General features: G+C 37.8%; 114 protein-coding genes and 3 tRNA genes (1 of these 117 running past the window's edge). 69 read left to right on the plus strand and 48 right to left on the minus strand.

The window, feature by feature from the left end:
• Window positions 1-143 precede the first annotated feature (143 nt).
• The gene (locus WG906_RS07900; protein WP_339992028.1) at window positions 144-1,166 is read right to left on the minus strand and encodes an exonuclease domain-containing protein; all 1,023 of its coding nucleotides are present in this window, start codon (window positions 1,164-1,166) and stop codon (window positions 144-146) included.
• A 102-nt stretch (window positions 1,167-1,268) separates the two neighbouring features.
• Here WG906_RS07900 and WG906_RS07905 point away from each other — a divergent pair, with 102 nt between their 5' ends.
• A complete protein-coding gene (locus WG906_RS07905) occupies window positions 1,269-3,233 on the plus strand; it encodes a DUF3858 domain-containing protein (protein WP_339992030.1) in 1,965 nt (654 codons plus the stop codon).
• Complete coding sequence (locus WG906_RS07910; RefSeq protein WP_339992031.1) at window positions 3,230-5,134, plus strand: DUF3858 domain-containing protein; 1,905 nt, start codon at window positions 3,230-3,232, stop codon at window positions 5,132-5,134. The genes WG906_RS07905 and WG906_RS07910 overlap by 4 nt, the downstream gene beginning before the upstream one ends.
• A gap of 167 nt (window positions 5,135-5,301) precedes the next feature.
• Here the strand turns inward: WG906_RS07910 and WG906_RS07915 are convergent, their stop codons facing one another.
• Window positions 5,302-5,913, minus strand: a complete 612-nt coding sequence (locus tag WG906_RS07915; RefSeq protein ID WP_339992032.1) for a thioredoxin family protein — start codon at window positions 5,911-5,913, stop codon at window positions 5,302-5,304.
• A gap of 6 nt (window positions 5,914-5,919) precedes the next feature.
• Complete coding sequence (locus tag WG906_RS07920) at window positions 5,920-6,414, minus strand: TlpA disulfide reductase family protein (RefSeq protein WP_339992033.1); 495 nt, start codon at window positions 6,412-6,414, stop codon at window positions 5,920-5,922.
• Window positions 6,415-6,599: 185 nt separating this feature from the next.
• Here WG906_RS07920 and WG906_RS07925 point away from each other — a divergent pair, with 185 nt between their 5' ends.
• Window positions 6,600-7,517 carry a M28 family peptidase gene (locus WG906_RS07925; RefSeq protein WP_339992034.1) on the plus strand — a complete coding sequence of 306 codons (918 nt, stop codon included), beginning with the start codon at window positions 6,600-6,602 and terminating at the stop codon, window positions 7,515-7,517.
• Between the two features lie 7 nt (window positions 7,518-7,524).
• Here the strand turns inward: WG906_RS07925 and WG906_RS07930 are convergent, their stop codons facing one another.
• The 5 genes from WG906_RS07930 to WG906_RS07950 all read right to left on the minus strand — a co-directional run bounded on the left by WG906_RS07930 (window position 7,525) and on the right by WG906_RS07950 (window position 12,426).
• A complete protein-coding gene (locus WG906_RS07930) occupies window positions 7,525-9,135 on the minus strand; it encodes a S41 family peptidase (RefSeq protein ID WP_339992035.1) in 1,611 nt (536 codons plus the stop codon).
• A gap of 92 nt (window positions 9,136-9,227) precedes the next feature.
• Entirely contained in the window at window positions 9,228-10,658 is a 1,431-nt protein-coding gene (locus tag WG906_RS07935) for a S41 family peptidase (protein WP_339992036.1), read from the minus strand.
• 44 nt (window positions 10,659-10,702) lie between these two features.
• Window positions 10,703-11,320, minus strand: coding sequence for an HAD hydrolase-like protein (locus WG906_RS07940; RefSeq protein WP_339992037.1), 618 nt, complete (start codon window positions 11,318-11,320; stop codon window positions 10,703-10,705).
• Window positions 11,321-11,767, minus strand: a complete 447-nt coding sequence (locus tag WG906_RS07945) for an ATP-grasp domain-containing protein (protein WP_339992038.1) — start codon at window positions 11,765-11,767, stop codon at window positions 11,321-11,323.
• Window positions 11,764-12,426: an ABC transporter ATP-binding protein gene (locus tag WG906_RS07950; protein ID WP_339992261.1), complete on the minus strand. Its 663-nt coding sequence runs from the start codon at window positions 12,424-12,426 to the stop codon at window positions 11,764-11,766. Before WG906_RS07950 ends, WG906_RS07945 begins: the two co-directional genes overlap by 4 nt.
• A gap of 247 nt (window positions 12,427-12,673) precedes the next feature.
• On the opposite strand from WG906_RS07950, the gene sucC reads away from it, so the two are divergent.
• Window positions 12,674-13,867 (plus strand): ADP-forming succinate--CoA ligase subunit beta, encoded by a 1,194-nt coding sequence (sucC, locus tag WG906_RS07955; protein WP_339992039.1) that lies wholly within the window; start codon window positions 12,674-12,676, stop codon window positions 13,865-13,867.
• A 128-nt stretch (window positions 13,868-13,995) separates the two neighbouring features.
• Here the strand turns inward: sucC and WG906_RS07960 are convergent, their stop codons facing one another.
• Window positions 13,996-14,448 carry a hypothetical protein gene (locus WG906_RS07960; protein WP_339992040.1) on the minus strand — a complete coding sequence of 151 codons (453 nt, stop codon included), beginning with the start codon at window positions 14,446-14,448 and terminating at the stop codon, window positions 13,996-13,998.
• Window positions 14,449-14,600: 152 nt separating this feature from the next.
• Here WG906_RS07960 and WG906_RS07965 point away from each other — a divergent pair, with 152 nt between their 5' ends.
• Both WG906_RS07965 and WG906_RS07970 read left to right on the plus strand, forming a co-directional pair.
• Window positions 14,601-15,149, plus strand: coding sequence for a C40 family peptidase (locus WG906_RS07965; RefSeq protein ID WP_339992041.1), 549 nt, complete (start codon window positions 14,601-14,603; stop codon window positions 15,147-15,149).
• 48 nt (window positions 15,150-15,197) lie between these two features.
• Window positions 15,198-15,830, plus strand: a complete 633-nt coding sequence (locus WG906_RS07970; protein ID WP_339992042.1) for an HAD family hydrolase — start codon at window positions 15,198-15,200, stop codon at window positions 15,828-15,830.
• Window positions 15,831-15,913: 83 nt separating this feature from the next.
• Here the strand turns inward: WG906_RS07970 and WG906_RS07975 are convergent, their stop codons facing one another.
• Window positions 15,914-16,693 carry a hypothetical protein gene (locus tag WG906_RS07975; protein ID WP_339992043.1) on the minus strand — a complete coding sequence of 260 codons (780 nt, stop codon included), beginning with the start codon at window positions 16,691-16,693 and terminating at the stop codon, window positions 15,914-15,916.
• A 169-nt stretch (window positions 16,694-16,862) separates the two neighbouring features.
• Here WG906_RS07975 and WG906_RS07980 point away from each other — a divergent pair, with 169 nt between their 5' ends.
• A complete protein-coding gene (locus WG906_RS07980) occupies window positions 16,863-17,168 on the plus strand; it encodes a phosphoribosylpyrophosphate synthetase (RefSeq protein WP_339992044.1) in 306 nt (101 codons plus the stop codon).
• Window positions 17,169-17,248: 80 nt separating this feature from the next.
• Here WG906_RS07980 and WG906_RS07985 read toward each other — a convergent pair whose 3' ends face one another.
• Window positions 17,249-17,923, minus strand: coding sequence for a BON domain-containing protein (locus tag WG906_RS07985; protein WP_339992045.1), 675 nt, complete (start codon window positions 17,921-17,923; stop codon window positions 17,249-17,251).
• Window positions 17,924-18,217: 294 nt separating this feature from the next.
• Between WG906_RS07985 and WG906_RS07990 the strand changes: the two genes are divergently transcribed.
• Window positions 18,218-19,108: a universal stress protein gene (locus tag WG906_RS07990; protein WP_339992046.1), complete on the plus strand. Its 891-nt coding sequence runs from the start codon at window positions 18,218-18,220 to the stop codon at window positions 19,106-19,108.
• Window positions 19,109-19,135: 27 nt separating this feature from the next.
• Here the strand turns inward: WG906_RS07990 and WG906_RS07995 are convergent, their stop codons facing one another.
• Window positions 19,136-20,194, minus strand: coding sequence for a response regulator (locus WG906_RS07995; RefSeq protein WP_339992047.1), 1,059 nt, complete (start codon window positions 20,192-20,194; stop codon window positions 19,136-19,138).
• A 216-nt stretch (window positions 20,195-20,410) separates the two neighbouring features.
• Between WG906_RS07995 and WG906_RS08000 the strand changes: the two genes are divergently transcribed.
• Window positions 20,411-21,064: a BON domain-containing protein gene (locus tag WG906_RS08000; RefSeq protein WP_339992048.1), complete on the plus strand. Its 654-nt coding sequence runs from the start codon at window positions 20,411-20,413 to the stop codon at window positions 21,062-21,064.
• A 489-nt stretch (window positions 21,065-21,553) separates the two neighbouring features.
• Window positions 21,554-22,405, plus strand: a complete 852-nt coding sequence (locus WG906_RS08005) for a universal stress protein (protein ID WP_339992049.1) — start codon at window positions 21,554-21,556, stop codon at window positions 22,403-22,405.
• A gap of 202 nt (window positions 22,406-22,607) precedes the next feature.
• On the opposite strand, the gene WG906_RS08010 is transcribed toward WG906_RS08005, so the two are convergent.
• From WG906_RS08010 to WG906_RS08030, 5 genes are all read right to left on the minus strand, one after another.
• The gene (locus tag WG906_RS08010; RefSeq protein WP_339992050.1) at window positions 22,608-23,036 is read right to left on the minus strand and encodes an Hsp20/alpha crystallin family protein; all 429 of its coding nucleotides are present in this window, start codon (window positions 23,034-23,036) and stop codon (window positions 22,608-22,610) included.
• A gap of 114 nt (window positions 23,037-23,150) precedes the next feature.
• Entirely contained in the window at window positions 23,151-23,528 is a 378-nt protein-coding gene (locus tag WG906_RS08015) for a response regulator (protein ID WP_339992051.1), read from the minus strand.
• A 10-nt stretch (window positions 23,529-23,538) separates the two neighbouring features.
• Complete coding sequence (locus WG906_RS08020) at window positions 23,539-23,733, minus strand: hypothetical protein (protein WP_339992052.1); 195 nt, start codon at window positions 23,731-23,733, stop codon at window positions 23,539-23,541.
• A 138-nt stretch (window positions 23,734-23,871) separates the two neighbouring features.
• Window positions 23,872-24,714 carry a universal stress protein gene (locus tag WG906_RS08025; protein ID WP_339992053.1) on the minus strand — a complete coding sequence of 281 codons (843 nt, stop codon included), beginning with the start codon at window positions 24,712-24,714 and terminating at the stop codon, window positions 23,872-23,874.
• Window positions 24,715-24,737: 23 nt separating this feature from the next.
• Window positions 24,738-25,616, minus strand: a complete 879-nt coding sequence (locus WG906_RS08030; protein ID WP_339992054.1) for a universal stress protein — start codon at window positions 25,614-25,616, stop codon at window positions 24,738-24,740.
• A gap of 245 nt (window positions 25,617-25,861) precedes the next feature.
• Here WG906_RS08030 and WG906_RS08035 point away from each other — a divergent pair, with 245 nt between their 5' ends.
• The 5 genes from WG906_RS08035 to WG906_RS08055 all read left to right on the plus strand — a co-directional run bounded on the left by WG906_RS08035 (window position 25,862) and on the right by WG906_RS08055 (window position 30,062).
• Entirely contained in the window at window positions 25,862-26,758 is an 897-nt protein-coding gene (locus tag WG906_RS08035; protein WP_339992055.1) for a universal stress protein, read from the plus strand.
• 181 nt (window positions 26,759-26,939) lie between these two features.
• The gene (locus WG906_RS08040; RefSeq protein ID WP_339992056.1) at window positions 26,940-28,043 is read left to right on the plus strand and encodes an FKBP-type peptidyl-prolyl cis-trans isomerase; all 1,104 of its coding nucleotides are present in this window, start codon (window positions 26,940-26,942) and stop codon (window positions 28,041-28,043) included.
• A gap of 299 nt (window positions 28,044-28,342) precedes the next feature.
• Complete coding sequence (gene trxA / locus WG906_RS08045) at window positions 28,343-28,639, plus strand: thioredoxin (RefSeq protein ID WP_339992057.1); 297 nt, start codon at window positions 28,343-28,345, stop codon at window positions 28,637-28,639.
• 376 nt (window positions 28,640-29,015) lie between these two features.
• Entirely contained in the window at window positions 29,016-29,480 is a 465-nt protein-coding gene (locus tag WG906_RS08050; protein WP_339992058.1) for a rhodanese-like domain-containing protein, read from the plus strand.
• Window positions 29,481-29,489: 9 nt separating this feature from the next.
• A complete protein-coding gene (locus WG906_RS08055) occupies window positions 29,490-30,062 on the plus strand; it encodes a TlpA family protein disulfide reductase (protein ID WP_339992059.1) in 573 nt (190 codons plus the stop codon).
• A gap of 22 nt (window positions 30,063-30,084) precedes the next feature.
• Here the strand turns inward: WG906_RS08055 and WG906_RS08060 are convergent, their stop codons facing one another.
• Window positions 30,085-31,854 (minus strand): ATP-binding protein, encoded by a 1,770-nt coding sequence (locus WG906_RS08060; RefSeq protein ID WP_339992060.1) that lies wholly within the window; start codon window positions 31,852-31,854, stop codon window positions 30,085-30,087.
• Window positions 31,855-32,389: 535 nt separating this feature from the next.
• Here WG906_RS08060 and WG906_RS08065 point away from each other — a divergent pair.
• Complete coding sequence (locus WG906_RS08065; protein ID WP_339992061.1) at window positions 32,390-32,599, plus strand: DUF551 domain-containing protein; 210 nt, start codon at window positions 32,390-32,392, stop codon at window positions 32,597-32,599.
• Between the two features lie 72 nt (window positions 32,600-32,671).
• On the opposite strand, the gene WG906_RS08070 is transcribed toward WG906_RS08065, so the two are convergent.
• The 3 genes from WG906_RS08070 to surE form a co-directional block, all read right to left on the minus strand.
• Window positions 32,672-32,845, minus strand: a complete 174-nt coding sequence (locus WG906_RS08070; RefSeq protein ID WP_339992062.1) for a hypothetical protein — start codon at window positions 32,843-32,845, stop codon at window positions 32,672-32,674.
• Window positions 32,846-33,029: 184 nt separating this feature from the next.
• Window positions 33,030-33,791: a DUF4382 domain-containing protein gene (locus WG906_RS08075; protein ID WP_339992063.1), complete on the minus strand. Its 762-nt coding sequence runs from the start codon at window positions 33,789-33,791 to the stop codon at window positions 33,030-33,032.
• Window positions 33,792-33,919: 128 nt separating this feature from the next.
• Window positions 33,920-34,660, minus strand: coding sequence for a 5'/3'-nucleotidase SurE (gene surE / locus WG906_RS08080; RefSeq protein WP_339992064.1), 741 nt, complete (start codon window positions 34,658-34,660; stop codon window positions 33,920-33,922).
• A 75-nt stretch (window positions 34,661-34,735) separates the two neighbouring features.
• Here surE and WG906_RS08085 point away from each other — a divergent pair, with 75 nt between their 5' ends.
• Window positions 34,736-35,620: a diacylglycerol/lipid kinase family protein gene (locus tag WG906_RS08085; protein ID WP_339992065.1), complete on the plus strand. Its 885-nt coding sequence runs from the start codon at window positions 34,736-34,738 to the stop codon at window positions 35,618-35,620.
• Between the two features lie 351 nt (window positions 35,621-35,971).
• Here WG906_RS08085 and WG906_RS08090 read toward each other — a convergent pair whose 3' ends face one another.
• Window positions 35,972-37,801, minus strand: a complete 1,830-nt coding sequence (locus WG906_RS08090) for a PAS domain S-box protein (protein WP_339992066.1) — start codon at window positions 37,799-37,801, stop codon at window positions 35,972-35,974.
• 201 nt (window positions 37,802-38,002) lie between these two features.
• Window positions 38,003-38,794, minus strand: coding sequence for a hypothetical protein (locus WG906_RS08095; protein ID WP_339992067.1), 792 nt, complete (start codon window positions 38,792-38,794; stop codon window positions 38,003-38,005).
• A 168-nt stretch (window positions 38,795-38,962) separates the two neighbouring features.
• On the opposite strand from WG906_RS08095, the gene WG906_RS08100 reads away from it, so the two are divergent.
• Window positions 38,963-39,859: a bestrophin family protein gene (locus WG906_RS08100; RefSeq protein ID WP_339992068.1), complete on the plus strand. Its 897-nt coding sequence runs from the start codon at window positions 38,963-38,965 to the stop codon at window positions 39,857-39,859.
• A 24-nt stretch (window positions 39,860-39,883) separates the two neighbouring features.
• On the opposite strand, the gene WG906_RS08105 is transcribed toward WG906_RS08100, so the two are convergent.
• From WG906_RS08105 to WG906_RS08115, 3 genes are all read right to left on the minus strand, one after another.
• Complete coding sequence (locus WG906_RS08105) at window positions 39,884-40,798, minus strand: pirin family protein (protein ID WP_339992069.1); 915 nt, start codon at window positions 40,796-40,798, stop codon at window positions 39,884-39,886.
• A 592-nt stretch (window positions 40,799-41,390) separates the two neighbouring features.
• A complete protein-coding gene (locus WG906_RS08110) occupies window positions 41,391-41,804 on the minus strand; it encodes a nuclear transport factor 2 family protein (protein ID WP_339992070.1) in 414 nt (137 codons plus the stop codon).
• Window positions 41,805-41,823: 19 nt separating this feature from the next.
• Window positions 41,824-42,213, minus strand: coding sequence for a YdeI/OmpD-associated family protein (locus WG906_RS08115; RefSeq protein WP_339992071.1), 390 nt, complete (start codon window positions 42,211-42,213; stop codon window positions 41,824-41,826).
• Between the two features lie 200 nt (window positions 42,214-42,413).
• Here WG906_RS08115 and WG906_RS08120 point away from each other — a divergent pair, with 200 nt between their 5' ends.
• From WG906_RS08120 to WG906_RS08140, 5 genes are all read left to right on the plus strand, one after another.
• Window positions 42,414-44,048, plus strand: a complete 1,635-nt coding sequence (locus tag WG906_RS08120; RefSeq protein ID WP_339992072.1) for a glycoside hydrolase family 28 protein — start codon at window positions 42,414-42,416, stop codon at window positions 44,046-44,048.
• A gap of 135 nt (window positions 44,049-44,183) precedes the next feature.
• Window positions 44,184-44,369, plus strand: coding sequence for a hypothetical protein (locus WG906_RS08125; protein ID WP_339992073.1), 186 nt, complete (start codon window positions 44,184-44,186; stop codon window positions 44,367-44,369).
• A gap of 391 nt (window positions 44,370-44,760) precedes the next feature.
• Entirely contained in the window at window positions 44,761-45,387 is a 627-nt protein-coding gene (locus tag WG906_RS08130) for an HAD family hydrolase (RefSeq protein ID WP_339992074.1), read from the plus strand.
• A gap of 198 nt (window positions 45,388-45,585) precedes the next feature.
• Window positions 45,586-45,738: a hypothetical protein gene (locus tag WG906_RS08135; RefSeq protein WP_339992075.1), complete on the plus strand. Its 153-nt coding sequence runs from the start codon at window positions 45,586-45,588 to the stop codon at window positions 45,736-45,738.
• A 44-nt stretch (window positions 45,739-45,782) separates the two neighbouring features.
• A complete protein-coding gene (locus WG906_RS08140) occupies window positions 45,783-45,995 on the plus strand; it encodes a hypothetical protein (protein ID WP_339992076.1) in 213 nt (70 codons plus the stop codon).
• On the opposite strand, the gene WG906_RS08145 is transcribed toward WG906_RS08140, so the two are convergent.
• The gene (locus WG906_RS08145) at window positions 45,996-46,295 is read right to left on the minus strand and encodes a GIY-YIG nuclease family protein (RefSeq protein ID WP_339992077.1); all 300 of its coding nucleotides are present in this window, start codon (window positions 46,293-46,295) and stop codon (window positions 45,996-45,998) included.
• Window positions 46,296-46,437: 142 nt separating this feature from the next.
• Window positions 46,438-47,364, minus strand: coding sequence for an L-lactate dehydrogenase (locus tag WG906_RS08150; protein ID WP_339992078.1), 927 nt, complete (start codon window positions 47,362-47,364; stop codon window positions 46,438-46,440).
• Window positions 47,365-47,592: 228 nt separating this feature from the next.
• Here WG906_RS08150 and WG906_RS08155 point away from each other — a divergent pair, with 228 nt between their 5' ends.
• Complete coding sequence (locus WG906_RS08155; RefSeq protein ID WP_339992079.1) at window positions 47,593-47,886, plus strand: hypothetical protein; 294 nt, start codon at window positions 47,593-47,595, stop codon at window positions 47,884-47,886.
• A gap of 216 nt (window positions 47,887-48,102) precedes the next feature.
• Here the strand turns inward: WG906_RS08155 and WG906_RS08160 are convergent, their stop codons facing one another.
• Window positions 48,103-49,932, minus strand: a complete 1,830-nt coding sequence (locus WG906_RS08160) for a serine hydrolase domain-containing protein (protein WP_339992080.1) — start codon at window positions 49,930-49,932, stop codon at window positions 48,103-48,105.
• A gap of 289 nt (window positions 49,933-50,221) precedes the next feature.
• On the opposite strand from WG906_RS08160, the gene WG906_RS08165 reads away from it, so the two are divergent.
• A complete protein-coding gene (locus WG906_RS08165) occupies window positions 50,222-51,316 on the plus strand; it encodes a L,D-transpeptidase family protein (protein ID WP_339992081.1) in 1,095 nt (364 codons plus the stop codon).
• 273 nt (window positions 51,317-51,589) lie between these two features.
• On the opposite strand, the gene WG906_RS08170 is transcribed toward WG906_RS08165, so the two are convergent.
• Window positions 51,590-52,576, minus strand: coding sequence for a hypothetical protein (locus tag WG906_RS08170; RefSeq protein ID WP_339992082.1), 987 nt, complete (start codon window positions 52,574-52,576; stop codon window positions 51,590-51,592).
• Window positions 52,577-52,864: 288 nt separating this feature from the next.
• Between WG906_RS08170 and WG906_RS08175 the strand changes: the two genes are divergently transcribed.
• The 10 genes from WG906_RS08175 (at window position 52,865) to WG906_RS08220 (ending at window position 60,621) form a co-directional block, all read left to right on the plus strand.
• Window positions 52,865-53,419 carry a dihydrofolate reductase family protein gene (locus WG906_RS08175; protein ID WP_339992083.1) on the plus strand — a complete coding sequence of 185 codons (555 nt, stop codon included), beginning with the start codon at window positions 52,865-52,867 and terminating at the stop codon, window positions 53,417-53,419.
• Between the two features lie 350 nt (window positions 53,420-53,769).
• Window positions 53,770-54,195: a VOC family protein gene (locus WG906_RS08180; RefSeq protein ID WP_339992084.1), complete on the plus strand. Its 426-nt coding sequence runs from the start codon at window positions 53,770-53,772 to the stop codon at window positions 54,193-54,195.
• Window positions 54,196-54,329: 134 nt separating this feature from the next.
• Entirely contained in the window at window positions 54,330-54,746 is a 417-nt protein-coding gene (locus WG906_RS08185; protein WP_339992085.1) for a DoxX family protein, read from the plus strand.
• Window positions 54,747-54,794: 48 nt separating this feature from the next.
• Window positions 54,795-55,025: a hypothetical protein gene (locus tag WG906_RS08190; RefSeq protein WP_339992086.1), complete on the plus strand. Its 231-nt coding sequence runs from the start codon at window positions 54,795-54,797 to the stop codon at window positions 55,023-55,025.
• Window positions 55,026-55,142: 117 nt separating this feature from the next.
• The gene (locus WG906_RS08195; protein ID WP_339992087.1) at window positions 55,143-55,529 is read left to right on the plus strand and encodes a VOC family protein; all 387 of its coding nucleotides are present in this window, start codon (window positions 55,143-55,145) and stop codon (window positions 55,527-55,529) included.
• A 618-nt stretch (window positions 55,530-56,147) separates the two neighbouring features.
• Window positions 56,148-56,345 (plus strand): hypothetical protein, encoded by a 198-nt coding sequence (locus tag WG906_RS08200; RefSeq protein ID WP_339992088.1) that lies wholly within the window; start codon window positions 56,148-56,150, stop codon window positions 56,343-56,345.
• Between the two features lie 147 nt (window positions 56,346-56,492).
• A complete protein-coding gene (locus WG906_RS08205) occupies window positions 56,493-56,915 on the plus strand; it encodes a secondary thiamine-phosphate synthase enzyme YjbQ (RefSeq protein WP_339992089.1) in 423 nt (140 codons plus the stop codon).
• Window positions 56,916-57,033: 118 nt separating this feature from the next.
• Window positions 57,034-58,260, plus strand: a complete 1,227-nt coding sequence (locus WG906_RS08210) for an MFS transporter (protein ID WP_339992090.1) — start codon at window positions 57,034-57,036, stop codon at window positions 58,258-58,260.
• Between the two features lie 214 nt (window positions 58,261-58,474).
• Complete coding sequence (locus WG906_RS08215) at window positions 58,475-58,840, plus strand: response regulator (RefSeq protein WP_339992091.1); 366 nt, start codon at window positions 58,475-58,477, stop codon at window positions 58,838-58,840.
• A 152-nt stretch (window positions 58,841-58,992) separates the two neighbouring features.
• The gene (locus WG906_RS08220; protein ID WP_339992092.1) at window positions 58,993-60,621 is read left to right on the plus strand and encodes an ABC-F family ATP-binding cassette domain-containing protein; all 1,629 of its coding nucleotides are present in this window, start codon (window positions 58,993-58,995) and stop codon (window positions 60,619-60,621) included.
• 91 nt (window positions 60,622-60,712) lie between these two features.
• Here the strand turns inward: WG906_RS08220 and WG906_RS08225 are convergent, their stop codons facing one another.
• Window positions 60,713-61,480, minus strand: coding sequence for a sulfite exporter TauE/SafE family protein (locus WG906_RS08225; RefSeq protein ID WP_339992093.1), 768 nt, complete (start codon window positions 61,478-61,480; stop codon window positions 60,713-60,715).
• 162 nt (window positions 61,481-61,642) lie between these two features.
• On the opposite strand from WG906_RS08225, the gene WG906_RS08230 reads away from it, so the two are divergent.
• A complete protein-coding gene (locus WG906_RS08230) occupies window positions 61,643-62,044 on the plus strand; it encodes a hypothetical protein (RefSeq protein ID WP_339992094.1) in 402 nt (133 codons plus the stop codon).
• 2 nt (window positions 62,045-62,046) lie between these two features.
• On the opposite strand, the gene WG906_RS08235 is transcribed toward WG906_RS08230, so the two are convergent.
• From WG906_RS08235 to WG906_RS08245, 3 genes are all read right to left on the minus strand, one after another.
• Window positions 62,047-62,604 carry a GNAT family N-acetyltransferase gene (locus WG906_RS08235; RefSeq protein ID WP_339992095.1) on the minus strand — a complete coding sequence of 186 codons (558 nt, stop codon included), beginning with the start codon at window positions 62,602-62,604 and terminating at the stop codon, window positions 62,047-62,049.
• Window positions 62,605-62,752: 148 nt separating this feature from the next.
• Window positions 62,753-63,817: an endonuclease/exonuclease/phosphatase family protein gene (locus WG906_RS08240; protein ID WP_339992096.1), complete on the minus strand. Its 1,065-nt coding sequence runs from the start codon at window positions 63,815-63,817 to the stop codon at window positions 62,753-62,755.
• A gap of 278 nt (window positions 63,818-64,095) precedes the next feature.
• Window positions 64,096-64,530: an OsmC family protein gene (locus WG906_RS08245; RefSeq protein ID WP_339992097.1), complete on the minus strand. Its 435-nt coding sequence runs from the start codon at window positions 64,528-64,530 to the stop codon at window positions 64,096-64,098.
• 97 nt (window positions 64,531-64,627) lie between these two features.
• Between WG906_RS08245 and WG906_RS08250 the strand changes: the two genes are divergently transcribed.
• Window positions 64,628-66,004: an APC family permease gene (locus WG906_RS08250; RefSeq protein WP_339992098.1), complete on the plus strand. Its 1,377-nt coding sequence runs from the start codon at window positions 64,628-64,630 to the stop codon at window positions 66,002-66,004.
• Between the two features lie 20 nt (window positions 66,005-66,024).
• Here the strand turns inward: WG906_RS08250 and WG906_RS08255 are convergent, their stop codons facing one another.
• Complete coding sequence (locus WG906_RS08255; protein WP_339992099.1) at window positions 66,025-66,702, minus strand: TetR/AcrR family transcriptional regulator; 678 nt, start codon at window positions 66,700-66,702, stop codon at window positions 66,025-66,027.
• 227 nt (window positions 66,703-66,929) lie between these two features.
• Between WG906_RS08255 and WG906_RS08260 the strand changes: the two genes are divergently transcribed.
• A complete protein-coding gene (locus tag WG906_RS08260) occupies window positions 66,930-67,598 on the plus strand; it encodes a carbonic anhydrase family protein (protein ID WP_339992100.1) in 669 nt (222 codons plus the stop codon).
• 15 nt (window positions 67,599-67,613) lie between these two features.
• Window positions 67,614-68,339 carry a DUF2490 domain-containing protein gene (locus WG906_RS08265; protein WP_339992101.1) on the plus strand — a complete coding sequence of 242 codons (726 nt, stop codon included), beginning with the start codon at window positions 67,614-67,616 and terminating at the stop codon, window positions 68,337-68,339.
• Between the two features lie 42 nt (window positions 68,340-68,381).
• Here the strand turns inward: WG906_RS08265 and WG906_RS08270 are convergent, their stop codons facing one another.
• Together WG906_RS08270 and WG906_RS08275 are read right to left on the minus strand one after the other, a co-directional pair.
• Window positions 68,382-68,600 carry a DUF3820 family protein gene (locus tag WG906_RS08270; protein WP_339992102.1) on the minus strand — a complete coding sequence of 73 codons (219 nt, stop codon included), beginning with the start codon at window positions 68,598-68,600 and terminating at the stop codon, window positions 68,382-68,384.
• 74 nt (window positions 68,601-68,674) lie between these two features.
• Window positions 68,675-70,351 (minus strand): L,D-transpeptidase family protein, encoded by a 1,677-nt coding sequence (locus tag WG906_RS08275; RefSeq protein WP_339992103.1) that lies wholly within the window; start codon window positions 70,349-70,351, stop codon window positions 68,675-68,677.
• 98 nt (window positions 70,352-70,449) lie between these two features.
• On the opposite strand from WG906_RS08275, the gene WG906_RS08280 reads away from it, so the two are divergent.
• From WG906_RS08280 to WG906_RS08295, 4 genes are all read left to right on the plus strand, one after another.
• On the plus strand, window positions 70,450-71,154 hold the full coding sequence (locus WG906_RS08280) for a class I SAM-dependent methyltransferase (RefSeq protein ID WP_339992104.1): 705 nt from the start codon (window positions 70,450-70,452) through the stop codon (window positions 71,152-71,154).
• 65 nt (window positions 71,155-71,219) lie between these two features.
• A complete protein-coding gene (locus WG906_RS08285; RefSeq protein ID WP_339992105.1) occupies window positions 71,220-71,576 on the plus strand; it encodes a response regulator transcription factor in 357 nt (118 codons plus the stop codon).
• Window positions 71,577-71,583: 7 nt separating this feature from the next.
• Window positions 71,584-72,654 carry a HEAT repeat domain-containing protein gene (locus WG906_RS08290; RefSeq protein ID WP_339992106.1) on the plus strand — a complete coding sequence of 357 codons (1,071 nt, stop codon included), beginning with the start codon at window positions 71,584-71,586 and terminating at the stop codon, window positions 72,652-72,654.
• Window positions 72,651-74,825, plus strand: coding sequence for a glycosyltransferase family 2 protein (locus WG906_RS08295; protein WP_339992107.1), 2,175 nt, complete (start codon window positions 72,651-72,653; stop codon window positions 74,823-74,825). Before WG906_RS08290 ends, WG906_RS08295 begins: the two co-directional genes overlap by 4 nt.
• Before the next feature lie 210 nt (window positions 74,826-75,035).
• Here the strand turns inward: WG906_RS08295 and WG906_RS08300 are convergent, their stop codons facing one another.
• On the minus strand, window positions 75,036-76,280 hold the full coding sequence (locus tag WG906_RS08300) for a DEAD/DEAH box helicase (protein WP_339992108.1): 1,245 nt from the start codon (window positions 76,278-76,280) through the stop codon (window positions 75,036-75,038).
• 436 nt (window positions 76,281-76,716) lie between these two features.
• Complete coding sequence (locus WG906_RS08305) at window positions 76,717-77,379, minus strand: DUF92 domain-containing protein (RefSeq protein WP_339992109.1); 663 nt, start codon at window positions 77,377-77,379, stop codon at window positions 76,717-76,719.
• A 667-nt stretch (window positions 77,380-78,046) separates the two neighbouring features.
• Between WG906_RS08305 and nirB the strand changes: the two genes are divergently transcribed.
• From nirB to WG906_RS08325, 4 genes are all read left to right on the plus strand, one after another.
• On the plus strand, window positions 78,047-80,548 hold the full coding sequence (gene nirB / locus WG906_RS08310) for a nitrite reductase large subunit NirB (RefSeq protein ID WP_339992110.1): 2,502 nt from the start codon (window positions 78,047-78,049) through the stop codon (window positions 80,546-80,548).
• A gap of 77 nt (window positions 80,549-80,625) precedes the next feature.
• Window positions 80,626-80,988: a nitrite reductase small subunit NirD gene (gene nirD, locus WG906_RS08315; RefSeq protein WP_339992111.1), complete on the plus strand. Its 363-nt coding sequence runs from the start codon at window positions 80,626-80,628 to the stop codon at window positions 80,986-80,988.
• A gap of 162 nt (window positions 80,989-81,150) precedes the next feature.
• Window positions 81,151-82,101: a bifunctional molybdenum cofactor biosynthesis protein MoaC/MoaB gene (gene moaCB, locus WG906_RS08320; protein WP_339992112.1), complete on the plus strand. Its 951-nt coding sequence runs from the start codon at window positions 81,151-81,153 to the stop codon at window positions 82,099-82,101.
• Window positions 82,102-82,142: 41 nt separating this feature from the next.
• Entirely contained in the window at window positions 82,143-83,327 is a 1,185-nt protein-coding gene (locus WG906_RS08325) for a molybdopterin molybdotransferase MoeA (RefSeq protein WP_339992113.1), read from the plus strand.
• A 37-nt stretch (window positions 83,328-83,364) separates the two neighbouring features.
• Here the strand turns inward: WG906_RS08325 and WG906_RS08330 are convergent, their stop codons facing one another.
• On the minus strand, window positions 83,365-84,084 hold the full coding sequence (locus WG906_RS08330) for a Crp/Fnr family transcriptional regulator (protein ID WP_339992114.1): 720 nt from the start codon (window positions 84,082-84,084) through the stop codon (window positions 83,365-83,367).
• Window positions 84,085-84,497: 413 nt separating this feature from the next.
• On the opposite strand from WG906_RS08330, the gene WG906_RS08335 reads away from it, so the two are divergent.
• From WG906_RS08335 to WG906_RS08400, 14 genes are all read left to right on the plus strand, one after another.
• Window positions 84,498-84,755, plus strand: a complete 258-nt coding sequence (locus WG906_RS08335) for a hypothetical protein (protein WP_339992115.1) — start codon at window positions 84,498-84,500, stop codon at window positions 84,753-84,755.
• 79 nt (window positions 84,756-84,834) lie between these two features.
• Window positions 84,835-86,385, plus strand: coding sequence for an alginate export family protein (locus WG906_RS08340; protein WP_339992116.1), 1,551 nt, complete (start codon window positions 84,835-84,837; stop codon window positions 86,383-86,385).
• 29 nt (window positions 86,386-86,414) lie between these two features.
• Window positions 86,415-87,626, plus strand: coding sequence for a CmpA/NrtA family ABC transporter substrate-binding protein (locus tag WG906_RS08345; protein ID WP_339992117.1), 1,212 nt, complete (start codon window positions 86,415-86,417; stop codon window positions 87,624-87,626).
• A gap of 46 nt (window positions 87,627-87,672) precedes the next feature.
• A complete protein-coding gene (gene ntrB / locus WG906_RS08350; protein WP_339992118.1) occupies window positions 87,673-88,461 on the plus strand; it encodes a nitrate ABC transporter permease in 789 nt (262 codons plus the stop codon).
• A gap of 30 nt (window positions 88,462-88,491) precedes the next feature.
• The gene (locus tag WG906_RS08355; RefSeq protein ID WP_339992119.1) at window positions 88,492-89,343 is read left to right on the plus strand and encodes an ABC transporter ATP-binding protein; all 852 of its coding nucleotides are present in this window, start codon (window positions 88,492-88,494) and stop codon (window positions 89,341-89,343) included.
• Window positions 89,344-89,460: 117 nt separating this feature from the next.
• Window positions 89,461-90,780 (plus strand): NarK family nitrate/nitrite MFS transporter, encoded by a 1,320-nt coding sequence (locus WG906_RS08360; RefSeq protein WP_339992120.1) that lies wholly within the window; start codon window positions 89,461-89,463, stop codon window positions 90,778-90,780.
• Window positions 90,781-90,822: 42 nt separating this feature from the next.
• On the plus strand, window positions 90,823-94,347 hold the full coding sequence (locus WG906_RS08365) for a molybdopterin-dependent oxidoreductase (RefSeq protein WP_339992121.1): 3,525 nt from the start codon (window positions 90,823-90,825) through the stop codon (window positions 94,345-94,347).
• Window positions 94,344-95,825, plus strand: coding sequence for a rubredoxin (locus tag WG906_RS08370; RefSeq protein ID WP_339992122.1), 1,482 nt, complete (start codon window positions 94,344-94,346; stop codon window positions 95,823-95,825). The genes WG906_RS08365 and WG906_RS08370 overlap by 4 nt, the downstream gene beginning before the upstream one ends.
• A 204-nt stretch (window positions 95,826-96,029) precedes the next feature.
• Window positions 96,030-96,761, plus strand: coding sequence for a sulfite exporter TauE/SafE family protein (locus tag WG906_RS08375; RefSeq protein WP_339992123.1), 732 nt, complete (start codon window positions 96,030-96,032; stop codon window positions 96,759-96,761).
• On the plus strand, window positions 96,761-97,720 hold the full coding sequence (locus WG906_RS08380) for a GTP 3',8-cyclase MoaA (protein WP_339992124.1): 960 nt from the start codon (window positions 96,761-96,763) through the stop codon (window positions 97,718-97,720). The genes WG906_RS08375 and WG906_RS08380 overlap by 1 nt, the downstream gene beginning before the upstream one ends.
• 64 nt (window positions 97,721-97,784) lie before the next feature.
• Window positions 97,785-98,018 carry a MoaD/ThiS family protein gene (locus WG906_RS08385; RefSeq protein WP_339992125.1) on the plus strand — a complete coding sequence of 78 codons (234 nt, stop codon included), beginning with the start codon at window positions 97,785-97,787 and terminating at the stop codon, window positions 98,016-98,018.
• A complete protein-coding gene (locus WG906_RS08390) occupies window positions 97,978-98,481 on the plus strand; it encodes a molybdenum cofactor biosynthesis protein MoaE (protein WP_339992126.1) in 504 nt (167 codons plus the stop codon). The genes WG906_RS08385 and WG906_RS08390 overlap by 41 nt, the downstream gene beginning before the upstream one ends.
• Complete coding sequence (locus WG906_RS08395; protein WP_339992127.1) at window positions 98,481-98,759, plus strand: Rdx family protein; 279 nt, start codon at window positions 98,481-98,483, stop codon at window positions 98,757-98,759. Before WG906_RS08390 ends, WG906_RS08395 begins: the two co-directional genes overlap by 1 nt.
• A 4-nt stretch (window positions 98,760-98,763) precedes the next feature.
• Window positions 98,764-99,327 (plus strand): molybdenum cofactor guanylyltransferase, encoded by a 564-nt coding sequence (locus tag WG906_RS08400; protein WP_339992128.1) that lies wholly within the window; start codon window positions 98,764-98,766, stop codon window positions 99,325-99,327.
• A 27-nt stretch (window positions 99,328-99,354) separates the two neighbouring features.
• On the opposite strand, the gene WG906_RS08405 is transcribed toward WG906_RS08400, so the two are convergent.
• Together WG906_RS08405 and WG906_RS08410 are read right to left on the minus strand one after the other, a co-directional pair.
• A complete protein-coding gene (locus WG906_RS08405) occupies window positions 99,355-100,155 on the minus strand; it encodes a DUF4249 domain-containing protein (protein WP_339992129.1) in 801 nt (266 codons plus the stop codon).
• Window position 100,156: 1 nt separating this feature from the next.
• Entirely contained in the window at window positions 100,157-102,496 is a 2,340-nt protein-coding gene (locus WG906_RS08410; RefSeq protein WP_339992130.1) for a TonB-dependent receptor, read from the minus strand.
• A gap of 176 nt (window positions 102,497-102,672) precedes the next feature.
• Here WG906_RS08410 and WG906_RS08415 point away from each other — a divergent pair, with 176 nt between their 5' ends.
• Window positions 102,673-103,206 (plus strand): pyridoxamine 5'-phosphate oxidase family protein, encoded by a 534-nt coding sequence (locus WG906_RS08415; RefSeq protein ID WP_339992131.1) that lies wholly within the window; start codon window positions 102,673-102,675, stop codon window positions 103,204-103,206.
• A gap of 470 nt (window positions 103,207-103,676) precedes the next feature.
• On the opposite strand, the gene WG906_RS08420 is transcribed toward WG906_RS08415, so the two are convergent.
• Window positions 103,677-106,037, minus strand: coding sequence for an endonuclease MutS2 (locus WG906_RS08420; RefSeq protein WP_339992132.1), 2,361 nt, complete (start codon window positions 106,035-106,037; stop codon window positions 103,677-103,679).
• Window positions 106,009-106,650 carry a DUF4296 domain-containing protein gene (locus tag WG906_RS08425; RefSeq protein WP_339992133.1) on the minus strand — a complete coding sequence of 214 codons (642 nt, stop codon included), beginning with the start codon at window positions 106,648-106,650 and terminating at the stop codon, window positions 106,009-106,011. The genes WG906_RS08420 and WG906_RS08425 overlap by 29 nt, the downstream gene beginning before the upstream one ends.
• Before the next feature lie 40 nt (window positions 106,651-106,690).
• Here WG906_RS08425 and WG906_RS08430 point away from each other — a divergent pair, with 40 nt between their 5' ends.
• From WG906_RS08430 to WG906_RS08460, 7 genes are all read left to right on the plus strand, one after another.
• A complete protein-coding gene (locus WG906_RS08430) occupies window positions 106,691-107,380 on the plus strand; it encodes a YggS family pyridoxal phosphate-dependent enzyme (RefSeq protein ID WP_339992134.1) in 690 nt (229 codons plus the stop codon).
• 46 nt (window positions 107,381-107,426) lie between these two features.
• Entirely contained in the window at window positions 107,427-107,912 is a 486-nt protein-coding gene (locus tag WG906_RS08435) for a GNAT family N-acetyltransferase (protein WP_339992135.1), read from the plus strand.
• Between the two features lie 25 nt (window positions 107,913-107,937).
• On the plus strand, window positions 107,938-109,200 hold the full coding sequence (locus WG906_RS08440) for an aspartate kinase (RefSeq protein ID WP_339992262.1): 1,263 nt from the start codon (window positions 107,938-107,940) through the stop codon (window positions 109,198-109,200).
• Window positions 109,201-109,267: 67 nt separating this feature from the next.
• The gene (locus tag WG906_RS08445; protein WP_339992136.1) at window positions 109,268-110,449 is read left to right on the plus strand and encodes a class I SAM-dependent methyltransferase; all 1,182 of its coding nucleotides are present in this window, start codon (window positions 109,268-109,270) and stop codon (window positions 110,447-110,449) included.
• A gap of 167 nt (window positions 110,450-110,616) precedes the next feature.
• Window positions 110,617-110,703 (plus strand) — tRNA-Ser (locus WG906_RS08450).
• A 67-nt stretch (window positions 110,704-110,770) separates the two neighbouring features.
• Window positions 110,771-110,844 (plus strand) — tRNA-Pro (locus WG906_RS08455).
• 51 nt (window positions 110,845-110,895) lie between these two features.
• A tRNA-Pro gene (locus tag WG906_RS08460) sits at window positions 110,896-110,969 on the plus strand.
• A gap of 192 nt (window positions 110,970-111,161) precedes the next feature.
• Here the strand turns inward: WG906_RS08460 and WG906_RS08465 are convergent.
• From WG906_RS08465 to WG906_RS08480, 4 genes are all read right to left on the minus strand, one after another.
• Window positions 111,162-111,983 carry an AraC family transcriptional regulator gene (locus tag WG906_RS08465; RefSeq protein WP_339992137.1) on the minus strand — a complete coding sequence of 274 codons (822 nt, stop codon included), beginning with the start codon at window positions 111,981-111,983 and terminating at the stop codon, window positions 111,162-111,164.
• A gap of 46 nt (window positions 111,984-112,029) precedes the next feature.
• Window positions 112,030-112,830 carry an SDR family NAD(P)-dependent oxidoreductase gene (locus WG906_RS08470; RefSeq protein WP_339992138.1) on the minus strand — a complete coding sequence of 267 codons (801 nt, stop codon included), beginning with the start codon at window positions 112,828-112,830 and terminating at the stop codon, window positions 112,030-112,032.
• 234 nt (window positions 112,831-113,064) lie between these two features.
• Window positions 113,065-114,480 carry an aldehyde dehydrogenase family protein gene (locus WG906_RS08475; RefSeq protein ID WP_339992139.1) on the minus strand — a complete coding sequence of 472 codons (1,416 nt, stop codon included), beginning with the start codon at window positions 114,478-114,480 and terminating at the stop codon, window positions 113,065-113,067.
• Between the two features lie 567 nt (window positions 114,481-115,047).
• A protein-coding gene (locus WG906_RS08480; protein ID WP_339992140.1) for a PAS domain S-box protein crosses the window boundary here: on the minus strand, window positions 115,048-115,343 show its 3' end. 1,558 nt of this gene lie beyond the right edge of the window; 296 of the gene's 1,854 nt are visible here — the last part of the coding sequence; its start codon lies beyond the right edge, outside the window; its stop codon occupies window positions 115,048-115,050.

A 115,343-nucleotide genomic window follows, 5' to 3' on the forward strand; every position in this document is an offset into this window, starting at 1 on the left:
CTTAAAACGTTAAAAATATAAATGATACCTCCAAAGGGAGAAATGATACCAAAGGCTGTATTTTAGCGATTTCTTTTTTTCGCAAAACGAAAAAAGCATCTGTCTCCAGATGCCTTTGTTTATTTCAGTTTATTTTTTTGAATCTATTTACCAAATTTCAGCTTTAGCTGTTCGAGCATATCCGTAGTTAAGGGAGCCGCTTTTTCCTCTGTCTTAGGTTGATGATTATTATCCCTTTTTGGTGGATGGTTATATTCTTTTTTATTATTTACAGCCTTTTGCTGGGTTTGTTGAACCTGACTTTTATCCTGAATTTCTACCGAAATCGTTTTTTCTGTATGTTGTTTGATTATAATCTTTTTGTTATTGTTCCAGCGTACCCAGATCTTTTCCAGGCAACGTTTGGTATATAAAGGAAAGTCACCCTGCTGCATCCAGGCATAATAGCTGGGCTCGGCAGTAAAAACCTCCTCTACGCATTTCCCTTTGTGTTTACCGAAGTTAAATACTTCAATTCCTTCCTCATTAAAAACTAACCTTCCGGCAAAATCAACCGGACGGCTTAAGTTTGTAAATGAGTGTAAAGCATCAATATCATTCTGTACAGGCACAGACCTGTTCCCCTTTTTATCTTCCCACTCGGTGTCTTTGTATTTTTCTAACTGTGCCAGAAGAACGTCATAGGTGGCGCGAATATCAGCTTCAGCAGAATGCGCATTTTCAATATCTTTTCCGCAATAGAATTTATAGGCTGCTTTTAAAGTCCGCTGCTCCATTTGATGGAAAATATTCTGAACATCAACAAAGCGCCTGGTCTCTAAATCAAAATCAACCTTTGCCCGCAGAAACTCTTCCATAAGCAAAGGAATATCAAACTTATTGGAATTGTAACCTGCCAAATCCGAATCTCTTAAAAAATCAGCAAGCTCCTGCGCTACATCTCTAAATTTTGGAGCATCCTGAATATCCTTTTCGAAAATATTGTGAATCAAAGATATTTCGTACGGAATAGGAATTTCAGGATTGATTCGCATACACTTGATTTCCTGAGAACCATCAGGAAGCACTTTTAAAATCGCAATTTCTACTATTCTGTCAGTACCCAGATTTAAACCTGTTGCTTCAAGATCAAAAAATGCAAGCGGACGTGTGAGATTTAATTTCATATTTATTTGAAAACAAAGGTGGTAAAAAAGCTTTGGAAAAAAGATAAAATAATGTGTGTTTTGTTTCTGTTACATGTATCTTTCACAACCTAAGTACATCACATGAAACATTTTTTACTATCAGGAGCATTAGCTTTATCCTCAACTATTGCTTTTGCGCAAGATTTCGCATTTGCCAAAGTAAGCTCACAAGAGTTTGAACTAAAAAAATACGATAAAGACGCCAATGCCAACGCTGTGGTATTAAAAGAGTTTGGCAACGCATACATCAGCAGTAGCGACGGCGAACTTGTTTTCGACTATCACATTCGTATTAAAATTTTCAATAGCAAAGGATTTAAACACGGTAATGTAGAAATTCCGATCGGGAAAAGTGACGCGAATACTTTCGAAAAAATACGCGATATAAAGGCTATAACGTTTTATCCTGACGAAAACAATCTGATCAGATCAAGTGAACTGGACCCGAAGCAAATTTTCAAGGAATCGAAAGCCGGGAAATATCATGATCTTACAAAGTTCGCTCTGCCAAATCTTCGTGATGGCTGTATTATTGAATATAAGTATACCATTCAATCACCCTTTATAAGAACATTCAGAAGCTGGGATTTCCAGTCGGATATACCGAAAGTTTCCAGTGAATATTGTGCCGTAATACCGGCAGTATACAATTATAATGTAAGCCTTAGAGGACCATATAAATTAACAAAGAGCACCGGAATCCTTGAAAAAGATTGTTTCCAGCCTGGAGGTGGCTTTAAAGCAGACTGTTCTAAAATGACTTATGCAATGGCGGATATTCCGGCATTTGTTGAGGAAGATTATATGACCGCAGCCAGTAATTTTAAATCGGCCATGTATTTCGAATTATCCGATTATACAGATTATCGCGGAACCAAGCATCAGCTTTCTAAAGAATGGAAAGATGTTGACCGTGATCTGAAAACAGAAGAATACTTTGGTGCGCAATTAAAAAAGAAAGATTTTTTTAAAGATAAAATCACCCCTGTAATTGAAGGAAAGACTACAGAACTCGACAAAGCAAAAGCCATATATAGCTTTATGCAAGGTTGGTTTAAATGGAACAACTTTTATGGTAAATACAGCGATCAGGGCGTTAAAAAAGCATTCGAGAATCATTCGGGAAGTTCAGCTGATATCAATCTGGCTCTTGTTACCGCGATAAATTCAGCAGGCTTAAAAGCCGAACCTGTGCTTTTGTCAACACGAAGAAACGGCCTTATCAGTGATCTTTTTCCGGTGCTTACCGAATTCGACTATGTGATATGTAATGTAACGATCGGCGAAACATCGTACCTGCTGGACGCTACTGACCCGATGCTTCCTTTCGGACTTCTGCCCTTAAGGTGCATAAACGATAAAGGCAGGTTGATAAACTTTGATAAGCCCTCTTCCTGGATCGATTTAAAAGCATCACAAAAAGAATCTAAAACTCTTAATCTGGATCTTATACTGGATGAAGAAGGGAAAATAACCGGTAAAATGATTGTTCTATCGGCAGGTTATGAAGGGTACAATAAACGATATGCTATAAAAAAGTTTAATTCAACCGACGAATATGTAGAGGATTTAGATGAGCGGTATCCTAAAATAAAATTCTCGAAGGCTGAAATAGTGAATATGGACAGCCTTGAAAAGCCATTGCAGGAGCTTTATGAAATCGAGATAAAAAGCCAGAATAATGGGCATGTAAATATTAACCCTTATTTCATGAACAAAATCACGGAGAACCCCTTTAAACTGACTGAAAGAACATACCCCGTTGATATGGGAGCCCCCTCAGAAACAAAGGTCATTATGGTATTGAAATTTCCTGAAAAGTTTGAAGTGATAAGTAAACCTCCGGCATTAGCCCTTTCTTTGCCAAACAATGGCGGCCGACTCTTAACACAATCCACGCTGGAGGGCAATACACTTCTCGTTTCCTATAATATGCAATTAAAAAATTCAATATATTCTTCTGAAGAATACCATTATCTGAAAGAGTTTTATAATAAGATCATCCAAACTCAACAGGCAGATATAATCTTGAAGAAGAAGTTATGAAGTTTATAATCATATGTATTAGTATTATCCTCCTCTCTATATCGGTTAAGGGACAAATCAGTAACTTTTCTGTAGCCTCCATCCCAAAACCTATACTACCCAGATCGGGGGCCGTTGTACGAAATTCTGAAACTATAATTGAAGTCAAAGACCTGGACGAGGTTTACTACCGTAAAAAATATGCTATCACCATATTGAACTCTTCCGCCCTTGAGGAAGCCTCCGTGTTTCTGCATTACGACAAAAACACCATTATTAAATCTGTGAAAGGAGCCATCTATGATGAATCTGGAATACTTAGCGCCAAAATAACAGAGAAAAACTTTCAGGATAGAAGCTCTGTATCCGACTTTTCATTATATGAAGATGACCGGATTAAATATTTTATTCCCTCACAAATCACCTATCCTTTTACCATAGAATACGAGTATGAGATAAAAACACGACAAAGCCTTTATTTCCCTGCCTGGATTCCGGGCAGGTCTACCGGAGTATCCATTGAAAAAAGTTCTTTAAATTTCATCTGTCCGGAAGATTTTAAGCTTCGTTATAAGGAATATAATTACCAGGGAAAAGTTGAAGAGATCACAGCTAATGGCACCAAAAACTTTAAATGGGAGGTTTATAATATTCATGCACTCAGAGAGGAGCCCTATAGTCCTAATTACGAAGAATACCTTGTCACAGTTAAACTTGCTCCTGAAAAATTCGCTTTTAAGAATATCAAAGGACGTTTTTCTAATTGGGCAGAATATGGTATCTGGACAAATAATAATTTACTGAAAGGCAGGGATGAACTTCCACAAGCAACTAAAGATTATATCACTAGTCTGATCAAAAACGTTTCCGATCCTAAAGAAAAGGCAAAGAAAATCTATGAGTTTGTTCAGAATAAAACGAGGTATGTAAGTGTACAGATTGGAATAGGAGGCTATCAACCCAGTCCGGCAGCTGACGTTGACCGCTTAAGCTATGGCGATTGTAAAGGACTGGTGAATTACATGCATTCCCTTCTAAAAATTGCAGGCATAGAATCTTATTACAGCATAGTATATGCAGGATCTTTTAAAAGAGACATAGCGCCCGATTTTACAAGCATGGATGGGAACCATATTATTTTATGTTTACCATTTAAAAACGACACCACATGGCTTGAGTGTACAGATAAATTTGCTCCATTTGGTTTTCTCGGTGATTTCACTGATGACAGATATGCAGTTGCCTGTACACCTGAAGGTGGAAAAATTATGCGAACACCAAAGTTCCCGGCGATAGATAATAAACAACTAAGAAAAGCCGACTTTAAAATCACTTCGAATGGTTCATTAACTGGAACTATGACCACCCGGTTTAGCGGAACACAATATGATAATCATCATATGCTGCTCAATGAAGCATATTCAGAGCAAATGAAAAAATTGTCCGGTTTATACCCGCTGCCAAACATTACAATACAATCGCTTCAATTCACTCAAGACAAAGGAAGCAGACCCGAAACCAAAGAAATTATTGCCCTTAGCTCTGAAAACTATTGCAGTATAACTGAAGGTAAATTACGTGTCAGAATAAACGGAGTCAATAAAACCCGTCCTATAAGGGAGATTAGTAAGCGTACAAACCCTGTTAAAATTTCAAGGGGCTATTATGATGAAGATGTTATTACCTATCAAATTCCCGAAGGGTATAAGCCCGGTTTAGCTCCAAACCAAAAAATAATTGAGAAGCCTTTCGGTAAATACTCTGCCAATGTAAAGTTTACTGACAATACGATAACCTACAGTAGAAAAATGCTGCTGAATGAAGGAAGTTACAAAGCTGAAGAATACCAGGAATTGGTAGATTTTTTCCAGGAAATAGCTGATGCCGATAGTTTAGAAATAGTTCTTGACAAAAAGATCTAAGAAAATATCAGTATCCCAAGGAGTATCCCTACTATCATTACTAAGTATAATAATATCTCAGTAGTAGCAAACCGTTTATATTTTGTCCAGAAAGAATAATCAGTTTCTTGTTTACTCATAAAAAAAGCCGGAATAAATCCGGCTGCAAAACTATTAATAATAAACTATCAGACGCCTTCTTTTTTCCATTTTATAGTGCATCCAATAGCTTTTGTAGTGGTAACCTCAGGCTTTTTACCAGAAGCAATTGCGTCAATTGCATTTTCGACATATTTTATCTTATCAGGATTTTTGCCTTCAGTATCGCTGTCAATTGCCCCAATGTACTGTACAACATTTCCCTTAGCTGTTTTTTGAAGCAGAAAAACATGAGGGGTGCGGCTTGCTCCAAACTGTTTTGTGATTACATGACCGGGGTCCATTAGATATGGAAAACTAAAGCTTTTGTCTTTTGCCCGCTGTTGCATTTTTTCAAATGAATCACCAGGTTGCGTGCCGGGATCGTTTGGATTTATAGCTACTACCGGGTATCCTTTTGAAGCATATTTTTTATCTAATGCAATTATCCTGTCTTCATAAGCAACGGCATATGGACAGGTATTACAGGTAAAAATCACAACATACCCTTTAGCAGACGACATGTCGGCCAAAGCAACCGATTTACCATTTATATTCTTTAAACTAAAATCTGCGGCCACATCACCAATCTGGTAACCGGCGGTCTGAGCCTTTGCCAGCAATCCGATGCTAAACAAGAATAAAAGAAACGATTTTTTCATAATTAATTATTTAGATGACTGATAGACTTTTTCTAACTCTGAATAGGTAAATTCCTTTTCGTATAGTTTACCGCTCTTATTTTTCTGATTATAAATCAGAGTTGCAGGCAATGCACCAGACCAATCTTTACTTATGCGGTCTATATACTGCTGCTCGTTGGTTTCATTTAGTAAGAAAATCTCATTTTTTAATTTATTCCGTTTCACAAACGGAACCACAACTTTATCCAGCTTTGATTTTAAATCCAGGCTTACAAGTAAAACTTTTAATGGCTGATCTTTATAATTGGACTGAAGCTGTTCAAAATAAGGAAGCTCTGCAATACAAGGCGCACACCAGGTAGCCCAGAAATTAACCACATAAACAGTATCCCCTCCATTTTTAACCCGACTCTCCAACTGATTGACACTTAGCAAGTTCACGCTCTGAGCACTTAAAACTCCTGAAAAAGACACAAACATTAAGAGCACCAGTATTAATTTGCCACTTTGACTAATCATATTCAAATCTAAACCATCTTAATTTAAAAAAGAGCTTACAATTGTAAATTTGTTATTATAAAACATGACTAATCTAATTCGTTGCTGACCTTTGATTTTGCTTCTATAACACACGCAGGTATAACATTTGAAAAACAATTGTGTTATCTCTTAAATATTAATCGTTCAAATCCAATTTAAGACACATGAGATCATTCCACTCGTTTTTATTTTTCTTCATACTATTTACGGGATGTGCGAAAACGATTAAACCCCAACAATTATTAAAGGATGTGCAGGAGCTTTCTGCCGACAAATACAAAGGCAGAAAATCTGGAACAGCAGAAAACAAACTAGCAGCTGAATATATCATTAATCGATTTAAAGAGATTGGATTAAACACTTACCTTAACAATTATAAAAAGCCGTTTACTTTTAAAGATCGCTCTGGTAAAGCCATAGAGGGGACCAACCTTATCGGATACATCCCAGGTAAGAAACAGGATGCAATAGTAATTTCGGCCCATTATGATCATGTAGGGATAATAAACGGTGAAATTTTTAATGGTGCGGATGACAATGCCTCGGGAGTGGGCGGACTGCTTTCAATCGCTCAATATTTCAGTAACAACCACCCGGAACATACCTTGGTTTTTGCGGCTTTTGATGCAGAAGAATCGGGACTGGAGGGGGCAAAAGCGTTTGTCGCAAATCCTCCCCTGGAGTTCGACTGCATTAAATTAAATGTGAATATGGATATGATCAGCCGTAGTGATAAAAACGAATTATATGCTGCCGGAACGTGGCATTACCCATTGCTCAGAGCTCATGTGACTAATACTAATCCGAACATAAAAATTCTGTTCGGCCACGATAACCCCAAACTGGGTAAGGAAGACTGGACTAACCAGAGTGATCAGGGAGCTTTCCATGCAAAAAAAATCCCCTTTTTATATTTTGGTGTTGAAGATCATTCTGATTATCATAAGCCAACCGATGACTATAATAGAATTAACAAAGAATTTTATCAGAATGCTGTAAAGGCAATTTTAGAAGCTATTCAGAATATTGATAAGAGCGTTACGATACAAAAAATATTCAGGGATAAATTGATTATGCATTAGTATAAAATTATTTTTTCAGCTTATACCTGGTTTCAATCATACCTTTAAAAGAGTCTGCATTACTTAAATCTTTGACATCCGACGACGTAATAGCCATTTTTGTACCCATAATGGTAGCAACAGGAGCCTTCGCGGACAGAGTTCCATTTACAAGATAATTTATGGCTGCAGCAAACTGCGCTTCCAGCGGATCTCCAAAATCGTGAGTTACATCATCAGGAGCGGTACTATTTGGAGTAAAACCAGCATAATAGCCGCCCTCACCGTTCGAGTTTTTACTTTCAAACATTGAAAAATACACATCGTATTTATCGATAGTTATCGGGAAGAAACCAACTGGTTTCCCATAGGTAGCTGAACCAATAAGCTTAACATCCAGGTGCGGCTTCAAAACATTGATAACCAACTCACTGGCAGAGGCGGTGTTTTCAGAAACAAGAAATACAACTTTTGAAATACCGTTTAAATTTCCTTTTTTAGCGAATTTATAGGTATTATTTGCTACGGAATAATCTATATCATAATAGGTGACCAATTTACCATTCGAATATTGAAATTTTCCGTCGGAGGTTAAAAGCGGTTGATTTTTAAGAATAGATGCCTTACCCGTTTGTAAGGTAGTATTAAAATGTTCTGTAAACATTACAGATCCGTTAAGAGAAGAAGGCGCTATTAAATTTGCTAATTGCTCTGCAGTCGTCACATATCCCCCACCATTATATCTTAAATCAATAACTAAATCGGTTACAAGACCGGTAGCAAATTCTGAAAACACCTGATTAAGAGGAGCTTCAGCATTAGTTATATTAGAAAACCTTGCAAAAGCCAGATAACCGATCTTTTTACCGTTTCTGGAAATTATTGTATGCTTAAATACCGGGCTACTGTTGTATGTAACTTTGGTAAGGGTTCTGGTAAATTGAGTACCATCACTCTTTTTTCCTTTTAGCGTAATACTGGACTGATCAAATGCGGAGTTAATAAAGTTTTGATCATTTGTAAAACCAGAACCCAGCACCCGGCCATTCATTTCCAAAAGTACGTCTCCCCTATCCAGAAAATTTTTATCAGCGGGAGAACCCTCATTGACATATCTTAAATAAATCTGATATGAAGATTGAGTTCCTATTGCGCTTAATGCGAGTCCAAAATCGGTTCCAACCCCCTCAAGGCTAACCTGGCTGATTGCAGGCACGCTTGCAACCGATGTTGTAGGGTTATTAGAATCCTCATCTGTTATGTAAGAATATTTAGGATAAGTTGCTGATGTGGAAACAAACTCATAAGGCTTTCCTGTCAATGGATTTATTTTTAATTGAGTTATATCAAAAAGCTCTTTATTAAAATTATCCAATTCATTCGAAAACATTGTATACTTTCTCGGGTTGAAAACCTCATATGCAGGAAGTGCATCGTTCCACAAATAGGCCTCCTTAGCATATAAATAAATAGAATCTTTAGTTAATTGATCCCGGGAACCATTTGCCGGAGTCTGAGTGGTTATATCTGGTTCAGTCTCATCAATATTATTTTTTTTACAACCAACTACTAAAAAAGTAATTAATATGAGGTTAAAAAGAACTACTGAGAAACTTTTCAAACTAGAAGATGATCTCATAACTAAAAATAGGATTTATAAATGATTATAGGATAAACGCCAAACCATAACGAATGGTTTAGCCTGTAAATATCCAATAGCTTAAAAATTAACTAATTGGGTAAATATATGGCTTTGATCAGACAATTCTGGTTTCCCTGTAATTGTTTTATTGCCGGAGGCATTCTTGAAGGCCTGTTTTCGATGGTTGCTGATGGTAAGTGATCTGCGATATCTGCGTTTACCGATCTTACATATTGTACTTCTGCAGAATTCACTGATGAAATTCTGTTTGTGGCAATTGCAGAAAAAGAATTATTGGAAAGATAAAAAAGGGCTTCTTTTAAATTTGCTTCATTTTCATCGCCAAAGTCATGAACTAAATCATCCGCTACATTTTTATCAACAGGAAAACCAGCAAAAAAATCTGCTTCTCCATTGCTGTTTGCTGTTTTAAATGATACCGGGAAGATATTATACTCAAAGACAGGGATTGGGAAAAAGCCTACCGGCTTACCATATGTCCTGGTATCTCCGATGAGTTTAACACTCATAACAGGACGCAAATTATTGATTAACAACTCGCTTGCGGAGGCAGATGAAGGTGAAACAATAAATACAATCCGGCTTAAGTCAAGACTGCCCGTTTTGTAAAACTTATAAGATTCATTCCATGAAGTATATTTGCTGTTATAAACATAAGTATACATCACCTTTTGAGCCCGTCCTACACTTTTAGGAGCGAGCATATTAGCCAACGTGTCCTGAGTGGAAACAAAACCTCCCCTGTTATAACGGAGATCAACAATAATTTCATTAACACCCTGGTTTTCGAAGCCGCCGATTGTATTAAGTAATTCCAAAACAGAAGTAGCTTCAGAAAATTCATTGAAAACAAAATATCCTATCTTCCGGTCTCCTTTGATATAAACAGACGAATATAGTACAGTATTAAGCTTGTAGGAAGTTTTCTGAAGGGTTTCAACTGTCACAGTGCCGTTGGGTCTGATAAATTCGAATTGAGCAGATTTCGGACTGCCAAAGAAAACATCATTAATATAATCTAAATCAGCCGGTACACTGCGGTTTATTACCCTCCCGTTTATCTTGTTCACACGCCAGGTTCTTTTAACCCCTGTTATACCAGCAGATGAATTGGAATAAACATAGGTGACCCGTATCTCGGTGTTATTTCCGGGAACAAATTTTACGAGAAAGCCAAAATCATCCGAAGAGCCTTCCAGGGTTTGTTTGGTTTCTTCTTTTGTCTCAGCAAAACTCCATTTATCAAGTGGCTGATAGCCCCGGACCCTTTCCATCAAAGCGTAAATATCCGGGGAGGTTCTGGGTTTAAAAACTGATGGTGCAGGAAGTTTTTCGGCCCATAGATAAATATCCCTTGTATATAAATACGCTGAATCAAGCACATTGTATTCAATATCAGCCCCCCGATTTTTTTTACATGCTGTAAATGAAACCGATAGAAAAGTAAAGCCGATGATAAAGAATTGGAGTGAGTGCCTGGATAGATAATTTGAATTCATTCTTTGGCTAGATTAATGAAATTGGAACGCCGGTAAAACAAATATCACGAAATAAAATCGGATACCGGAACATATTCAATTCCTGCTGCTAAAGCAAACTGTTGATCCCGTTCTGTTGATCCGACTATCACAAAATCATCTTCTTTTAGATCATTTTCCTCCATTAATAAACGAATTACATCAATACTGGGTTTAGGCTTTATTTCATCTGCAAAGTACACCCTGAGAAATTTTTCCAGTCCGTGCCATTCGGTATGTTTGATTTTATTGAGCTGTTGCAGGGGATCTCCGGCAGTAACAATAAAAATCTGTTTTCTATCCACCACAATTTCCTGCAGAAAGCTTAACATATTCTGAAATAATAAAAGCTTCAATGGCAATTTAGCCTCTCTCAAAAGTCGTTCGAAATTTGCCCTGTACTTTTCATCAAAAGCGTATACTTCTTTGGCCTTATCAAAAATCCTGTCTGGGCCATGTTTTTGGTGCACCTTTTTCATAAACTGAATCAGGTCATTCGATACAGGGAAGCCTTCCTGAAATTCCAGAAAATTGGCAAACAAATAGTATACCTGAAGATCATAATCCTTTGACGGAAACAGCACATCGTCCATTTCAAAAATAAACGCATTTTTAGAACTAATCAAATTCGCGAAAGTTTTCATTTAATCAACTGTAAATAGTTGGACCTCTGATGAGGAGCCATCTTTCAAAAAAATACCTCTGTCCGGAAATTCAACCTTTTCAGCATCCTCGTTTATCACGATTTCCCCCTTTATACCTTTATTTAGTAAGGAAGCGATGCGAGCTCTGACAGGAACTATGACCCTTATTCCGTATTCATCAAATAATTGTCTGGAATCTGCAAGCGCAAAAACTTCGGCAGTACGCAATGGAAAGACTTTTTCAATTGAATTATCCAGACAAATTGTTAATAGCAAATGAGCAAAAGACGGAGAATCTCCCAAAGGGATTTTAACAAACTTTTTATCTTTTAACATTACTTGCGGCAAATCTTCAGAATCTGCAAGGAAAACGGTATCAACGTTATTTAAAGAACGCTGTAATTTATAGGAGTGCGCTGTTGCAGCCGCTGTTATTAATATATTCAATCTGCAGAATCTATAATTTGTCCGTCTTTCATTGTTACTTTCCTGTCGGCCATTCCGGCTAACTCTTCATTATGTGTTACAATAATAAAGGTTTGAGAGAACTCGTCCCTCAAATCCCTGAAAAGTGAATGCAAACTCTGAGCATTTTGAGAATCGAGGTTTCCAGAGGGTTCATCAGCCAGAATTACCGAGGGATTATTTACTAAAGCCCTGGCTACGGCAACACGCTGCTGCTCTCCACCGGAAAGCTCATTTGGCTTATGACTTGCTCTATGTTCCAAACCCAGCATTCCCAATAATTTTGTAGCTCTGGCCTCCGCTTCTTTCTTGCTTTTTTTACCTATAAATGCAGGGATACAAACATTTTCCAATGCCGTAAATTCTGGCAATAAATGATGGAATTGAAAGATAAAACCGATGTGCTTGTTTCTAAAAGCGCTTAATGCGGATGCTGAAAGCTTTGAAATATTTGTATCATTTATAATGACCTCACCTTTGTCTGCCCGGTCTAACGAACCTACTATATGCAGTAAGGTACTTTTACCGGCTCCTGAAGCACCTACGATAGTTACAATCTCACCTTTTTTAACACTAAAATCGACCCCTTTTAAAATTTCAAGATCTCTATATGATTTATGAATTCCTTTTGCCTGCAGCATAAGGCGAATATAGAGCTTAATGGTGAAAGGTAAAAGGATGATGATGAATTGCGGGTTTGAATAGTGAATTGAAAAGACGAATGTTAAATACACCACAAAGGTTTTAAAAATGCATCAAATTTTGTACTGCATTGCTTCTCAAAACTTTGATAAAAACTATTAAATTTTTAAAAACGCAGCATTTTTTTGATATTTCTTTAAATAATTGATGCAAAATGGTAGTTTTACGTCGAAAAATTTTCAAATCATGAATATTCACGAATACCAAGGTAAAGCCATATTAAAAAGTTTTGGTGTAAGGGTGCAGGAAGGCATAGTAGCTGATACTCCTGAACAAGCCGTAGAAGCAGCAAAAAAACTAAAACAGGACTATAACTCTGATTGGGTTGTAGTAAAAGCTCAAATCCATGCCGGTGGTCGCGGTAAGGGCGGCGGTGTTAAACTGGCGAAAAATCTGGACGAAGTAAAAGAAAAAGCGAGCCAGATCATCGGCATGCAACTTATTACTCCGCAAACCGGACCTGAAGGTAAAAAGGTAAGTAAAATACTTGTTGCCCAAGATGTTTACTATCCGGGAGAAAGTGAAACTAAAGAATTTTATGTGAGTGTATTGCTCGACCGTGCAAAAGGTCGTAACATCGTTATGTATTCTACCGAAGGAGGAATGGATATTGAAGAAGTTGCAGAGCACACTCCGCATTTAATTTTTAAAGAAGAAATCGATCCGAAAGTTGGATTACAAGGGTTCCAGGCACGCAAAATAGCATTCAATTTAGGTCTTAGCGGCGACGCATTTAAGGATATGACCAAATTTATTGCTGCCCTATATAAAGCATACGAGCATACAGATTCATCGATGTTTGAAATCAATCCGGTTTTAAAAACATCCGACAATAAAATTTTAGCTGTTGATGCAAAAGTTAATCTTGACGATAACGGTTTGTTCCGTCATCCTGATTATGAAGCTTTACGTGATATTGCTGAAGAAGATCCAATGGAAGTTGAAGCAAGTAAATCAAACCTTAACTTCGTAAAGCTTGATGGTAATGTAGGCTGTATGGTTAACGGAGCTGGGTTAGCAATGGCTACCATGGATATTATCAAACTTGCTGGCGGCGAGCCTGCCAATTTCCTTGATGTTGGTGGTACCGCTAATGCACAAACTGTTAAAGCTGCTTTTCACATCATTCTTCAGGACCCTAATGTTAAAGCAATTTTAATTAACATTTTTGGTGGTATTGTACGTTGCGATCGTGTTGCACAAGGAGTTATTGATGCATATAAAGATCTTGGAGATATACGTGTTCCAATTATTGTAAGATTACAGGGAACAAACGCAATTGAAGCCAAGCAATTAATTGACGAATCAGGATTAAAAGTTTACTCTGCAATTCTATTAAAAGAAGCTGCAGCATTAGTTACAAAGGTTCTTGAAGACTAATCTTATTTAGCTGATACTTAAAATGCCATCTCCAAAAGGGATGGCATTTTTTATTTAATCTCTAAAGAAGCGAATCATCATTTACTTGATTCAGTGTTTTTCATCTGTATAAATTTAGTATAATCTGTTTAGTCCAAAAGAGATTCTTTTGAAGCATAAATCCAATACAGCCCATCAAACATACTGTCCTCAAAAGGATAATAATAAATACCTTCTGGTGATTTATATTCGGTTTTTTGTTTACCGAAATGAGATCCTGATTTTACTGTAGCTCCTTTTTTTATTTGTTTTAAAATCGGGGAATATGCTTTCTTTCCTCTTGCCTGAAATGCCCAGTAACTTTGTTTTTGGCCTGCCTCCGGATTGGCTTTCACATGGCTGATGTAGGCTTTAATCTTATTATCTGCAATAAACCGGTAATCCCCGTCTTTAGATAGTGAATAACCGGATTGTAACAGCAAACGAATTGCCCCGCTATCCTCTTTAGAAACAATAGAGTTTATGAAGTTATAGTCTACTACCTGAGCTTTAGAAATACTAAAGAAAAACAGCAGTATTAAGAATGTGTGTATGTATTTCATAATCTATCTAAAATAACTCTTAAAATGAGAATACATTATGCTAAAAAACAATTATTTTATTATCAGAATTATTTCAGGTCAAGCGGGTGGTGAAACATAAAACAAATTGAAATGTTCATAATTTTATGCGATTGAACAAAATCACTTTATGTATGTTGACATTGTTCATAGCTTCCTGCCGAAATTCAGATAGCCGCTATGAAAGTGATGAACAATTTAAAGATACTGCAGACCATACGGAAGTAGCCATCGATACGAATGAGATAACAGAACCTCTACCACCGAGTTCTGTCATTGACACCAGAGATATTGACCCCGAAGACCTCACCGCATTTGCGAAAACACTCATCGGAACACCCTATAAATATGGATCTGTAGAACCTCAGAAAGGTTTCGACTGTTCCGGATTTATCACCTATGTCTTCAATCATTTTCAAATTGCAGTACCCCGTAGTTCTGTGGATTTCACGAATGTTGGAACAGAAATTAGAATTAGTGAATCCAAACCGGGCGATCTGATCCTGTTTACAGGGACAGACAGCACGATCCGGGAAGTTGGGCATATGGGAATAATTGTTGAAAATGCAGATACGACAAAATTTATCCATTCCACATCAGGTAAGGCCTACGGAGTTACCATAACTCCTGTAAATAAATATTACCAGGGCCGCTTTGTAAAAACTATCAGGATCTTTAATTAGTTCCATCAGATTTATTTACAATTCACATCTTTGTGATGATTAAAAATCATGCAAAATATTAAAAACATCATTTTCGATTATGGCAACGTAATTTTCATGATCGACTTTCTAAAAACCCAACATTCCTTCACTGAATTGGGAATCGATAACGTGGAAACCTTTTTTGGTCATGCAGGCCATGATCCGCTTTTTAACGAGTTCGAAAAAGGCAACATTAACTCTGCCGAGTTCAGAAATGGTATACGAAAGCTAAGCGGAAAGCCAAATCTCACTGACCAGCAGATTGATAATACATGGAACTCTCTTTTAATTGGTGTACCACCGGTTAATCATCAGATTTTATTGGAGGCCAAAAAGAAATACCGGACTTTTCTGCTGAGTAATATCAATGAAATACATCTTAACTACATTACAGAATATTTAAAGCAGGAATACCACATTGACTCGAACGATGAATTTTTCGAGAAGGTATATTATTCACATTTAATCCGAAAGAGAAAACCGGACCCGGAAATATTTGAACATGTAATAAACGATAAAGGCCTGGAAATCTCTGAAACACTGTTCATCGATGATAGTCCGCAGCATTTAAAAACTGCTCGTGAAATGGGGTTTCAAACTCATTTAATGACCCGGGAGGATTCGCTGGAAAAATTCATGTATAACTCAGGTTTGCTTTAATGCTCGAAAATCATCTTTAAAGGAGTTACTTTAAATAATACAACGATCCGGATAATCAGTTGAGTTTAACGAACTTTCCCATTCTAAACTCCATTTCTAACATACTGAAGCTTTATTTTTTTGACAAAAAACACGATCAAACCCTGTACAAGGAGACAAATGAAGGTTGCCAGCCAAAAGGTAAATCCAATAGATAAAGTCTGGATGAAATAAGAGATAATTGCAAAGAAAACCGAAAATGATAACAGGCTCACTATAACCCCTTTTAAAAGTTTAATGCAAGCATTTGAACCATATAGATGATGGGTAGTAACTGCGAAAATTGTACCGAATATTGGGAAGGTGCTTAACAATCCACTTAATTTGGGTCCAAGATCTGCGGATACATATGTCAGACTTATTATAAATAATGTAGCCAATAGTATCCTGACAGGGATATCCCATTTTGGAGGCACAATTTCCTTGCTTTCTTCTTTATATTTTGGAAAAAAAGCAAGAAACGCGAGTAAGGCTAAAATTGTAAGAAAAAAGGCCGGCATCAATGAGAGCTCAAACTCCCGAAGGAAAAAGGTGGCTCCAAAATATGCAATCCAACCTGCCAAAGCGGATAACAACCAGCTAAACCGTACAGAGGAGGCAGCATAGACAGTGGCATAAAGAGCCAGTGAGATCGCCCCCAGAATAATTCCTTTGGCCGATAAACTTGCAAAGTACCTGCCATTTTCTAATGCTAAAAAGAAAGCAATCGGACCAGCATTCAGCGGTAATCCGATTAACAATCCGGTGATCGAATGTCCATACCTTCTTCCTGCCCATGTTGCGACACCGGTTAATAAGGGAGTAAGAATTAATTTAAGAGCCAATACCTGCACCAAACAAAGTTAGATTTTCTGATTCAGGCATTCAATTATTAAGAAAGTCTTTTTGATTTTTATTAAGGAATAACAGAGGCTGTGCAAAAGCACTTTTAAAATATTGAAAACTCCCGTCACCTTCTCTAAACAAACTTTAAACACCGTTGTTAAATGCATTATGGAAGATTACCAAACAGTAGTAGAAGCGCTTGAAGGTCTTAAACAACGCGGATTCACCTTAGATTTTAACCTGGCTAACGGCACACTTCATAGTAGCTCAGAAAACATCTATTTACAGCCGGAAGATTTCAAAATTACTAAGATTTACCGTTTTGAAGGCATGTCTGATCCAGCAGACAATACCATTATCTATGGTATTGAATCGGAAAAATACCATATAAAGGGAGTTTTCCTAAATGCCTATGGGGTCTATTCAGATGATATTTCAGAAGAGCTTCTTAAAAAGCTTAACACTCCGGAATAAAAAATAAAAGAATCTGAGCCGTAGCTCAGATTCTTATTTAGGATAAGGTTTAAAATTTTGAGAGGTAATTAGAGCAAATATTATTCGTCCAAAGCATATTCGGGTATTTCAACTTCTAAATAATTTTCTACCCCGTTAACACCCGGTGCTGCCCAAGCAGCTCTTTCAGCATCTTCTTTCTCGGCCAAAGAACGAACTTTTCCCTGCAGTGTAATAATGCTTCCCAAAACTTTCACTGTTATTCTTCCGGCATCAATACTTGCGGTTCTCTGAAAAGCAGAAGTTATTTTATGCTGAATATCTAAAGGTGTAATCTGGGGTTTGATTGTAATCAAATTGGTTACAGAGCGCACTCCCTGTATATTTTCAATAGCTTCTCTTACAACATTTCGTTGATATGCCCAGTCTACCTGACCTTCAAGCTTAACATCTCCATCTTCAACTTTAATTTTAATCTTTTCATCCTGCACTGTGGTATGCCATTTTAAAGCGTTCAATACTGCTTCAGCGATCTCTGCGTCAGATTTTTTGGAATCTGGAGAAATGCCAACCTGAATACCATCATTAACAGCCTTAACACCCCCTACCCTCTTGGCCGTTTTCTCTGCAGTCAGCTTTTCAGAAAAGGTATCTACAGTACCAGAAAGACTGACTACTCCATTTTTTACAACTACCCCCACCTTAGAGGCATTTAAAGAAGGCTCCCACTTAAGTTCTTCTATTATGTCCCATTGTATTGCCAGATCAGTTTTCATAACTAAAAGCTAGTGTTTAAATTCATCTGAATTATAACTCAAAGAAACATCAATCATACCAGCGCGCTAATGATATTTGTCAGCTTAAAGTCTGACTGTAATCAATGTACAATTTGAACAAGATCTTCAACTCAAAGTTCACTTAAAAGCGACTTACCTTAATTTATCACAATTGAAGCGCTATCAAAAAAATAACCGATTCCCACTTATAATCAGCCGAATAACTGATAAGCATCAGTTATAAAATTCAATAAAATGCGAAGATTTGGAATCCCGAAAACTAAGGGATTCAAGATGAAAACAATACTTTTATTAACCGATTTTTCAAAGAAAGCTGAACACGCCGCTGAGTATACTTTCCATCTGGCGTCTAGAGTAAAGGCAGATATATTGCTATACCATGCCTATACAGTGACTGAAACCACCTCTCTTAAAGAAAAATTAAGTTCTATGCTCGAAGAGCTTTTTTCTATTGAGGACGAAAGCAAAAAAAAAATTAAAGCACTTGCACACTATTTAAATAAAAAAACAGAAGAAATTAATCCCGGAGATCATAAACCTTCCATAAAATATCTATGCAAACCTGGCAACGTAGGAAATTTAGGTTCTACAGTGAAAAAAATTCTTACTGATAAAAAAATATGGATGATCGCTATGGGAGCAAAAACGGATGACTGTTTAAGTAATTTTATATTTGGCACAAACGCATATTCTGTTATCAGTAATACCACTTGCCCGGTTTTATTCATTCCAATACAAGCATCAATAAAAGATTTGAAAAGAATTGCTATAGCAACGGATCTGCAATACCCTGAACTATCGCCCCTATCATTTTTGAAAGATTTCAAAAAGGCTTATGATTTAGAAATCGTTTTAGCTCATGTTTCTGTAGACAGTCCGGTAGAAACATCCAGCGGTACAGGCTTGGTAGAAGTCTGCATGTATGATGTACGGGCAAATATAGAATACCCCAAAATACCTTACACAGATATTAAAGAAAAAGAGATTCATGCGGAATTACAACAATTTTCATTAAAAAGCGAAATTGATGTACTTGGGGTAATTCACCGTAAAGAGGATGTTTTTCAAAGGTTATTTCACAGTAGTACAACGAAATTACTAATTGATAGCGCCCAGCTCCCCCTGCTTGTATTTCCTGTATCAATGAAGAAAATTTCAGATTAAAATCCGAAATTTTCTTCAGACAGGTAATTAATATAATAAATGCCTGAGTTTATTCTCATTCAATACCAAAATACTTCCATCAACAACATCAATTAACTTTTCTGTTCTGAACTCTTTTAAGGTTCTTATCATCGATTCCTGGGCAGACCCAATAACATTTGCCAGGTCTTCCCTGGAAATTTCCACTACAGGCTTTCCGTCTCTTCTGTCCTTAAACTTATCCATAACTTCCACTATACCGATAGCTACTTTTTTTCTCAGGGAGTTATACGCCAAATTCAATAGCTTTTCTTCCTTTTCCCGGATATTATGGGATAACAAACTAATAAATTGCTTTGCAACCAGCTTGTCGTTACTGATGAGTTGAAGGAAATCGACCTTTGGAATCAAAATCAGTTCAGAATCATCTAAAGCCTGCACTGTTTCAGTATAATTAACGTCTTCCAGAATATTAATATATCCAAAAAAGTCTCCCTGGGTATACATATTCGTTATAAGTTCTTTCCCGTCCTCGTTTATCAGAAACTCCTTAATTTTTCCGCTAACTACAAAATATACATTCATTGGCCGTTGACCTACTGAATATAAAATATGTTTTTTCTTATAATGATTCACATCTCTGTTTCCCGAAGTAAGATTAAAGCTTTCAGACTCATTTGCCTGCTGAATAAATCTGCGAACGCCCTTCTTGTCTGGTATGACATTGCGTTTTAAACAATCAGATTTTTTTAGCCGTATTTCAATAGTATCAAGAAGATCAGACTCATTTACAGGTTTAATGAGGTAATCGTCTGCACCCATACTCATTGCTTTACGCTGATCGGCTGCTGTATTTCGTGCAGAAAGAAAAATAAATGGAATGGCAAATGTATCGGGGTGACGGCTGAGTACATGCAACACTCCATATCCATCTAATCCGGGCATGCAAACATCGCATAAAATAAGATCAGGTTTATCTCTTAATGCTTTCTCTACCCCCTCCTTTCCATCCGATGCTTCACAAACCGAATAATTGGATAAAACGAGAATTTCGGCAATATTTTTTCTCAATGCAGAATCATCTTCGATAAGTAGGATTTTTTTCATTGGGAGGTTATTTTAATTATTATGATAAAGGTTATATTAATAAGCAGAATCTTAGGTCAGACTGCCTATATCAAATATAACTAACGGATTTGACTTATACAAAAAATAATTAATTAAATACATGATTAACACGCTGATAAGTGTCATATATACAACTGATCACAATCAAAAGAATCCACAATTACTCGAAGTAGTTTTATACTAATTTTAACTAACATGAAAACGGATCAGGAAATCCAAAGTGATGTCATAGATGAACTTCGTTGGGTACCGGTGCTAAATGCCACCGAAATTGGAGTTGCCGTTCACAACGGAATTGTTACGCTGAGTGGGAGCGTTAAATTTTATTCGGACAAACTAGCGGCCGAAAATGCGGCAAAACGTGTGAAAGGTGTAAGGGCCGTTGCAGAAGATCTGCAAGTACAGTTGGCACTGGATGGGCGGCTTACAGATACTCAAATAGCAGAGAGTGTTATAAAAGCACTGGAATGGAACACTTCTGTTCCTCACGAAAAAATAATAATCAAAGTAGATGATGGACGCGTGACTCTGGAGGGAGAAGTTGACTGGTTGTATGAGAAAGAAGCAGCTACCAATGCAATAAATTATATAACCGGAGTAAGAGGTATTAGAAACTGGTTAACCGTCAAACCGAGGGTAAATACAGCTATTGTAAAAGAACATATTCGTAAAGCACTTGAAAGAAGCGCTGATTTTGAAGCCGACAAAATCACGATCGATACTCTGGGAAGCAAAGTAATACTTAAAGGTTCAGCGCGCTCCTGGAACGAAAGAAAAGAAGTAGAAAGAGCCGCGGCCTCTGCCCCAGGCGTAACCGAAGTTGACGACCAATTGGCTGTTGTATATTGACTACTTCTTTCGGGAACAGGAAACTTGAGAAAAGGTTTCCTGCTCTCTCTTTTACACAAAATCACCACGACTTAATTTCCTGAGCTGACGAATTCAAAGAAGATTTGGTGCATCCATCCTTCAGAGGAACCAACCTGCTTATATTTTCTACTCAATTCGTCAGGATTGAAGGATATACTATGCATGCCAGAGTGAATCAGAAGACTGGGGGGAGAATCGATGTGTGACTCACCGCGAATAACATTAACGCCCTGTGAGCATAATGTAAAGCGTTATAATCATTCAAATTTTCCTGTAGTTCTCGGGAACCACTTTGAAAGGAAAAGAAACATAGAAGGAAAAGCCCCAAAGAATGAGGAATATCAGTGTAACCAATGATAAAAGTCAGTCAGTTAGCTTTCAATCTTTCTGAAAATCAATATTAAATATGATCTGAATCAAAGAGTTTGCGCAAAAAATTATCGATTTTCACAACAGTTAAAAATGGTTATGAAGACAATATTAGTATTGACCGATTTTTCCGCAAGAGCTGACCACGCAGCACAATACGCTATGCAAATTGCATCTAAAGCAAAAGCAAAAATCCTCCTTTATAATTCCTTTTTCGTTCCCCAGGTAATACCTGCAGTAACAACAATATATCCCTACTATGAAGATTATGCAGTGATTGAAAAAGAGAACCTGCTTCAATTGAAGAAAAAAGCAGAAGGATTGAAGAAAAAATTTTCAGAGGAAAATGCAGGAGCTCCGCCCGAAATCCAGATAAAAAATGATCCCGGAAATATTGCAGAAAATGTTCATGAACTAGCTAAACTAAAAAAATTCTGGATGATTATTATGGGAGATAAAAGTCAGGAAGGAACATTTAGCAGGTTTATTTTTGGAAGCGACACTCATACTTTAATAGAAGAAGCTGTTTGTCCTGTATTATTAATACCCGAGAAGATAAAACCTAAGCCCCTCAAGAAAATTGCTTATGCAACGGACTTAGAACAATCTGAGCATAAGTCTATGAGTTTTCTAAAAGAACTTTCTGATATCTGGGGATCCGAAATATTGGTAATCCATGTGCTTTCAAATGATTTGACAGCAGAAGAAAAAGTAAGGAATTACGACAGTTACAAACAGATTATATCAAGAATTAAATTCTTAAAGATTAGTTACACTGATGTTCGCTCGGATGATATTGCCATGGCATTAGAAAAATTCACAAAAAAAGAAACTGTGGATATACTTGCCATACTTCATAAAAAACGATCTTTCATAGGTAAGGTTTTACACAAGAGTATCAGCAAAGAAATGTTGAATTATCATCATGTGCCTATACTGGTACTTCCTTAAAACCCGAAAAAATTGTTACTTTACTTATTACTTAATGGGTTAACCTGTGAAAAAAAGAGGCTGTCATAAAAGAAAATCCAGCAAAACCCTCAACTTTCAACCTGAATATTGAGGGCTTTTTCATTAAGGAAAAATCTTACAAAATTTTAATTGACCGAAAGTCGGCAAATTTCACTTTTGAGACGGCTTTTTCAATAAAAAGCTATTCTATTGAAATGCTTTTTTTCTGAGGTTCGTCTTTTTGAGATTTTTCAAGCTTCAATTTTAATACGCCATTTTCATACCTGGCCTGAACATTCTCCTCTTTGATATTTTTAGGAAGGCTGAACGAACGGTTAAAAGAACTATAAGAAAACTCTTTTCGCGTATAATTATCTTTATCTTCAGTACTTTCTTCTGAAGTTTCAGCGCTGATATTTAAAACACCGTTTTGAATATCCACTTTAAAATCCTGTTTTTGAAAACCAGGTGCAGCTACCTCAATTTCAAAATTCCCTTCATTTTCTTTAATATTTACCGCGGGCAAAACGTCTCTTCTGAAAGCCCTATCCAGCAAATTTTCGCTAGTCCAAAAGTCTTCCATAAGTGATCTGATCGATGGCATGCCGGATGATTTAATTAGTGATCCCATAGCTTTAAGTATTAATTAGATTTATACATCAAATATCAAAAGCTTATAAAAGCTTCTGATTGATACCCGTTATCCAGTAAACTGATTTTCGTCAACATAATAATAAACACTTGATTATGAGCGAACAAAACTACTTTTTTCTCCTGTTAAGATATTTATTTTTTGAAGTAATACATCCAAATCAAACGGCTTGCACAACACATCACTGCAACAACTAAAATGCTCCAGAACGCCCAGATATGCCGACATAAGAATCACTGGCATTCCAGAAGTTCTCGGATCCTGTTTTAATTTGTGGCATAATTCTACGCCATTTTCTCCAGGAAGAATATAATCAATCAAAAGCAGATCCGGCTTAAAAGATTCGACCAGGCTAAACAACTCTTTACCATCCGGAAGAGCTATTACCAGGAAGTCTAAATACGACAAAACTTCCCGTAACATCTCCCGTTGTTCAGCATTATCTTCAACCACCAGGATCCGTTTTAACATTTCTTTACATTTAGTTATTGTAATCAATTTTCCATTTCATACCGGTACTTCCCTTCACTTTTTGAGCTTTTAGAATTACTTCAGACCCTGCAATTAAAAAATCATCGGTAAACGTTGAATCATTAGTTTTATTCGGGTCGGGCAATTCTCTTAAAAATAAATCGATTGCCTCATTCAGGTCTCTGGTGGTGTGTTCTGTTTTCATAATTGTTTAATCATTAAATGTTAATACAAATTTCAAAAGTTTAAGACATTCGCTTTATGACCGTTATCAGCCAGTTATAAGATTCTTATTGAAATCTCAGTACTTCTTTAAGATTCTCTATTTATATGCGCTCTTTTATTATCCCTTATTGTGTGCGACAAACATCGGCACAGATACTTCTTTCATTAATATATCAGCCATACTGGTTTTAAACCATCGGGAAACTGTGTTTCTGCTATAGGCACCCAAAACGATTAAAACATTTTGTTGTAGGTCTCTAACAAAGGCTACAATTTCTTCTTCTGGTTTTCCATAAAGAATATTATAAGTAGCATCAGGATAATGACATTTAACAAATTCCCGGATTAAATTATTATCAGGTAGCTCTAAACGGTCCTGAGGATCCATAACTGAAACTACTTCAGTCTCAAGATCCTTCATCCAGGGAAGCATATAATTGAACATTTTTATGGCAAATACGGATGCCGGCTTGCCATCATAGAGCAAAACTACCTTCTCAATCCTTTTATATTCTTTGGGGATAATAATTACGGGGCATTGCATATCAATCAGCAAATCCCGAATGAATTGAGTTGGGGGAACTTCAGTAAAATGATTGAATGTTTCATCAGAATTTATTAAAACCAAATCAGTGTAAATACTTTCTTTAATTAACTCCTGAGACGCAATACTCTTATCGTGATGTACCACATGTTTAATATTTGCTTTAATACAGGCCTGTTCAAAAGCCTCTGCAGATTTTAACCGGGCTGCTTTGTCGGCATTTATTAACTTTTTAACCTTCTCTTTAGATACCCCCTGACTTCCGACCATATCATATATATTATAACTATGGTGCGTAAAATCATCAAGGAATATACCGGATAGCAGGGCATCGCTTTTAGAAGCCAGGTCTATGCCATATTCAAGCGTACTTCTCGAAAATTTCAAACCATCAAAAGCAGCACTTATTTTTTCCATATTATTTCGCTTCGCTCAAAAATTCACTCTCCAGGTTCAATTATGTATGCTGGGGGAAAGACAAGTAATGGAATTGAATGATAGCCCATCAATTGCTTTGTTGTACTTGTATGAAATAATTCCTCGTAAAAAGGATGTTTCTTATGAACAACCGCAAGCATATCCAAACCCGCTATTTGTTCAAAATTTACAAGTGATTTGGTAATATCATCACCCTGAATATCATGAAAAGATATTTTATCATAATCTATTGAACCACTCTGATGATAAAATTCTTCAAGAACCCTGTTACCTTCTTTCTCGTGTGCCTTTTTTGCAGAAACATGTATAACAATTACTTCCGAATCAAAAGGAAGAGCCATTTGAGTGACATATTTCAATGCCCAGAAATCAGCCTGATCAAACGAAGCCAGCGCCAGTGCTACTCTGTCAAGATTATGAAAAGAAAATTTTTCAGGTATCATCAGGACAGGACATGTAGCAACTTTCAGCACCTCACTAGCTCCGCTAACGTATAATAAATGTGTAAAAAGTCCTTCCTCTCGTTTATCACCCATAATAATCATCCAAATGTTTTCTTTGTTCAGAACATCACGAACATTCTCTGCAAGGTCACCCATTCCATTCTGACATCTGACTGAAGGTTTTTTATCTCCTGAAAATCTATCTGCCAAACGATCGGTTAATTCAAAAAGCTGCTCTAAACTTTCCTTTTCAAAGGCGGCATAACTTCTAGAATGAACCGGAATGACTCCCGTATAAGTATCTTCTGCCTGGGGCATATAGTAGTAAGCGTTATAAAATAATAATTCAGCCTCCATTCTGAGAGCCATATGCCAGGCAACTTCAGCGGCATGTTCAGATCGATCAGAAAAATCAGTTAGTACCAGAATCGTTTTCATGGCCCCAATAAATAGTTATTAAATATCATTTAACACAAGCAATAGTTACCTGACAATAATCAGTTCTGAAGCTGATATTTATTAAATATTTATATTCCGGAAATTTCCTTTTACGTTAAAAAATACCATTCCGATAGCTCAACCACAATCATATCCGGTACTGACCCGTATCACCGGAAGAATGCGATTTACGCATGAACTTCGTATTACAAGAGTGTGATCAGTGATGCTTTAATAAAGCTTGTATGATAACACAAGTAAATCAGATGAAAAAAGTACTGGTTCCCATCGACTTTTCAGGAAGCCCGAATGCTTTAATAAATTTCGCTATTGGGTTTGAACAACAATTTAAATGCAAGCTCCTGTTTTTTCATTCTATTTGTGAGTTAATCCCTTCGAGCAGCGTTAAAACTTCTTATGATGATGCAGTTCTGGAAGCCATTCATTCCAAAGAACAAAAACTGATAAAAATCATAGCAAAAAGCTGCCAAAAATTTAACATATCTCCTTCATCCCTGCATTCTGACTATGAAATTAAACTTGGCGGAAATGTGATCGATGACATTCTGCAGGTTGTGGAAGATGAAAAAATTGACTTCATTATTATGTCCACTCATGGCTCATCAGGACTGAAAAGATTTTTCTTAGGCAGTACCACCTCAGTAATCATATCAAGGGCTCAAATCCCCGTTTTTATTATACCACTCAATTATACTTATAAACCTATCAGGCAACTTACCTATGCCTGCGATCTGAAAGATCCGGTAAATGAGCTCAAACAAGTAGGCGCTCTCGCTAAAAAATTGAATGCCGAAGTAGAGGCAGTAAACTTCAATTATGGCATATCAAAAGCTGACATAAATTTGTTAGACATTCTAAAAACTTCGAGAGTTAAATTCACCGAGGTAAAGAGAAATATAGAACTGACTTTAATAGATGAAATGAGATTGTATATGAAGCGAAAAAGCAATAATGTACTTTGCATGTTTACAACACCCAAAATGAAGCTCGAAAATCTTTTCAGAGAAAGTAAGGCATGCGGATTGGTTGAAAGGTTAAAATTCCCATTACTGTCGCTACCGAAATACAGCGATACCTCATTTATCGAAAATAAAAAAACTGTTTCTAAAAAAGCTGGTTAAAACCTAAAAAACACTACCATTTCAATTAAATAAAAAAGAGGAGTTACCAAACTACTGATCAGTGTCATTAAACAACCTGACTACCCTCCTTCCATCATTCATAAAAAAGCACGTATTTAGCTTCAATTTATCCCATGCATATGAGCTGAAAAAAATCTTCATTAATTAATAAAACTGGATCATGAAATTTATAGCCGGATTCATTGCAAGCACTTTTTTTCTGGCTTTTTTTACTAAAGCTTACAGTATTGATACACTTAATACCACTCCCAACGGAATTAAGTATAAAATATATAATGAACAATCAGGTAAAAAAATCCATCTGAACAATATAATCACGTTTAATCTAATTGAAAAAACAGAAAAGGATTCAATTTTATTCAGCAGCTACGACCGGGACAATCCATTAAGGGCACAGATTATTCCTTCAAGAAACATAACCGACTTTATGGACGTCTTTATTCTTCTTTACGAAAAAGACAGTGTCTTAATTCAAATTCCTACCGACGTTATATTTAAAAACCGCGAGTACGAACGACCTAAATTTTTATCGAAAGGAAGTAATTTAATATTTCTTATCAAAATCGAAGAGGTACAAACGGTGGAGGAGGCAATTGCCGAAGAAGAAAAAGCTTTGGATAAAGAAAGATCACTATTAGCTAAATATCTTTTAGACAATAAGTTAAGTCCTCATTTCACTTCTTCCGGCCTGATTTTCATAATAAAAAAATCCACAAAAAATATGAGACCTGCCCCCCGCGATACTGTACTGATTAATTACACAGCAAGCACTGTTGGTGGTAAGGCGTTTGATTCAAGTGTTAAATCGGAAGCTGTAAAAGCCAGGTTAGTACAACCAGGACGAGAATACGTTCCTATTAAAGTAATAGTTGCAGGAACCGGTATAATAACCGCATGGGATGAAGGTTTGTTACTTTTAGCCGAAGGCTCTTCTGCGACACTTATCATCCCCTCTCATCTTGCCTTCGGGGCTATGGGATATGCCGATTTAATCGAGCCCTATACAACCTTATTGGTGGATATAGAGTTAATTAAAATTAATAAAGCAACAAACGAGGATGCTAAATATCAAAAACAAAAATACGTCACTTCTGTGCCTCAATATCGTCCGAAGCCAGTCATTAACAGCCTCACCTCATTTATGCTCTTAATAAATAATGAAAATGTAAAAAATTCAAACTTTGACAGAAAATATTCTCCGGCATCTAACCCCACCTTTTCTATAAAATGGTTTGATATATTAAACCAATTCATAAAACGTTAACTTTCGCGATGCATTTTCTCTTGCCTCAAAATTTTTCATGCTAAGATTATCATATTCTGCCCTGCTTGTATTTCGACAGGAAAAAATAAACAAATACTTCCTTAAACTAGTTATTCTTAGAGAGTTCAGAATATAAAATTTAGTTGGGATGACTGTTTTCGAACTTATCAAACGGGTGACATATATCACAATTCCGGCAGTTTAATCCTTGCACTTTTGTAAAAATAAACTAATTAGCCGGTAGAAAATAAAAACAGAACTTAACAAGTTAATAACAAACAAGAGGCAAATTTAAGCATATGGCAAGTTTTTTTGAACTAATTAAATCAGACAAACCCGTACTGGTAGATTTTTCGGCAGAATGGTGTGGGCCATGCAAAATGATGGCTCCTATTTTAGAACAGTTAAAGGGTTTAATTGGAGATAATGCTACAATATTAAAAGTAGATGTAGATAAAAACCCGGAGGTTGCCAGAAAATATAGCATCCAGGGAGTTCCAACGCTTATTTTATTCAAGACCGGAGAAACAAAATGGCGACAGTCTGGTGTGATGCAAGCCAGTGAACTAAAACAGATAATCGATAAACATCTTTAGATCATTTTTTTATTCAGCTTTCTGAAAACAGTTTTTTATCGCGCGACGAATGTCTCTGTAATAAGTCCATTATTTCGTTTGAATGTCTCAGTTGCGAATAGATATCTATTCAGGATCAGATATTACGCATCACGGAGGGCAACCTCATATTAAATACAATAAAAACTATGCTCGACTTATAATCCGATCGTATTTGTTAACAAAGACAAAAGATGAACAAGGTATATTTCGAGGCTCTGGTTTCGGTCTGGGCTGGGCATTAACAGGAGCCTGCCCGCAACCAGTATTTGTAAACATTGGATATGGTTATTGGACTAAGTTAATGTTTGATTAAAGATTAGCTTCCTCATTAATCAACAATTATAATTTCTCACTCATGATCAAGTCAATTTTCAGCACCTCCTTCTTTGCAATACTAATAATAAACATTGTCTGCGCCCAGGTTGTCCCAGGTAAAATGCAGTCGGGAAAACTAACCGATCCCTGGACCAAAGATCAATTAATGGAACCATCTGTACTGGCAGCTATATTAATCAAGTCTCAGGTTTCAAAACCCTTGATTTTTAATATCGGTGTTATGGAAAACATCAAGGGCGCAAAAAAAATGGGCGCTTCAAGCGATAGAAAGAATCTGGAACTTTTTAAAAAAACATTAATAAAAATACCCAAAAACACGGTGCTCGTTATTTACTGCGGATGCTGTCCCTTTGAAAGATGTCCCAATATACGGCCCGCGTTTCAGGCCTTGAAAGACGCTGGTTTTAAAAACGGGAAACTGTTAAATCTGCCCACCAATATTAAAACGGACTGGATAAATAAGGGATACCCGGCTGGAATTTAAAAAACATAAATGAAATTTATCAAATCTAACTCAGGCTTTATCTTTCTACTGCTATGTTTAGGTGTAATTACTTTTAACCCTAAAGCCAGGTCTCTATTTTTAGGAGGCCTTATAAAGACAGGCTTGTACGAGCCGGATATCGAAAAAAACAATATTGAAAGTAATTATCCGATGGCGCCTCAAGCTAGATTTATTTCTGCAAGCGGAGATCAGACAGATATTTCGAAATTGAAAAACAAGGTGATTTTTCTAAACTTTTGGGCCACATGGTGTCCTCCCTGTATAGCCGAAATGCCTTCTGTTAATTCCTTGAAAACTAAATTTGGCGCGAATAAATCAATTGTTTTTTTAATGGTTGATGTAGACAGTAAGTTGAAAGATGCCGAATTATTCCTGAAGAAAAACAAATACAATCTGACAGCTTTTGCACAAGACAGTCCTGTTCCCGAAGCATTATTTAAAGGAACCGTGCCAACAACGGTAATCATTAATAAAAAAGGCGAAATAGTATTTTATCATGAAGGGATGGCCGATTATAATTCAGCAGAAATGCAAAACTTTATTAGCGGATTATTAAAATAAGTTAAGAAGTGATTCCCCGAATTTATGCCTTTAAAGTGATCTCTTTTAACTTGAGGTAAAGCTCCTTTAACTTAAAAGGTTTAAGAATAAAATCGTCCATTCCCGCTTCCTTAATTTTATCATAGACATCTACAGATACAGAGGCCGTTAAAGCGATAATCGGAATAGAAGATTTAACAGGGTCTGCGATATCCCGAATTGTTTTCGAAGCTTCAAACCCATCTACTAAAGGCATATTAAGGTCCATTAACACTACATCAAAGTCATTCGTTTTGATCTTTTCTATAGCTTCAAGCCCGTTCATAGCAAAAACCGGTTTATTATTCCATTTTGTAAATACCTTGGTGAGTAAAAGCCTGTTCATAGTATTATCTTCAGCTACTAACACCTTCAGTTCTGCCAGATCATATTCAGATTCCATTCCCGATGAAAGTAAGCCGACTGGCTCTTTATCCAACTCAAATGAAATATCAAAACAGAATGTTGATCCAAGTCCCAGAGTACTCTCAACCTTAATTTTACTCTTAAACAAATACAGTAATCGTTTTACAATAGACAGCCCTAATCCTGTTCCACCAAAATTTCGTGTGGTACTGGAAGATGCCTGCGTAAATGGTTCAAAAATAGCTTCCTTCTTATCAGCACTAATACCTATTCCAGTATCAGTAATAGAAAAACGTATACTTAATTTATCTTTGTCCCATCCGAGAGCCTTTAAACTAACAGAAACATACCCCGTTTCGGTGAATTTAATCGCATTTCCAGCCAGATTAAATATAATTTGCGTGATACGTGTGGGATCAGTTACAATAAATTGATCTTTTATTTCTTCATCCACATCCAGGATAAAATCTATTCCTTTTTTCGTGGCCTGGAAACGAAGTCCTGAACAAACTTCATTTATTAATTCAAAAAGGTTAACAGGTATTGTCTCCAAATCCAGCTTATCAGACTCCAGTTTATTAAAATCCAGAATATCATTAACAAGGGAATGGAGATTCATCGCCGAAAACTTTAAAATCTTAAGATTTTCTTCCTGCTCCTGGTCTTTTGAATCAAGTAATAAAAGCTCACTGATACCAATTACAGAATTAAGTGGTGTCCTCAGCTCGTGCGACATTGTTGACAAAAAATTTGACTTCGATACAGCAGCATGGTTAGCCTCTATAACTGCCAATTGCAACTGTTTATTTAAAACCTCTTTTTCAGCAATATTGGCGACAAAGGCTTGCTGAAATAAATAATGTGTTATAATTATGGTTATAAAATTTAATACCACAATAAGTTCAAAGCCCGGAGAGGCTAGCTCATTAGGGGCCCTTGCTATAAAATTCACTTTGCCTTCCATTATAAGATGCAGGACAACGGGTAAAGTGCCTAATAAAGAATATACAATGCCGAAGCGTTTATTTAACAAATAAAAGCTGCTTAAAACAAGCATGAAAATAAACTGGAGCGTTACGATATTAATGGTCTGAGCATAAACAAAGGCATTGGTCCAGATAATTAGCAGTCCCAACCAAACCATGACATGTGCAATTGTATTCGTAAAAGCCTTATTAATTAAAAAGACCTTTAGCAATACCAGGTAAACCACGAGCATAATAACAGCGCGTTGCAGATGAAAGTACTGATGATGATGCCATGCTACCGGAATAGCAACCGTAAGTTTTATTAATGGAAATATCAGTACGACAAAAAGAATTTTGATCCTGGCTTTAATAAATGTATTAGCCTCTGTCTCTAGCAGTTTTTTTAACGACCAATTATAAAATTGTATAGATTTCTCCATAAATTAATCAAAGACAGATTTAAACATTTTTAATTTTATACCGCTATTAAGAATGCTCCTATTTAACCGATTATGAGGGGCTTAAACTACCAGCCACCTATAAACTTAAATACATTAACTTGTACGCAAACTTAGTTATTTGGTTTCAGATATTAGAATCAGAAATTTCGAGAGATAAAGAAAGACTATCCAAGGGATCATGTTTTTTTTAACACTTCCAGAATATTCGATGGATATTTGAGAAGCTTATTTTAGAAAATCAGGGTCCACTACCATAAAATAACCGGGCACCATGGGGTTTTAGCTTGTGTGGGGACAGCACACCTGTTAACTACAAGTTATTTGTGGACTCTCCAGGACGAATTAGTGCTGTTACAGCGGTGAGGGGAAACTATATTCGTTTAGACGCGTATAAAACACGGGAGGTCCAGAGTTTATTAAAAAAAAACGAAGTATTTATACAGAAAACATTTAAAGAAACACCTGATTTATAAATAGACAAATCAAAAAGACTAAAAAATTTGTATTCTCTTTTATGAGATGGATTTCAGTGTTAGAATCGTTACCAGCAGAAATGGAATTTGTACTTCTTTATGATGAGAAAGAAGGTTTGGCAATCGGCTATAATTTTGATAGAATCAATTTTGTTCAAAGTGTGGATGGCCTCAAACTAAATAGAGTAAGTCATTGGATGCCTATACCCGCAGCACCTGTTTTTGGTCATGCGGAGGAGAATTGTTCTTAACCGAATTATTGTCACGGAAGGAGTCCAACCCTCTTTGTTTATTTTCTAATAAACAGAAAAGTGACTGCTAAATCATATCCCTTTAAAGGTAGTACCCAAAGCCAGAGCAACGAAACCAATTAATAGCAGCAGGTAATTGTTTTCTGTTATAACAGGAACATTAGCATAATGCCCGATTATCCCGGCAATACCACATATTAATCCAATTATCCAGGTAATTTGTTGCGGAGCGGAAGGTGCTTTCATAATTTTTAGTTAAACAGGGAAAGTGTTGCTGTAAATGTATTAATATAAATGACATTTTGTGTAAGGTACCAACCGCTTGTTCTTACTTAGCTTTTTGAGGCATTTGAAACAAAAAAAGTATGCCTGGAGAATAAAACTAAATTCTCCGGACATACTTAATTCTTTAGTGCTTAAGCGATAATAATTATTGCACCAGAGTAATTGTTCCGATATTATTTGTTGACCCGTTCACAACAGAAACATTTTCAATGCTTTTGAACTGATAAGGGCTTACAGGTTCTATGTTAACTTTATAAACTCCTGCTTTCAAACCGGGGAAATAAAAGTTACCTGTTGCATCTGAGATGGTACCGATTGTATCTGTACCTGTAATTGCATAAATTTTAGGACTTGATGAAGCCGGGATTATGATTCCTCTTAACGATCCCGAGACTGCCTGCGGAATTACCCGGATTACAGGCTTTAAAATATATTTACCATTTCCTGTTTTAACAATTGATTTAGCAGCATCAAAGTCAAGCAATAAAGTATACTCACTTCCCGAATTTAAATCCGCATTCACTTTTAATTTCAGGCCCGAGCTTTGCGCACTGGGGGTAGTTAAATTATAAGCTACATCATCAATTACAACCGTGTTACCGGTTTCATTTAATACAAGACGAATTTCCTGCAATTGACCGGCGGGAATGTCCTGAGAAGCTAGCAATGTATCTTTACCCATTCTGAAATGCAAAATATCAAATGGATCTGTACCGACAGGTAGTGTCGAAGTGCCCTCAGATGTCAACACCTGGATTTCCTTTACATTGAGCATTAAAGACTGATATGCACCGGGGGCATCTGTCATTTTAACAGAAAACTTAGTTACAGAAGATGAGTTATCATCCTTACATGCTGTAAAAGCAACTACAACTAATAGTGCTGAAATTATAAAAAATCGTTTCATGTTCTTTTATTTGATCAAGTCAAAGTTCCTGTCTGAACATGAAGTTTTGATGAAGTTTTGAAACTCTTTGTATAAAAAGACTGATTTAGGGAATGCTTAATATCTTTTGATTAAATTATTACGATTTACTAATTAATTAATGGGTGCACACTTAAAGCTTTTGCAAGCTCTCCTTCATTGGTTAAATCTAAACGTAAAGGTGTTATAGAGACATAGCCATTTTCTATTGCCCAACGGTCTGTCCCCTCTTCTGCCGCCTCTAAAGGTGAAACGGTAAACCAGTAATGTTTTCTACCCATTGGATCAGTTCCTGGAACGATAGTGCCATCATACAGCCGGACAGACTGCCTGGTCCATTGTATTCCCTTAGGGTTTTCAGGGAGGTTGACATTAAATAGACCAAGTTCAGTATTTTCAAGTAATACAGAAAGCGTTTTTTCCACGAAGGGCGCCAGTGCATCAAAATCTGGTTCCGTTTTCCCCACCGGGGTACTAAAGGCGATTCCCTTTATTCCAAACAATACGGCTTGTTTTGCTGCCGCCAAAGTTCCCGAATGCCACATAGAGTTACCCAAATTAGGACCCATATTTATACCTGAAAGCACTACGTCGGTTTTGGACCACAAATGGGTTCCCAAAGCAACACAATCTGCAGGGGTTCCGTTCACCCGGTAAGCCTCTAAACCTTCGAACACAATTGGCGATTTTTTATAAGTCAAAGGTCTGGAATGCGTAACGGCATGGCCCATTGACGATTGTTCTACATCGGGAGCTACAACTCTTACTTCACCAAACTGCGAAGCTATTTTAGCTAAAGCGGCTATTCCCGGACTATATATTCCGTCATCGTTGGTTACCAGTATTCTCATTTTTAAATAAATTATCTATAATGCCAACCAATAAACAACTTGGATGTTTTTGAGAAATACACTTACAATTAATTTATGAAAATAGCCAAGCTGCTACACAATCCATCCGCAGGTGATGAAGATCATTCGAAAAAAGAACTTATTTCCTTAATCCGCACTCATGGTTATGAATGCAACTATGCTTCCATTAAAGAAAAGGGATGGGATGAATTTGAGGAGGAAACAGACTTTATAATTATCGCCGGAGGCGATGGAACTGTCCGGAAAGCAGTAAAAAAGATAATTGAGAGAAAACTGATTGATAAACAGTTTCCTATTGCGGTATTGCCGATGGGTACGGCAAACAATATAGCAACGACCCTGGGTTTTAATTCAAAGGAAGATATCGGTTTATGGGAGGCAAAAAACATAAAAAGAATTGACATCGGAAAGATTGCAGGCAATGAAGGCCTGTTCTTTCTGGAAGGCTTTGGCTATGGTGTCTTTCCCCGCCTGATGAAGGAGATGAAAGTGAAGGATAATGAGTCTGACACCCCCGAAAAAGAATTACAAACCGCTCTGAAAGTTTTAATGGAGATTATTGATTCCTATAAAGCTAAATCCTGCGTGCTGGATATTGATGGAATAGACCACTCCGGTAATTATTTATTGGTAGAGATTATGAATATCCGTTCAATAGGACCTAATATGACTCTTGCACCCATGGCTGATCCGGGAGATGGGCTTTTTGAAATAGTATTAATTTCAGAAAATCAAAGAGATGAATTCAAGCAATATATCTCTGATAAATTAAATGGCTTAGAGAAACCTTTTAAATTTAGTACCATTCAAGGTAAAATCATAAAAATAAAATGGGATGGAATGCTGATGCACCTTGATGACGAACTGATTGACAATGAGAAAAAGGAAGTAAAAATTGAAGTAATGGAGGGAGTTTTAAAATTCCTGTTTAAACCTTAGGATAACTCCAGTGCAATCAAAGAGGCACGAATGAGGTTCTTAATTAAAACAATTGAATTCTGGTTTTTCACTAATAAAAAAAGCCCGGGAGGGCTTAATAATTGTTCCTGAATGATCAGGAAGTTCCTGTTTTCACTCCTTTTAATTATACAATTGAGCAATGTAATTTCACCCTCTCTTTTTTAGAAGAGAACTTAAACTAAGCATATATACAAGACCTTGAAGGATGAGGTGAAAGAAAATATATTCTGGTTCACTATCCCTCTTAATACCAACTTACAAACAGAAAGAAACACCTGTATGCATCTTCATCACTGTATCTGTCAGGTAATAAATGTCTCAAAATATAAATTAAGCACTCTCCGAAAGTGGTAAAGTAAACCAAAATATGCTTCCTTTCCCTTCTTCGCTCACTACTCCTATTTTACCATTATGACGATGGATAATATCGGCGCTTATATACAGGCCCAATCCCAGACCAGAATATTGAAACCCACTTGAATCTACGCGATAATAGCGTTCAAAAAGATGTTCTAATTTTGAAGCAGGTATACCTTGTCCAAAATCCTGCACAGACACTTTTGCTGTTCCACCCTCCTCTTTTACATGAAAAACTATTTTTTCGGAGTCTGAAGCATACTTGACTACATTATTTATTAAATTAGCTACTACCTGATCGATTTTATATTTGTCGGCAAAAACCTTCAGTTCCATATCCCCCTCTATTTTCAGCTCATATTTACCGTTCATACGTATATGATCGCAGCAATCGTGAATCATCTCAGATAAGGTAAATGTAGTTTTATTCAGAGCGAGCTGCCCAGCGGTTATTTTAGAAACGTTTAATAAACTTTCAACCAGTTGTTGCATCTTTAAAAGATTCGAATTTACCTTATCCATGAACATGGAAACCTTTTGCGAAGCAGGATCTGTATTAATCAACCGGCCGAGCAATTGCATAGATGCTTTTATACTGGTCATAGGGGTTTTAAGCTCATGGCTGGCAACACTTATAAAGTCGTCTTTTTGCTGTTGAAGGCGTTTGTATTCTGTAATATCAAGCACAGTTCCTAAGATCCTGAATGGAAGGCCATTGTTATCAAAATAAGCTTTTCCCTGAACCCTGATCCAGCGGACTGATGAGTCTTTCCAAAATAACCTGGCCTCATAAAATAATTTACCGCTCTTAATGGCCTCATCGTGCGCTGCCTGCCTGACAGCCTGGTCATCAGGATGAATAAGCTGGATGAGAGTTTCACGTGTTACCCCAGAACTTTCTACTCCGAATATGTTATTAAACCGATCGGAGGTAACCATGTAATTGTTAACCATGTCGAGGTCAAAGGTGCCCATTTCTGCCGCCTCAATTGCAAGTCTGGCCCGTTCCTCTGCATCTTCAATATCACGCCTGGCATTAACCTTATCTGTTACATCAATACCGATAACCATTACAGAACTTATATTACCGTCTATATCAGTAACTGGCTCATAAACAAAATCAATAAAAACCATCTCTTTTACCCCATTACGAAACAACATCAATTCATGCTCTTTAGCATAAAAGGGGGAACCTGTATTAATAACATTATTTAATACAGGAGCATAGGAATCAGCAGCTTCGGGTACAGCATCCCATATCGGACGATTTTCAAGTTCGGTTCGTTTTCTGCCTACCAGTTCAAGATACGATTCGTTAGCTACCTCAACCACCAGGCCATTAACGTTAATAATGCATATACCGACCGGAGCCTGCCTCACCATATTGTATAAGGTTTGCCTGCTTTTTTCTATCGTTTGTCTGGCCCTTTCAAGCTCCGTAACATCAGACGCAAAACATAATACGCTGGTTATATTATTCTCTTCATCCCGTAAGGCCTGATAAGTGAATTTAAAGTAAAAGGTCTGCAAAACTCCGTCAACAACTAAATCGGCGCGATCATTATTTGTGTAATAGGTTTCACCGCTGGTATAAACTTCGCGTATTAGATCTGCAAACGGCTGGTCGTGAAGCTCCGGGAGAGCCTCGCTGAAAGATTGTCCGATAACAGATTTATCCCTGCCCCATGCTTTTAAAGTGGCGTCATTTGCCACGGTTATTATCATATCTTCTCCTGTGCACACATAAACCGGAAAGGGAGAAATTTCAACTATATTTCGGAAAATATTTTCGCTGGCTAACAATAGAGGCTATTTATTGGTATATCAAACTGTGATTAAAATATAAAATACATCATGCTGTTAAACCTGATTTAAGATATTTTTGTTTTTAATAAAACAGAAAACCAGAACATCTTTCAGGTATTTTTTTGTCGATTTATCCTACCTGCCACGACGAGTAAAAATTAAATTGGAGATCAATAAAATTAAAACGCCAGGCTTTTATTATTCAAGTGTTTCCCGCCTCGACCAACATTCATCCAGTGCACCACCGGTAGATTTCTCTCCCTTATGGCGCCAGTCGCCATCAACAAACGAATATTGAAAACTCAGAGCCTTACCAACACTCTCCGGCGTTTTGGTGAAAAATTCAATCATTTCCGTATACTTCCCATTATCAGCAGTGTAACTTCCGCCACCGGCATTTATAAATTGCCTGGTTTTTACATTATAGGCAATCCATTGAAACCGTGTTCCCGAGAGAATTTTCATAGTCCTTCTGGGAAATAACGGGCTGGCTCTTTTAGTTACCTTATCGTTTATATAATTCCCTGAAATTATCCATGCGCCCGCCAGCTCCCCGGGTTTACCATTATCCGCACGGCTCCAGGATTCACTTTTTTCCTTTACAATAAGTTTTCCTTTTTCTAATTGAATAGCGAGGCTTATTTCTTTACCAACCTGTGAGGTATCAACTGAATTCCACTCTATTTTTTGCAGCAACTTATTACCGTCCATCCGCCATGTACCGCCATACGAACTGATCAACTTCTTCCCGGGGATGTTATACTTAGCAACCGTGAAAACTCTATCGGTAGCAATCATTACTGTTCTATCAGTTGCAGGGCCATATTGCCAGGCGCCGATAATATCCCGGGGATCTAACCTAGTTGACTTAAGAGAAGTCAGTAAAAGCAGCATTGCAATTCCCACTAGGGAAAACATTCGTAAGATAATATTCACTTCATAGGTGGAATTACTATGTAAAAATAAAGATTTAAAGCAGATAGTATCCATTCTTAAACTTATTTTTTACCGATCGTCTCTTCCCATTAAAAAAGGCCTCCCGGTACAATACCAGTAGAAAACCAGTTTTGTGCGAAACAAAAGAAGGAATTAAACATTTTACTCACTGTCAGTGTCAGATTGTACAGCCGGCACCAATTTAAAGGGATTACACATTAAATGATAATAGAAACAAATATCCGGGCAATCAAGGTTATCTTCCTGATATGGAAATGGCTTCTTTTTTACCTCTGTTTATGCATTGCGGTCAGTATTGTTTATTCGTATTATAAAATAAATATTGCCATCTCGAACACCGAAGTTTCAATGATCAGCATTGCCTTATCTGTTCTAATGGGTTTCAGGGTAAGTTCTGCCTATGAGCGATGGTGGGAAGCAAGAAAAATATGGGGTTCTGTTGTAAATAATTCCAGAAGTTTAGCAAGGCAGCTTATAACGTTTACACATCATTCCAGCATTTCCCGGGAGCTATTAGAGAGCCTTATCTACCGTCATATTGCTTTTGTTTATGCGTTGAGCTGCCGCTTACGTGAACAAAACTGCGACGAATTCATAAAACCATTTCTTTATGATGAAGAATATGAACAGGTCATTACAAAATCGCACCTTCCTAACCTGCTTCTTCTTCACAATATGTATGCAATCAAAGAGCTTCAGCAGGAAAATATCATTAATGATATAGAGTTACTAAGAATAGAAGAAACTATCTATCAGCTTACTGACAATCTAGGTGCGGCCGAGCGTATTAAAAACACACCTTTTCCCGTACCCTACAGTTATTTCACATGGCTTCTGGTCCATATGTTTGCAATATTGGTTCCATTTGGCATGGTCGACTCCTTCGGTTATTTAACTATACCGGTGGCCATGTGTGCTATCTTTATTTTCCTGGTGATAGAGCAAATAGCTATAGAAATTCAGGATCCGTTCTCTAACCGTGAAAATGACATACCGGTTTCAGCCATTAGTCAAAATATAGAAATCGATTTAAAGGAAATGCTGGGAGATACTAATTTGCCACAAAGAGATGAAGCAAAAGAAGGAATCCTTATGTAGGGTAAATAGAAACCAATAATCTCCTCAGGAAAGGACCCCGGGAGGCGGACTATCAGAAGGTTTCGGTTTATCTTCCGGAAGCGGAACAAATTCCAGGTTATCTGTAGGGGGTAAAATAATGCGCCCTTCCTTCCAGTCGGCCTTGGCCTGTTCAATACGTTCTTTCCTGGATGACACAAAATTCCACCATATAAACCTTTCTCCCAGAGGTTCACCGCCAAGCATCATCAGCGTTGTGTTTTCTTTTGCATAGATAACAGCATCCGAGCCCTTTGTAAACACCAGCATCATTCCATCTGTGTATGTATTTCCTGCAACTTCCAAACTTCCCTTTACAATATAAACACCCCGCTCAGTATGTTCCTCAGGCAGCCCGAATCGTTTTCCCTTATCCAGTAAAACATGAATATAAAATAAGGGCGAGTGTGTTTTAACATTATTTCTCAAGCCATAGGCATTGCCGGCTATCAATCTCATCCAAACACCGCTATCAGTGAATATAGGCAGCTGTTCAGGTTTGTAGTTATCGAAAGAAGGCTTTGATTCTTCATCTTTTTCCGGGAGGGCAACCCAGGTTTGAATCATTTCTAGGGCGCCTCCCGCCAGTGCTGAAGGATCTTCAAAACGTTCCGAATGTGCAATTCCACTGCCGGCAGTCATCCAGTTTACCTCTCCTGGCCGGATTATCTGTTCAACCCCAAGACTATCGCGATGGGTAACCTGACCGCCAAACAAATAACTTACAGTCGACAGTCCGATATGAGGATGTGGGAGCACATCCATAGATGATAGTTTCTGAGGCTGCACATTTACCGGACCGGCATGATCCATAAATACAAAAGGTCCGACCATTCTCCGAAGGCGGAAAGGGAGAATTCGTTTTACGTCCATTCCCGGAGCAATGGATGCTTTACGGGCCTCAATTACAATATCCAGCATAATATGTATCTGATTTACTTAATAAAGATTGGAATTTATAACCTGATTATCAAGGACGAATAGGGAATTTAAATCAAAAAAAAACTTGTTTAAAATGGCAAATTTGCCGATTTACAATTCATCAGATCCTTGTTTATCAATTCGTTAATCTTTAGAGTGTAATTTGACATGAAGCGCTGTCAGTTGTTATTTATCCCAAAAGTGAATTATTATAAAAAGAATTATTCCGAATATTCCTATTAACGAGGCGATGAAACCTGCATGAGCTTACCGCTCTGAAACAAAATAAGCAAGCGCATGCAAGCTTCATAGCCTATAAAAAACAATATATTCCGATGAAAAAATTATCTGCGATTTTTTTGTCCGGATTTCTTTCTCGTCATTTGTTGTCCTGATTGACATAAATGAAAACACGGACGAAACGGTTAAAAGCAACGCTATAACAGATGTAAATTCATCAATTAAATTATTCTGTGCTCTGTTTGTGAGATGCAGGGAAGTGATGATGAAAAGACAAAATCCCAGTAAATAAGCAGATGTGCCTTATATGTGTTGAGAGGTTTTGTTTTCCATACTTTATTTACGAGCCCTCTTATTTTATTCTCCGGTCCGTTTCATTAATGGCCAGGTCATTGATGCTGGCAAAACGTTTTTTCATCAAACCATTTTCATCAAATTCCCAATTTTCGTTTCCATAAGAACGGTACCATTGGCCATCCTTGTCGTGCCATTCATACTCAAACCGCACGGCTATTTTATTGTCAGTAAATGCCCACAATTCTTTTTTTAATTTGTAGTCTAATTCTCTTTCCCATTTGGCCGTTAGAAAAGCTTTCACTTCTTCCCTGCCGTTAATAAAAAGATTTCTATTTCGCCATTCAGAGTCTGTAGTATAGGCCAGTGATACTTTTTCAGGATCTTTCGTATTCCAGGCATCTTCGGCCATCTGTACTTTTTGAGTCGCCGTTTCAAGATTAAACGGGGGAAGTGGTTTTTTTTGTTCCATTGTATTAAAGATTTTAATTCTATAAACCATCCTTTGCAGCTATGGGTTCCCATCTTCCTGTTTCCTTAGCAATATCAATAAGCTGCTGACCCTGCATGGTCATTAAGCCTTGCTCTATCATTCTTTCTGCCCGTTCCCTGTTGGGTTTACTCCAATTACTCCTTGGTTTACGCGGCGTAAAAGTAAGGTAATAACTTTCAGCATCTCTCTTTTTTGCCAAACTGTCTATCCATCCAAAACATAGCGCTTCTTCTGTAGCATCGTTGATACTAATACACTCTATCTTACTTTTCTTGTGATAAAGAATTAACCAAACCGACTTCTCGGACTGGCTGTTTTGCTGCAGCCACTCACGCCAATCAGCTCTGGTTATGGCATACACAGCTTGTTTTCCATCTTTTGTCTCCATACCTTAATTAGCTTAATTCAAGATAATACACGCTGGTCATTATTCAAAGGGCGAATTGATGATAAGTTTTTGAATGCAATTTGTGATCCTGGCTATAATTGAAGGGATTATTCATGTAGATGCTAATTTCTCTAACAATTAAAATACAATTCCTTGTACCTTTCAGATTTTCTCTAGATTGCGCTTCCATACAGTCCATAATGAAAATACACACTAATAAAAAAAATCTACATGCTTTTTTACTTTGTTCCATAACAGGATCTTTTCTCTTTTTCTTTACCCAATGCTCAATCACCCGGAAGACAGAAACTCCTGTCTCAGGAGTATACATCCCTACCATTGAGGATGTTGGCGCACTAAAAATGCCTGCCGAAATTGCCCCTATTACCGCACCATTTGCTATGCCGCAGCTTAAAAGACCCATCTTTCCAAATCTCAGCATAAGCATTACAGATAAAGGCGCAAAACAGGGAATCATCACAACAAAAGCGATACAAACCGCCATCGATGAGATAAACGTTCAGGGCGGCGGAACAGTAAACATTCCGGCTGGAAAATGGAACACGGGAAGAATAAGCCTGAAAAGCAACGTTAACCTCCATTTGGAGGCTGGTGCCGAGCTACATTTTAGCGGAGAAATTGAAGATTACCGGCCCGCAGTATTTACACGTAATGAGGGTATCGAAGTGATGTCACTTGGAGCATGTATTTATGCAAACGGACAGGAAAACATCGCAGTAACAGGAAGAGGAAAGTTAATAGGCCCTCCAAAAGATTCTCCCGTAAGAACCCGGGTTATGAATGTTGATGTTATTGAAAACGTGGTACCTCATGATAAGCCTGTTTCAGAACGAGTATACGAAGGCTATAATAACGAGTTTATTTTCCTCCCCATGTTTATCTCACCAATCAATTGCAAAAATGTTTTAATAGAAGGAATTTCATTAGAAAACACCCCATTCTGGAACATTGTACCGGTGTACTGCGATGGCGTGATCATTCGTGGTGTAACGGTTAATTCGGTAGGCATCCCCCGGGGGGATGGAATTGATATCGAATCAACAAGAAATGTTCTTATCGAATATTGCACGTTAAGTTGCGGTGACGATTGCTTTACCATGAAAGCAGGCCGCGGCGAAGACGGGATGCGGGTAAATAAGCCTACCGAAAATGTAGTTGTCCGTTTTTGTCTGGCAAGAGAAGGGCATGGAGGTATTACCGTTGGAAGCGAAACTGCGGGCATCATTCGTAACCTGTATGTCCACGATTCCGTATTTGATGATACCGGAGTAGGAATCCGTTTTAAAACACGCAGGCCAAGAGGCGGTGGCGGAGAAAACTTATTTTATGAACGTATCCGCATGTCATTACGCGACGATGCTTTCCGCTGGGATATGCTGGGAAGCAAAATGTATGTTGGTGAGCTTGCTACGCGCTTGCCTGCTCCCCCGGTAAACCGGCTTACTCCGTTCTACCGGAATATTTCGGCTAAAGATTTTATTATTGAAAAAGCGAAAAACCTGATAAGGATAGATGGTATCCCTGAATCGCCCTTAACGAATTTCACTTTAGAAAATGCAGACATTACCACTACTAACCTCATCCGTGCAACAGATGCAAAAGACATCACTATTAAAAACGCGGTAATACGTTCACAGGATTCGCTGATCAGCTTAACGGATGTCCGCAACCTTCTCTTTAAAAACGTTGTATTTAAAGTACCCGGAGATGAATTAATAGTAAATGATTCGGGAGACCTTTCTGATAATATTAAGTTCAGGAATACCGTTCCCCGGAAGCCAGAGAACTGGCCTAAAGCAAGCATGGATAAATAGTTAAAGCTCCTTTGACAAGTCAAATCAGGTTGATCCTTTTAATTTAAGCCCGGTAAAAAAAGGAAATTATTTTAGTTATGAAACGTCCGACTGGACAGTCTATATTTATCTTACACTTTGTTCGTTATAGACACTATGGAATGGAAATTAGTGTTTGACTCGTTACCAACAGATATGGAAGAAGTATTGTTGTTTGATGAGTTGAAAGGATTATCAGTAGGCTATTACTTTATTAAAAATAAGAGTTTTATCAGGCATATTGATGGACATAAATTGAATAATGTGAAGTATTGGCTGACTATTCCTTCGGTAGTAGTGTAATTATGTAAACTTTACAGGTTATTTAAAGGGTTGAACTGCCGTTCAACCCTTTTTTATGAAATGGATTTTGAAACCTGTTATTAAGCCTTCAAATCCTCTTTTGAGAGAGGAACCCCGAACTTTCCCAATTGACAGAAACCTTTCCATAGGCGTGTGTACTGTCTATTTAATAACCATTTCAAAATACAAAGTGAATGTCTCAAATTCACCAAAATCATCATCTTACGTCAATTCCTAAAGATGATAACAAGAATGTCTTTTGTGACATTTTTTATAGCCACCCCATTCTGTATGTGCATTTTTAATATGGCTGCTAAAAATCAGAATTTAAAGGAATTTTGCGTAAATATGTAGTTAAAAAAAAATCATCCAACCTTGTCGAAACAGGCAAATGAAGAAAAAAGCATTAATATTTGATTTAGACAATACCATCTATCCTGTAACCTCTATCGGAAACAAGCTATTTAAATCTTTATTTGAACGTATTGAGGAAAGCGGAGAATACGAGGGGGATCTTACTGAAATAAAGGCTGAAATTATGCGGCGCCCGTTTCAGCATGTTGCAAAGGATTACAAATTCAGTGAGAGCTTAATTGCCGAGGGTATGAATCTCCTATCCGACCTCACCTATGAGGAGAACATGGAACCATTTGAGGGTTACGAACATGCACGAAAAATCCCCTGTAAAAAGTTTCTGGTGACAACAGGTTTCAGCAAACTCCAGCACAGTAAAATCAGGCAGCTGAATATTGAAAAAGACTTTGAAAAAATTGTAGTGGTTGATCCTGCTATCTCCGATTTAAAAAAAATAGACATCTTCAGGAATATCCTGCGGGATTACAACTATTCCGCGGATGAAGTTTTGGTTATCGGCGACGATCTGAATTCTGAAATTAAAGCAGCAAAGGAGCTGGGAATTGATGCGGTTTTATATGATTATAAGGCGGAACATTCTGCAAGTGAGAGTCAAAAGTTCATAAGAAATTTCAAAGAGCTGGAGTTTTATATAGGAATATGAAAACTCCGGTAACATAGGCAGTCATATTGACCGAATGGCCTGTGCTGTTGCATTGTGCGGAAGAGAGAAATCTCCCCGATCAAGGCCGTGGCTTCCATTGGTAGGAAGGAGACTTTCCTCTGCTCTATCCCCGGCTATAGGCCGTTCGAGGTGACGGAAAATGTGTTGGTTTTCGTTTTCAAACTCGTAGTACCTCCTATGGAAACGCCCATAACATACACCCGTCATATCGAACGAATGGCCCTGCGCTTAGCTGGTGCGGAGAGAGATATCTCCGCGGTAAACGGCTTTACTTCCATCGCCAGGAGACCTCTCTCTGCTTTATCCCCAGCTACAGACCGTTCGAGGTGACGGAAAATGTGTTGGTTTTCGTTTTCAAACTCAAAGTACCTCCTATGGAAACGCCCATAACATACACCCGTCATATCGAACGAATGGCCCTGTGGTTAGCTGGTGCGGAGAGAGATATCTCCGCGGTAAAGGGCTTTACTTCCATCGCCAGGAGACCTCTCTCTGCTCTATCCCAAACCTCAAGGCCGTTCGAGGTGACGGGTGGAGTGTTGGTTTCGTTTTCAAAACCTTCACATCAAATGTTGTCAAAAGGTTAATTAATTGCCTGCCAATTGCTCCCACAAATCTACCCATTCGGGATTCAAGGTCTTTATTAAAGCCACCTTCTTTTCTCTGCGCCATTTCTTTATTTCTTTCTCCCTTCCAATTGCTTCTTCAATTCTGGAAAAGAACTCGTAATATATACAGTATTCAAGATTGTACTTTGCTGAAAAACTTGACGGATATTTGTGTTCTTTATGCTCCAGTATCCTGTTAAGTAAATGAGATGTTACCCCAATATATAAAGTAGTTCGATGTTTATTGGTCATGATGTAGATACATCCCCCATATTCCATTTTTAAAAGTAAAAAATCTTATAAAAAGCTTGGTATAATTTTTTTTCTATGCAACGCCCATGAAAGGCCCGATACTTCCATCGGCAGGAAACCTACTCTCTCTGCGCTATCCCCAGGTACAGACCTTTCGAGGTGGCAAAATTTACATCACAAGAGACTCAACAATCTCCTTCAACTTATTAGCCGAAGCATGTAACATCTCCTTTTCCTTATCATTAATAGTCAATGGAAGAATTTCCCTGATACCATTTCTGTCAACAATACAAGGTACGCCAAGATACACATCAGAAACACCATGATAGTTAGTCAGCAGTGTAGACACGTTAAGAACTGCAGCTTCATTATCCAGAATTGCGGTACATATTCTGTCGAGGGCCAGAGCGATAGCATAATAAGTAGCGCCTTTGGCCTTGATAATCTGGTAAGCGGCATTTTTTGTATTTTCAAATACCTCTTGCTTATCCTCCTCAGACAAGGCGATTTCTGTTCCGGCAATATTGGCAAGGCTCCAGAGGGGAAGTTCAGAATCACCATGCTCGCCTATAATATGTGCATGCACACTTCTTGCATCAATATGCAGCTTTTGGCCTATGAGATATCTAAAGCGTGCGCTGTCTAATAAAGTACCTGAGCCTATTACCCTGTTTACCGGCCAGCCAGATTTTTTCCAGGTAAAATAGCTCATCACATCGACCGGATTAGACGCAATTAACAGAATACCATCTTTATTGTACTTTAAAACTTCGTCGGTTATACTTTCGTAGATCGAAACGTTTCGCCTGAGAAGATCGATGCGTGACTCACCAGGTTTTTGGGCAGCACCGGCAGTAATGATAACAATATCTGCTTCAACGCAGTCCGGATAATCTCCCGCCCAAACGTTCGTGCGACTTAAAAAAGGCAAACCATGATTCATATCAAGGGCATCACCAATTGCCTTTTCTTTATTGGCATCAATCAGGACCAGTTCATCCATCCTGTTTCGCAAAAGCAAGGTATACGCTGTAGTCGACCCTACCGCCCCCACGCCAATAACTACAATTCTTGTTTTCTTCTGAGATGTTACCATGTACCCTGATATATTTAGATTCAATACGCAATGGTTCCAATTTGTTTGGGGTGAACATTATTAGGTTGTTCGGACCCGTTCGTCCTGGCAGGGAGCCGGAACAAAAAACGGACCTGTAAGATCTAATTACAAAGCATTCTAAGGATAAAAAAGGAATAGGCATGCAGCGATTTAGACTGGCGCTACAAACATCCCCGACGCAGCTTTGTTGATATAAAAACAATCTTCATGAAACAAGAAAACAAAGGCAAACTTGCCGTTTACGAGGGAAAGAAAAATGGCGATGAATTAGTTTGGAGTACAGAGGCTTTAGGAGAAAAGGAATACTTGTATTTCGGTGAAGCTAAAGAGGCACTGGAAAATGTTAGCTGGGCAGAAGCCGAGCACATTTGTAACCAAACCCTTAACGCTTCGCATGCACTTTTATTTAAAAATTTCAGAAAAACTGAACAAAATACCTGGGAAAAATTCGATGAACGGGTATTGTTGTTTTTTGCAGAGGAAGAGAAATCAAAGTTATAATTCATCTTTGTCGTTCAATACAAGGCTCCTGATAATCGTAGTTTTTATATGTTACCATTTTTGAAGGAGATCTCCGGAAAGTCTGGAGTTTTATCCCCTTTAAGACCTAAAAAGATTCCTAAAGTATTACCGCATCATCATGTTATTCTAAACAAAAATTCATTTAACTAAAAGATACTGAAGAAATTCAGGATAATCGTCAAATCTGAAAGATTCCTAATTTACAGCACTTGCAAAACTCCCATTACCTTCAGCAATGGCAGCATAAATAGCATCCTGAATTCTGGGACGTATTCTAAGTGAATTTAGTTTATTGCTTGCCGAAGGATATACGCGATTAGATAAAAATACATATACAAGTTTTTCTTTAGGATCTGTCCACACACAGGTTCCGGTATAACCGGTATGACCAAATGTTGAGGAAGAAGCTAATCTTGAGGGATATCCTCCACCCGCTTCTGCACGGTCGAAACCTAAGCCACGGCGACTAACATTCGATTGACGGGCCGTAAACAGCTCTACAGTTTCCGGCTTAAAATACTGAACTCCTCCATAGGTACCGCCATTAAGAAGCATCTGGTTTAAAATAGCAAGATCGTTGGCACTGGCAAATAATCCTGCGTGACCAGAAATTCCGTCAACCAGTGAAGCTCCGCTATCGTGTACATAACCCTGCAACAGAGTTTTACGGAAATAAGTATCTCTCTCGGTAGGTACTATCTGATCAGCATCAAAGCGCCTGCGCGGATTAAACCCTGCTGTACGCATTCCCAGGGGTTTGTAAAACTCGTCAAGAACAAATTTATCGAGTGTTTTTTCAGCCTGGCGCTCTATAATTTCTTTCATCACATACATGCTGATATCGCTATAGACATATCTACCCCTGGTAGGCAAAGGTGTACGAAGCATTTTTGGCCACATCACATCCTGGTAGTAATTTCTGCGAATAAAATAATGATCAGCGGCTTTTACCGGATAAAAGAAGGATGAGTCACTTGTATGATCTCCTGACCGCAAATCGCTAAAGAAGTCAAGATTTACAAAACCGGCCTGGTGAAGTAAAACGTCTTTCACCGGAATTTCATTTTTATTAGTATTCCTTACATCCGCAAGATAAGTACCCAGATTTGCGTTCAGGTTAATCTTTTCTTTCTCATACAGCTTCATTGTCGCCATTGTAGTAGCGGCAACTTTAGTTACCGATGCCAGATCATAAATATCGTTAACCTGCGTAGGATTGTTTCCATCATAGGTATGCGAACCATATGCTTTATTGAAGATTACGTTACCATCTTTAACCACCAGAACAACAGCGCTTGGAGTAGCATGTTCGCGTATGGCCTCTTCAACAATATCATCAATTGCAGACAGCTTAGAAGATTGAATTCCAACTTCTTCAGGTAAAGAATATTTAAGACGGCTTTTTTCCGTAAAATACCCTGTTCCGGCCATGTATTTCGGACTTATATTGAGTGCTAACCTTCCTTCAGCGGCAATTCCGCCAAAAATAACCTGGGCTGTATAAGTAGCCGAAAATGCTGATTGTTCGGGATTCCAGATTACAGGCATATTAAATTCTTCTAAACGCTGCAATGCCGTTGAATTACCAAAACCAGCTATAATAACTTCTTTGTTCTTTTGAACTTCCTGTATAAAGGAAAATACTTCTGGTTTGAAAAGTGTTTCGGGATTTACTTGTATAACAAGAGTAGTAAAGCTATTTAAAGCATCAAGGCGAAGATTCTCAAAATTAAAACTGCTTATCGCATCATAATTGCGGAGCATATTATCAAATTCAGCACTATTCGAAACACCTGTATTTATACTGGCAATGCGGCGAGATGCCAAATCTTTAAGCGGGATGGTGCGTAGCTGATTGTTGAGCAATACGGTCGACCGCTGAAAATCGTTCTGCTTCACTAATTGAGCCAGGATCTCTTTTTCGTTAATTGGATTATCGAATCCGCCTAACACGAGTATCAGTAAAAAGACCGCATAATATAAACTATGAAATCTTACTTTTTTTTCTTTGAAATTCCCCTTCACTATCCCTTGAATTAATATTAAAATAATTACCCCTTGTACTAAAAGTCAGAAAGTTAGTTACAAAATTTTCCCTTTTTCTAAGATTTTAAGCCCCCCTTGGTATTTCAAGCCTGCTTGATCTTTGAACGGTCTTACTACTAAAATATTCTTTTAAAAATGAAAAAACAAGGTTTTTTATTTTTAACCTCTGATTTATATGATGTATTGGCTTAGATATTGTGATATAATAGTTGAACCCCAGTACGCAAATCAGATGAAAACCATCATACTCAGCCCATTATTTTGCATCTTGGCACTTATAATGCCCACCGGCGAACTTTTTGCATTAAACCTTAGCGATAGCCACTTACAACCAGTCGGTGGTGATCCTGTAAATGAACAATACAAACTGCTTGAAAAAGCAACCCAGCGATATGAAGCACTAAGAAACGATGAATCCTGGAACGAGATTAGGTTAGCATCAAAAACTATCCTGAAAGTGAACGATCGTGAGTCGGTTATAAAAGAGATAAAAAAGCGACTCGAACTTCTCGGAGATTTACAGGAAAATGATCATTCTGATCTTTATCATTCAAAAATGGAAATTGCCGTAAAGAGATTCCAAAGAAGGCATGGCTTTGAAGAAAACGGGTTAATTAACTCTGAACTTGTAAGAGTACTGAACATTCCTTTAGAAACCCGGATAAGTCAATTGCGATTAAATATGCAAAGAATATTGAAAGAAGCTGAAGAAAACCCCGGAACGCACATTATAGCTAATATACCCGAATTCAAGCTATATGTTTATGAAGGAAACCGGGAAGTACTCTCTATGAACATTGTGGTTGGGAAAACAACTAACCAGACAGTCGTTTTTAATGATGAGCTGGAACAAGTGGTATTTAGTCCGTATTGGAACATCCCCGAAAGCATCGTAAGAAATGAGATTCTTCCGGAAATGAATAAAAATTCAAGGTATTTGAGAACACATAATATGGAGATTATAGGAACGAAAAACGGGTTACCTGATATTCGCCAGTTGCCGGGACCGAAAAACTCACTTGGAAAAGTCAAGTTCCTATTTCCAAATAAATACAATATCTATTTTCATGATACTCCGGCCAAAACTTTGTTCGAAAAAAGATCCAGGGCCTTTAGTCACGGATGTATACGTTTAAGCCAGCCCTTTGAACTCGCTAAATATCTGTTAAGAAATGACCCCGATTGGAATGACACGTCAATTGAAAGCGCTATGAATTCAAGAAAAGAACGTTATGTTACGTTGGAAAAACCTGTACCCGTAGCGATAAGTTATTATACCGCATGGATTGATGGAGCGGGAGATATTCATTTCAGAGATGATATTTATGGCAGGGATAAAAAGATGATTACTTTGGAAGAGTAAATTGCGTGGTTGGTGTCTCCATTAATCACTAACTAATAACATTGTCTCGGCCATCTTCCCATTCTCGCAGTGGTTGGTGTATCCACCAACCACTTAACCTTCTTAAGTATTTTGGCTATTGCAAAATATATAGGATCTTAATCTACTTCACTTGTTCCAATGCCCCTTTACCATTTTCCACATGCAGTTTTCGCCGTGGTTGGTGTCACCACCAACCACTCAACCTTCTTAAATTTAATATTTTCGCTATTGCAAAATATATAGGATTTCAATCTACTTTACAGCTTCCAAAGCCCCTTTACCATTTTCTACATGCAGTTTATTTATATTCAAACCATCAAGCACAATGATACCCTGTAAAGAAGAAAACTTTTCAGCATCCTGCTTCCACGACCACACCAATGTACCGTTCGGATCATATTCGAGCACCTGTGTACCGCTGCCGCCGAATTTTGGCCCATGTCCCTGCCAATTGGTTACAACATAATTTCCATTTGCAAGAACCTGAAAACCAGCGAAAAAATTCGGATTTACATCTGTCGGTCCGGTGATGACTTTGACTTGTTTACCTGCGGCATCATAGAGTTGAAAGTTCTTAGCATAGCCTGTACTTGCTATCGTTTGCCCGTTACCCAGGCGCACAGCCTGCCAAACATGAGGCTTGGCCGGCGGACCAGCAACGATGGCCTTCCAGATTATTTCTCCATTTGCATCGCCCTCAAAAACCAAATCATCGGCTGTAACTAAAAGAGTACCTTTTACTGTTTCGCGAATGCAACGCACATACGTAAATCCCGGGTAAACAACGGTACGTAAAATGGATCCTTTGTCATTTATCTCGACCAAGACAATACCTTCTTTATTTTGCCAGTTTGCTCCGGCTAATAAAGTATTACCATTCCGTAATCGTCTCACTGTTTGTGTCCCCGGGAAAGAAGTAATTTCAAAAATTTTATTACCGTTTGAAATTTCACGTTCTTCATACCCATTACCCGTTCCGATAAGAACTCTGCCCTGTCCTACCAACTGTAGGTCCCTGCCTGCAGGTACTGGAACGAACCAGTTTTGTGCAGGTGATGATAAATTTATATAGCTTAATTGAGACAAACCTTCATCTCGCAATAAAAGCTTTCGGTCTTTAGCATAATCGGCCTTTTTCGAAAGGATGGGACTACATGAAGAAATGGTCAGAAATACCAGGCTTAAAACAAGCAAAGCATGATTCTTCAACTTTTTGATGGGAATGTTTCTCAAGTTCATAATTGATTTTAGACAAATTAACGGTATAAAGCTCTTATAAATGAATCGGGTTTTAAAATAATATTTAAATAAAATTATGCGCTTAAATCCCCCTCTCTTATTTTGGTGTAAATTAAACACAAATGGAAGCAAATTTTCATTATACTAATCTATAGTGGAGAACATTTATGGTAAACGCGTTATAAAATGGGCTGAAGGCTGAATTCATTAACCTCTGGCCCTATGATTACACTTTTTATGATTCATGGTTAAGGTTGATTTATTAAGGATTCATTTATATATGAGGAAATGAGAAAAATAACGAGCTTTCAATTTATAACTCTGAATGGATATTATAAAGATATAAACAACGGGATAGCCTGGCATAAACACGGCCGGGAAGAAGGTGAATATTCTGCCGAAAGTCTTAAAAGTGATAACATACTTCTTTTCGGACGAACAACTTATGAAATGATGGCAAGTTTTTGGCCCACTCCTGCGGCGTATGAGGGTTTTCCGGTTGTAGCCGAGGGAATGAATAAAGCTGAAAAAATTGTGTTCTCAAAAACTATGCAGAAAGCCAGCTGGAACAACTCGAGAATAATTAGTGGAAATATCACTGATAAAATAAAGAAAATAAAGCAAACTAACGGGAAAAATATGACTCTTCTGGGAAGCGGCAGTATTCTGACTCAATTTGCCGATGCCCGTTTAATCGACAGATATCAGATCATGATTGACCCTGTTGCAATTGGCAAAGGCGCTTCACTTTTTGAGGACATGCAGAAACCCTTGGATCTGAATTTAACAGATACCAGAACTTTTAAAAGTGGAGCTATTCTTTTATGTTATGATCCAGCTTAATTCCGATATCCCGATATACGCTCCTTATAAGAAGAGCGGGACTAATAGGAATAGGAAAGAGGGGTTCCGAATATTCGTCGCTAAATTATCTTCAGGTAATCATTAGCCAATAACTTTCCTTTTTACGTCGTATACATTTATTTGTCGTTAACCACCCCTTTATTTTCGTAATTACCCCCCGTATAAATAATGTATCTGGTATAGATTTGTATCAAGATTGAAAAGATGCACAAAAGATCTTAGATGCAGGTATGTGAATTCAAAGAAAGAAACACTCAGAAAATGGCTTAAAAAATTAGTAGAACTGATGAAAGAAAATTCTGTTAACAAATAATCAGACACATAAAATCATGGCAAATCTAAATCCCTATTTAAACTTTCCTGGTACAACCGAAGAAGCATTTAACTTTTACAAATCTGTTTTAGGCGGTGAATTTTTGACGCTCCAACGTTTCAAAGACACTCCCGAAGGAAATAAAGTTTCTCCTGAAGATGCTGAAAAAATTATGCACATAGCTCTACCTATAGGGAATGGAAGTATACTGATGGCTACTGATGCGCTTGAATCCATGGGACAAAAACTAATTGTCGGCGATAACATCTCTTTGGCTCTTGAAGCCCATAGCATAGAAGAAGCTGAGAATCTGTTTAATGGCCTCTCTGCGGGCGGCAAGGTCACAATGCCCCTTGAAAAGGCTTTTTGGGGAGCTTATTTTGGTATACTGACCGACAAATTCGGCATACAATGGATGATTAATTTCGACGACAATAAATAGCGAAAAGTATTAAACTCCCGCCCCTGAGCTGTTGAGCGGGATATCGAAAACAATTGCAGCTGATCAAACGCTTATAATAAACAGTCCGGGGAAATTCCTATAATTGGAAATATTAAAAAACATATTAATTCGAAATGAAAAACAACATTCTTTCTTACCACTCCCTAAACACCGATCTTGCTGCACTTTTATTAAGATTTATTCTTGGGGGTTTAATGGCTTATCATGGATACACAAAGCTTATAGCTTTCGATCAGATTCTGCCTATGTTCACAGACATCATAGGTATTGGTGCTAAGAATTCATTCATACTTTTAATCTTTGCAGAATTGGGTTGTGGATTATTGGTAGTTTTTGGTCTCTTAACACGGCTGGCAGTCATCCCGATTTTCATTTCAATGTTTGTAGCATATTTTGTTGCTCACGGTAAAGATCCATTTCAAGCAAAAGAATTAGCCTTTGTATTTCTGCTTTTACCAGTGGTAATATTTATACTGGGTGCCGGAAAATACTCTATAGATAAATTGCTGTTTAGCAAATCGAACATCTGATGAGAACGAAGTTCGTTTCTGAAATATTCAATAACTGATTTAGTCTTTATGGTTGAAGTTTTTAAAACTGATGTAAAGGATCTGGATCTGGCAACTTTGCTTATTGATCAGATAAAAAAAACATTTGTTGATTATTCAGCCAATTTCGACCTGCAAGATTGTGATAATATTTTGCGGGTCGAATCTAATACAGAATTAATACAATCTTCCGCCCTGATCGCTTTTTTGAAGGCTTTGGGCTGTTGTGCCGAAATACTTCCGGATGAACCAGCATTGTAATCCGGCCAATTGATTAAGAAAATTAGTGTATAGCTGAGTATTAAGAATTGCACTTCAATGCATCCAATCTTGATACTAGCTACTTAATACCTGATACTGTTTAATAAGACCAATATTATGTTTAGAAACACAAAAGCATTCAGCGGATTTTCTGTAAACGATATAGAAAAGGCCAGACAATTCTATTCTGAGGTTTTAGGTCTGGAAGTAATCAACCTGGATATGGGAGTGCTGGAACTGCATATTGCAGGCGGTACAAGGATCATAATTTACCCGAAACCAGATCACAGCCCGGCTAGCTTTACAATTCTTAACTTTCCCGTTTTAAATATTGAGCAAACAGTTCAGGACCTTAAACTTCGCGGAGTAGTCTTCGAAAGCTATGATGAAGAAAACTTCAAGACAGATGAAAAAAATATTTTTCGCGGAGGTGGTCCTTTAATAGCCTGGTTCAGAGACCCGGCTGGTAATATTTTATCGGTTCTAGAGGGAAACACTATCTGATACGAAGTACTCTGTTTATTTATCAGGGGCATAAACCAGCCCCGAAAAACATTGAATAGTCATCCCCTTAGGTGATTCGTTGTTTTGACAAAAGGGAATCCGATATCAGGCTCCAATCCGCTTGTGGGATCAAAGACGCTCGTATTTCCACTCAGGAAATATTTATTCACAAATCTGCTGCCTGTTTATTACTTTAAGTTTTTTGTTAAGGTCAATTTTTACTTCTACCTCAAATTTTTAACCTGCATAAGAAACTTTTCCAAAATTCTCGAAAAGACCCAATAAAGACTATTTTTTTTGTTTCAGTTATTATTTACAAAACATTTTGGCAATACTTTCTGTTTAGTTAATTCCAAATACTGAAAACGACAAATTATGAGTCCGGGTGCACCTCAATTAAAATCAATTTGATAGATATTTTAAAAAAAATCAATAATTATGATAATAAATTACACATTTTATTGCAAATATACAAAAACCATTTCCTATCTTTACAGCACCTAATCACCTGGAAATAATAAGCTTATCGGTTAAAAGCCTTATTTTAATTCAGGAAGCATTACCGGCTTATAAAATTTTAATTATAAACAAAATATATCACCAATTAATTAATCACCCATGAGAAAGAGCACTACAAAATCAAAAGGAGAATTTTCTGACACAATTAAGTACATCCTGAAAAACCTGCCCGATCCTAAGGATCATAATGTATCCACAATTAAGGATGAGGTTATTTTAAATGACAAGAAAGTTATTTATCTGGCTCAGAAAATTAAAGGCTCTGATGGATTTTGCTGGAACATCAATCTTTCCTGATTCCGATTTTAATTCAATAATATCATTATGTGCTTGTGCCCTCAAAGGCACAGTACATGCTTTAATGTATTTTTTAATCATACCTTCCTATTTTAGTACACTTATTTACCTGGCACTGGTTTCTATGTTATCTTTGAAATCAATAGCATGAAAATATTTCAGCAAGCACTTAAACTTTCGGAAAGAAAAAGAGGCTTTCATCTTATCACCACTGAAGTAGCAGATGCTCTCCGGGAAATCAGAGAATTAAAATCCGGAATCTGCCAGGTATTTATACAACACACCTCTGCTTCACTAAGCATCAACGAAAATGCCGACCCGACAGTAAGAGAAGATTTTGAGATGTTTTTCAGTAAAACAGTTCCTGAAAATGACCCGGATTACCTTCATGATTATGAAGGTTCTGACGACATGCCGGCGCATATAAAATCATCTTTGCTGGGAAGTTCCGTAATGATTCCTATCCGTAATGGCAAATTAGCTTTGGGCACATGGCAAGGCATTTATTTATGCGAGCACCGTAATTATGGAGGGCCCAGAAACCTTATAATTACTGCCTGGGGTGAATAACACGCCTTTAAAATTTTAGCATAAACAGCTTCCATAAAAACAAAATTTCGTCATGTTTGAATTGATTTCAAACTCTTTATTTGGGATTTGTTAATATTGGCGGTTAAACAATCGCCTGATGAATCCGAAAGAGAAAATAATTTTATTATTGCTGGCCGCTGTAAATTTCACCCACATTCTGGACTTTATGATCATGATGCCATTAGGAAATTACCTGATGCCATATTTTGATATATCCTCACAACAATTTTCTATGCTCGTGGCGGCCTATACATTCAGCGCCGGAATTTCCGGTTTTCTGGCAGCGTTTTTTGTAGATAAATTCGATCGAAAAAAAGTACTGTTAACAGGATTTTCAGGTTTTTTATTAGGAACACTGTTTTGCGCCTTCTCACCTTCCTACAGTATATTATTAGGCTCCAGAATCGTCGCCGGTATATTTGGCGGATTAATTGGCGCACAGGTTTTATCTATAGTGGCCGATTTAATTCCTTATGAACGAAGAGGGGCTGCGATGGGTATAATTATGGCTGCGTTCTCTTTAGCCTCTGTATTTGGTGTCCCATTTTCATTATATCTGGCCAATATTTTTAACTGGCATGGGCCTTTTTATTTTGTAGCGGGAATCGGCACTCTGCTTATTCCCTTCCTCATTCGTTATTTACCAAGAATCGATGCACATACAAATACAGAAGCGAGGGTCAATCCATTAGTTCTATTAAAAGATATCGGTAAAGACAAAAACCAATTATTGGCTCTTGCGCTTTCTGCAACAATTATGCTCGGCCATTTTCTTATTATACCTTTTCTTAATCCGTTTATGGAGTTTAATATGGGTTTTAGTAAAGTACAAACCCCTATGATCTATATGGTTGGAGGAGCTCTCACTTTAGGCACATCTCCCCTGCTGGGTAAGCTGGCCGACAAAATCGGGAAACATCGCCTCTTTGTGACCATGGCGATTATTGCCGTATTTCCAATAGCTTTGATTACCAATCTGCCGCCATTTCCATTTTATCTGGTACTTGCAGTTACAGGGTTCTGGTTTGTGGTTTCCTCGGGCAGAATGATTCCGGCCCAGGCAATGATCAGTAATGTTGTTGCAAGCGAACGCCGCGGAAGTTTTATGAGCATTAATTCATCTGTTCAGCAAATTTTTGTTGGAATTGCTTCAGTAATGGCCGGATTAATTGTAATTAAAACACCCACCAATGCGATACTCCATTACGAAATTACGGGTTATATCAGCATCATAATCACCTTACTGAGCATTTTTTTTGTGTCCCGATTGAATACCAGACTTAAACAAAAGAATGCTATTGAATTAGCGAAACAACCATCTTAAATGGCATAGCCTGTAAAGATTTAACCACGAAAGGTAGTGATTGCCAAACAATCTTGTTTAAATAACATTTATAGTAAGAGCATAATTACTTTCCATGGAACTATATAAATAGAAGAGATTTATAAATCCATTGAAAAACCGTTAAGAATTTTGGATCTAAGAAGCATTGCATCGCATGCTGATATATGCTATTGGAGACACTTTATTAATTTGGATGAAAAGAAAAAAAGCTATTATTATTGACGATGATGTTTCATGCCTCGATGTAATGCAATTTGTTGTCGAAGACCTTGGTTTAGAACCTTTTACTTTTACAACATGGAAATCAGACACTATACAGGAGATAATTGATATTGCACCTGATATTATTATTCTGGATGAGTGGTTAATTGGAGTAAAAGGTAGTGAACTGTGTATTATATTAAAATCGGTGAACCAGTTAAGAAGAATACCGGTGATACTTGTTTCTGGCACAGATGGATTAGCAGAAATCGCAAGAAGATCCTGTGCTGACGGGTTTATCGAAAAACCTTTTGACATAAGTGATCTTGAAAAAATGATTCTGGGTATCCAGAACTGAAAGACTATTAAACACCCCTTATAGTTATTCAGGATACTCGAATTCGGCAAAAACTTTCTTTTGTCATGATATTTCCATCTAAAAATAATTCTTTCGCTGCATCTATCAAATCCTGCTGATAATCCTTATTTTTGCACCTCAATTTACAAAACATGATTACAGTATCAAATCTATCTCTTCGTTACGGAAAACGCACTCTGTTTGAAGAAGTTAACTTAAAATTCACTCCTGGCAACTGTTACGGTGTGATTGGTGCAAATGGCGCCGGTAAGTCTACTTTTCTCAAAATCCTTTCGGGAGAAATTGATCCGAGCAGTGGTTCTGTAAGTTTTACCCCTGGTGAACGGATGGCGGTATTATCGCAAAATCATTATGCATTTGATGAATATCCGGTTATTGAAACCGTACTTCAGGGTCATAAGGAGCTATTTAGCGTAATGAAAGAGAAAGATGCTTTATACGCTAAAGAAGATTTCACTGAAAAAGACGGCGAACGCGCAGGCGAGCTGGAAAATATATTTGCCGAGATGGATGGCTGGAACGCAGAGAATAATGCTGCAACCATGCTTAGCAATCTTGGAATAAAAGAAGAATTACACTACAAGCTTCTTAAGGAGCTGGATGGTAATCAGAAAGTCAGGGTATTACTGGCGCAGGCGCTTTTTGGCAAACCGGATATTCTGTTACTCGATGAGCCTACCAACGACCTCGACATCCAAACAATTGCATGGCTGGAAGATTTCCTTGCGAGTTATGAAGGAATTATCCTTGTAGTATCTCACGACAGGCACTTTTTAGACACCGTTTGTACTCATGTTGTCGATATCGACTTTAGTAAAATTACAATTTACACAGGTAACTATACCTTCTGGTACGAATCCAGTCAGCTGGCTTCGCGTCAACGTTCAGATCAGAATAAGAAACTGGAAGATAAGGTTAAAGAACTTCAGGAATTCATCCGCCGCTTTAGTGCAAATGCTTCAAAATCTAAACAAGCAACCAGTCGTAAAAAAGCCCTGGATAAAATCAATCTTGAAGAAATTAAACCATCAAACAGAAAATATCCTGCAATTCTTTTCAATCACCAGGGACGTGAGGCTGGAGATCAGATTCTTCAGGCTGAAGGCTTAAGAAAAGAACTTAATGGAGAACTTTTGTTTTCCAATATTAACTTCATGGTTAATAAAGGCGATAAAATTGCTATCCTCTCCGAGAACAGTTTGGCTACAACTGCTTTCTATGATATTTTAGCCGGCAGAGATAAAGACTTTAAAGGAGATTTTAAGTGGGGCGTTACCATTAACATCGCGGATATCCCAAATGATAATTCATCTTATTTTCAGGGTAAAAATGAAAACCTGATCGATTGGTTAAGAGAATATTCTCCGGCTGATAAAGACGAACAATTTATCAGAAGTTTTCTGGGCCGGATGTTATTTTCCGGAGAAGAAGTTTTAAAGAAAAGCTCCGTTCTTTCTGGAGGAGAGAAAATGCGTTGCATGTTCTCACGCATGATGCTTCAGCAAGCAAACGTTCTTCTATTTGATGAGCCAACCAATCACCTTGATCTCGAATCAATTACAGCTCTTAACAATGGAATGAAAGATTTCAGAGGCGTGATATTATTCACTTCGCGAGATCATGAGCTTACAGAAACTGTTGCTAACCGGATTATTGAAATCACTCCGGGTGGAATAATTGACAAGTTAATGTCTTATGATGAGTACATAAACAGTGATGTTGTAAAACAACAGAGAGAAGAATTATATAGCATGGCTTAAAATTTGATTAACCAGATAATCTAAAGGGTTATCTGGTTAATTCCATGTTCATCTGCCGCAAAATGTCTGCGCTTTTCGCAACGTTCACACCTCAATTCTTCAGAAAAACATCGTAAGCAAACCTCAATATCGTTCCGAATACTACTACTAAAAAAAACAACCTTATAAATTTATTTCCTTTTAGTAGTGCGAGGCGGGTTCCGAGGTAAGAACCACATAGATTAAATACTGCCATTGGAATAGCATATTGATACAATATGTGTCCTGTACCGGCAAAGTAAATAAGGGCGGCCAGATTGGTGGCCACATTTACATATTTTGCATGAGCGCTGGCGTGCAGGAAATCGTTCCCTAAGACGGCAATAAAAACGAGGATTAAAAACGTCCCCGTTCCCGGTCCAATTAATCCGTCGTAAAATCCTATTGTAAAACCAGAGATTATTCCAAGAAACAGCTGTTTCAAATGGGAATAATTAGTGTCTTTCTTTAGTCCAAAGTTCTTACTCCAATAGGTATAACTAGCTACAGCCACCAGCAACACCAGTATTACAGACTTTATTTGGGTACTGCTTATTATTGTTATTGCGAAGGCTCCCAGAACAGCGCCCAAAAATGCGGCTGGTAGAATGGCAGATAGAAGTTTCCAGTTAATATCTACATTTCTTGAATACTTATAACCAGCAAAAGCGGTACCTGTTATAGACGGAATTTTAGTAGTGCCAAACAAAGTAGCTACAGGATACTGCGGAAGAATAATCAGCATAGCCGGTGTTTGAAGCAAACCACCGCCTCCTACAATTGAATCAATAAATCCCGCAAAGAATGACACAAAACAAAGAAGTAATAATTCGACACTCATAGAAATCCAGATTACATCAAAAATAACATCAATAGTTGTTTTGGTAACATTTTACATATTAATTCAGTATTAAGCTAAATGCGATTATAATTTTTCTTTAATTAGTTTATAATAAACAAAATTCAGGTTTCAATCCGTTAAAGGCTCAAAAAAATTAAATAGATGGATATAAAGGAATTTAGCTTAGGTAACCTCATTAAAATCAGCCCCAGAGAAAACGAAGAGGGCGTTATATTTCTTACAGATATTCAACATGCCAGCATTATTGGTGAGATGCTCGTACCAAGACGAGGTTATCATTTCAGGATAAAATTTGATGAAATGTTACCTCTTGAACTTTCCGAAAAGTGGCTAGAATTCTTGGGGTTTAACAAAAGCGCCGGGGAGAATGAGATCTGGACAGACTCAAAAAACTTCGTTCGGTTTAAATTATCAAATTTCGAAAGCGGTTTTTTGGAAGACAACAAAATCGCCGTCGTAATTGATTCCATCCATCAATTACAGAATGTATATTTTACCCTTACAGGTGAAGATTTAAAGGCTGAGCCTTTAAACTCGAATTAAAACTAAAATTGAAGATCCTTCTTCATGATCCAGTCAACATGCGTTTCCTCACCGAAAATAAAAATTTTTGATCCGCATTTTTTAAAGCCCCATTTAGTGTAAAAATCAATCGCTTGCTCATTTTCGTTCCATAAGGATAGCCATAAAATTTCTTTTTCCTTTAGTCTGGCCTCCGAAATGCATTCTTTCATTAAAGCATTCCCGACACCTGTTCCCTTAAAGGTACTATCAACGTATAATCGGGATAGCTCCATGCCTCTCAGAACCGAATTTATCTCAGGAGGATTTTGCGCTTCACGGATCACACCATAACCGAGAAGGACACCGGTTCTGTACGCAAGAAGTATGGTAATATGTCTTCGGCTTACTTCAGACACCAAGTCATTTACTGAGAAGTGAAGTTGTAAAAACTTTTCGATATTTCTTTTTTTGTTATGCGATCCATAACTTTCTAAAAATGTCTTCCTGCTGAAATAAGCAATCATAGCAGCATCTTCAGGCTCACCCTCACGGATAGTTATCTCATCGTCTTTCTTAGACACCAAACTTTCTATATTCAAGATCTCTACTACGGTAAAATAATATAATAGTTAGGATAAATATTATATTATAATCTAAACTATTTCAATATACCGATTATACATTAAAAAGAAAACCTATAACCTGAAACCCAACATACTCGCATAATCTACTATAGTGCAAATGATATCAGGCTGTTTTTTTATGTTTTTTTTCTTCTGCCAATTCAAGTTCCTGCTTATTTGCCTGGGGTTCTTCCTGTTCAAGAGATGCAATTTCCTCGAACTGCAATTTCACGTACATAGGAAAATGATCCGAGCCTGCTGCATCTAATTTTTTAATATAAATCAACTTAAAATCTGTTGAACAAAATACATGATCGAGCGGAAAACGCATAAAATGATGCTGAGCATGAAATGTATTAAAAAAGCCCCTTCCTTTCCGGGGATCTAATAAACCACTGGTTTTACAGAACAAGGACGTCGTATAGCTCCAGGCTACATCATTTAAATCGCCCATTACAATAACCGGAAGCTTATTATCCTTCGCCATATCGGCAATAAGCAATAACTCTTTATCCCTTTCGGTAGAGCGCGGATTTTCCTGTGGTACGGGAGGAGTTGGATGTACACAATACAACTGAACCTTCTGACCACAGTCCAATACAGCAATTGTATGAATAGATGGTATATCTTTTTCCACTAAAAATTTAACCTTTGAATCGATCAGTTCAAACTTGGAATAGAGAAGCATCCCATAAGTATTTTCCTGAGGCACCTTCACATGGTAGGGATAGTTCTCAATTAGTTCTGCAGTTGCCTTTTCCCACCACTTATCGGTTTCTAAAAGCAAAACAACATCAGGATCTGCATTGTAAATATTGGCCAGATAAGCTTTCGCCTGATGATTATATTGTAACACATTACCAGTCATTAAAGCTATACATTGCTCAGGAATATTTGATTTTACATGAAGTACTTCCTTCCTGCTTAAAACAGTAAAAGGGTATATCTGGTAAAAAAGGTAGCCAAGATTCGCGAATAAAAACGCACTTATTGTATAGATTGTATTATCAGGCGATTTAACAACTAAGAACCCAGCCACAAGAAAAAGGAATAAGCAAATTAATAATTTCTGAAAACGAGGATACTCAAATACTCTGAATACCCAGTAATCGTTCCTGATCAATGGAATGAGGGACACAAGAATGAATAATACACTTAAAACTTCTACTAGAATTTTCAGTTCTGCCATTAAAATAAAGCTTTAAGTAGTAACAAAAAAACACAGAATGTGTGTTAATTCGGAATTGATATTAGTTAAATTTCAATCAATCTTTGACTGTTTATGAAAATATATTCTGAAGAAGCTTTCATACGCTCAAATACATGGTTTAAATGAATAGCATATTTTAAAGCCTCTTCAGAATCTCTAAATAGGAGTATTAGTTACAACTTCAGTCTTTTTGGCCTCATACCGGGAGACTTATGACAATCCTGCACAAGCCGCCGGCAAAAGATAAAACGATTCCATTACACTAACTTGGCTTCTAAACTCATTGGAACAGCAGATAAAGCTCTGCTAACCGGGCAACCTGCTTTTGCTGCGTCAGCAAACTTTAAAAACTCCTCTTCGGAGATACCGGGTACAGAGCCTGTTAAATTTAACTGAATTGAAGTAATCGAAAAGCCGCCATCAGATGGCTCGATTTTCACACCTGCTTCAGTTTTTAATTCAGTCGGAGTAAAACCAGCTGCAGTTAACTGAAAGCTTAAAAACATAGTAAAACAACCTGCATGTGCGGCTGCAATAAGTTCTTCAGGGTTTGTACCGGCTTTGCCGTCTTCATTTTCGAAGCGCGCCGAAGCAGAATAAGGTGTATTGCTTAGAACTCCGCTTGTAGAAGTTAATGAACCTTTACCCTCTTTACCTGTACCATTCCATACAGCTGATGATTTTCGTATCATATTATAATTTAGTTTAAAAAGGAAATATATTGCTTTTTGAACAATATTCCAGCTTAGTGGTTTGAATTTAAAATAAATTAGTTAATTTCTTAAAGGCATGCAAAACAAGCAGATTTTTGATGAGAAAACCGAACTGGAAAGAAAGCTTGGCCTTACCGAAACACTCTCAATAGTTATCAACCGTATAATCGGCTCAGGAATATTCAGAACTCCCGCACCTATTATGTTTATTACTGCGTCCGTAAGCATGTTTTATGGTGTTTGGATATTGGGTGGAATTGCTACCATCCTGGGTGCTCTGTGTTATGCCGAACTGGTGGCAATGATGCCGCGCTCGGGCGGACCATATGTATTTCTTAAAGCGGCATATCCTCCAGTTATTACCTTCTTACGTGGCTGGGCTATGTTTTTCGTATCAGAGACGGGGGCGATTGCTGCCGTGGCACTATTTTTCTCGGAAAATGCATTATCGGCAATAAATGCTGAAATTGGGGGTTTACAGGAGGGGATTTTAGCAATAGTCCTTGTTTTCCTGCTCACAGCAGCGAATTCATTTGGAATACAATTGAGCGGAGTGTTTCAAAATATTTTTGGTTTCTTAAAAGTAGGCTTGCTTATATCCATCATTGCTTTAAGCGTGTCGCACGGAATTGAGAAGCAGAATTTTGCTGATGCTGTAGACAAACCATGGAGCTGGGCGGGTATCATCTCTATTTTTACAGCATTGAGATATGGCTTTTTTGCATACAGCGGCTGGGAAGGTGCAACCTACGTTGCAGAAGAAGTAAAAAATCCTAGAAAAAACCTGCCCCTGTCTCTCTTTTTTGGAATTGGAATAGTGATGCTTTTATATCTTTTAATCAATACAGCTTATCTCAATCTCTTAGGACCCGAAGTTATGGGAGCTTCCAAAGGTGTTGCAATTGATTCGATGAAAGTTGTTTTAGGCTCGGCCGGTGGCCTGCTGGTAGCCGCCGCCATAATGATAAGTACATTCGGGAATGTAAATACACAAATATTAGTTAAAAGCCGCACATGGTATGCTATGGCACGCGATAAATTATTTTTCAATGCGCTTTCGCGGATACATCCGAAATTTAAAACACCGAACTACTCTATGTTTGCGCAAGCCGGGTGGGCCTCAATTTTAATTCTCTTAGCAACATTTGCCGAAAGTGCATACGAAGCTGTAATTGATTATTTCTCTTTTACCTCTTCTGTGTTTAATGTATTAACCTTCGCTTCTGTATACTTTTTAAGAAAAAAATACCCTGACATATTAAGACCTTATAAAACCTGGGGCTATCCCATAACACTGATCATTGTACTCCTTATCCAGGCCACTTTTATGATTGTCACGCTCGTTACAGCTTTTATCCCTTCTTTACTTGGAATTGCGTTAACTCTTAGCGGTTTGGTGTACTACCATTTTTCAGTTCCCGAAGAAATGAAGCGCAGCTCTACCCAATTATAAAAACACATGAAAAATTCTGGTTAAGTTTTTTTTATACTGGAGAAGATTAAACTTTCAAGAAATGAAATGATTAAGGATTCATCCTTACTATGTCCGAAATCTGTCAGAGCAGGAAGATTTTGCATATAAAATTTCTGAGAATGTGCCATATCAATAATAGTGCTCGATAATGAAAATGGAAACCTGTAATCCGCATTATACTCTTCAACATATCCCGCAACCCGCGCACATAAATCTTTAAAAGGCTTAAAAAATCTGGCTTTATTATCTTCTGTTACATGTTTTGTAAGATATGATTTTGCTCCTTCAGCCATTACTATTTCATACAAAAGCTTTTCATCAATATATGTCGTTGTCATATCATCCTCCACCGGGGCAGAAAGTAGTCTTATCGCAATCTTTATTTTCTCTTCAGGATCTTTTATGTTATTCGTTTGAAATATCAAACGATATTCCTGCCAGCTCCAATACCAGTCTACTATATATAGAAGCAAACGATGCTTATTCTCAAAATAGCGATAGATACTTGCCTCAGCTGTGCCTATTTCAGCAGCCAACTTCTTAAACGTGAATACTTCAAAACCCATTTTATGGATAAGTACAATCCCATGTTGAATTATTTTTTTCCCTAATTCTGATTCCTCAGGATTACGCAAAAAAAGTTTCTCATTGATATTGAATTTTAAAGAAAGCTCCATATTCTGTTATAATGACACAAATGTAACTATATTTTTATTGATAGTAATACTATTATAATATATATTATTACTATGTTTGTCGAAACAATTTGTATCAATGAATGGAAAATCTATTCAAAAACATTAAAAACGGCTTACCGGCTAGTATTGTCGTGTTCTTTGTGGCAGTACCCATTGGCATAGAAGTAGAAACAATAGGCTTAAATTAAATAACCAGCGAAAACAAAATGAAAACATTAACAAAAGAAATGCAGGCATCATTAACGCCGCAAAAAGCAACAGAACTTTTAATTGATGGGAATAAACGGTTCGTAAACAATTTAAAATACAATCGCAACTTATTGCAGCAGGTAAACGAAACCTCCGGCGGACAACATCCTTTTGCCATAGTTTTGAGTTGTATTGATTCACGCACTTCGGCAGAATTAATTTTTGATCAGGGACTGGGAGACATTTTCAGTGCGAGAATTGCCGGCAACATAGTAAATGAAGATATACTGGGAAGTATGGAATTTGCATGCAAAATTGCAGGAGCAAAGGTAATTGTAGTTCTTGGACATACCAAATGCGGTGCGGTAAAAGGTGCCTGTGATGATGTTAAATTAGACAATCTAACTATTTTGCTGGAAAAGCTTAAACCAGCCGTAAATGCTGAAACAACAGTATCAAATAACCGTAATTCGGCCAATTCAGAGTTCGTGGAAAAAGTCGCGGCGCTCAATGTCAAACTGACCATGGAAAAAATAAAGGAGAAAAGCCCTCTGCTAAACAAAATGATTGAAGAGAATGAAATTGCCCTTATTGGAGGAATGTATAATGTAGACACAGGAATTGTTGAATTTTATGACCCATATAATGCTGTGAACCCAGTAAAGGTCGAAACAGAGGTTAATTGAAATGACTTTATTAAAATGACATTAAGAAAAGCTCATGTAAAATCATCCCTTAAAAAGATTCTGATGATAGGATTTCTTTCATCAGGTCTTTCTGCATTCTCGCAAGGCAAAACTATCCCCAATATTGGAAACTGGACCATGTTTTTCGGACAAGTACGCTTCCATGATAAATGGAGTATTCATGCAGAAGTTCAAAATCGTGACTTTGGAATTATTTCGGAACCCGAACAGATTTTATTGCGCAGTGGCATTAACTATCATCTTTCCAAAAATGCAATAGTTACAGCAGGTTATGGCCTGATTACAAACTATGCATTTGATGAGGAAACCTTTCAGTCCCCATCGGTATCCGAGAACCGCGGCTGGCAACAAATTCTACTTCGAAATAACCTTGGCAGATGTTTTTTTGAGCATCGCTATCGTCTTGAACAAAGATGGATAGAATCAAAGGATAACAAGCGATACCTGGACAGGATAAGGTACCTGATGCGGGTTTCAGTTCCACTTAACTCTAAAATAATAGAGAAAAATACTATTTTTCTAAGTTTTTATGACGAGGCGTTCATTCATCTTTCTTCCACACCTTTCGATAGAAACCGATTATATGGAGCTTTCGCCTGGCAAATTGCGCCAAACGCGAATATTCAACTCGGGTATCTGGCTCAAACAGTGAATAATAACACAAAAAGCTATTTGCAAACAGCCGTAAATTATACACTTGACCTAAGAAAAAATGAATAGAATTCAGTAACACCAGGCAAAACCAGTTAGCCCACTGCGAACTTATTTTTTCATAGTTTTTAAAGGCGTCAGCAAATACTCGAGACCGTTTAATTTAATTTCATACATAGTAGCAAGAAGGATTCCCAGCTTACCAGCCGGGAATCCTTTTTGATGAAACCATACGAGATAGCTTTCCGGGAGGTTACAGATCAAACTTCCCTCATATTTTCCAAAAGGCATTTTCATGCTCACTAATTGCATCAGAATTTCCGGATCCATCCTCAAACTTACATAAAATCATTTTTTTAAGATCTTCAATAAGGATCCTCTAATTATCTTCTGATATATTTTTATTATAATTTACTGAAATATCTGGACGCCAGTTGAGAATCATGACCATAAATATCTTCGTAAAACTGTACATGTCCGCTCGCATCAGCCTTGGCTGTAAAATACAGAAGATATACAGGTAATTTTTCTTTTACCGGAACATATTTTTCCTTCCTTGTACTAATTTGATTCATAATATTAGACTGATCCCAACCAGAGACATTTCTCAATAAATATGTTGCCAGCTCCAGAGGTCTTTCCACCCTCACGCATCCATGACTGAAACCACGTTTAGCCTGACTAAATAATTCATCATGTGGCGTATCGTGCAGGTAAATATTATTCTCGTTAGGGAATATGAATTTCACATCTCCCAGATCATTTTTGGGGCCTGGCCTTCTTCTCACAATATAGCCAAATCCATCCGTCCCCGCCTGACTCCAGTCTACAGACGAAGCACTTACCGGACTACCTTTATCAGTAACAACCTCCATGTCCATCCTGTCAAGAAATCCGGGATCGCTCATAGCTTTCGGCGCGATTTCATCCCGCAAGATGTTCGGAGGAATGTTCCAGTAAGGTGATAACACCACATATTCAAGCCTGTCACTGAAAATAGGAGTTTCATGAAGTGTTTTCCCTACAATTACGTTCATGCTCATTACTTCCTTAGAGTTTTCAATCACATGCAGCTTGTATTCCGGAATATTCACAAAAAGGTAACTTGGCTCAAAGCTTTTTGGAATCCAGCGCCATCTTTCCATATTAATAATAATCTGGCGGATTCGATTTTGAACAGGAACATTTAAAAGTTTGACGGTAGAAGGGCCAATATTCCCATCCGGATTCTGCCCGTGAAGCACCTGAAACTTCTTTACTGCGCTAACCAGATTGGGCCCATATACAGTACTATCTGCTGAAACGGCGGAATCTTGATCTTTAGGTAGGAAATCCTGAAGCCTCTTGTTAAGTACGGCAACAACAGGAGAACTTTGTCCGGATTTCAGCCTGGTATTTTCCGGTATAACCGGCCACCCTCCTGCTTTTTGAATCTGCCGATAATGTGCCAACGCCTTTTTCAGATTAGAGTATTCCGGGTGTAAAGGCTGAAATTCCGCATAAGGGTATTTACTTTTTCTCGCCCCTAATAAAGTAAGCAATGCCTTATGAAGCTTAATTTTATTCCGTTTCACATCCCATTCAACCCCTTTATTCTCCCGCGGCACAACAAGCCCGCGGTAATAGTCATCAGCAAAGTTAAAATAGGTTGCAGACAAGGCAATATCTAATTTCTTCTCCAGGTCATTAAATTTCGCTGTATCTTTTTTGGCCTCATCAAGCTCTTTGAGTTTTTCGTCCAGGTTAAAAAGCTGATAGTCTTTCGGGTCTAAACCCTCTTCATCCGATTTATTAATAACACTGAACATTTTTTTAGCCTGTGGAACAAGCTCGTGGTTTTTGAACCAGCCCAGGGTGAATTTCCTTTCCTTATAGAATTTTTTTGCCCAGTCAAGGTGCTCTTTAAATTCCGGATCAGATTTCATGTAATTGGTAATGTATACACTATCCAAAGTGGGCTGATCGCCCAATGTTACCTTGTTTTTACAGCTGCTGACGGCAAGGAAAAGAAAAATGAATGCGATAATATAAAAACCTTTATTTGAAAATCCGGTCACTTTACCTAACAGTTTTGTACTCATTTTGAATATTTGTTAATTATTGATTAAACGTTTAAAAGGATTAATGTTTTTAATCCGATACTTATTTCTTATACTTTTATCTTGCAAAAAGGATAATTATGGATGTTTTCGGAAGTGCCTTAGTTGATCAGTTCAATAATGATGCCGCAGAGATTCTATGGTTGCATAATTCGTATGATGAACCGGAAGAAATGCCTGTTGATATCTTTTTCAGGAACGAATCAGAAATGCCTGATTTGGAACTATTCGCACTAAAACAATGCAAAGGCAAAATCCTCGATATAGGAGCTGGAGTTGGCAGTCATTCATTAATACTTCAGCGAAAGGGTTTTGAAGTTGCAGCTCTCGAACTTTCGTCACTGGCCTGCTCCATTATGAAACAAAGGGGTGTAAAACATATAATAAATAACGACATCTTCTCCTATCAGGAAGAAAAATTCGATACCCTCCTATTATTAATGAACGGAATCGGAATTGCGGGAAACATGAAAAAAATCCCTGTATTTCTTGAGCAGTGTAAGAAATTATTGAAGGAAGGAGGTCAGATAATTTTTGATTCATCAGACATATCTTATTTATATGAAGGAAACAACCTTCCCGAAGAAAATTATTTTGGCGAAGTTTCATATCAATACGAATACAAGGGTGTAAAAGGTGAATGGTTCGACTGGGTATATATTGACAAAAATCTTCTGACCAGCATTGCCAAGCAATTCGGGTTTATTTGTGAGATTATTTTTGAAGATGGACACGATCAATATCTGGCAAAATTTACTCCTCAAATTAAATACGATTTTTTGTAACCTTTTTGCCGTTTTTACGATAAAGAAAGAGTTAACTCTAATTCTATCTTAAACAATCTCTCAATATGAAAATACTTATAGCAGATGATGATCTTTTGATGCTAAGAACACTTGAATTCAGGCTAAAGAAAGACGGTCATACGGTTTTTTCGACAAGAGATGGAAGAGAGGCCTTATCCCAAATTGAACAAATAGGGCCAGATCTAATTATCACAGATTTAATGATGCCCTTTACATCCGGAATGGAAATAGTTGGCTTTGTCAGACAAATGGATGGTAAAAGAATACCCATAATTATTCTATCTGCTATGGGTCAGGAGAATGTGGTTCTTGAAGCGTTTCAGCTTGGTGCCGATGATTATTTAACTAAACCATTTAGTCCGAATGAGTTATCTGTAAGGGTACGCCGATTTATGGCCTAAATTTTGAATGATAACACCCGCTCATCTTCTTTTCATAACAATCTTTCTCACAGCTTTAATGCTGGTGCTTTTAGTTATAATATCCTTCACCTTACTGATTAAAAATAAAGGAACCAAGGAAAAAAACATATGGTTGCCTAAGGTAAATTTGCTCATTACCAAAGCAATCTTTTTTGAAGCAGAAGATGAAAGCGCCCAGCTGATACCAATACCCCCAAGGATAAAAAAACTGCTTACTAATCAACGCTTCAGACAGCTATTGATAGATGAGCTTGTTATAAGCAGTAAAAATCTGGCTGGAGTTGCCTCAGAAAATCTTTTAAAGCTTTATTCTCAACTTGAATTGTATAAAGACTCTGAAAAGAACTTAAATCATTTCAGCTGGTATAAAAAAGTCAAAGCCATCCAGGAACTTTCGGCCATGAAGCTTGTGGGGTTTTCCAATACACTTTATGAATTAACCAATCATAAAAATGAATTCATCCGGATGGAAGCCCAAACAAGTATTGTAAAATTTCATGGCTTTGAAGGTCTAAGCTTTTTGAATGAAATCAGGTATCCAATTTCAGAATGGCATCAGATTCATTTATTAAAAGAACTATCAGCTGTTTCATCAAGCGATTTTAAAGGTATTGAAGCATGGTTAAAATCACCGAACGATTCGGTGATAATTTTTGCGTTAAAGCTTTCAGCTTCCTACCACCAATTTCACGTATATGATCAAATTATAGGGTGCTTAACGCATTTCAACCCCAAGGTTCGTTTACAGGCAATTAATTGCCTTAAAGAAATCTACGAAGATACTACCGCCTTGCATTTGATGAAGATTTATATAAATGAAGCCAAAACACACCAGCTTGCCATACTATCAGCTCTTCGTGAAATAGCCTCACATCAAAGTACATCCTTCCTGCAAAAACAATTAAATTCAGGAGATAATCAAATAAAATTAGCAGCAGCGCGTGCTCTCCTTAACTGTGGCGAAGAAGGTCTTAAAATCATTGACAAGCATCCCGGCGCTTCTCAGTATCCATTAAATGAGATTTTTAAGCAAATTAAAATGGAAAGTAAAAAATGAACTGGATGGACATCATTCTGGATGTATTGGTAGGAATGCTGCTATTATATTCAATAACATTATTGCTTGCCTATATCTGTATTGGACTCTATTCAATTGTTGCTGTACGAGAGTATATCAATAAAAACAGTTTTTCCGATTACCGTATTCTGGCTGTCTCTCCAGAAGCTCCCTCAATGAGCATTCTTGCACCCGCATATAATGAAGGTACAACCGTTGTAGAAAATGCCCGTTCACTGCTCTCCATACATTATAACAATCTTGAAGTAATTATTATAAATGACGGAAGTAAGGATAATTGCCTGCAAAAGCTGATAGATAATTTCGATTTGCAGAAAGTAGATTTCTTTTATAATGAACAGATTCCTACTAAAAAAGTACGTGGAGTTTATAAAAGTAAAAATAAGGTTTACCATAAACTGGTTGTAGTCGATAAAGAGAATGGCGGCAAAGCCGATGCACTGAATGTTGGAATTAACATATCCTCAAATGATTACATTGTATGTATTGATGTAGACTGCATACTTGAACAGGATGCACTTTTAAAACTGGCAAAACCTTTTTTAGAAACTACAAAAAAACGGGTTATTGCTACGGGAGGCGTGGTAAGAATTGCGAATGGGTGTGAAATTGAGGATGGCCGGTTAATCAAGGTAAATTTGGCTAAGGGTTTTTTGCCTCGCATGCAAACCTTGGAATACATAAGGGCATTCTTACTCGGAAGAATGGCCTGGAGCCGCATAAACGGATTATTATTAATATCAGGAGCTTTCGGTGCTTTCGACAAAGAAATTGCTATAAATTGTGGTGGGTACAACCATAAAACAGTGGGCGAAGATATGGAGTTGGTGGTTAGAATGCGCCGGTATATGGAGGAGCAAAAAGTACCGTACCGTGTAACTTTCATTCCAGATCCCCTGTGCTGGACTGAAGCCCCTTCATCCTTTAAAATTCTGGGAAGACAACGAAATCGCTGGACCCGGGGAACCATTGAGACTCTCCTTTTTCACAAAAAAATGTTCTTTAATCCGAATTATGGTTTAATTGGAATGTTAAGCTATCCGTATTGGTTCTTTTTTGAATTTCTTGCTCCTATTATCGAGTTCTTTGGATTTATTACATTTCTATTTCTTGCTTTATTTGGAGAAACAGACTGGAAAAACTTCTTTTACCTGCTTAGTTTCATTTTAAGCTTTGGATTTTTGTACTCTGTTTTTGCCATCCTGATGGAAGTTATTACCTATAATCAGTATAAAAACCCGAAAGACATCTTTAAATTAATACTTACAGCATTGCTAGAGCCCTTTATATTTCACCCTTTTGTAGTATGGTCAGCAATCGAAGGCAATGTTGATTTTTTACAAAAGAAAAGTGCCTGGGGAGAGATGACAAGGCAGGGCTTTTCGGCTAAACAGCATGGAACCGAAACCACAGTTGCTGCAGCCGGGCCGGTAATTATTGCGGATAAAAATATTGAGGATATTCGGCCTGCCGGCTTATTAGATAAATGGCTTGAAGCTACACAGACTTTTGCGGCATTATCCGTTAGCTGGCTAGTTATTGCACTTCTTTTTGCACTTTTTGAAGTAATCTATTTGGGTTTCCTGTATGAGTATCCTGAAGATATCTCAAAAATGATTCCGGCCGCTTTTCGAAACGCAGCTTTGTTTTGGTTAAAGTATAATATAGTGATATATGCTGTATATATATGTACATACCAAATTTCTAAAACAGTTGCCAGAGCCTTATTTTCTGGCACTATAATCTTTTTGGGAATAGTTCAAATTCTCTTAATAGAATTTTTTACTGAATCACTTCGTCCTTTAGGGGCCGACTTATACGGGTATAGTATTAAAGATATAGAACACATTATTGGGACTTCAGGAAAGATCAACATAATAAAGATCGTCAATTTAATTTTTGCAGTAGTCGTTACTACCGGCATTATGATTGGGTTTCCTGAACGGATCAAACTGCACTCCTACCTTGCTGCATTATTACCCATTGCATCGCTGGCACTTATTCTTTTAGGCACGTCTTCATTTCGATTACCACCATTTAAATCTGAATTTGCAAATATTATCACCTTAAATAAATCCGATTTTTTTTTATCTGAAACTTTCCGCCACTTCTTTTCAGCCGATACGCAGAATGAAGACGTGGATAAATAGTGAGCCTTAGAAACCTTCACAAGTATCCATTTATACAAACAAATCAGTAAAAACAGCATCTTAAAAAATGAAACATTCTTGATGTTATCATCAAATGTTGAGAGGATATCCTTACTGAGGCGACATTAATTCTCAGATATACGATTCGCTAATAACAAAAAAAGCACCCGCTGTTTGCGAATGCTTTAATTAATAAGGAACAAAATCTATCTAGTAAGAATTTACTCTTCTTCTTTGTTTTGATGATGGCTTAGCAGATGAAGGTCTTCCCTGAGGCTTTTTACCCTGACCTGCAGCTGTACCAGAAAACGTTCTTAGTGGTAAATGATATGGATGATCTTCCACCAATGGTATCGCCTGGGCAGTGAGCTTCTCAATATCCTTTAAGAAGGGTTGCTCTTCGAATTCACAAAAAGACCATGCGGTTCCACTTGATCCTGCTCTTCCGGTACGGCCAATTCTGTGCACATACGTTTCCGGCTGATTGGGTAATTCAAAGTTTATGACATATTTAAGATCATCTACATCAATACCGCGCGCTGCGATATCAGTAGCCACTAGAATTCTTAATTGACCGGCCTTAAATCCGCTTAATGCCTTTTGTCTTGCATTCTGAGATTTATTTCCGTGGATTGCCTCTGCTGAAATATTAGCGCGGTTAAGCGATTTAACCAGTTTATCAGCACCATGCTTGGTTCTCGTAAATACTAAAACACTCGACATTGTCGCATCTTTTAAAAGATGAACCAATAAGGCCGATTTATCTTTCTTATCTAAGGTAAAAATACCTTGTGTTATTTTTTCAACCGTTGAGGAAACCGGGGTCACTTCTACTTTTATCGGGTTGTTTAAAATACTGTGCGCCAGCTTAGCAATTTCTGGGGGCATAGTTGCCGAAAAAAACAATGTTTGCCTTCTGTATGGAAGTTTCGCAATAATTTTCTTTACGTCATTAATAAAGCCCATATCGAGCATACGGTCTGCTTCATCAAGTACAAAAAGTTGAATATGCTGCAAATCAACTACTCTTTGTGTCATTAAGTCAAGTAAGCGACCCGGAGTAGCGACTAAAATATCCACACCATTTCTCAACTGATTAATTTGATGATGAGCAGAAACTCCGCCAAAAATCACCGCATGTTTCAGCGTAGTATGTTTTCCGTAAGAGGTAAAACTTTCTCCTATCTGAATTGCGAGTTCACGCGTTGGGCTTAGAATTAATGATTTCAGGCGCCGGGTACCAGACTGCTGATTAGATTTATCGGACAAAATCTGCAAAATTGGTAAAGCAAAAGCTGCCGTTTTTCCGGTTCCTGTCTGAGCACAACCTAATAAATCTTTTTTATTTAAAATTACAGGAATGGATTGCTCCTGAATCGGGGTAGGATGTGAATATCCTTCTGTCTTAAGGGCCTTTAACAAAGGCTCAATAAGATTTAATTTTTCAAATGACAAATTATTATGTATTTAAGTTAATTGCTTAACTACCAAATGATATAAATATACAAGGGGGAGTTAATTTGTATATCTCCTCATCCCTACGATGAGCTTTTAATAGATGAGTAAACAACTAATAGAGAATATCTGCAAAAATACGCTAAATTTTTCAAAACCAAGCATTTTGTTTTTCTCAGTCAAAACAAGAAAAAGCATTCACAAAAGCCTGTAATACTGTTACTTATGGATTATAATCTCTTTAAATAAAGAATTTAAACAAATCATTCTCGCCTCATTTATAAAAATAAAAACTATTTACACGATAATTCTTTAGAATGTAATTTTTTTTTACGTCATTTGTTCTGTTGTCTCCACGACAACGTTTTCATAGGTAGATGTAGGGTCAGGCTTTATGCTTGACCCTTTTTTTATTCCTGCCTGTTGAGCCGATCTCTTAAAAATATAATATCAGTATTACGGCTACCGACGCAGCAGTACTTATAAAATTCACGCTATTATTTTTCAAAAGACTACGTCTCTCTAAACTGGCACCTAAAATGGAATCTGAAAAATTTCCAATTGTTCCGGCAAGTATTATCCAATAAAACTCTCTTTCCCATCCTATGAATAAAACATACAGGGCGGCGATAATAACCGAACCCGCTATTCCAATCAGCGTTCCTTCAATGCTCACTACTCCATTCAACCCTTTAGCGTCTCTTTTAAAAGTTAGTATATTATAATATTTCTTTCCATATAAATTGCCAAGCTCTGACGAAAGTGTATCTGATGTAGCTGAGGAAAATACCGCGGCAATCATTAGCAAACACAAACTCCTATTTTCAGGAAAAATTAAGGAAACAAGGCCGATAATACCAGCCAGACCCGCATTAGCAAAGACTTGTCCCGCCGATCGCCTTCCCTGATTTTCTTCATGGATAGACATTTCCTTCTTCTCTTGAAATTTAAATGATGTTGCGGCGCTACCAAGTACAAAGAAGGCTGTCAGCAGAATCACTCCCACATATCCCGCGCCCGCATAAATACAGAATGTCAACATCCCGCCGGTTAAAGCTGCGTAAACAGTTAGTTTCCTGGTTTTAACACTGAGATACATTCCTGTTATTATAAAGGCACTTATTATGAAATGAAAAATAATCACGTAGCAGAATAAATCTAATTTAAATTTTCAGATGCCGCACATTAATCGCTTGATCAGGATTTTGCAGAATTTAATAATTTAAATTCTGTACAAAGTCATTAGTTAAGAACTGCGTGCATATTTTACAATAATAAAAAATGGAACCGGTATAGTATTAAGATCCGGGATATTATTCCTCCCCTTTGAATTTCAACCATTTAGCCTCAGCTATTTGAATTATACAGGCAAAATACTCTCCTAAAAACAAAAACTGAAAGTCATTTCTATTTATATGCGAGAAAAAGCATGAAAAATTTAAATTACCTGCCTATTTACCAAAAAACACGACGCATTTATATGCATTTTCTAAAAACAAATCAATTTTCGACACACAAACACCACCTATCATCGCTTATTACTTTGTAATTTTTCTATTTTTTGTATAAATATTTGAAAAGATCAGTTTTTACACACAGTAAAATCATATAAATATTGATATTTTAATAAAAATGATTCAAAAACTATGATTTATATCATATTATAAGGAGTAATTGTTTAAATTTGTTAGAAATCGACAGGTTATTTATTTAAAACAGACCCGTCGCCCATTAAAAAACAGTAATTGACACTAAAATTTTAAGTTATGCTGCAGGAAAAACCGATTATAGTAGTAGTAGGAAACGGAATGGTTAGTTATAAGTTCTGCGAAAAACTTATAGCCAAAACAGATGATTATAAATTAATTGTGTTTGGTGAAGAACCCAGACCTGCTTACGATCGTGTTCATCTAAGTGAATATTTTAACGGAAAGTCAGCGGAAGACCTTTCAATGTCTCCGGCCAACTGGTACGAGCAAAATAACATTCACCTACACCTCAATGATCCTGTACAAGAAATAAACCGGTCAAATAAGACCATACATTCACTTAAAGGCACCATTCAACGGTACGATTACCTGGTTCTTGCCACTGGTTCCTCTGCTTTCGTGCCTGATATCCCAGGAATAGAAAAAGAAGGAGTTTTTGTTTACCGCACAATTGAAGATCTGGAACTGATCAGCAGTTATGCTTCCAAAGCAAAGAATGGCGCAGTAATGGGTGGCGGCTTGCTCGGATTGGAAGCCGCTAAAGCTTTATTAGATTTAGGAATACAGGAAACACATGTAATTGAGTTTGCTCCAAGGTTAATGCCAAGACAAATTGATCTTGCAGGCAGCAGCATGCTGCAAATGAAACTTAAAGAACTTGGTTTACAAATACATTTAAATAAAAGCACTGCGAGAGTCGCTGGTGAGGGAAAAATTGAAGCATTAGAATTTACAGATGAGTCAACCTTAGCTGTAGACATGCTTGTAATATCAGCGGGAATAAGACCAAGAGATGAACTGGCTAAACTTTCGGGACTCGAGGTTGGCACCAGAGGAGGTATCATTGTAAATGATTACATGCAAACAAACGATGAAAACATTTTCGCTATAGGGGAATGCGCGTTACATAGCGGAATGATTTATGGTTTGGTAGCGCCGGGTTACGAAATGGCTGATGTTGTAGTTGCGAAGCTTTTAAAATCAGATAAAAGCTTCACGGGATTTGACATGAGCACCAAACTAAAGCTCATTGGAATTGATGTAGCAAGCTTTGGCGATCCATTTATCGATGATCCTGATTCTAAAGTTATTTTCTATGAAGACACCAATAAAGGAGTATATAAAAGAATTAACATTAGCAATGACGGATCTACACTGCTTGGGGGTATTCTAATTGGAGATGCCGACGACTACAATATCCTGTTACAAAATGTAAAAAATAAAATCACACTTCCAGCTAATCCTGAAGATTTGATTCTGGGATTGAGAAATGGTGCATCAAGCGATGGGTCGGGCATAATGAGTTTACCAGATGATGCAATGATCTGTTCTTGCGAATCGGTAAGCAAAGGTGCCATTTGTGACGCTGTTAAACTTGATAACATTACCACTTTAGACGGAATAAAAAAATGCACTAAAGCCGGAACCTGCTGCGGCGGCTGCGTTCCTTTGGTTAAGGATTTAATATCCGGAACCATGAAGGAAAGTGGAATATACATCAAAAACGTAATCTGCGAGCATTTCGATTACTCACGTCAGGAGCTGATTGATCTCATGAAAATGAACAATGTCCGCTCTTACGATGAAGCACTTGATCATTATGGAAAAGGAGATGGATGTGAAACGTGTAAACCGGCAGTAGCGAGTATCCTTTCCGGACTGTGGAATGATTTAATTGTCAGACAAGCCCCAATTCAGGATAGCAATGACCGCTATCTCGCCAATATTCAAAAAGGTGGAACCTACTCCGTTGTTCCCAGAATTCCCGGAGGAGAAATTACACCAGATAAACTGATTGTAATTGGTCAGGTTGCTAAAAAATATAATTTATACACCAAAATAACAGGCGGCCAACGTATTGATTTGTTTGGCGCTCACATGAACGACTTACCAGCTATCTGGGAAGAATTGATTGAGGCAGGCTTCGAAAGCGGACATGCATATGGCAAAGCCCTGAGAACAGTAAAAAGCTGTGTCGGAAGCACCTGGTGCCGTTTCGGATTACACGACAGCGTATCCTTTGCAATAGAAATTGAAGAGAGATATAAAGGCATCAGAGCGCCGCATAAACTCAAAGGAGGTGTCAGCGGATGTATCCGCGAATGCGCTGAGGCTCAGTCAAAAGATTTTGGAGTTATAGCTACAGATAAAGGATGGAACCTTTATGTATGCGGGAACGGGGGATCTAAACCGCAGCATGCTTTACTGCTTGCAAGCGATATAGACAAAGAAACACTCGTTAAATATCTCGACAGATTCTTAATGTTCTACATCAAAACAGCTGATCCGCTTACAAGAACCGCCACATGGCTTAATAAAATGGATGGCGGTCTAAGCTATCTTAAGAATGTAATCCTGAATGACAGCCTTGGTATTTGCGATCAGCTGGAAGAAGAAATGCAGGGATTGGTTGACAGCTTCCATTGCGAATGGAAAGAAGTTGTGCAAAATGAAGAATTACGCAAGCGCTTTGTACACTTTGTAAACGCTCCTGAGGAGAAAGACCCGTCTGTAAACTTTGACATGATGCGCGAACAAACGAAAGCAAAAGAGTGGTAAGCTCAATTACGCTAAACCTGGCTCAGTTTTAAATAACTGGGCCAATTAACATTGATTAATTAGTAAATAAGAGAATAATGGAAGTCACAACAGATACCCTAAAATGGATTTTAGCCTGCACCACTGCAGATGTACCCGAAAACGGTGGTGCCTGTGTAAAACATGGCGACGAGCAAATAGCTGTTTTTAATTTCACACGTCGTAACGAATGGTACGCAACTCAAAACATGTGCCCTCACAAACAACAAATGGCTATTGCAAGAGGAATGATAGGAAGTACAGGAGAAGAATGCGAACCTAAAGTAGCATGCCCTTTTCATAAAAAATCATTCTCGTTAATCACTGGCGAATGCTTAAGTGGTGAGGACTATGAAATAAAAACATATCCGGTAAGAGTTATCGATGATAAGGTCTACATCGGAATAAAAGAAACAGTTTAGTAATAGGCTGTTGTTGTTAAATAAAAGGTCCCCGGTAGAAATACCGGGGTTTTTTGTATCCCGTTCAGGTATATAACCTTCAAGAGATTTATTTCTGATAAGTCAAGCCTGCTAAAAACCTTTATATTCGCGAATTAGCCTTTATGGGCAAATTAAAAAACCATGCGTGATATCACCAGCAAACAAATAACACTACGTACTGCCAGAGCAGTGGCTATACTATTTTGCTCGCCAGATACTATTGAGTTGATTAAAAATGATCAGCTACCAAAAGGAAATTTATTTGACGTTGCCCGCGCAGCGGGTTTTATAGGTGCTAAACTTACTCCACAGCTTCTTCCTCATTGCCATCCTGTTACTATAGACGGAATGGATATGAGTTTTGAATTTATTGACAATAAAAAGCATGCGGAACTTTTCGGCGAAAGTATTTTATCAAGAACTGGAATTGTAATTCTGGGAAATGCGAAGTCAATCGGGCGAACCGGCATTGAAATGGAAATGCTTACAGCCGTTTCTGTGGCCGCCCTGGAAATCTATGACATGCTAAAACCGGTTGATACACAGCTGGAGATCGGCAATATTAAACTTTTAGAAAAAAAAGGCGGAAAAAGTGACAGAAAGAAGTTCTTTTCAACTTCACCATCCTGCGCTGTTTTAGTTTGTTCTGACTCAACGGCACAGGGTAAACGGGAAGATAACAGCGGTAAAGTAATTTGCGAGATGCTGGAAAATGTAAACGCATCTGTAATTCACTACGCCATCGTTCCGGATGAAAAAACTCAAATTCAGGAGCAGATAAAGAAATGGGTTGCTGAAGACATTCATTTTATTTTTACTACCGGAGGCACAGGATTGGGCCCGCGGGATAATACAGTTTCTGCTGTTAAAGACATTCTGGAACGGGATGCCGAAGGAATTATGGAAGCCATACGTTCATATGGTCAAATGCGCACTCCTCTGGCAATGATGAGCCGGGGCGTTGCAGGCTCCATTGCCCAAACATTAATAGTCACTTTGCCGGGAAGCAGCGATGGCGCAAGGGAATCAATGGAAGCTATTATACCAGCTGTTTTTCATGCACGCAAAATGATGAAGGGCGGCGGGCACTAGGAAACCCTGGTAAAGGCAATTAACATTCATCCCTATATACAATGATTACTTATCAGGAAGCGCAAAACATAATTGCATCGCAGGCAAAATCTTTCGGAATCGAGGTAATAGATCTTACTGAGGCAGATGGACGGGTTTTGGCTGAAGATATGTTTGCCGACAGGGACTATCCCCCATTCAATCGTTCTGCTATGGATGGCTATGCAATACGGCACGAAGACTGGATAAAGGGAACCAGACTTTTCGAAATACAAGAAGTAATATACGCCGGAAATATCCCCGAAGGAGAATTAAATCAGGCATCTGCTTTCAAGATAATGACAGGTGCTGCTGTTCCTTACCCTGCAAATACTGTTATTCGAAGAGAAGATTCCGTCGAATCGGGCAATAAGGTCTCATTCAATATCGACTCATTAAAAGAATTTAAAAACATTGCCAGAAAAGGCGAAGATTTAAAAAAGGCCGAATTAGCGATTGCTGCGAATAGCCTGTGCACCCCGGCGGTAATCGGCACCCTGGCAACCATTGGTAAATCGAAAGTCCCTGTTGAGGCACTCCCTAAAGTTGCATTATTTACAACGGGTAACGAAGTAAAGAACCTAAATGAAGAGGTTTCGGATGTAGAAATAAGGAACAGCAATTTTTACATGTTAAAATCTTTATTAAAAGGATGGCAAATCAAACCTCTTATATATAAACATTTAGCCGACAGCAAAACGGAGCTGAAAGACAGTATAGAAAAAGCGTTGCATTTAGATATCCTGATATTAAGTGGCGGTGTATCAGCGGGAGACGCCGACTTTGTTCCTGAAGTTTTAGAGAGCCTTGGTGTAAAAAAACTCTTTCACAAAGTAGCCATCAAACCCGGCAAGCCATTCTGGTGCGGAAAAATGCCAGAAGGCCCTATCGTATTTGCTTTACCGGGAAACCCATTTTCTTCGTTTGTGACTTTTAAACTCTTCATAGAGACTTTTTTAAGAAAATCAGCAGGATTACCTTCACAAATTCCTCTAAAAAGCTTTTTTCATGGAAAAAAAGACAAAAAAACTAACCTAGATGAGTTTTTTCCGGTTAAATTTTGCAATTCCGGTACAAAAGTAGAGGCAACCAAGTTAAATGGCTCCGGAGATATTAGGCTGGGCCTCGATGCAGATGCTCTTGGAATTCATCCTTCAGACATCGATCTGTTAATTGAAGGGCAAGAAATTCAATACTTTAAATTGTAGTTTCCTGCTATGATATATCTCAACCTTCAATTATATTCTACAAAACCACATTTTCTATAGGGAGAACAGACATTTGCTGCGTTAAGCTACCTAGTCTTACTTCATCAATAATTTCAATGCTCTTGCCTGACAATTTTATCATATTGTCATTTACCAAATCATTAATTATTCTGAAAACTGTTTCATAGGTTGCGCCTGCATAGGAGGCAAGATCCTGCCGGGTTAATTCAATATCTATAAACCCACGTTCATTTAAACCAAATTTCTCTTTCAATGAAATCAGAGCCTGCGCTACCCTTCCCTTGACAGGCATATGCGCAAGATTTCGCATTTTCCGTTCAGATTCTTGAAGTTCATCTGCAAAAAACATCATTAAAGAATATGCAAATTCATTATTTACTTTTAATGTGGCATTAAAAAACTCAATTTCAATAAAACAAACGATACAAGACTCAAGCGCTGTAGCCGAAACCGGGTATACTAAATTACTACCTAAACCCCTGTGACCAAAAATCGCTCCTTTCTTCGCAAAGCGAATAATTAGCTCTTTATCATTACCCCACTTCTTATGAACTTTTAGATTTCCCTGATAAACAAAATAAACTCCCTTTACAGGATCACCTTCTCTAAAAATCACCTCTCCTTTTTTAAACTGATAATTAGTTCTGTTCTGACCTAGAGCAGGTAACCATTCTTTCAAACAGGTTCTGCACATAAAACAGCTATTTAAATCGCAATCAACTTTGCTTTTTTTCATTCTATAATACTATTATTTAATCCCTACCCAAAATCTATATCCAAAAGAAGACATATGCTTTAAACCTATACTGATATCCAAAAACCGTATACAACAAAAAGTGATACAATATACGTGATTTACACCGTCGACATTACACAAAATGCCATTTTTTTTGACGAAAATTACAAAAACAGGATTTTTTTATGCGAAAATTGAAATTTACAGGACCTTTTTCCGCGAAATATCACATTTACACACCTACTTGAATTGTGAAATACTCAAAATTTGATATAATCAACTCTTTAAAATTAATATTTTACAAAATATTTCCCTTTTATATTACTCAAATCATATAAATTCACCTGATTCGTATTTTTTTTTCTGTTTTTATCTTAAATAAGATAAATTTATGGTGTAAAAGGAAGGAAAAAATGAAAAATTTAAAAAGAATAGCAAAAATCACTTTCCAAAACTCAACTATTAAGAAAGGCTTCATTATAAGCGCTATAGTTGGAAGCTTTTTAAATCTAATTAATCAGGGAAATTTATTTTTCACCAACCAACTTCCTGAGGTTTCAATTATGAAGATAGGATTAACCTATATCACCCCTTTTGTAGTTTCAGTATATAGTATTACTTCAACTAAACTTAAACAGGATTACACAATGAACAAACAGAATCAAATATAAAAAGAAACCCCACTGGGGAGGTCGAAGCTCCAGCGGGGATATAGTTCTAATTGCTTTTCACAAACTAAAACTTAAACAAATGTACAGAAATCTTATCACAAAAAAATCCACCAGGGCCTTTCTCCTGACGTCAGCATTGATTTACGGAGGTGTTATGCAATCATTTGCTCAAATTTCCCTTACAGGTCAGCTACGTCCAAGAGCTGAAGTAAGAGATGGTGTCGGAAATTTAGTTCCTAAAGGATCAGTGCCTGCATCCTTTATTTCTCAACGCACAAGATTAGCATTTGGCTACAAATGGGATAGGTTGACGTTTGGCGCTACAGTACAGGATATACGTGTTTGGGGTCAGGATGCATCCACTATTTCTAATGCAGATGGAAACAGACTAATGCTTCATGAAGGTTGGGGCGAAGTTGTATTGGCAAATAAAGCAGATACAACTATAGGCTTCAAGTTATTAGATAATCTTTCCTTTAAAATTGGTCGTCAGGAACTGGTTTATGATGATGCCCGTCTTATTGGAAACCTGGATTGGTTGCAACAAGGACGTCGCTTTGACATGGCGCTATTAAAAACCGTTCATCATGGATGGCAAGTTGATCTTGGCTTTGCTTATAATCAAAACTCAGACAATTTCGGGTTAACAGGAACAACTTATATCCCTGGAAACATTCCACAATTTATTAAAAATGATGTCGGCGAACTTGTGCCTACTCCTGCCGGAATGGTTCCATTAATTGCTGCAAACGGAAACAGTTCCGCAGCAGGAAACCCGACCTTTTCTAATCCTCCGAGCACAAATGCTGCAAACCAGGATTATAAAAACTTTCAGAGTTTATATATCTCTAAAAAAATCAATCAGACAAAAATATCGATTCTTGGATTTAAAGATGCCTTTGCACGATACACTGTCGGTTCTGTTGCTGCGGGAGAAGGATTGGTTTATGGAAGAATGTTTAATCTGAAAGAAACAAACGACCGTTACACGGTTGGAGCAATGATCAGTCCTACATTCGGAAATGCTTCCGGTTTCGGAAAGATCGCTGTTCAAGGCGCTTACTACCAGCAATTAGGCGAAGACAGAGATGGAAAAGCGCTGAATGCTTATCATTATACTGTTGCTGCAACATATAGCAAAGGAAAATTTACCGTAGGCCCGGGTATTGACTTATTATCTGGTAATAAAACGACTACTCCGACTTCCGAAAGCAAAAGATTTGACCCTTTATATGGCACGCCTCACAAATTCTGGGGATATATGGATTACTTCTATGCAGGTACTAATTCACCAGCCGCAGGCTTATTGAATTATTACATGAAATCTAAATTCACAGCCAATGAATTTTTCATCACTGCCGACTATCATCATTTCGCAGTTGCAAACAAAATGGCTGCTACTCCTCAGAAAGATTTAGGAGATGAAATTGATCTGGTAGCCAATTACACTCTAAACAAATTTACTTCTGTTGAACTTGGTTACTCGATGATGTTTGCAGCAAGAGATGCAATGAAAGCTGCAAAGGGCCAGACCGCGACAAATCTAGACAAACAGGCGAAATGGGGCTTTATCTCATTGAATATTCGTCCTGATTTCTTTTTCACCAAACCAGTAGCTATCAAACAATAATCAAACTCAAAAAAACTAGAATTATAGAGATGAAAAAATTCAATACAATATATAAAAGATCTGTAATGCTGATCGCATTAACAGGGCTGATTGTTTCTACCACGGGATTTAATGCTGCGGCAAAAAAAATAAAACTAGGCTTTATTCCACTAACTGATTGCGCACCCTTGGTAGCGGCAAAAGAGTTAGGACTATTTGCTAAATATGGTGTAGATGTTGAACTTTCTAAAGAGTCATCATGGGCAAATGTTCGCGACAAAATACTTTTAGGCGAGCTTGACGGCGCTCATTGCCTGTTCTCTATGCCACTTTCTGTATATACAGGTATTGGCGGTAAAGCCGGATCCGAAATGAAAATTGCAATGATGTTGAACAACAACGGCCAGGCAATTACTCTTTCTAAGGAATTCTGTGGACTAACTGGATATAAAGAAGTAAATAAGGCCGCCGCTGCTACAAAAAAAGTACAGGGTCGTAAAGAAGTGACTTTTGCCATGACTTTCCCCGGTGGAACTCATGACATCTGGTTACGCTATTGGTTAGCTGCAGCTGGCATCAATGCAAAATCTGTAGGTATCATTACTATTCCTCCACCGCAAATGGTCGCGAATATGCGTGTTGATAACATGGAGGGCTTTTGTGTTGGCGAGCCATGGGGTGGGGTTGCGGCAGCTCAAAATGTAGGTTTCACACATATTGCAAGTCAGGATTTATGGAGCGATCATCCGGAAAAAGCCCTCGTAGTGAATTCAAAATTTGCTGCAAGCCAAAGAGACGATCTTAAAAAAGTAATGAAAGCTATCATTGAAGCTCAAAAATGGCTAGACAATCTGGGTAACCGTAAAAAAGCGGCAAGCTGGTTAACTAAACCGTATTACGTAAATGCACCTTTAGCCATAATCGAAGCCAGATTACAAGGCAGCAGTGATTTAGGCTGTGACTTGGGTATTCAGAAATACAAAGGCAATTACATGACTTTTTACAAAAACGGAATTGTTACCACTCCTAAAAAAGTTTACGCCTATTGGTTTCTTGCTCAATTTGTACGATTTGGTTATTTAAAATCTGAGCCGAATTATGCAGCAATTGCTGACAAACTTATCCTTGATGATTTGTTCGCTGAGGTGGCAAAAGAAATGAATGTACCGGTGCAGGCGGACATGCATTCTATAAAGACCAATTACGATGTAGTATTTGATCCTAAAAACATAAGTACATACTTAAAAACGACGAAGAGATAATTTAAAAAATATCCCGGCGTAATGCCGGGATTTAATAACAGATAAGATGAAGAAGATACTTACACTTGACACACTATACACAATTCTTTCATTTTTCGGAAGTTTGTTGATTTTAGGACTTATATGGGAGCTTGTCGCCATAGTTACCGAACATGAAATACCAGGCCCGATACCAACCTGGGCAGTGTTTAAAGAACTTATTGCTGAACCTTTTTATGACCGTGGGCCAAATGATAAAGGTATTGGAAATCAACTTTTCAGTTCTATTTACCGTGTATTCCTTGGATTTGGAATTGGAAGTCTTATAGCAATCCCTATGGGCCTGATGATGGGATCTTCCCTAATCATGATGCGTTTGTTTAATCCTCTGGTTCAAATCCTTCGTCCTGTGTCACCACTCGCGTGGTTTCCTTTAGGATTACTTGCTTTTCAGGCAGCTGAAGGTGCAACTGTATTTATTATAGCCATTACATCTCTTTGGCCAACACTTATTAACACTTCCTTTGGAGTTTCCAGTATACCGGCAGATCATAAAAATGTAGGCAAAGCCTTTGGTTTTTCTAAATGGAAATATGTCACTAAAATTATGCTTCCTTTCGCATTGCCTCATATCATCACTGGATTAAGATTATCAATCGGTGTGGCCTGGTTAGTAATTGTAGCTGGAGAAATGCTTTCCGGCGGAGTTGGAATTGGATTTTTTGTTTGGGACAGCTGGAACGGATTATCTCTTGAGAAAATTCTTATTGCCATCCTTATTATAGGTACGGTAGGTTTAATACTGGATAAAATATTCAGTGCTGCTCAACACGCTTTAACCTGGGAGAATAAATAATCTGTCAATAAATACTAAAAACGAATTGTTATGATACTTACAGAAACAGAAGCAGCGGTTATTAAATCAGGTGAGACAGATTTAAGGGCTGATGCGATAAAAATTGATAATGTTACAGTTTCTTTCAAATCCAAGAAGGGAATCTACACTGCCATTGATAACATCAGCCTTAATGTAAAAAAGGGAGAAATTGTAACCTTAATTGGCCACTCAGGATGTGGTAAATCGACCTTAATGAATACTATTTCCGGAATGGTTAAGCCAACACAGGGTGAAGTGTATGCGAACGGAAACCTGGTAAAAGGCCCGGGACCTGACAGAGGAATTGTATTTCAAAATTATTCACTATTGCCATGGCTGACGGTTTTTCAAAACATCTATGTAGCGGTAGACTCAGCTATTAAAAACTTATCCGCCAGCGAAAAAAAGGAACTGGTTGAAAAAAACCTTCATATGGTGAATTTATGGGAACACAGACATAAATTACCTGGTCATCTGTCCGGCGGAATGAAACAACGTGTTGCCATTGCCAGAGCCTTTGCAATAAATCCAAGCATTTTATTACTGGATGAACCCTTTGGTGCTTTAGATGCACTTACAAAAAGCTCCATGCATATTGAGCTTCTGAAATTATGGAATCTGGATAACAGAAATAAAACGATTGTTATGGTTACCCATGATATTGAAGAGGCTATTTTCTTGTCAGACCGTGTAGTGGTGATGAATAATGGTCCAGCTGCTACAATTAAAGAGATTGTAGAAATCCCTCTTGACAGACCAAGAAATAAAAAATCTATAGTACATGAAACAGGCTACATGGATACTCATGATAGATTGTTGAGTTTACTAATTGACAAATTTGACATTAATGATATAGCCTGATATAGGCTGCCGTTGCGAGACGGGAAGAAATTAAATTTAGTTTCTCGTCTCTATTAAGATGACAGCCAAAACGTTAAAAGAACAAACAATAAAACATAAACAACAAACACTAAAACAATGAATAAACCGCTTGATAAATTAAATATTTTTACTTCTAAAGGAATACAGATGAAAACCTTCCACATCACGTGGATAACCTTCTTCTTTTGCTTCTTTGGTTGGTTCGGTATCGCTCCTCTTATGCCTCTAATAAGAGAACAACTCGGTTTAAGCAAAGAGCAAATCGGAAATATAATTATAGCATCGGTATCTGCAACCATATTTGCCCGCCTTCTTATCGGCCGGTTATGTGACACCTTAGGCCCTCGCCTGTCGTACACTATTTTACTTGCCGTAGGCGCAATTCCGGTTATGTTTATAGGTCTGGCAGACAGCTATGAAAGCTTTTTACTATTTCGTTTTGTAATAGGCATTATCGGGGCCTCATTTGTAATTACTCAGTTTCATACCTCTATGATGTTTGCTCCCAATATTGTCGGTACAGCAAATGCTGTTGCTGGCGGCTGGGGAAACCTTGGGGGCGGTGTTACTAATCTTGTTATGCCATTAGTCGCAGGCGTTTTTGTAACATTAGGTTACTCGAGCGAAGCCGATTCATGGCGCTATGCAATGGTTGTACCAGGCATTATTCTTCTGGTTATGGCAGTGATTTACTTCAAATACACAAAAGATACTCCAAAGGGAAATTACAGTGAAATTCAACGTACCGCAAAAGTTAAAACCAAGGGCACTTTTGTTGCCGCAATGAAAGATTATCGTACATGGATTCTTGCATTAGCGTATGCTTGCTGTTTTGGGATCGAAATTACGGTTGATAACGTCGCAGCTATCTTTTTTGTTGACAATTTTAATACAACAATGGTTATGGCCGGAGCTTTAGCTGCAATTTTTGGATTAATGAACCTGTTTGCCCGTGCTTTAGGAGGAATTGTGAGTGATAAAGTAGGAAATATCTACGGTTTGAGGGGAAAAGGAATATTATTAGGTGTATTTTTGCTCCTTCAGGGTTTAGGAATTGTATTATTCGCAAAATCAGGAAGCTTGACGATGGCAATTGTTTCCATGCTGATTTTTGCATTATTCTTAAAAATGGCGAATGGAACTACTTATTCTATTGTACCATTTGTAAATAAAAAAGCTATTGGCTCTGTTAGCGGTATAGTTGGAGCAGGCGGAAACTTAGGGGCCATGTTAGCCGGCTTTCTTTTTAAAGCCAAATCACTTACCTATGTAGACGCTTTTCTATATATAGGAATAACGGTAGCAGTTATTGGTTTACTGGTAACCTTTATACCTTTTAATATTTCAAAAGAAACTGATGAAGCTGCAATCGATGTTAATAAGTTAGAATTACAGCCGGTTGGGGTTCAAGCTTAACCTTTAGGTGGGAATGCGGCATTTTTTTAAAGAGGAGAAATTTTGAGTCATAAAATACATAATCAATCATTTAACACCACCTGCTGCTATTGTGGTGTTGGTTGCGGAATTGTAGTCAATAAAGACAAAAGCGATGTAATTACTTTAACCGGGGATATGGATCACCCGGTTAATAAAGGAATGTTGTGTAGTAAAGGGTTGAACCTGCATTATACCGTTAATGACAAAACAGACCGATTGCTATTCCCTCAAATGCGGCTAAACAAAAGCATGCCTTTACAACGTGTTAGCTGGGATAATGCCTTAGAAAAAGCTGCAGCAGTTTTTAAAACCTTTATTGAAAAATATGGCCCCGATTCTGTGGCTTTTTACGCTTCCGGGCAGTGCCTGACCGAGGAGTATTATGTTATAAATAAGCTGATAAAAGGATTTATCGGAAGCAATAACATCGATACCAATTCCCGGCTTTGCATGAGCAGTGCAGTTGTTGGTTATAAGATGACTCTTGGTGAAGACAGCGTTCCTATATGTTATGATGACATTGAACTGGCCGATTGCTTTTATGTAACCGGAGCTAATCCTGCATGGTGCCATCCCATTATCTGGAGACGGGTAGAAGCTCATAAAGCTGAGAATCCAAATGTTAAAATTATAGTTGTTGATCCTCGTGTAACTGATTCCTGTTCGATCGCTGATTTACACCTTCAGCTTAATCCGGGAACGGATATTACTTTAAATTACGCTATTGGTCGTGCTCTTATCGAAAACGGTGATATCGATTTAGATTTTGTTAAAAATCATACAGAAGGATTCGAGCGCTATCGCGAACTGGTATTTGAAAAAAGTTTAGCAGAAGCCTCGGTTATTTGTGGTGTTCCTGAAGCAGATATTCGGCTGGCGGCACAATACATCGGAAATGCAAAAGGATTTTTAACAATGTGGACCATGGGATTAAACCAAAGTTCCATTGGCGTAAATAAAAATCTCAGTTTAATCAACCTTAATCTCATTACCGGTCACATTGGCAAGCCTGGCTCAGGTCCCTTTTCTTTAACAGGACAACCGAACGCTATGGGCGGACGCGAAGTTGGTGGCTTATCAAACTTACTTCCCGCGCACCGGGATCTGAATAATCCTCTGCATCGTGAAGAAGTTCAAAAATTCTGGAAAGGAACAACCATTTCTCCTAAACCTGGATTAACAGCAACAGAAATGTTTGATGCTTTAAATGATGGTCGTTTAAAAGCAATCTGGATAATCTGTACAAATCCACTTACCAGTTTACCTAACTCCCGGCATGTAGAAGAAGGCCTTAAAAAAGCAAAATTCGTTGTTGTTCAAGAAATTACCCATAAGGCAGAAACCTTAAAGTATGCGGATGTAGTTCTTCCTGCTGCAACATGGACAGAGAAAGAAGGAACTATGACAAATTCTGAAAGGCGGATAAGTCATATAAGTAAAATAATCCCAGCTCCCGGTGAAGCACTTCCTGATTCGGAAATTATTTGTCGCTTTGCGCAAAAAATGGGTTTTAGCGGATTTGATTATACATCGCCGGAAGAGATTTACCTGGAACATACCAGACTTACCGCAAAAACGAACGTTAATATCAGCGGACTGGATTATGATTTTATAAAAAAGAATAAAACTGTTCAATGGCCTTTTAATAAAAAAACTGGCAGCGGAACAGCACGCTTATTCACAAATAAAAAGTTTTATACAGAAAGCACTAAGGCCAAAATTCACTCTCCGGCAGATGTCTTATTGAGTGAAATGCCAAATGAAGATTTTCCGTTTATTCTTACTACAGGTCGAATCAGAGATCAGTGGCATACAATGAGTAAAACGGGAAAAGTAAATAAGCTTAACAAACATATTCCGCAGGCATTTTTAGAAATACATCCTGATGATGCAGCCTCTCTGAATATCCAGGAAGATAATATAGTAATTGTAAAATCACGCCGTGGTGAAGTACGGTTGAAGGCAAAACTTACGTCTGCAATTAAAAAAGGCGTAGTTTTTCTTCCTATGCACTGGGGTAAAATACTGGGTAACGATTTAAATCGGGCAAATAACCTTACAAGTGATCTTATTGATCCCATATCCAAGGAACCTGACTTTAAATTCTGTGCAGTTAGCATTGAAAAATATAAAAAGCCTGCTCAGCGTATTGTTGTTATAGGCGCAGGTGCGGGCTCTTTCGGATTTGTTAAATCGTACCGGGAAATTAACCAGGAAGACGAAATTACAATCTTCAGCAAAGAAGATTTCCCATTTTATAACAGAGTTATGCTTCCCGATTATATCAGTGGTGAGCAGAAATGGGACCAGCTGGTTAAAATGAAGGACTCGGAAGAGCCTGAATATAATATTCGATTATTAAGAGGAATAAGCGTTGTAAAAGTTAACCGCGAGGAAAAATACGTTACAGATTCACGCGGTCTTAAAACCCCATATGATGTTTTAATTATGGCAACCGGCAGCCGTGCGGCTGTCCCGAGAAATGTCCCTTCCCTTCCGGGAATATTTACAATGAGAAGTCGTTTAGATGCCGACAATTTCAAAAGACACGTACCTAAAAACGGTCATGTAGTGATTGTAGGTGGCGGCTTACTGGGACTTGAAATGGCGGCGTCCTTGCGTGAAATAGGCATTAAAATTACCATTGTACAACGAATCTCCCGTTTTCTGAACCGGCAGCTGGATCCTTTGGGAAGCCAGCTTCTGCATGAAGAAATGGTTGATCAGGGTTGCGACATCTATTATAATGATGAAGTTCAGTTATTCTATGGAAGATCGAAACTTACCGGTATAGGTTTAGCCAGTGGTAGAAAAATTGATTGCGATGCTATGATTTTAGCTATCGGTACAGTTCCGAATATAGAATTGGCCAGAGAAATCGGGCTGGACTGTAAACGTGGTGTTGTTGTAAATGAACGTTTATTAACCAACGACCCTTCTATCTTCGCTATTGGAGAAATAGCCGAATTTGACGGGGTTTTATACGGCATAACCGCTGCAGCCGAAAAGCAGGCAGAAATTGTAGCTCATTATCTCAACGGTGATATCGCCAGTTATTATAAAGGCAGTCTGTTCATGAATATTATTAAAATTCAGGGCTTTGATTTATGCAGTATTGGCGAGGCTGAATACCCTGAAAATGATAAAAGCTATGAAGAAATTGTTTTCATAGATAAAGCTAAAAGATATTATAAAAAATGTATCGTTCGTGAAGACCGTTTAGTAGGCGCTATTCTAATTGGAGATAAATCAGAGTTCCAGGAGTTTAGAGAACTGATAGATGGTAAAATAGAATTGAGTGAAAAACGCCTGCATCTGCTTAGAAGCGGTAAAAAAGCCGAACCGGTTTTAGGCAAACTGGTTTGCAGTTGCAATAATGTAGGTGCCGATAATATTAAAGGGAAAATTAATGAAGGATGTAGTTCTTTCAAAGATTTATGCTCTGCTACAGGAGCCGGAACTGGTTGTGGTTCTTGCAAACCGGAAGTAAAGCGAATTTTGGAAGAAACCTTAAATGAACAAGTTGTTGCAAACTTATTAATATGAGCGAACAAACTGATAGCAAACATCTTATTAAAGTAAATCTACGCGGAGGAATAGTTGCGGCAGGAGATTTACTTGATATCTTAAATGCTGCCGAAAAGGCCGGTATAGAAAAAGTAAGTCTGGGTAACCGTCAGCAGCTGTTTTTGTCTGTAGCGCAAGAGCAACTGGAAGATTTAGAACATGAATTTTCTATCGCAGATATTGATTTTGAAATTGGAACAGATATCTATCCGAACATTGTAAGCTCCTACGTTTCAGAGGATATTTTCAGTACTTCAAACTGGCTCAGAGAAGGTGTATATAAGGATATTATGGACCTGTTTGATACGAAGCCAAAGTTGAAGATCAACCTGGCAGATAACAATCAGACATTCATTCCTTTCTTTACAGGAAACCTGAATTTCATTGCTTCTGACACCAGCAATTACTGGCATCTTCATATCCGATTTCCGAAAACCAACATCTTTTATATCTGGCCAACTTTAATTTACACGGAAGACATTTCTGCTTTAAGCCTTGATATAGAAAAAGTTATACTGGGAAATAAAAGTCATTTTTACGACCAGCCCGCCATAGATGGAAATCTGCTTTTCCTTGAGATCTCTTCAGATAAAAAGGTGACCCGAAATCCAGAGGAGCAACTAATCCTCCCCGATTTTCAACTTCCCTATTATGAGGGATTTAACAAATATGACGACAAGTACTGGTTAGGTATATATAAGAGGAACGAAGAATATTCTGTTGCTTTCCTGAAAGACGTTTGTGCAGTCTGTTTGCAATCCAGAATAGGCCAGATTAATACTACTCCCTGGAAATCAATTATTATTAAAGGCATTTCGGCAGAAGAAAGGAAACGCTGGAACTGGATTTTAGCTAAGCACCGCATTAACGTACGCCACGCTTCCAATGAACTCAACTGGCAAATTGAAGACAACTGCGATTATGCCTTAAAACTAAAAAATCATTTAGTACGACAGTTTGATATTAATGACGTAAGAACGTTTAAGCTCTGCTTTGCGATTAAAGTTAATCCCAAAACAGGTTTGTTTGGTTCTGTAATAATCAGAAAGAGACTTGAAGATCAGGAGGAAATTTTTGATATCCTCCATACCCGTGACTTTAACCCTAATTCTAAAGACTTTGTAACATACAAAGAGGAAGTGCCTCTCGACAACTTACCCTCGACATTAGTAGAACTTTGTGACTATTTTTATGAATTGCAGACAAACGGCAACAGTTTATCTGCTGTAAACTGGGACAAGAATGAGGATATTAAAACTGAAGAGGCTCCTGTACTCGTTTATCAATGCACACACTGTCAAACCGTATATGATCCGTTCTATGGAGACAGTTTAAATAATATCCCCGCGGGAACTCCTTTTAAGAAACTGGATGAAAATTATTGCTGCCAGATGTGTGAGGCCCCTAAATCGGATTTTATAGAAGTGGACAAGAATTCTTTAGTTGATTCTATTTAAGCTTATAAACAATCAGGCTCAATACTGGCAGGTTCTTGGAACTTTGTATGCGGCAATCTTAAAATTTAAGTTTAAATCTAAAAATCTCATTAACATCAATCTGAATACAAATTAGGAATTCATAAGCCTTTCATCGATTATTTGATATAATCCTTTTACATAAACCCGAAAAACCATTAATAGAATTTATCTAAGTTTGTAAGAATGGATATTAATATACTCCTTGCTATGTCCCTCTTTATTGTAGGTTTTCTGTACGCCTCGGTAGGTCATGGCGGAGCAAGCGGGTACCTGGCTGTTTTATCAATTTTTGCAATCCCTGTAGTTAGCTATAAACCTATTATTTTAATTTTAAATATCCTTGTTGCCGGTATAGGTTTCATCCAGTTTACGAGGGCAGGCTTTTTCAAATGGAAACTTTGCTGGCCATTCTTAATCACCTCATTACCAATGGCATTCATTGGATCAAAGATGACTATTGAAGGCGATATATATAATTTAATATTAGGTATAGCGTTAATTATTCCGGTAATACGCTTACTTGGCTTAATCCCCGGTGAAAAAGACACACAAAAAGAAATATCTATACCCCTGGCCTTAGTTTTTGGATTAATCATGGGTTTACTTGCAGGGATGTTAAGCATAGGAGGAGGAATTTTTCTTAGTCCTTTACTTATCATTATGGCATGGGGAAATTCTAAAGAAGCAGCGGCAGCGTCTGCTCTTTTTATAGTATTGAATTCTGTATCCGGCTTATTGGGCCATTCATCCGAAATCCAAATTGGACAAGAATCGTTAATTTGGTTTTCTTCTGCACTGGCAGGAGGAATAGCAGGGTCTTATTTTGGTAGCAGGCATTTTGCAGTAAATACTGTTAAATATTTATTAAGCGCCGTGTTGGCGATAGCTTCCTGCAAGCTAATATTTTTTATGTGATGGCTGAGATTATAGATTCATACGGACGAACATTCAAAACACTTCGGGTAAGCCTGATTAATACCTGCAATCTGGGCTGTGTGTATTGTACGTTTGGTAATGATGAACAAAAAGAAAACTATAAATCTTCTAAAGAAAAGTCGCTTTCACCTGCTGAATTAGGTCATTTAATTAAGCAATTACATGAGGTTCTTAACTTAGATACTATCCGCTTTACGGGTGGTGAACCTCTATTGTATAAAGAGCTTCCTGAACTTGTAAAATCAGTGAAGAATTCAGGCATAGACGATTTGAAAATCACCACAAATGGTTTATTGCTGGAAAACATGGCGAGAAGACTTAAAGATGCCGGTATCACTGAGTTAAATGTTTCTTTAGATGCTTTTGATGAAGATGTTTTTTACAAAATGAGTCGCCGTAGTGGTATTAACAGAACATTTAATGGTATCGATTCAGCAATAAAAGCCGGAATTAAAGTTAAGATTAACAGTGTGATAATGAAGGGATTGAACGAATCTCAAATCATCCCTTTACTCAACTTTGCTGCCGATAAAGGCATCACTATCCGATTTTTAGAGATAATGGCAATGGGGCATTTATATGGTAGTTCCGACCAGCACTTTTTTTCTCAGGAAGAGATACTCGATACCATAAATCAGCATTATAACTTTAAACGATTATCCAGGCAGCACTCATCAACAGCAAATTACTGGCAAACTGATGAAGGACACACATTTGGTATTGTAGCTAATGAAAGCGAGCCTTTTTGCAGCGATTGCAACCGTTTAAGATTAGATTCTTACGGGAATATTTATGGATGTTTAAGCAGTAATCATCCTATCTCAATTAAAAATATTGATAACAATGAATTGGTTCTTCGTTTGGAACAAGCCTTGAAACAAAAACAGTCTCTGAGGTTTGCCGGAAGTGAACTGAGTATGATGCATATCGGAGGTTGATTCTGCAAATGATGGAATGTGCAGGCTCTAAATGAGATGTCTCACAATTCAAATCTATTTTAACATGAAAATTGAAGTTTACGCAATATTGAAAGAATATTTTGAAAAGGAGTTTACTCTTCAGCAATCATTCAATGATATAAATGATTTAAAAAGTTTTCTAATTGATAAGAATCCTGAAGCTGCGGGTGTGTTAAACATCAGCAGGTTTGCAGTAGATGAGGAATTTGTTGACAATGACTTTAGACTGAATGAAAATGACAGCATCAGTATTATGCCCCCCAGCAGTGGAGGTTAAGTATATAACTTCTGAACCCATTGACTTAGCCGGATTACTTGCCGCATCACATCATCCACAGGCTGGTGCCGTTGTTTTGTTTAGTGGTGACGTCAGAGACAATAATCTAAGCAAAAACGTTTCCTATCTGGAATATGAAGCCCAGGAAACTATCGCTTCTAAACTTATTTCAGAGATACTCGAAGAAGCCAAGGAAAGATGGAAATTAAACATCGCGGTAGCACAACACAGAATTGGTAAGGTTGGAGTAAGTGAGGCTGCTGTGGTTGTAATAACGGCAACTCCACATCGCCGGGAGGCTTATGAAGCAAACCGTCATATTATTGATCGGATAAAGCATGAAGTGCCGATATGGAAATGCGAATATTTTACTGATGGAACCAAATTATGGGGTGGAAATTGCAATTGCCATGAAATAACCGGTAATCCGACCAAACACATTTACGAATCCGAGAATCAATAATGAAGCCCCTTATTACTATAGAATACTGCCCCAAATGCGGATGGATGCTTCGCTCAGCTTACTTCGCACAAGAACTGTTATCCACATTTTCTGATGATGTTAAAGGCGTTCTGCTTCAGCCAAGTGAAACTGCCGGAACTTTTAAAATCAGCATTGAAAACACATTGATTTTTGATCGTGTAAGTGCCGGAGGCTTTCCTGAAATCAAAGAACTAAAGCAAAAGGTCAGAGATATAGTAAACCCGGAAAAGAGTTTAGGACATTCTGATAGGAAATAAACTTATGGAGAATTTAATTGGCGTGGTGTTATGCGGTGGCAAAAGCTCACGCATGGGCAGAGATAAAGGACAGATTGAGCTCGATGGCAAGCCCTGGGCCCTTTGTATCTCAGAAAAATTAAAAGAGTCAGGCCTTCCTGTAGTTATTTCTATTAATGAAAAGCAAAAAGATGCTTATCAGAAAATTTTTCCCGAAACACCTTTAATTGTAGATGAACTTCCGCTCGACGGACCACTGGAGGGTCTTTTAAGTGTTCATATAAATTTCCCGGACAAGGACATTCTTCTGATGGCTTGTGACTTAATTGATATGCAACAGGAAACTATTCTGGACCTGATTAAAACGTACCGCGAGAATCCTTCATACGAATATTATGTATACGAAGAGAATGGATTCCATCAAACTTTTTGTGCTATTTACACAGCGAAAGGTCTCGCTAAAGTCTATAAAACTTTTGAGGAAAATTCTTTAGGAAAATATAGTTTACATGACAGGTTTGAATCGGGAAACACTATGTACATTCCGGTTAAAAACGACATGAGCTTTAAAAATTACAATACTTTATAGGGGGAGCTTTAAGCTTATAAATTCATTTTAAGGAATTTTTATAGTTTCAATTTGTTTGGTATGAGCACTAAAATACCCCAGTGCACCATTACTGATATTACTGACAGGATTTGCAGGAGTTGTAGAAGCCCCTCCCCTGTTTTGATTTTGATCTAACCCCTGCCAATAACGGAAAACGGCGGGATCTATACAATGCATTTCCAGTTCGGCTGTATCACCTGGCCTGGCGTTTAAGTCCAGGTCGAAAAGCTCTCTGGTCACAACTCTTCCATTGCTGAAGTTATCCTCAAAAGCGAAAATATTTTTAGAAGGCTTTCCATTAATAGTTAATAAAAACCGGTAATAATTTCTCCCTTTAACGGGGTCGGTATATAGTAGTTGAACGGTTCGCTGCTCTTCACCTAGAAACGTACTCACAGATATACCCAAAGAATCTATATTGACCTGATCCGGCATAGTAGATATCGCAGTAAAAACCTTCCCTTCGACCTCAACCCTTAAACTGTATGTTACACCAGAGCGTCCGGTAAAATTACGGGCCGAATAAAAACCAGGCCTCCTTTCTCTCACTGTAACTAATCTGCCGCTGCTGTTATCAAGAATAGTAACAATTGCACCGCTAACTCCCGGAAACTCATTGGATTCACCGAAAGGAACAGAACGGTGTATTTTTACTACTTGTGAATCAATGCGATTAGTAACAATACCCTCAATAACAATTACCGGAGTCGCATTCTTAAGATTCGCATCAATAACTTTCTCGCAGGATGCAAATGCCATTCCTGCGAAAACCAGGATTAATAATAAGTAGGATTTATTATTCATCATTTTAAAACTTAAAGTTCCACGTTACTGATGGGATAACTCCAAATAAAGCAGTTTGAACTGCCTGCGTCTTTGATGGATCATCAGGATTATCCTGAAAATCTATTGTATAAGCATTGTGCCTGTTATAGGCATTATAAAAACCAAATGTCCAGCTAGACTGATATTTCTTCCCAGGCTTCCCGTCAAGGGTAGCATTCACATCTAAACGATGATAATCCGGCATTCTGTATCCGTTTCTTTCGGTATAATAAAACATTGTTTTCTCATCAACCTGATACTTCCCGCTCGGAAATGTTATAGCATTTCCGGTATTATAAACAAAAGTTCCGGAAAATGTCCAGCGGTTGGAAATCTTATAAATACCAACTAAAGATAAATCGTGGGTCCTGTCTTGTTTGGACGGGAAATAGTTGTTGTCAGAAATCTCAGCAAATTTTCGTTCGGTTCGTGAAAGAGTATAACCGATCCAGCCGTTAAAATCGCCCAGGCGCTTTTTAAAAAAAAATTCCAATCCGTAGGCCCTGCCATCGCCAAATATTAATTCCGACTCTACCTTTTCATTTCCCCTAAGGTTTGCAGCATTCTTATACTCAATCTGGTTACGCATTTTTTTATAATACACTTCTGCAGAGAGCTCATATTTATTTTCAGCAAAATTTTGGTAATACCCCCATGCAACCTGATCAGCAATCTGGGGCTTAATGTTATTGCTGCTCATTACCCACAAATCGGTGGGTAAAGCAGAAGTTGAATTTGATAAAAGATGCAGATACTGCGAATTACGGGTATAAGATGTTTTCAGTGACTTGTTTTCAGCCAATTGGTAACTGGCGGATATACGAGGTTCTGGTACAAAATATTGTTTTACTGGTTTTCCGCCAGTAAAGCTCTCAGAACTACTAACCATTCCATTTCTATCGTAAGTAAAAAAAGTACCCGGCCCGATCAGCACAAACGAACTGAGTCTAAGTCCGTACACAAGGTTGAGTTTATTTATTTTCCATTCATCCGAAACATATGCGGCAAACTCCAACCCTTTTCTCTTCTCTATCTGTTTATCGTTTACACTCGATGTCTCTGAGGATGTAATATTCCCCGGTCTGATCTGGTGATGATTTGCGTTTAACCCAAATCTCAGCGTATGATTATTACCAGAGAAATACTGATAATCTTGTTTTAAATTCCAGTCTTTTATAATTGAGGTTACTTTGAAATCACTGCGGTTATCAAAGTTTTCTATTGCATAATTGTAATCACTATAAATCAGAGTGGTATTAGAAAATATTTTGCTGTTAATAAGATGGTTCCATCTCATGGTGGCGGTGGTATTGCCCCAATCGAGACTAAAGGTTCCTTTTATGCCTAAAACATCCTGACCAAAATAACCAGACAGGTAAATCGTGTTTTTGGAATTAATTTTATAGTTAGCTTTCGCATTCAAGTCATAAAAATATAACTGACTGCTTTTCAAAGTGCTGTCAGAAGATAACTTTAAAAACAAATCAGCATAGGTGCGTCTTCCGCTAACCATAAAAGAACCTTTACCATTTTCTACTGGTCCCTCTAATTTAAGCCGTGAGGCGATTAAGCCGATTCCGCCTTCTGCCGTATACTTATTACGGTTTCCTTCATTCATCCTGATATCGAGTACCGATGCCAGTCTTCCCCCATATTGTGATGGCATCCCCCCTTTATAAACTGAAACATCTTTTATCGCATCAGAGTTAAAGGTTGAAAAGAATCCTAACAAATGAGATGCATTATAAACATTGGCTTCATCTAACAGAATTAAATTCTGATCTGACGATCCTCCCCTTACGTAAAAACCACTGTTCCCTTCGCCCGCCGACTTAATTCCAGGCAATAATTGGATCGTTTTAAGAATATCCTTTTCGCCGAATAAGACTGGCACATTCTTTATACTCTCCATGTTTAGTTTCTCCAGCCCCATTTGCGGGTCAGTGACACGTTCATTTGCTGGTCTGCTGCTTATTATAACCTCATTTAACTGGTTAAGAGGATTGAGATCAATGTTGATTGTTAAATTCTGATTTAATACTATTGATCTGGTCTGGGTTTGGAAGCCTGTATAACTTATCTGGATAGTATATTGTCCTGTAGCTGCGCTGATTGAATAAAAGCCATAAGTGTTACTGGCAGCGCCTGCTGACGGCATCTCGAGCAATTTTACATTTGCACCAATCAACGTTTCGCCGCTAAAAGCATCCTTAACTATGCCATTTACCGAAAATCGAGGCTGGGCATGGCTCCGGTAGGAAAATAATATTCCTAAAGTAATCAGTACAAAGATTAAAGCTGAACAATGTGTTACCCGAGGCATTAATAAAGATGATGAAAACTGTGATTACGAATGTAAGGATATAGTGGCTAAACGATTCGGCTTTAAATATATTTTATAAAATATGTAAAGTACCGTTTGAAAACCTGTTCATTAATTACACTTTCTGTAAACAAAATGGATGTTTTGAGTTTTAATTTATATCTAATCTATTCAAAATGGAAACATTACACGGTGCTACTGTTCAAGAGCAATTACAGGAAATTGAACACATTAAAAAGTCGCGGGAACTGGCGGCAAAATTAAACGACATTAAAATCGCGATGCTTACCACAATTACAAGTGAAGGAAAATCACACAGCAGGCCAATGTATACCTTTGAACTTAAAGATGACGGAATTATCTGGCTCTTTATCTCAAAAGATTCAAGAAAACTGCAGGAAATCCAGGTTAATCCCAATGTGGTTTTAAACTATAGCAATCCTCAGCATGATTTATATATAGCGGTTAATGGAAAGGCAGAAATAAGCGAAGATACGTCTAAAATCGAAGAACTTTGGAGTGACCGGTTTAAACTTTGGTTTCCTTACGGGAAAGAAGATCCAAATCTTTGCCTCTTAAAAATTGAGCCACAGGAAGCTGAGTATTGGGATACTCCTGATTTATTGATTGCGCAGGTAATAACGCTGGTAAAAAATACCCTGAGCGGAAATCCCTATATGGAAGGAGAAAATAAAAAACTGACCTTTTAAAGCGAATGGGGGAATTTGACAGGCAGATCCTTAATTTTTTTCGAAATTTCATATCCCATTTAGCCCTGATTATTAATGATCCGATAACCGAATAGTTGAAACAGGTATTATTAAAATGCTTTTAAAAAAGAATATCTCCAAACGGGGAGAATGGAGATACTCAACTAACCAATTATAAACCTACTATTAATACTCTTTTTTAAAAATTGTAACCCGAAAAAATTATTTTTTTTAGTTTTTTAACAATCGTATGTGGCGATCCATTTAAACCTTTGCACACATAAAAATCGGATCGAGAGAAAATTCGGGTAAGGATGTATTAATGATTCCTTCAAAAAACAAAAATTGTGTCATAGAGACTACTGATATGCATGACACAAATGGAAGGGTATGGAACTAGTTACAGAAATAAAAAAACCGATGACAAGCTTATCACTGTTCTTATAAATACAGCAGTAAATAGGAATCCGCTACAGGTATACATACGTAATCCCATCTCCTCCCCGGTCGGCATGTTCATCTTCGATACGAGACACCTGCGAGTATTTGCGCAAATATTCGCGTATTAACTTTCTCAGTATGCCATCTCCTTTTCCATGTATGATCTTCAGGGTTGAGAAGCCCATCATTAATGCCCTATCCAGGTACTTTTCTATTTCAAATAAAGCTTCCTCCCCGCGCAGCCCCCTGACATCGATTTCAGGATTAAATTGCGCAATGGCATCGCTTACCTGCGAAGAATACGATCGCCGGATTTCTTTTGGAACCTCACGATTTGCGATTTTTTGAACCCGTTTCCGCTTAACTACAGATCGCAAATCACCCATGGCAAGAATTACGTTATCCTTCGTGATATCCATAACCTGACCCACCGTCTCAGAATCTTCAAGCCTTACCCAGTCGCCGGCCTTTAATACAGAGGTATCTTCCAGAGGTTTAACCAGAGTCTCTTTTACAGTATTTTTCTGCAGTTCGTGCTGCAAATTCTGCCGGAGTTTTTGCGTTTTTTCTTTATCCGCTTTGCTTTCGCGTATCTCTGATATCGTATTCTCAACTAATTTGTTAGCGTTAAGAATGATATTTTGAGCTTCCTTTTTAGCATCTTTTAATATGCCTTTTTTATTCTCCTCAAGAAAGGCTTTAAGCTTTTCATTTTCCTCAAGAAGAGTGTTAACACGCCTTTGCTGCTTTTCAAGCGCTATTTTTTTTTCTAAAATCTCTTTTTTATCTCGCTCCAGATCAACCAATAAGGTATCAACTTTCTTTTGATACACCCCGATTTTATTTTTAGCGGCATTTATCACATTTTGAGGAAGCCCGATTTTTTGAGCAATTTCAAAAGCATAGGAGCTGCCGGGTTTTCCCATCTCTAAAATATACATAGGCTGCATTTTCAGATTATCGAAAATCATAGAAGCATTTTCCAGACCTTCGGCAGCATTTGCAAAAACTTTTAAGTTAGAATAGTGGGTGGTAACGACGCCGCGAATATGTTTCCTGTTTAAGGATTCCAAAACAGCTTCCGCAATTGGTCCGCCAAACTGCGGATCTGTACCTGTCCCGAATTCATCAATGAGCACCAATGTTTTACCACCGGCATTCTCAACAAAATACTTCATTTTGGATAAATGAGCACTGTAGGTACTCAAATCACTTTCTATAGACTGATCATCACCGATATCGGCAAACACTTGTTTAAATATTCCAAGCTTTGAACTTTCATCAGCCGGAATAAGTAAACCCGCCTGCACCATAATCTGTAATAAGCCTATAGTTTTCATTGCAACAGACTTACCCCCGGCATTTGGACCTGAAAGTACAACAACCCTTTGTTGCTCATCAATTTTTATATTCAGAGGCACTACAGAAGTACCCTCTTTTTTAAGATTCAGAAACAATAAGGGATGCTGTGCATTCACTAAACTGAGTTCGGGAGTTTGTACCAGTACAGGCATTTCAGCTTCTATCTGCTGTGCAAACAAGGCTTTGGCCCTCACAAAATCCAGTTTCGTAAGTAAGCCATGGTACGAAAGAAGCAGAGGCACATAGGGCCTTAATTCATTGCTTAGTCCGGTTAAAATTTTAACAATCTCTCTGCGCTTATCAAATTCAAGGTCACGAACCAGGTTATTCAATTGAAAAACCTCTTCTGGCTCTATATAAACCGTTTGCCCTGAAGCCGATTCGTCATGAATAAATCCTTTTAGTTTCCTCTTATTTTCAGCTAAAATCGGAATACAAATCCGTCCATCCCTAACCGTTAAATTCCCGTCGGCCGTCCAGCCATTATTTTGGGCGTTTTTAAAAATCTGATCAACTTTTTTCCTTGCTTCTGATTCCGCTTTAGCAATCCCCGAGGTAATTTGTTGTAACTCTACAGAAGCATTGGCACGAATTTTTCCTTTTTCGTCAATGATCGCTTCAATACTTTTGATTATCTTCTTTTCAATCGGAAGATGCTCAAATAAACCTTCCAAATTAGGATATCTGCCCTCCCGCTCATTAAAATAGTTAATTACCGAAAAAACCGTTTGTAATGACAGTAGAACCTGATGCAGCTCTGCTTCGTTAAGGAAGCTGCCTTCGACGCGGATTTTTTCTGCCAAAGATTTAATATCAAATAAATGGCGAATATGCAGGGGTGCATCATTCTCCAGAATATCTTTAAACTCTTTGGTTTGTCTTAAAAATTTATTGATCTGATCAAAGCTGGTCATCATTTGAATACGGTCGACCATTTGTCTTCCCATATCACTAAGGCATTGCGCTTTTATCAGCGACTTTATCTCTGAAAATCCAAGTTTATCTGATGCGTTGTGCGGGTAAATCATTCTTTCTCTGTTCCTTCTTCAATAACAAGTCTTTTCTTAAAGAATCTTTTCTTAAGGAATCGGTTTTAATAGTATCAACTTTCTTGTTAACGTTCTTTTTTGCTTCAGGATATATCCTCCATGCTTTAAAATACAAATCAGCAGGAGAGTAATAATTGGGTAATCCAAAATCATATTCCCCCTTAAGCATTTTTAAACGATCGCTTTCTATCTGTGCTTTTCTCAATTCAGCATACTCCAGAAGCTTAATTTTTCGTAACTCTTCTTTTTGAACCCGTTCTGCTCGGGCTTGCTCACCCTTCTCGAGCTTTAATAAATTCACTTCAACCTGTTTATACATTAATTCCAGTTCTTCAGGCCTTTCTGTATAGTACGATAAGCTTTTTCTAACAGTTACTGAATCAGTACTGTACCTTTTATAGATCGCTTTATAAACAGTCGCTACCTTCTGACTGGCAGAATCACCATAATATGTCGAAGTTATTCCATCCGCCAGATGCAAATCGGTTAATATAGAGACCATTTCCCCTTTAGGAATAACGCCCTCGGCAGTATCATCACCACATGAGGAAAAAAAAACGAATAGAAAAAACAGTATTAGTAAGCTCCTCATTTGTTAATTTAGCAGGAAATTTCGCTAAAAATACACATAAATGAGCATTGCAGCCAACCTCACAGAATTAAAGAAGGAATTAGATTCGTATAATGCGAAACTTATTGCGGTTTCTAAAACTAAGTCTAATGAAGAGATTATGGAGGCTTACGATGCCGGTCAACGGGTCTTCGGAGAAAATCAGGTACAAGAATTGACGGATAAATACGAACAGCTTCCAAAAGATATTGAATGGCATTTAATTGGTCACTTACAGACTAATAAAGTAAAATACATTGCCCCTTTTGTGTCCCTGATTCATTCAGTAGACAGTCTTAAACTTTTAATCGAAATCAATAAACAAGCTCTAAAAAATAACAGAATTATTGATTGCCTTCTACAGGTTTATATTGCTGATGAGGATACGAAATTTGGTTTGGGCTACGATGAAACAATTGAATTGCTGCGTTCTGAAGAATTTGCACAGTTAAAAAACATACGAATAGTTGGATTAATGGGTATTGCTACTAATACCAAACTCGAAAAGCAGATCAACGATGAATTTAACGAGTTAAATGTGTTTTTTGAAGGCATAAAGCAAAGTTTTTTCAGAAAAGAGCCCTCATTTAAAGAAATTTCAATGGGGATGTCAGGCGATTACAAAATAGCGCTTGAGAATGGCAGTACAATGATCCGTGTAGGCAGCACAATTTTTGGCAGCAGAATAATTCCGCATTGGAAGAATAATTAAAAATTAAAAATTAAAAAAGAAGAAAAATTAAAAACACTTGGTTGTAATGCCCATTAACATTCGCGAGGCCCGAAAAGAAGATTGCAGCCGTTTACTTGAACTGGTTCAGGAATTGGCAGATTATGAAAGAGCGCCTGATGAGGTGACTGTTACTCTGCAGGAATTTGAAGAAGCGGGATTTGGAACAAAACCTGTGTGGAAAGCCTTTGTCGCTGAAGTGGAAGGAAAAATAGAGGGCTTTGCTTTGTATTATATCCGCTTTTCTACATGGAAAGGCTCAAGATTATTTTTGGAGGATTTCTATGTAACCGGGCATATGCGGGGAAAGGGAATCGGAAAGATGCTCTTTGAAATCATTATCGGCGAAGCTAAACAAAAAGGCTTCAACGGAATAAGCTGGCAGGTTCTCGACTGGAATGAACCGGCAATCAATTTCTACAATAAATACCAGGCGGGCTACGAAGCCGGTTGGTTAAATGCCTCTTTGTCAAAAGAACAATTAGAAGTATTGCTGGTTGCTTATAACCAGTAATAGAATCATACTTATTCAATAAATGATACACGTATTTAAATTTGGTGGAGCCTCTGTGAAAGATGCGGATGGCATTAAAAACCTGGCTCATATAATCGAAATTAACAGGGATAAACAATTGTTAATCGTTGTTTCTGCTATGGGCAAAACTACAAATGCTCTTGAAAACCTGACCAACGCTTACGTAGAACAAAAACCTGAGATTCAGGAGCTGTTCAGCAGTATTAAAGTATATCATGAAGATATCCTGTTTCAATTGTTTGAAGACAAAAACCATCCGGTTTATGATGAGATTGCTAATACATTCGTGGAAATTGACTGGATACTTGAGGATGAACCGCATGATGAGTATGATTTCATATACGACCAGTTAGTTTCTATAGGCGAGCTTATTTCGACCAAAGTTGTAAATGCTTACCTTAATCTTTCAGGAATAAAAAGCAAATGGATGGATGCAAGAAGCTTTATTCATACCGATAATACTTACCGGGAAGGAAAAGTAGACTGGGCCAAAACATGCAGGTCTATTGAAGAGCATGTACCTCAACTTCTTGTAGAAAATATTGCTGTTACCCAGGGATTTATTGGAGGCACCTCCGAAAATTTCACCACCACACTTGGCAGAGAAGGCTCTGATTATACCGCAGCTATATTTGCGGCTTGCCTGAATGCAAAAGCAGTAACCATTTGGAAAGATGTTCCTGGAGTTTTAAACGCGGATCCTAAGTTATTTACCGATACAGTTAAATATGACGAACTCTCCTATCGTGATGCATTGGAAATGACCTTTTATGGGGCAACCGTAATCCATCCCAAGACAATAAAACCTTTACAGAACGCCAAAATTCCATTAATGGTGAAACCTTTTCTATCGCCCTTAGAAAATGGGACATGCATTCAGGAAAGGCATATACCTATTACTCAGCCCGCAATTATTGTAAAAAACAACCAGGTACTTTTAACAATATCAACACCCGATTTATCATTTATCACAGAAGATCATTTATGCGACCTTTACGGGATATTTGCCGCTCAACATGTAAAAATTAATATGATGCAGCTTTCTGCGATAAGTTATTCGGTATGCTTTGATTTCGATGACAGAAGATTTCCAAAGTTGATTTCAGAACTTGAGAGAAGGTTTAAGATTAAATATAACACCGGCCTGCAACTGTTAACAATCCGGCATTTTAATAAAGATATTATAACCAGCCTTACGGATTCCAAAACTGTATTATTAGAACAGATCAGCAGACACACTGCACAAATGGTGGTAAAGAATGCGTAAGTAAAACAATAAGCAAATTGATACGACACCAGGATGTCTCTGCCAGTTTCTTTAACATAACATAAGCTTGAACAAGAACATTTTCAATCCCAGGGTACAGCAATTTCTGACAGACAATCTTAAAGCAGATCTGCATAGAATTGCACTGAATAAAAGTCCCTTTGAAAATATCACTTCACGTGAACTTGCGGAGCAGCTGGACAGCAAAAAACGGGCGGAAAAAAAGATACCTCTTTGGTATAATACTCCAGGCATTATATTCCCTGCAAAGCTTTCTGTTGAACAAAGCTCGTCTCAACTAACGGCAGAGTATAAGAATCGCTTGATAAAAGGCGACAAAATCATTGATCTGACCGGTGGTTTTGGCGTTGATACCTTCTTTTTTTCAAAAAATGCTAAAGAGGTAGTGCATTGCGAAAAAAGCACGGAACTCTCTTTACTGGCTGAACACAATTTATCTGTGCTGGGAGCAAATAATGTGAGATTTATTAATGCCGACAGCATAGTTTATTTGAAAGAAAGTTCGGAAACCTTTGACACCGTTTACGTTGATCCATCCCGCCGGATTGAGTCAAAAAAGGTATTTTTATTAAGCGAAACCGAACCTGATGTAATTTCAAATCTTTCTTTATTTCTCTCAAAAGCCACGAGAGTAATTATAAAAACCTCACCCCTTTTTGATATACAATCGGGATTAAATGAACTCTCGCAAGTTAGCCAGGTGCATGTAGTAAGTGTAAAAAACGATTGCAAAGAACTTCTGTGGGTAATCGACAAAGATTTTACCGGTGAAGCAGAAATTATCAGCACTGCAATCGGGCCGGTTGGTCAGAAATCTTTTCAATTTAAATTCTCCGATGAAAAGAATCTGAAGTTAGAGTCATATACCCCAGCTCTGAAATACCTGTATGAACCTGATGTGTCTTTGCTTAAAGCTGGTTGTTTTAAAAGCATTTCGGAAGCTTTTAATGTTGTAAAACTGCATCAACACTCGCATTTGTATACCTCAAATACTTTAGTTGACGATTTTCCCGGAAAAACTTTTCTGGTAAAAAATGTAATAGGCTACAAACAGTTCATTAAAGAAAATCAACTTAAAAAAGCGAATGTGATTAGTAGAAATTTTCCTCATTCGCCTGATGAGCTAAAGAAAAAGCACAAAATAAGTGATGGCGGTACCGAATATTTGATTTTCACTACCACATTTCCTGATAAGCTGCTGGTTATTCACGCCCAATCAATGCAATAAACTGAACTTACAATCAGGTAAAAATATTACAAAGGCCTCATAATTAATACCTCCAGCCTGCTGTTGTCCAATAATTCAAAATGAATAAAAAATATTTTTTGAAGGCATGCCTGAATTACTATATTTGCAATCCCTGAAAAGGGGATTAGTTCTATATTTTTTCTAAAGGAGAGATGCCTGAGAGGCCGAAAGGAACAGTTTGCTAAACTGTCGTACTGGCAACGGTACCGAGGGTTCGAATCCCTCTCTCTCCGCAAAAAAATAAAACTTTAAAAGGCCGTTTAAATTGTTACCTTTGCAGCCTTTACAAGAGATACCGCTCGGGGTGTAGCGTAGCCCGGTATCGCGCCTGGTTTGGGACCAGGAGGTCGTAGGTTCGAATCCTGCCACCCCGACTAATCAGAGCAAATCTGATTTATTTTGAAATACTAATAAAAGATACCGCTCGGGGTGTAGCGTAGCCCGGTATCGCGCCTGGTTTGGGACCAGGAGGTCGTAGGTTCGAATCCTGCCACCCCGACAAAAACCAGTTCATCTGGATGCAAAAGGCTCTAAATATCATTATTTAGGGCCTTTTCTGCTTTTAAATAATTCTTCTCAGTACATACTATTCCTCCCGTCATGCGAACAATAAGGTGAACAGATTTAATATCTACATTTGTTTTTCTATTTGAAAGAATAAGATAAGCCCAGATAGATTCAAATGAACTACTTAAGTTCTTCCGGTGGACTGTTTTATAGACGGAGGATTTCCGTACATCTTTTTATACGCATAGGAAAAATGTGATAGGTTTTCAAATCCGAGTTCCAGATATATACGAGAGGATTTTTCTCCTTTTTCAATAAGATAATGAGCTTCCTGTAAACGTTTTTGTTGCAGCCAACGTGCCGGGCTACAGCCAAAGGTTCTCCCGAAATCCCGTTTAAAAGTTGCCAGGCTCCTGCCTGTGAGGTAAGCCAGCCTTTCAAGTCTGACATTGAATCGGTAGTTCTTGTTCATGAAGGCTGCTAAGTCAATTTTGTGAGGCTCTGTGAAATCAAATAGTATATTCTTAAGCCCCGGGTTAGCCTGTAGCAGTAGTAATAAACCTTCTTTTACTTTCAATTCGATCAATTGCCGGCTCTTCAGGCTTCCGCTTTGCTGATAGCTGAGCAATGATTGAATGTATTGCTTTAACGCAATGTCCGTCTCCAGGTCGATTACAGGTAATCCATAATCCTTGTCTGAGGCCGAAAATCCATATTCCTGACTAAAATTTTTGAGTGTTCCTTGATTGAGATAAATTGACAAAGATTTAAAGTCGCCATCTACAGGTGGATATTTGACGAATTTAATGAGTTGATTTCGCCTGATTAAACGGAATGATCCGGGATGGGGCGCGTACTCCTGGCTTCCGTCGTTAAGTATTAGCGAACCGGCTATCTGATATATTAAGGTATGTTCCGGAACAAAGTGCTCGCCATCCCTACTTGCCTGATGATAGCAGGAATATACAATGGTTGAAGACGCTGACTCGTTTTTACGTATATCCATTTCCTAAATTTATCGATCCTTTTAATATTTAAAGAATGTGGATACTTTAATGTATGGAACGAACAGTTCCACCGTCAACTCTTAATAGTGCGCCACTTACATAATCAGAATGAGGTCCTACGAGGTACAGAACGGCGTTAGCAATTTCTTCAGGCCTGCCAAATCTATTGCAGTTATTCGGAACCAGTTCTTTAACCGCGGCCCGTTCAATTTCTTCAAAAGAATTGCCCCAGTTGTGCTTAACAGATTCATTGATAAGCCATTTTTTTACCCCCGGATTTATTATCGCACCTGGAGAAACAACGTTTGACGTAATTCCTGTTCCAGTCAGTTCTCTTGCTAAGGAGACAGATAAGTTATGTCTTGCAGCAAGGCTTGCACTATAATGTGGCTGAATTGCCAGAGGCTGAATACCGAGGCCTCCACCAATATTAATGATTCGTCCCCAGTTTTTCTTTTTCATTTCAGGCAATAATTGTTGTACCATCCTTATATAAGAAACAACATTCAGATTATAAGTGTTCAACCAGTCTTCAGCGCTCGTATCCAGCCATCCTGTATGTGCGTAAGCTCCGGCATTATTTATAAGAATATCTATAGTACCATTGCTTAATGCGGCGGCTGCTACAGCTTTAGCTCCTTCATCAAAAGAAAGATCACCCAACGCTATTTCTGCCTTTCCTCCTGCCGCACGGATAGCTTCGGCAACTTTATTTGCCCGTTCTTCATGCCGACCATGAATAACAATTTCAGCACCTTCCTTTGCCAAAGCTTTTGCAATTGCTTCTCCTAAGCCGGCACTGGAACCAGTTACCAATGCTCGTTTACCTTTTAATTCTAAGTCCATTTATTTTCTACTCTTTTTGATGAAATAATATTTTTGCTTTTCGGGCCTTCCTTTTTCTCTGTTTTCTATTGTGTTACTAATACAAATCTCGCAAGAAACGTAGTGTAGAGTTTTGTTGAGAAGCTCAGTGTTTATTTGTTGAGAGGCTCAAGGAATGGGAGAGAAATGGGTATATAGTTCTAACAATAAAAAGCGCCCGGAGAATAGTCCCTGAAGTTCTTCCAATAATGTCTCTTAAGAAATAATCGTCTTTACTTCCAAAAACTCTTCCATTCCCAGGCTGCCGTTCTCTCGCCCTAGTCCGGAGTTTTTAAATCCACCGAACGGGGCAAGGGGATCATGTTTTAAGGTATTGATAAGTACCCTTCCAGCTTTTAATTGGGCAGCCATTCTTTGTGCCTCTTCGGTATCTGCAGCACTTATAAAAGCCATTAATCCATAGTCAGAATCATTTGCAATTTGTATAGCTTCTTGTTCATCATGATAGGGGATGACAGTAAGCACAGGTCCAAAAATTTCTTCCCGGGCAATTCTCATGTTGTTGTTCGCATCCATAAAAATGGTAGGTTTTACATAAAAGCCTTGATCAAACGCTTCAGGTTTACCCAGGCCACCATACACCAGTCTTGCTCCATCCTCCAAGCCCGCCGAGATATACTGTTGAACGCGGTCGTATTGTTTCTGACTGGCTAAAGGACCTATTTTTACCTCTTCATCAAATGGGCTTCCTACCAAAAATTTTTCAGCTTCCGCGATTAGCCGTGTTTCTATTTCGCTTGCTTTCGATGCTGGTATTAATAATCTTGATCCTGCAATACAAGCCTGACCATTGTTCATAAAGCTTGCCTGGAGAGCCATTGGAATAGCAGTATCCAGGTTGGCATCTTCCAGAATGATGTTAGCAGATTTGCCCCCAAGTTCTAATGTTACCCGCTTCATGGTGTTTAGTGCCTCTTTTGCTAAAATTTTGCCAACCACGGTAGAACCAGTAAAGGAAACCTTGGTGACTTCCGTACTTTCCATAATTGCCTTGCTGATAACATCGCCTCTACCGTTTACCATATTCACAACACCCTCTGGTAAGCCTGCTGCATCAATACATTCCATGATGATTTGGGCTTGCCAGGCACCAAATTCACTTGGTTTTAATACGATTGCGCATCCAGCCGAAAGTGCAGCCGCAACTTTAACGGCAATAGAACCTGCTACAGAATTCCAAGGGGTAAACAATGCTGCTACGCCTACCGGCTCCACTTTTACCGTAGATTCATTTACAGATTTTCCGAAAGAATAATTTTCCATTACCCCTATTTGATTGAGGAAGGTATTTGCGGCGATTAGATTAGACCACTTTGCCCTTTCTTTCGTTGCACCATATTCCAGAATTGTTGCTTCAATCAAATCGTCAATTCTCTTGATGATCTCATCATGTATACCTTTTAAAAAGGCAGCCCTTTGGGTAATATTGCTTTTTTCATACCTTATCTGTGCGATACTGGCAGCCTTTATTGCCAACCTTGTATCCTCTTCATTTGCATATCGTAGGCTTCCTATAGTTTTTCCATCAAGCGGACTAATAATTTCCACTGTTTCCGTTCCCTGAGGCATTGAGAAACCCCCGTTGATATATACACTTTGAATCTGTTTCATAATTTTTTTTATTACAAAGTAAAAGGGATTTGAAGCCCTAAGCTTTGTTGAAAAGCTCAAAGTTTCTTTGCTGAGAAGCTCAGTTTAGAACACCACTGAAACAATCGTTAAATAGCCTGAACTCTACTTAATGGCCGCGGCTAAAGAAAATGGATTAATTCAAGCTGGAGTTAGTAAGTGGGAACGTTAGACGAAAATGTGATGAAATAGGTAGAGGTGTTGTAGAATCCTTTTTAAGGCTGCCTAAGATAAGCTCAGCCAATTTCTTAAATCATACAGGAAAAGGCTTGAAATTTGTACAATAAAAAGATCTAAATATCACTATTCAGGGCCTTTTTTGCATTTATTAGTTCAAATCAATCTCTTTCAATCCATACCTTTTGAGAGCCATAAAGTGGATTAGGATCAAAGTTATGGAGATTTCAATCTAAGGGATTTTCCAGGGAAGTTATTTTACCCTGCAGGAAATAACAGAGGTGGAACGCCATTGAGATCTTAAGGGCATGATTCTTATCCTGAGAAAGAAATTATTCAGAAACTATTTATCCGGCACTATCAGCAAACTCATTATTCCGGCACCACCAGAGGTAAGGTGAACCAAAACGTACTCCCTTCGCCTTCTTTACTTTCTGCCCAAACTTTTCCATTATGCCGGTCAATGATTTGTTTAGTGATATAAAGTCCAATTCCTAATCCCGATATATGCGGATTTACATCTTCGATGCGATAAAACCTGGAAAAAATTTTTTCCAGCTTATCAGGAGCTATTCCGCAGCCATAATCTTTAACACCGATCTTAATTTCGTTTTCGGTACAGCTTAAAAAAACATCTACTTTAGTTGAATTTGAAGAATATTTAATTG

Origin of the sequence: Pedobacter superstes, assembly GCF_037622515.1 — a bacterium.
Classification (GTDB): domain Bacteria; phylum Bacteroidota; class Bacteroidia; order Sphingobacteriales; family Sphingobacteriaceae; genus Paradesertivirga; species Paradesertivirga superstes.

Coding starts and splice junctions, on each gene's coding strand:
- WG906_RS07900 (WP_339992028.1), bottom strand. CDS start 1,166: ATGAAATTAAATCTCACACGTCCGCTTGCATTTTTTGATCTTGAAGCA.
- WG906_RS07905 (WP_339992030.1), top strand. CDS start 1,269: ATGAAACATTTTTTACTATCAGGAGCATTAGCTTTATCCTCAACTATT.
- WG906_RS07910 (WP_339992031.1), top strand. CDS start 3,230: ATGAAGTTTATAATCATATGTATTAGTATTATCCTCCTCTCTATATCG.
- WG906_RS07915 (WP_339992032.1), bottom strand. CDS start 5,913: ATGAAAAAATCGTTTCTTTTATTCTTGTTTAGCATCGGATTGCTGGCA.
- WG906_RS07920 (WP_339992033.1), bottom strand. CDS start 6,414: ATGATTAGTCAAAGTGGCAAATTAATACTGGTGCTCTTAATGTTTGTG.
- WG906_RS07925 (WP_339992034.1), top strand. CDS start 6,600: ATGAGATCATTCCACTCGTTTTTATTTTTCTTCATACTATTTACGGGA.
- WG906_RS07930 (WP_339992035.1), bottom strand. CDS start 9,135: ATGAGATCATCTTCTAGTTTGAAAAGTTTCTCAGTAGTTCTTTTTAAC.
- WG906_RS07935 (WP_339992036.1), bottom strand. CDS start 10,658: ATGAATTCAAATTATCTATCCAGGCACTCACTCCAATTCTTTATCATC.
- WG906_RS07940 (WP_339992037.1), bottom strand. CDS start 11,320: ATGAAAACTTTCGCGAATTTGATTAGTTCTAAAAATGCGTTTATTTTT.
- WG906_RS07950 (WP_339992261.1), bottom strand. CDS start 12,426: ATGCTGCAGGCAAAAGGAATTCATAAATCATATAGAGATCTTGAAATT.
- sucC (WP_339992039.1), top strand. CDS start 12,674: ATGAATATTCACGAATACCAAGGTAAAGCCATATTAAAAAGTTTTGGT.
- WG906_RS07960 (WP_339992040.1), bottom strand. CDS start 14,448: ATGAAATACATACACACATTCTTAATACTGCTGTTTTTCTTTAGTATT.
- WG906_RS07965 (WP_339992041.1), top strand. CDS start 14,601: ATGTTGACATTGTTCATAGCTTCCTGCCGAAATTCAGATAGCCGCTAT.
- WG906_RS07970 (WP_339992042.1), top strand. CDS start 15,198: ATGCAAAATATTAAAAACATCATTTTCGATTATGGCAACGTAATTTTC.
- WG906_RS07980 (WP_339992044.1), top strand. CDS start 16,863: ATGGAAGATTACCAAACAGTAGTAGAAGCGCTTGAAGGTCTTAAACAA.
- WG906_RS07985 (WP_339992045.1), bottom strand. CDS start 17,923: ATGAAAACTGATCTGGCAATACAATGGGACATAATAGAAGAACTTAAG.
- WG906_RS07990 (WP_339992046.1), top strand. CDS start 18,218: ATGAAAACAATACTTTTATTAACCGATTTTTCAAAGAAAGCTGAACAC.
- WG906_RS07995 (WP_339992047.1), bottom strand. CDS start 20,194: ATGAAAAAAATCCTACTTATCGAAGATGATTCTGCATTGAGAAAAAAT.
- WG906_RS08000 (WP_339992048.1), top strand. CDS start 20,411: ATGAAAACGGATCAGGAAATCCAAAGTGATGTCATAGATGAACTTCGT.
- WG906_RS08005 (WP_339992049.1), top strand. CDS start 21,554: ATGAAGACAATATTAGTATTGACCGATTTTTCCGCAAGAGCTGACCAC.
- WG906_RS08010 (WP_339992050.1), bottom strand. CDS start 23,036: ATGGGATCACTAATTAAATCATCCGGCATGCCATCGATCAGATCACTT.
- WG906_RS08015 (WP_339992051.1), bottom strand. CDS start 23,528: ATGTTAAAACGGATCCTGGTGGTTGAAGATAATGCTGAACAACGGGAG.
- WG906_RS08020 (WP_339992052.1), bottom strand. CDS start 23,733: ATGAAAACAGAACACACCACCAGAGACCTGAATGAGGCAATCGATTTA.
- WG906_RS08025 (WP_339992053.1), bottom strand. CDS start 24,714: ATGGAAAAAATAAGTGCTGCTTTTGATGGTTTGAAATTTTCGAGAAGT.
- WG906_RS08030 (WP_339992054.1), bottom strand. CDS start 25,616: ATGAAAACGATTCTGGTACTAACTGATTTTTCTGATCGATCTGAACAT.
- WG906_RS08035 (WP_339992055.1), top strand. CDS start 25,862: ATGATAACACAAGTAAATCAGATGAAAAAAGTACTGGTTCCCATCGAC.
- WG906_RS08040 (WP_339992056.1), top strand. CDS start 26,940: ATGAAATTTATAGCCGGATTCATTGCAAGCACTTTTTTTCTGGCTTTT.
- trxA (WP_339992057.1), top strand. CDS start 28,343: ATGGCAAGTTTTTTTGAACTAATTAAATCAGACAAACCCGTACTGGTA.
- WG906_RS08050 (WP_339992058.1), top strand. CDS start 29,016: ATGATCAAGTCAATTTTCAGCACCTCCTTCTTTGCAATACTAATAATA.
- WG906_RS08055 (WP_339992059.1), top strand. CDS start 29,490: ATGAAATTTATCAAATCTAACTCAGGCTTTATCTTTCTACTGCTATGT.
- WG906_RS08060 (WP_339992060.1), bottom strand. CDS start 31,854: ATGGAGAAATCTATACAATTTTATAATTGGTCGTTAAAAAAACTGCTA.
- WG906_RS08065 (WP_339992061.1), top strand. CDS start 32,390: ATGAGATGGATTTCAGTGTTAGAATCGTTACCAGCAGAAATGGAATTT.
- WG906_RS08070 (WP_339992062.1), bottom strand. CDS start 32,845: ATGAAAGCACCTTCCGCTCCGCAACAAATTACCTGGATAATTGGATTA.
- WG906_RS08075 (WP_339992063.1), bottom strand. CDS start 33,791: ATGAAACGATTTTTTATAATTTCAGCACTATTAGTTGTAGTTGCTTTT.
- surE (WP_339992064.1), bottom strand. CDS start 34,660: ATGAGAATACTGGTAACCAACGATGACGGAATATATAGTCCGGGAATA.
- WG906_RS08085 (WP_339992065.1), top strand. CDS start 34,736: ATGAAAATAGCCAAGCTGCTACACAATCCATCCGCAGGTGATGAAGAT.
- WG906_RS08095 (WP_339992067.1), bottom strand. CDS start 38,794: ATGGATACTATCTGCTTTAAATCTTTATTTTTACATAGTAATTCCACC.
- WG906_RS08100 (WP_339992068.1), top strand. CDS start 38,963: ATGATAATAGAAACAAATATCCGGGCAATCAAGGTTATCTTCCTGATA.
- WG906_RS08105 (WP_339992069.1), bottom strand. CDS start 40,798: ATGCTGGATATTGTAATTGAGGCCCGTAAAGCATCCATTGCTCCGGGA.
- WG906_RS08110 (WP_339992070.1), bottom strand. CDS start 41,804: ATGGAACAAAAAAAACCACTTCCCCCGTTTAATCTTGAAACGGCGACT.
- WG906_RS08115 (WP_339992071.1), bottom strand. CDS start 42,213: ATGGAGACAAAAGATGGAAAACAAGCTGTGTATGCCATAACCAGAGCT.
- WG906_RS08120 (WP_339992072.1), top strand. CDS start 42,414: ATGAAAATACACACTAATAAAAAAAATCTACATGCTTTTTTACTTTGT.
- WG906_RS08125 (WP_339992073.1), top strand. CDS start 44,184: ATGGAATGGAAATTAGTGTTTGACTCGTTACCAACAGATATGGAAGAA.
- WG906_RS08130 (WP_339992074.1), top strand. CDS start 44,761: ATGAAGAAAAAAGCATTAATATTTGATTTAGACAATACCATCTATCCT.
- WG906_RS08135 (WP_339992075.1), top strand. CDS start 45,586: ATGGAAACGCCCATAACATACACCCGTCATATCGAACGAATGGCCCTG.
- WG906_RS08140 (WP_339992076.1), top strand. CDS start 45,783: ATGGAAACGCCCATAACATACACCCGTCATATCGAACGAATGGCCCTG.
- WG906_RS08145 (WP_339992077.1), bottom strand. CDS start 46,295: ATGGAATATGGGGGATGTATCTACATCATGACCAATAAACATCGAACT.
- WG906_RS08150 (WP_339992078.1), bottom strand. CDS start 47,364: ATGGTAACATCTCAGAAGAAAACAAGAATTGTAGTTATTGGCGTGGGG.
- WG906_RS08155 (WP_339992079.1), top strand. CDS start 47,593: ATGAAACAAGAAAACAAAGGCAAACTTGCCGTTTACGAGGGAAAGAAA.
- WG906_RS08170 (WP_339992082.1), bottom strand. CDS start 52,576: ATGAACTTGAGAAACATTCCCATCAAAAAGTTGAAGAATCATGCTTTG.
- WG906_RS08175 (WP_339992083.1), top strand. CDS start 52,865: ATGAGAAAAATAACGAGCTTTCAATTTATAACTCTGAATGGATATTAT.
- WG906_RS08180 (WP_339992084.1), top strand. CDS start 53,770: ATGGCAAATCTAAATCCCTATTTAAACTTTCCTGGTACAACCGAAGAA.
- WG906_RS08185 (WP_339992085.1), top strand. CDS start 54,330: ATGAAAAACAACATTCTTTCTTACCACTCCCTAAACACCGATCTTGCT.
- WG906_RS08190 (WP_339992086.1), top strand. CDS start 54,795: ATGGTTGAAGTTTTTAAAACTGATGTAAAGGATCTGGATCTGGCAACT.
- WG906_RS08195 (WP_339992087.1), top strand. CDS start 55,143: ATGTTTAGAAACACAAAAGCATTCAGCGGATTTTCTGTAAACGATATA.
- WG906_RS08200 (WP_339992088.1), top strand. CDS start 56,148: ATGAGAAAGAGCACTACAAAATCAAAAGGAGAATTTTCTGACACAATT.
- WG906_RS08205 (WP_339992089.1), top strand. CDS start 56,493: ATGAAAATATTTCAGCAAGCACTTAAACTTTCGGAAAGAAAAAGAGGC.
- WG906_RS08210 (WP_339992090.1), top strand. CDS start 57,034: ATGAATCCGAAAGAGAAAATAATTTTATTATTGCTGGCCGCTGTAAAT.
- WG906_RS08215 (WP_339992091.1), top strand. CDS start 58,475: ATGAAAAGAAAAAAAGCTATTATTATTGACGATGATGTTTCATGCCTC.
- WG906_RS08220 (WP_339992092.1), top strand. CDS start 58,993: ATGATTACAGTATCAAATCTATCTCTTCGTTACGGAAAACGCACTCTG.
- WG906_RS08225 (WP_339992093.1), bottom strand. CDS start 61,480: ATGAGTGTCGAATTATTACTTCTTTGTTTTGTGTCATTCTTTGCGGGA.
- WG906_RS08230 (WP_339992094.1), top strand. CDS start 61,643: ATGGATATAAAGGAATTTAGCTTAGGTAACCTCATTAAAATCAGCCCC.
- WG906_RS08240 (WP_339992096.1), bottom strand. CDS start 63,817: ATGGCAGAACTGAAAATTCTAGTAGAAGTTTTAAGTGTATTATTCATT.
- WG906_RS08245 (WP_339992097.1), bottom strand. CDS start 64,530: ATGATACGAAAATCATCAGCTGTATGGAATGGTACAGGTAAAGAGGGT.
- WG906_RS08250 (WP_339992098.1), top strand. CDS start 64,628: ATGCAAAACAAGCAGATTTTTGATGAGAAAACCGAACTGGAAAGAAAG.
- WG906_RS08255 (WP_339992099.1), bottom strand. CDS start 66,702: ATGGAGCTTTCTTTAAAATTCAATATCAATGAGAAACTTTTTTTGCGT.
- WG906_RS08260 (WP_339992100.1), top strand. CDS start 66,930: ATGAAAACATTAACAAAAGAAATGCAGGCATCATTAACGCCGCAAAAA.
- WG906_RS08265 (WP_339992101.1), top strand. CDS start 67,614: ATGACATTAAGAAAAGCTCATGTAAAATCATCCCTTAAAAAGATTCTG.
- WG906_RS08270 (WP_339992102.1), bottom strand. CDS start 68,600: ATGGATCCGGAAATTCTGATGCAATTAGTGAGCATGAAAATGCCTTTT.
- WG906_RS08275 (WP_339992103.1), bottom strand. CDS start 70,351: ATGAGTACAAAACTGTTAGGTAAAGTGACCGGATTTTCAAATAAAGGT.
- WG906_RS08280 (WP_339992104.1), top strand. CDS start 70,450: ATGGATGTTTTCGGAAGTGCCTTAGTTGATCAGTTCAATAATGATGCC.
- WG906_RS08285 (WP_339992105.1), top strand. CDS start 71,220: ATGAAAATACTTATAGCAGATGATGATCTTTTGATGCTAAGAACACTT.
- WG906_RS08290 (WP_339992106.1), top strand. CDS start 71,584: ATGATAACACCCGCTCATCTTCTTTTCATAACAATCTTTCTCACAGCT.
- WG906_RS08295 (WP_339992107.1), top strand. CDS start 72,651: ATGAACTGGATGGACATCATTCTGGATGTATTGGTAGGAATGCTGCTA.
- WG906_RS08305 (WP_339992109.1), bottom strand. CDS start 77,379: ATGTATCTCAGTGTTAAAACCAGGAAACTAACTGTTTACGCAGCTTTA.
- nirB (WP_339992110.1), top strand. CDS start 78,047: ATGCTGCAGGAAAAACCGATTATAGTAGTAGTAGGAAACGGAATGGTT.
- nirD (WP_339992111.1), top strand. CDS start 80,626: ATGGAAGTCACAACAGATACCCTAAAATGGATTTTAGCCTGCACCACT.
- moaCB (WP_339992112.1), top strand. CDS start 81,151: ATGCGTGATATCACCAGCAAACAAATAACACTACGTACTGCCAGAGCA.
- WG906_RS08325 (WP_339992113.1), top strand. CDS start 82,143: ATGATTACTTATCAGGAAGCGCAAAACATAATTGCATCGCAGGCAAAA.
- WG906_RS08330 (WP_339992114.1), bottom strand. CDS start 84,084: ATGAAAAAAAGCAAAGTTGATTGCGATTTAAATAGCTGTTTTATGTGC.
- WG906_RS08335 (WP_339992115.1), top strand. CDS start 84,498: ATGAAAAATTTAAAAAGAATAGCAAAAATCACTTTCCAAAACTCAACT.
- WG906_RS08340 (WP_339992116.1), top strand. CDS start 84,835: ATGTACAGAAATCTTATCACAAAAAAATCCACCAGGGCCTTTCTCCTG.
- WG906_RS08345 (WP_339992117.1), top strand. CDS start 86,415: ATGAAAAAATTCAATACAATATATAAAAGATCTGTAATGCTGATCGCA.
- ntrB (WP_339992118.1), top strand. CDS start 87,673: ATGAAGAAGATACTTACACTTGACACACTATACACAATTCTTTCATTT.
- WG906_RS08355 (WP_339992119.1), top strand. CDS start 88,492: ATGATACTTACAGAAACAGAAGCAGCGGTTATTAAATCAGGTGAGACA.
- WG906_RS08360 (WP_339992120.1), top strand. CDS start 89,461: ATGAATAAACCGCTTGATAAATTAAATATTTTTACTTCTAAAGGAATA.
- WG906_RS08370 (WP_339992122.1), top strand. CDS start 94,344: ATGAGCGAACAAACTGATAGCAAACATCTTATTAAAGTAAATCTACGC.
- WG906_RS08375 (WP_339992123.1), top strand. CDS start 96,030: ATGGATATTAATATACTCCTTGCTATGTCCCTCTTTATTGTAGGTTTT.
- WG906_RS08380 (WP_339992124.1), top strand. CDS start 96,761: ATGGCTGAGATTATAGATTCATACGGACGAACATTCAAAACACTTCGG.
- WG906_RS08385 (WP_339992125.1), top strand. CDS start 97,785: ATGAAAATTGAAGTTTACGCAATATTGAAAGAATATTTTGAAAAGGAG.
- WG906_RS08390 (WP_339992126.1), top strand. CDS start 97,978: ATGACAGCATCAGTATTATGCCCCCCAGCAGTGGAGGTTAAGTATATA.
- WG906_RS08395 (WP_339992127.1), top strand. CDS start 98,481: ATGAAGCCCCTTATTACTATAGAATACTGCCCCAAATGCGGATGGATG.
- WG906_RS08400 (WP_339992128.1), top strand. CDS start 98,764: ATGGAGAATTTAATTGGCGTGGTGTTATGCGGTGGCAAAAGCTCACGC.
- WG906_RS08405 (WP_339992129.1), bottom strand. CDS start 100,155: ATGATGAATAATAAATCCTACTTATTATTAATCCTGGTTTTCGCAGGA.
- WG906_RS08410 (WP_339992130.1), bottom strand. CDS start 102,496: ATGCCTCGGGTAACACATTGTTCAGCTTTAATCTTTGTACTGATTACT.
- WG906_RS08415 (WP_339992131.1), top strand. CDS start 102,673: ATGGAAACATTACACGGTGCTACTGTTCAAGAGCAATTACAGGAAATT.
- WG906_RS08420 (WP_339992132.1), bottom strand. CDS start 106,037: ATGATTTACCCGCACAACGCATCAGATAAACTTGGATTTTCAGAGATA.
- WG906_RS08425 (WP_339992133.1), bottom strand. CDS start 106,650: ATGAGGAGCTTACTAATACTGTTTTTTCTATTCGTTTTTTTTTCCTCA.
- WG906_RS08430 (WP_339992134.1), top strand. CDS start 106,691: ATGAGCATTGCAGCCAACCTCACAGAATTAAAGAAGGAATTAGATTCG.
- WG906_RS08435 (WP_339992135.1), top strand. CDS start 107,427: ATGCCCATTAACATTCGCGAGGCCCGAAAAGAAGATTGCAGCCGTTTA.
- WG906_RS08465 (WP_339992137.1), bottom strand. CDS start 111,983: ATGGATATACGTAAAAACGAGTCAGCGTCTTCAACCATTGTATATTCC.
- WG906_RS08470 (WP_339992138.1), bottom strand. CDS start 112,830: ATGGACTTAGAATTAAAAGGTAAACGAGCATTGGTAACTGGTTCCAGT.
- WG906_RS08475 (WP_339992139.1), bottom strand. CDS start 114,480: ATGAAACAGATTCAAAGTGTATATATCAACGGGGGTTTCTCAATGCCT.